Origin of the sequence: Flavobacterium denitrificans DSM 15936, assembly GCF_000425445.1 — a bacterium.
GTDB lineage: Bacteria > Bacteroidota > Bacteroidia > Flavobacteriales > Flavobacteriaceae > Flavobacterium > Flavobacterium denitrificans.
The window spans coordinates 115,344-230,686 of sequence record NZ_KE384379.1 but is presented as its reverse complement, the minus strand read 5'-3'; the positions used below and the strand labels follow the sequence as shown (position 1 = coordinate 230,686).

Sequence of the window (115,343 nt, the reverse complement as noted above, 5' to 3'; positions counted from 1 at the left end):
AAAGAAGAACAAACGACTTTTTCATTTGATTTGCCACTTTTTAGAAGTGAACCAGAAGTTAAAAAAGAGCCAGTTGCAGAACAAGAAACTAAAATTTTGTTTGAGTTAACAAATGAAACACGTAATATTAAAGTAAACGATCCAGTTTCATTTGTTCCAGTAACTGAACTTTCTGATAACGGAATCATCAAATATTCTCTAGAAGAATATATGGAAGTTGAAAACGAATTGACAGCTTCAAAACCAGTTGAAAAAGTGGTTGAAGATACAGTTCCAGAGGAATTGAACATCACTTTGAAACCTAGAGTTGATTTTGCAAGTCAGCCTGATTTTACAACAACGGCTGAAGTTTCTCCAATGGAATTGACAATTGAAGAAACATTGCGTTTGCGTGCTGAAGAAAGAAGAAAGAAACTAAAAGAATTTAATTATAAATTCCATAACAATGTTTCAAGAATTGACGAGTTGGAAAAAGAGCCAGCTTACAAAAGATTAGGAATTGATTTGTCAAATTCTCAATCTAACAACACCAATTCTAGAATTTCTGTTGGAACAGACAGCAACAACGATTTGCAATTGCGTTCAAACAATTCATTTTTGCACGACAACGTAGATTAGTTTTCAAAATCTTAATATAAGGATGACCCGAAAATTGGATTTAATTTTCGGGTTATTTTTTTTATCTTCGCACAGAATTTAGAAATTTGACTTTTTAAATAGTACTTTTAAAAAAAATGTCACCCTGAGCGTCCCGAAGTTTCGGGAGAAGGGCCAAATTAATCTATCAATTAATAGGCTTTGGCTTATTTTAAATAAAACAAAACATGAGTTTACAAACACAAATCATGGACGAGATCAAAACGGCCATGAAAGCTAAAGATACTGTGGCTTTAGAAGCTTTAAGAGCTGTTAAATCAGAATTGTTATTGGCTTCAACTGCTTCTGGATCTAAAGAAGATTTGTCAGAAGATGAAGAAATTAAATTACTTCAAAGATTGGTTAAAACGCGTAAAGAAAGCGCAAGAATTTTTACAGAGCAAAACCGTCCTGATTTAGCTGAACCAGAATTGGCTCAAGTAGCAGTAATCGAGAAGTTTTTACCAGCTCAATTAAGCGAAGAAGAAGTAGAGGTTGTAGTAGCAAAAATCATTGCTGAAACAGGCGCTTCTGGAATTGCTTCAATGGGAAAAGTTATGGGATTGGCATCTGCTCAATTAGGCGGAACTGCTGAAGGAAAAACCATTTCTACAATTGTAAAGAAATTACTTTCGTAAATAATTTTAGTCCCGAAGCTTCGGGATAAGACTGTAGATTTTAGATTGCCAATTGAAATCTAAAATCTGCATTCTGAAATCATCAATAAACTGACCTCGTAGTTCAACTGGATAGAATATCAGATTTCGGCTCTGAGGGTTGGGGGTTCGAACCCCTCCGGGGTCACTATAAAAATGAAAAGCCTGCAAAGTGTATATTTTGCAGGCTTTTTTGTGGTTCGAAAACCCTTAGAAATTTATTTTAATTGTACAAAGTTTCAATGTTTGCAAGCAATTTTGGTTCGAATCCCATCAAGGATTTTTTTATATCAATTTTGTAGTTAATATCATTTTTTAAAATCTTTTCTAGCGCTTATTTACAAATTTTAAAAAGGTGACTAACGGCCTAACTCGGAGACTTCAAATCGGTCATCAATATATTCAAATATTTTTTCTGAAACTAAATGATCACCTTCGACATTTATTTCAGCGACAGTTTCAATAATTTTTTTTAAATTTTCAATGTCATCACTGCCTGTTATTAACAGTAAATCTCTCGAGGGAATACCTATTATAATATTACCTATTACGTCGAAATTTTCTTCAGTCCAAATATCCAAAAGAATTAAACTTGATTCGTAATTTCCGCCAGCAGTTAGCATAAAGTAACCATTTTCACCATGTCTCTCAATTGTCAATATGCGCTTTAAATTTTCAATCGCTAATTCTTTCAATTTACCAAATTGAATTTCTAAATTATTAAAAGCTTCTTGAGTCAAATATTTTATGTTTAATTCGTTATCTTCTGCATAAAATATATATAGGTTTTCATTGTATTGTTCGAAAACATGTTTGCTTTTATAATCAGAATTTAAACGCTCAAGCTCTGCGATATATCTAATGTCTTTCACAATAGGAATTATGTTTTCCAATGTAATTGCTTTTTCCTCTTCATATAGACTTGCGGTGGCACTAACATATCTATTTAAAATATCTTTAAGTTCTTTTGGTTCACGCTGATATTCTGAATACGCGTTATTCATAAAATGAGTATGTTCTTTTTCCGCAAGCTTGGTTGTAATTTCCCAATCGTCAATTGTTACTATTACTAGGTCATCAACTTTTGATTTTAAAATTTTAACGAATTTTTTAGAAAATTCTTTAGGTGTGACTTTTTTCTTTTTGAAGAACATTATTTGATTTGGTTTTATGAAATTTTAACTAACATTCTGACGCAATTACTAGTTGTTTGAATTACGAAATTGTGTGTTTTCTGTTACCAGATGTTTTTTTATTCTATTATAGGGCAAACAATTTCATAAGGCTCCTTTGGGAAACCGTACAAAATCATCTTTTTCCTATCAACATATTTTATCGGAATCAGTTTGTTATGATAAATATCTGAGTAAAATGAAAGAAATAAAGTGTCATCTAGTTTTTCAAGTAAAATTCTACTTCCTTCTTTGTTTAAACGTTTGTTTATTTCTTGTATCACAGGCGAATCCAAATCTTCATTAAAACGTATATTCATTTTTTCACCATTCCAATTAAATTCAAATTTCAAATTCTGAATTTCATTTTCAGTTAGTTTGGTTTCAGTTGCATTTAGTTTTTCATAATCATTTTCGAATACGCAATCTTCTATTACAGATTCATTATCACTTAAAACTTTGTAAATTTTCCCATTGCGAAAAAATCGAATCCGATTCAGATTTACACGTTTAAGTTTTACTTTGCTTATTTGTTCATTTGTATTTTCTTCGGCAATTTTTACTAAAGATCTATCTCTACCTTTTTCAACCCAGAAATGTTTAATTTCATTTTGATCAAATTCTATTATTTCGGGTTTTCCATAGTGGTCAGGAGTTTTAATAAATAACCAATTTTCTTTCATATACAGATTTTCTAAAATAAATGGTAACTGATAAACTTCGTGGGTTTATTATCATCAAATATATAATAATAAGCATATAAATCATCAAAAAAGGCTTTTAGTTTATCGTATGCTTTTGTATGAATATAATTTTAAATTTCAGATAGATTTATAAATAGAAAAACAAGATCTAACACAAGTTAAAATGGTTATAGATTTTTTAAAATCTTTAAGTCTCTTAACAAAAGGTTCGAATTCTGCACCGCCAAGGTCACTATAAATTTTGAAAGCCTGAGAATCTAGATTCTCAGTTTTTTTTAAGACGATTTAGTTTTTAGATCTTTTTTCTGTTTTTAATGAGGATAAAAACAGAGAATATAAAAACAACAATATAAATAATGGCCAAAGCAGGCTTCTCAAATTTTAATGTTTCAAAGTCGAATTGCTTAAACAATACAACACCCAAAATGATTGCAATAATCGAAAAAGTAAATCGTAATGTGTTTTTATTTTCCATATTTTAAAGTTTGATTGGTTATAATGCTAATATAATGAAATAATTAATTCCGTTTTTATATTTTAGCAAAGCAGAGAACGATAAAGTTCCTATTCCCAAATCAAGTTTAAAATATGTTTGCTTTCTTTTTTATCGGAATCTTGATTGCTTTAGTATTAGCAGTAATTGTATTCAGAATTATTGAGCCTATTTATCTGTTAATGTTCAATAAGCCATTGTATTTGTTTTGGTATCCAATTTTACATCAAATTGATCCGAGAGACAAGACTGTTTTAGGACGTGAATTTCCGTATTATTTTAATTTGTCTGATAAAAAGAAAAGGTATTTTGAACACCGGGTAAAATGTTTTATCGATCATTATAATTTTGATGGAAAAGACATTGAAGTTACTCAGGATATGAAATTAATCATTGCTGGAACTTATGTAATGTTGACATTCGGAATGCGAAATTACTTGCTTGAATTGTTTGAAAATATTATCATTTATCCAACACCTTATTATTCGCGAATTAATGATGCTTATCATAAAGGAGAATATAATCCGAGGATGAAAACGGTGGTTTTTTCGTGGGAAGATTTCCTGAGTGGGCACCAGACAAAAGATAACATTAATTTGGGTTTACATGAATTTACTCATGTATTGCATTTTTATTCCCGAAAAAGTTCACAGCCTGGTGCTGCGATTTTTCATGATGAATTCACCGAAATCGAAAAGTATTTTGATGATGAATATTTAGCGAACAAGCTTAAGGAGAAAAATTATTTTAGAGATTATGCCTACACTAATAAATTTGAGTTTTTAGCAGTAATTTTAGAGCATTTTTTTGAAACTCCGGAAATCTTTAAAAAAGAATTTCCAGAGTTGTTTGAACGTGTCAAATTAATGATAAATTATAACGATCAGGTTTAAGTAAAATTACTTTGCATTCTCCAGAAAATTATTGATGTAATTCACGACCAAATGCACATGTTCGTGTTGTGGCGCATGTCCAGTTCGAGGCAAAACAATTAACTGCGATGTTGGGAGCTGTCTTGTAAGCGGATACCAATTTTCTACTGCAAAACTAGTGTCATGATCTCCAGAAATTATCAAAATTGGTGTTTTTGTTGTTTTGAGCTTATCTCTAAAATTGTCCTTGTCTTCCGATGCTGCTTCACCTCCTGCAAAATAGAGTTGAAAAACATCCATTGTTGATGGAATTTTGGAAACATCAATTCTTTGCGCAATTCGGTCATGAGAAGCTTTTGCCGCTTTTTTGCTTTCTTCAGATTCTGGTTCAAAGAAAAGAACAATTTCGTCATTAAGATCATTAATTGGCTTTAACGCATGATCGAGAAAAGATTGTTCAAGAGGGACGACTCTTTTTCCTATAGGGCCAGTTCCTAGCAATATGGTGTGCGTGGTTAGTTCAGGATATTCATGTGTTGCAGCCTGAGTTACTAATCCGCCGTAGGACCAGCCTATAAGAATGGCTTTTTCAATTTTTAGGTAATCAGCCAAATCTTTGATGTCTTTGGCAACTTCTTTTACATTGGTTGGCAAAGTTCCGGTGGAATAACCAATTCCCGAATAATCAAATGTAATGACTCTGTATTTCTCGGCAAGCAAATCTAAAAACAGCGGATCCCAAGTATCAATAGTTCCTCTGAACCGGTTTATCAAAATAATTGGCGTGCCATTTCCTATTGAACGATAAGCAATTTTTCTGCCCTTTAAATCAGCAAATTCTGTTTCCGAATTTGTTGCGTTTGTTTTGTGTGTACTCATGTGAATAATTTATTATAAACATCAAAAGAAATAAAGCAGATTTAAGATGGTTTATTTTTTGAGTTTGGGTTATAAATGAATAAATGAAAACAATTTTAATGCCTTTGAATAATTATTTTATAAATAGGCACTCACAAACAATTTGGGGATTCTTTTTTTATTTTATTTCGCTAAAAGAATATGATTTAGCGGTATTTAGAAAAATTTAAATGTCAATAGTGCTTCCTGTTTTTGGCAAAAATAGTTTCAAATCATCATTTGTAAATGCGTCTGTTGCCTTTTGATGATCCATGACAATAAAACCGAAAGTGTCATAATGTACACCTAAAATTTTATTGACTTCAACAAGTTTTGAAGCTTCAATTGCTTCTTCAACGCCCATTGTAAGGCCATCGCCAACTGGGAAAACAGCAAAATCTAATTTCGTGAATTTTGGAATAAGTTTCATGTCTAGCGTGAGCGCAGTGTCTCCACTGTAATAGAAATTTCCGTCAGAAGTGGTCAGCACAAAACCACAGGCAATTCCACCGTAACTGCCGTCCATGAAACTGCTCGGATGCTGTGCAATAACGCATTTTACTCTTCCAAAATCAAAATCGAATTTGCCACCAGGATTGATAGGATGCGCATTTTCGATTCCGTTTTTTAAGAGCCAGTTATAGATTTCAAAATTGCCTAAAACTTTAGCTCCAGTGTTTTTTGCAATTCGCTCAACGTCTAATATATGATCGTAATGAGCGTGTGAAATAAAGATATAATCAGCTTTTATTTCGTCGACATTAATATCTTTTGCTAATTCGTTTGGCGTAATAAAAGGATCAAAAAGAAGATGTTTTCCATTAGCATAAACTGAAAAACACGAATGACCGTAATAAGTTACTTTCATGAGATATGGTATTTAAATTAATAATAGTTTGTTTTTAAATCCAAAAAATATACCAACCAAATTAATTCATTAAATACCGTTTGCTGTTATCTCATAATATCTGTATCAATAGGAGTGTAGCCTAAATGTCGGCTGAGCGATAAAATTTGACCTTTGTGATGGTATTCGTGCGTGATAACGTGACTAAAAAGCTGAAACGGTTTTGTCGCATTCAAAGCGTTCGGATTTTCAAAAACCGTTTTTTCGAGCTGTTCTATTTTTGAAATAAATTCTGCCATAAAATCATCTACACTTTCAAAAAGGATTTTGACATCTTTTATGGTAGTGCAGGTTTCAAATTCTGTATAAATTTTGTTTTTCTGTAAGACATGATTAGCAATCCAATATTCATACGTATTTGCAATATGGACCAATAAATTTCGAATACTGCCACCACGTCCGAATGAAGTATTTTGATCAACAAAATCTTCGGACGAAATCGTTTCGCAATAATCGAACAAAACTTTTCTGGAACCTTTTACATATTGGTACTGTTCGTGAGTATAAAAAGTAAGTGATTCCATAAAATTTGCTTTTTATAGGAAATACAAAATATTATTTTTTCGAAAACAAATTCTCAACAACCCAAGCTGGACCTATCAATAAAAACTGAAGATCTTTTAAGAAAGAAGGTTTTTTGCCTTCAATATTGTGTCCGTAAAATTGTCCGATCCAAGCAATTACAAAAACGCCAATCGAGAACATCCACAACGGTACAAATTGACTGATGTAATAATTGGCAACTAAACAAATTGCAGAAAATATCGCAATTTTAACCGCCATAGCAATTGATAATCGGATATAAAAAACAAGAACAAAAAGCAAAACTACAAAAGCCCAGTTTTCGATAATAGGCATATTTAATTTTAAAGAATTAGAGATAATTCCACACGGGATGCTCATTAATAAACCAACAATAGAAAAATAAATCGCCGGAACGCAAATGTAATGTATCGCTTTGTTTTTTGGGTTTTGATGACTTACGGCATATTCAGCAAACCATTGGTCTAATGTTCTCATTTTTGTGGTTTTAGTAGTTAGGTTACTGTAAATCTAATGAAAAATCTTTTTGGTTATAACCGATAAAATTTACATTTTTTGAGTCACATTATACTCAAAAACATTATCCCACAATTCATCAATCGTAATAAGCGCTTCTTTAAGCGGAATGACTTTCCATTTTCCGTTGTTTTCAATGCCAAGACCAATGTTTTTTAGCTTTAATAAAGCATCATTAACATCAAAATCCAAATCGGTTTTTAGTTTGGTTTTAAACCAAGATTCGATTTGAGAATCAAGTTCGTCAGGAGTTAATGGATTTTCGCTTTTATGCAAAAATGAATATGCCAAAATAGTTTCTTTCAAAACTTCTTCTTCAGACGAATTCAAAAGTGAATAAAATGCACCGCTGTTATTTCCTAGATTCTTGAAATACAAACTGTCAGAAAGCATTTTAGAATAACGAATTTTTTTGTTTACGAAATTATTGTATTGGCGGAAACAATAAGCGGACAAAATCCCCAAAGCAATCAAACCTTGATTTAAGGATGTTTTGCTGTTCAGTAAATCGATAGTTTCGCCCGTTTGGTAAGCATCGTACATATTAATCAAAGCCGGAATTACTTTGGCGCTCAATAATGAAATTCCACCAAAAATTCCCGGAACCCAAAGCAACATTTTGTCCTTGACAGACATTCTCGGAATTGCATTTGGAAAAATCGTTTCAAGATCGTTTTTCGGAACACGCTTAAAGATTTTCAACGCGATAGAGCCCGGATCAATTGGCATTTTGCCTAATTTGACTTTCTTTTTGTGCAAATAATCAGCATCGCTATAGTTTAAGTAAACCAAAACACGATCGTAATATTCAATTTCGACTTCTTTTTTCCAGAAGAAATATTTTTTGACTTTTTCCTTTGCTTTGTGATGCCCACGTGCATAGAGTTCAAAATCTTTAAAAGCGTTGAAATCAATAGAGAGATTCAACCCAATCAAATCAGATTCCTTAATCGCCGATGCTAAAGTTTCATTGTCAATTCTGTAATAATTACCACGTTTTAAAACGGTTAGAAGTGTTTCCTTGAAAACAGGAAAATCACTTTTACCAATAAATCTTTTACGTTCTTTTTCACTCAAATCGGGATCGAAAAGAGCATAGTTTTGTTTTAAATTCCTATTCAGATTAAAAGACTCATAATGATAATAATGCTCAATAATATCAAACAATTTTTTAAAATCAGAGGCTTTTTCTTGGTCTTCAGCAAAAGCAGTAATTTGCTGTTCCAATAAAAATTCTTTGTTGAACGGAATATAATGTTCTAGAGTCATGTTGATTTCTGGGCTTTTATACGTGGCATTTGCAGAATGCAAAAATACTGCCTGAAATTCAATTTCGAAAAAGTTTTTTTTATGATGATATTTATTTTTTGAATTGCAAAGTTTATCTTTTTCCCTCAGCTTTCACAGCTTTAAAATTTTTATAAATCGAGCAAAATAATCTTCATTGCCGAATCTGCGAGAGACTATTTTACCGCAATTATACTTGAAAAGTGGCCAAATAAAAAAGTGAGATTTTAAACCGGTTCCAGCGATTTAAACTCCCACTTTAGTAATCCAAAAAAAAAGTGACAAAATTTACCCGGTTTCTTCTCAGAAACCCCTTTATTCTACAAGAATAAAATTATTATGCACAATGATAGTATTAAAAAAAATTGTGGCACTGCGTATTTATACCTGTTTTTGTGCATCAGTTCAAATTATTAGCAATTGAATTAAAAATAAATCCCAACAATAAACATGGTCAGGATTTAGATTTCAAATAAACACAGCAGTTAGTCTAATGTCTTTTTTATAAGATTAGAAACCATATCGCTATGCACTTTTTCCATAATTGAGTAATCTTTTTTAATTTTATCTGCTTTGATTCCTTGTACAGAACCTTTTACACATTGTCTGATGTAGTATTTCGAGACTCCATATTTTAAAAATAAAGCTTCTAGTATAGCAGAATTGTAGGAATTGTAGTTTTTTGTCTTACTTTTGTCCATTGTTTAGTTTGTTTTAAATAGCGAAACAAATATAGGTGATAATTTTCAACAAACACAAATTTTTCATAAAGTATTTCTTACAAATAATGGGTATAATTCTCGATAATATAAAATGTTTAGCTGATAACGAGGGAATTGGAATAACTAAGCTTGAAGAAAAAATTGGCGCAAGCAAAGGCGTTCTGTCTCGTGCTATTGCTAAAAATAGCGACATTCAGGCAAAATGGATTTCAAAGATTGTTGAAATATATCCACAATATAGTTGCGAGTGGTTGATAAGAAATGAAAGCCCAATGTTGCGTAGAACTGTCAGTTTGCGATCTCAAGTTTCAGATCAAGGTTATTCCTTACATTATAAAGACCTAGCTGACTCTCGAAAAGAAACAATAGAAAGTCTTAAAAAAGAAATCTTTTATTTAGAAGATAAAATCGAGGTTTACAAGAAAAGAGAAGAGTAGTGTCGCATCAATTTTTGGTCTTCTTTTTCATTAAATAGTAATACACATTTGAATCGTCTTGAGTCAAAATGTTTGCACTTACAAAATCATATCCATTTGCAGACATAAAATTCAAAGCATCAATTATCGAATTGAAAATTAAAACTTGTCCATTTTCATCCTTAATACGTGCAGTTTCATTATTGTTTGAAAAAAGTTTTGTTCGTTGTCCAATGTCGATTGAGATATTCAATTTTGAAGACATAAATCTGGAAGTTCCAATAATCTGTAAATAATCAGCGTTTAGTTCCTTTATTGGAATGCCATTTATAGTTTGTCCGAAACTTGCCAAACTGAATGATAAAGCGAAAAAAAGTAGTATTTTGTTCATTTTCTTAAAATATGGATTAGCACTTCATTAATCTCAAAAAAGATGCCGATTTGTAAAGTAAATCTGTAATTGTTACTGATTGTTGTTTTTGCAAAAAAAAGCCGTAAAATTTTAAGTTGTTTAGCTCAAGCTAATAGGAGTATTTTCTGCGTTTTATTTTTACGGAAAAACGCAAACTTATTGATTAACTGTTTTTTGTAGAGAAGAATTGATTTAGGATGAAAAGCCTGAGATTCATTTTAATTTATTCCGAAATATTAGCATTTCTCAAAAGCTAAAAATTCGAAAGAATTTACTTAGATAAAAATTTCAATTCTGAAAGTTTTTGCCTAACTTTAAATTACAATTCTAAATCATCCTTTTCAAAGAAAAAGAAGAATCAAAATTGGCCCCATGATAGTTGAAGTTTTCAAAACAAATGTGCAGAAAGAAGCCGACAAAAACTACGTTATTGCCGTGATACAATCTCAATTTCCAAATTATAAAATTAATTTCGATTTAGAAGACTGTGATAAAATATTACGAGTTGAAGGCATTGACCTCGAATGCGAAAATATTATCGATTATGTCAATTGTCTTGGTTATACTTGTGTGAGGTTAGAGTAACCCATTTACTAGCTGTTGTATGCCGTTTTTCTTTTGTCACTTTCTTTCTTCTCATTATCTTAATTAAAGCAAAAAATGCCCAATCTCAAAGATTGAGCATTGATTCTGGTTTTATTCGTTTATTGAAAAGTTAATGAAACAGTATGCACTGCCGAATTCTCATTATCAATACTTAAATCGCCACCAATGCCCCAAACCTCAAATTCAACACCACCTCCCGTTAGTTTTTTGACCATAAAAGAAACTTCAACATTAAATTTATCTTTTTCAAGTCCTATTATAGGACCTGTAGATTCTTTCCATTGTTTTGCTGCACTTATGATAGCGTCGGTTAATTTTTTTTCAAAACTAACTGGAATTTTTGATGCACTTTTTGGTATCGTATTTTCGGCTGTAGAATAGGAGAAAGTTAATGTAGTGGTTTTTTCTAATTCCCATTTTTTAGAAGCTTTGGCAATAAGTTTAAATTCACCTCCTCCAGACAAATCGTAGATTGTTTGAACCGTGATTTCAGCTTCCTTAATTTTAAGATTGGTTTGGTTATCTTTTAATTTTTTAGAAGCGTCTGTGATGCTTTTGTTTACGATCGTAATGATACTTTTAAGATCAAAAACTTCAGGTTTGATAAAATTGGACTCTTGCTGAGCAAATATTGAAAAAGAACTTAAAAGGAAGATGATAATTAAATACGTAGATTTTTTCATGATTTGTTTTGTAGGTTAATTAATAAATTGAGTTGCGATGTAATCAATTACAAGATTATCAATAATTTGAAAGATTTAAGTGCGTATTTCTACGGCTTTTTTAATTTGAAGAAAACAGATTAATTAAGTCTTTTAAGATTATCTAATTGCCACATTTTCTTAATTCACTCCTTTTGCAATTTCCAAATTTCCTAAATTTGTGCCCTATGAAAAAAGCATTCCAACTCTTCGATTTTACTCAAAAAGTCAATTATAAAAATGAAATATTAGCCGGTTTGACTGTCGCTATGACGATGATTCCAGAATCATTGTCGTTTGCTATTTTAGCTGGTTTTCCACCTTTGGTAGGTTTATATGCAGCATTTATTGCAGGATTGATAACGGCAATTTTTGGCGGAAGACCAGGTATGATTTCAGGCGGGGCAGGAGCAACTGTAATTGTTTTGATTGCTTTGATGAAATCTCACGGAATAGAATATGTTTTTGCTGCCGTTGCGCTTGGCGGTGTCGTTCAAATCTGCATCGGACTTTTTAAGCTCGGAAAATTTATTAGGTTGGTGCCTCAGCCCGTTATGTTTGGTTTTGTAAACGGTTTGGCAGTTGTGATTTTTATGTCGCAATTGGAACAATTTAAAACAATGGTAAACGGACAGGTTTCGTGGCTTCAAGGAACGCCTTTGTATATTATGCTGGGTTTGGTAGCTTTGACTATAGCAATTGTTTTGGTTTTTCCTAAAATCACAAAAACAGTTCCGGCTTCATTGGTGGCCATTATGGTAGTTTTTGTATTGGTAATTGTTTTTAATATTGAAACCAGAACAGTTGAAGATATCGCTTCAGTTCAAGGTGGATTTCCTCCATTTCATATTCCGAATATTCCGCTTTCTTTTGAAACTTTAAAAATCATTTTTCCATATTCTGTGATTGTCGCTGCAGTAGGTTTGACGGAAGGTTTGCTTACGCTGAATTTAGTAGATGAAATTACTGGAACTCGCGGTAACAGCAATCGTGAATGCATTGCGCAAGGAAGTTCAAACATTTTAAACGGTTTTTTCTACGGAATGGGAGGTTGCCCAATGATTGCTCAAACCTTGGTAAACTTGGGAGCGGGATCACGTGCGCGACTTTCAGGAATTATTGCCTCGCTGACCATTTTAATAATTATACTTTTTGGTGCTCCCGTAATTGGGAAATTGCCTATGGCGGCTTTGGTAGGAGTGATGATGATGGTTGCCATTACAACTTTTGAATGGGCAAGTTTCAGAATCATTAATAAAATGCCAAGACATGATATTTTCGTTGGAATTTTGGTGGCAGTAATTACAATTCTGCTTCACAATTTGGCTTTGGCGGTGTTGATTGGTGTAATAATTTCGGCTTTGGTTTTTGCTTGGGAAAGTGCCAAAAGAATCCGTGCAAGACATTATATTGACGAAAACGGAATAAAGCATTATGAAATTTATGGTCCTTTATTCTTCGGTTCAACCACTACTTTTTTAGAAAAATTCGATATTCAAAATGATCCAAATCACGTGATTATCGATTTTAAGGAAAGCCGAGTTTCTGATATGTCAGCAATTGAAGTTTTGAATAATCTGACTAAAAAATACAATCAAATAAATAAAATTGTCGAATTAAAACATTTAAGCGAAGACTGTCAACAATTGCTGAAAAATGCTGATGCCGTTATTAATGTTAATGTGATCGAAGACCCGACTTATAAAGTGGTTTCTTAATAATTAGGAAGTAGGTTATTTACTCCTTTGAGGAATGTTATTAAATAAAAAAATGACAAAATAACTTTTGAGTACGACATATAATAAACTGAAATAATGGATAAGATTATGGCAATTTAGATCAAATCAAAAAAAATGATGTTGCTATTCAATCAAAATTCTTAATTTAAGAAATTAACGTTTTAGGTTTTTTCTGAAGAGATTTGTAATGTTTGAAATAAAAAGTTTTCTCAAAAGAAAAAAGCTGCAAACAAAAATTTGCAGCTTTTTTAGCATATAATTAATTTTATAAGGTTTTATCTATTTAGATAAAATTTGCAGAATCTATTATTTTAAATAAGTAAATTTTATTAGGTCATTTGCCATTAATGTATATGAACCATTATTCGCAGGATTATATGTTACAATCTTGCCAGCTACAGAAAATGCATTTTTAGAGATAGCGACACCATTCACGTACATTTGTACTTTTAACCCTTGCGGTATTGCATTTAGTGTAAAAGAAGCATCTCCAGCTGATGTAGTAAATTCATCAATAGCTAGTTGCGTTGCAAAAGTTGCAGGATCTGTCCAAACAACATTACCAGCTGTATCTACTGATGTAGCTACATAACCAACTGCAGCACCTGTAGTAATTTGAGCTGTAGCTGTACTTGTTTTTCCTGTAGCAGTTATATTTGTAGCTCCATCAATATTTTTAGTATTCATATTCAAATCTTGTGTAGCAGTGTGATTACCAAGATTATCACCTTTAGTATTAATGGTTGTAGGATCTGTCCAAACAACATTACCAGTGGCATCTACTGATGTAGCTATGTAACCAATTGCGGCGCCAGAAGTAATTTGAGCTGTAGCTGTGCTTGTTTTTCCTGAAGCTGTAATATTTGCAGCACCATTAATATTTTTAGAACTCATTACTAAATCCTGAGTTGCAGTATGGTTTCCTAAGTTATCACCTTTAGTATTAATGGTTGCAGGATCTGTCCAAAGAACGTTACCATCGGCATCTACCGATGTAGCTATGTAACCAATTGCGGCGCCAGAAGTAATTTGAGCTGTAGCTGTGCTTGTTTTTCCTGAAGCTGTAATATTTGCAGCACCATTAATATTTTTAGAACTCATTACTAAATCCTGAGTTGCAGTATGGTTTCCTAAGTTATCACCTTTAGTATTAATGGTTGCAGGATCTGTCCAAACAACATTACCATCTGTATCTACTGATGTAGCTACATAACCAACTGCAGCACCTGTAGTAATTTGAGCTGTAGCTGTACTTGTTTTTCCTGTAGCAGTAATATTTGCAGCTCCAGCAATATTTTTATCGTTCATATTCAAATCTTGTGTGGCAGTGTGATTACCTAAGTTGTCACCAGCAAATTCTGATCTTGATACATAACGTATTATCCCGGCATTATCAATTACTAAAACAGCATCTGTGTTAGCTCCTGCCAAAAGTCCTTCTAAAGCCAGAGTATATGCTGACGTTGTTACTAATTTTGTAGCCTGTTTTAGATCTCCTCCTAATTGAATATAACCAGCGTTTGCTGTTATACCATTATTAGCATTAGGATGAATAGTAACTTTTTCCCCATTTTGGGTAACTACTGTTTTTGTTTGGGCCATCATAAACCCGCTCTGAATTAATAATAGAGCACAAATAATTTTCTTCAATTTTTTAATAGATTTGTTATTTTTCATGTCTTTAATATGCAATTTAAAATTTATGACAAAATTACTTGAGACTTGCACATCAGATTACCCCTAGATTTTTTTTTATTGTAGATTAGGGTTTTTTTTAACGAAAAAAAAGTATATTAAAAATGTGAAAATGGTAAGTATGAAGGTGTATTTTATATAATATTTAGCGTAGGTTGAGCAATGAATTTGAAGCAAATAAATTTTTGCCTCTACTTTTAAATTGTAAACTGTTAATGAATTGTGGATTTTTTTTTATAAAAGATATAGAAGTGGGGAGTCTTATAAGCGTTCCTTAAATTTTGGACTACAACTCAGGATGTTTTTCGGTGTGCCAATAATTGGGAAATTACGAATGATAGTATTAGGTGGCGGTGTGATGAAGGTTGATATTAAAAGTAAATATATTCGAAGCTCTTATAAAGTAGTGGCTTAATTATGTTTAATTGTGAGTTAAATTATGTACAAAGGTTATAGATGCAACAAACCCGACGAGTTTTTAAAACCTGTCGGGTTTATTTTTTAGAAGAAAACAGAGAATTATCGAATTGAAAAATTACCAAATTTTCTAATTAATTATTTACTCCAATAGGTACTTTTTTGACTTGAGATATTAAATATCCGTCGTCAGTAAAACCTTCTATTAAAACTTGTATTTCTTTTTGTTTATTCTTCGGAATTTTAATTTGAAAATCGGAACGATCGATTAGCTCGATGTTTGGCGACCAGTTTAGAGTACCGAAATAATTAAATTCGTCCTGATCTTCAATTGGCGTAGCTTTGTAACTAAAATTTTGTGCAAAACCCTTTGTTACAATTAATGAGGTATGTTTTACTTTGAAATATTCGTTTTTTTGTCCAGTTTTCATGAAAATTTTAATTGTACCATGACCTCTTAAGGCTGTAATATCAGAGCTTCCGGTTCTATCAATGTAGATTTCATCTATTTGATCTAACGTGAGATGGTAAAGCTCATTAAAGTCATAAAGTAAAAAATTGTCAATATATATATTTGGAGGAGTCGCTGTGAGATAAGAACCTGGTGCCCAACCCTTATAAGCATCTCTGCGGTCTGCGATATATACTGTGCCACTACTTGGATCAATACCTGTATTATAACCATTTGAAGATAGGAAACTTAGTAAAGTTTGATATGATTTTCCGTCAATTTTAAAGGCTTTGGCCATATGGCTTACTTCTGATTTGTGAATAAAAACTTCTTTTTTGGAAGTGTTTTTTACTTCAACTTCTTTTAATAAAGTAGTTTTGATTTTTGGCGGTAGGAAATTAAAAACATTCTCAGTAGATTTTTCTACTGAACAAAATGGTTTTTCAAATGATGGTCCCATAACAAATCGAGGTTCATTTCGAGCAATTCTAGCTTCTATTTTGGTAGTTAAGGTATTGTTTTTTTCATTGGTCATTTGTATAGCTAGAACAGTCGAATCTTGAACAAAAAAATGTTCAAATTTAAAATCATTATTCTGATCGATAGTGGTTTCGTCAAATAGATTTTTCTTTAATGCTAAAAGAGAAATTTTGTTTTTAGAATTCGGCTTTTGTTCTCGCTCGACTTTCCCATTTATAGTAATTCCTTTTTCAAATTCATAACTGATTTTTGGCGGACCTGCTTTGATATTTTCCCATAAGTATTTGCCTCTGCTTTGTGTAACCAATAAAAGTTCTATATCTTGTATTCTAGTTCTATTCTCAGGATTAAAATAAAAATAAGTATCGCTCACTGGTTTTTCTAAATAGGCATTTAAATAAAAAGTACCCAAAATTGATTTTTTCTGATTATTGCAAACGCTCTTTTCAGGTAGAACACTAATACTGAGATGTCCCTTGTCAGCTTCTACTTCCCCAGACAATATAATGCTGTCGTTAGCTGTTGTTTTAGTTTGAAGTGTTGTTATCGGATTTGCATCTTCTTCTATATAAGTTAATCTTTCTGTAATTTCATTCAAATCTTCATCTAATAATCTAACAGTATGAATACCGTTTGATAAAAACTTTTTATCAAAGAAAATAGGTTGTTGTGTTTTGTTGTTGTTGAAGGTGACCTCCTGTTGCATCAAACTGCCATTTTGCTGAATTATCACAATGAATTTTTTATTTTGATTGACTTGAAGCCCTTTCTCGTTAGTTTTAAGAATAATAAGTAAATTGTTTTTGGCGGGATAATTATGTTCTGTTAAGATTAAGCCAGTTTCTGAAATTTTGCCTAGAGGGCGTTCTATTTTTAATTTATCAGTATTTATTTTTAAAGTGTATTTTTCATTTATGTCGGGTCTTAAATAAATGACACCGTTCCCCATTTTATTGGTGTTGAAGTTTGTAATTTCATTTGATTTTGAGTCTAAAATAATGCCGTCTGCTATTTCAATACCTTTTTTATTACAATCTACAATCTTAACTCCTATTGTGTTAACGATATCATTTAGTATAATTCCTCCTTCAGGAAATAAACTTATTTCTGCTGTTTCCCAATTTGGTTCATTGGTTTCAAAAGTATAGGGTTTGTTTCGGTCAATAATTTCGATCGTTTGATAAAAGGAATCATCTTCTTTGAAATTATTCATCCAGTTCGTATAGAAGTGAAAATGGTACTTTCCGGGTATAAATTTTTCATTTAAATGAATGCCACCAGAAAAAATACCGTTTTGCGCATAAAGTAATTGTTTCTGAATTATTTGATTTTCATTGTTGTAAATAACTAATTGAACATTTGTGGTGTTGCTATTTGAGATATCTCTGTTTTTGCTAAGAATGTATCCTTTAAAGGCAATATCTTCGTTGTTTGTATAAAGGGTTTTATTGAATTGGACATGAATAATCTCTCGGTCTTCTAAAAAATAATCAGCAAGGTATTGGGTAATTTTGTCTTGATTGCTAATCGCCTGAGAGTAGGATTGTATACAGAAAAGAAAGCTAAAAAACCGGATGATTAATTTCATACAAAAAAGATTAGGAATAATTTTAATTTCGATAAGCTATAAATTAATTGTAATACTAATCTGTAATTCACAAAAACCATGCAAATTTTTGTGAGTGATAATTAGATAATTTACCAATTAGAAAATTCACTTTTCTTCTAAAAAAAATAAACCCGACAGTTTTTACCTGTCGGGTTTATTGTATAAAGTATTAAGTTTTTGTCAGGCTGAGCGAAGTCGAAGCCCGTATGCCAGTTAGAGCAACTTGCGTTTTAGCTCAAGGCGACAATTGTTTAATTATCTAATTGACAAATTTCTTAATTAGCAAGCATTGATTCTACATCGCTTAATTTTCCGTCGATTTCGCCAACTTGTAAATCTAGAATATTCGCAATTAAAGGATAAACCGAAACATTCTTAAATGTTTTTACCCTTTTGTTTATTTTAAAAGCTGGACCTTTTGCATAAAAAATAGCGTGCATATCTTTTTCATTGTTATCATAGCCATGTGTTCCGCCTTTTATGTTTTGGGATTTTTTAGTTACTAAACTCCAGCCTTTATTAGCTTCAATAACAAAATCGTGCACACGTGGATTTGTTCCATAATGAAGTCTTTCTGGGACTTCTGAAGCTTTCCAGAATTTTATGTGAGGCACTTTTTTCAAAGCATTTGCAATAGAATCCTGAAATCCTGCTTTTGCTTGCAAACTCATAATCGGGTTTATAACATCTTTATAACCTAGCCATTCTGGTTTTAAATAATCTAAAACCGCTACTTTTTTGTCATTGCTGATATTGGCCATTCCATGATCTGAAACAATGATTAAATTAATTTGTTTTCCAATTGGCAATTGGTCTAATCTTCTAGATAGTTCGCCCATAATAGAATCCATTTTAATCACCATTTTTTTGTTTTCCGGAGAAAGCGGACCAAAATTATGTCCGGTATGATCAGGTTCATCAAAATATAAAGTCACCAAATGCGGGCGCTGTTTTTCTGGAAGCTGCAACCATTTTAAAACAGTATCAATTCGAGCGCCGTACGGAATTTTATTATCGTATTTTTTGAAAATACTCGGATTTCGATTGTCAATATCGGAACCCGGCCAAAAGAACGAAGCGGTTTTTACACCTTGTTGTTCTGCCAAATTCCAAATCGGGTTTCCGCCGTAAAATCGAGAATCATTTTTTGCATTGCTTGACAATGAGAAAGATTCATTTAATTGGGCGTCGTAAAAAACATTATTTATAATTCCGTGATGGTCTGGATAAAGTCCGGTTACTATGGCATAATGATTTGGAAAAGTTTTACTTGGATAAGAAGGTTTCATTGATTTAGCGTGAACGCCTTTTTTCGAAATTTGTTTTAGGTTAGGAAGATTAAATTGCTTGCCATAATCCCAGCGAAACCCATCCATAGAAACTAAAACAACATAATTGTCTTTATTATTTTGGGCTTGTAAAACGAATGAAAAGATGAAGAAAAGTAAAGATAGGAGCGCGGTAAAATATTTTTTCATTATTGATGAATTATTGAACAACAAAGTTACCAATAACAACTTTTATCGGCAAAAACAGAATGTTAAACAATCATAAATAAAAAAAGGTTTGCCACTAATTACACAAATTTACACGAATTATTCTTTCTAGTCATTACGAATATTTTTGGCCACAGATTAGTGGATTAAAAAGATTATAAGCTGTGGAAATCTTTTAATCTGTGGCAAAGCATTTTTTTTACGCAAAACAATTCGTGGAAATTTGTGTAATTAGTGGCAAAAAAAAACGCCAGATATTAATCTGGCGTTTTAAAGTTTAAGAAGAGAACGATTACATCATTCCTGGCATTCCGCCTCCCATTGGCATTCCGCCACCAGCATTTTCTTCCTTAATATCAATTAATGCACATTCTGTAGTTAAGATCATTCCAGAAACAGATGCAGCGTTTTCAAGAGCTACACGAGTTACTTTTTTAGGATCGATAATTCCAGCAGTAAGCATGTCTACATATTCGTCAGTTTTTGCATTGTATCCGAAATCACCTTTTCCTTCAGAAACTTTAGCTACAACAACAGAACCTTCAAGACCAGCATTTTCAACGATAGTTCTTAATGGAGCTTCAACAGCACGAGAAACGATTTGGATTCCGGTTGCTTCGTCAGCGTTGTCTGCTTTTAAATCAGCTAAAGCAAGTTTGGCTCTCAATAAAGCAACACCACCACCAGCAACGATACCTTCTTCAACAGCGGCGCGCGTTGCGTGTAAAGCGTCATCAACTCTATCTTTTTTCTCTTTCATTTCAACTTCAGAAGCAGCACCAACGTAAAGAACTGCAACACCTCCAGCTAATTTAGCTAAACGCTCTTGCAATTTTTCTTTATCATAATCAGATGTAGTAGTTTCCATCTGACCTTTAATTTGGTTCACACGGTTTTTGATGATATCAGCTTCACCAGCACCACTTACGATAGTTGTATTGTCTTTATCGATAGAAACTCTTTTTGCGTTTCCTAACATTTCGATAGTTGTATTTTCTAAAGTATAACCTCTTTCTTCAGAAATTACAGTTCCGCCAGTTAAGATTGCGATATCTTCTAACATTGCTTTTCTTCTGTCTCCAAAACCTGGAGCTTTTACAGCAGCAATTTTAAGAGCACCTCTTAATTTATTTACTACCAATGTAGAAAGAGCTTCTCCGTCAACATCTTCAGCGATAATCAATAATGGTTTTCCTGATTGAGCAACTGGCTCTAAAACTGGAAGTAATTCTTTTAAAGAAGAAACTTTTTTGTCGTATAATAAAATGTATGGAGAGTCTAATTCAACTTCCATTTTCTCTGGATTTGTAACGAAGTATGGAGAAAGATATCCTCTGTCAAACTGCATTCCTTCAACAACGTCAACAAAAGTGTCAGTTCCTTTAGCTTCTTCAACAGTGATAACACCTTCTTTTCCAACTTTAGCGAAAGCTGTAGCGATTAATTCACCAATAACATCATCATTGTTTGCAGAGATAGAAGCAATTTGCTGGATTTTATCAGAATCGCTTCCAACAACTTTAGCTTGTTTTGCTAAGTCAGCCACGATCGTTTCAACAGCTTTGTCAATACCGCGTTTCAAGTCCATTGGATTTGCACCTGCAGCAACGTTTTTCAAACCTTCTTTTACGATAGCCTGAGCTAAAACTGTAGCAGTCGTAGTTCCGTCTCCTGCTAAATCATTGGTTTTAGAAGCAACTTCTTTAACCATTTGCGCACCCATATTTTCTAATGGGTCTTTTAATTCGATTTCTTTTGCAACAGAAACACCATCTTTAGTAACAGTTGGTCCACCAAATGATTTTCCGATGATTACGTTACGACCTTTTGGTCCCAAAGTTACTTTTACAGCATTTGCTAATGCATCAACACCACGTTTTAATCCGTCACGTGCTTCAATATCAAATTTTATATCTTTTGCCATTTTAATTTTTTGTTTAAAGTTTGATTTGTTTCAAGTTAATGAAGTTCTTAATTCTTAAATACTTCGTACTTAATACAATATTTTTTTAGATAATTGCAAGGATATCGTCCTCACGCATAATCAAATAATCAGTTCCTTCTAATTTTAATTCTGTTCCTGCATATTTTCCGTAAAGAACAGTATCTCCAACCTTTACAGTCATTGTGTGATCTTTAGTTCCGTTTCCAACTGCAACTACAGTTCCTTTTTGTGGTTTTTCTTTAGCAGTATCTGGAATAAAAATACCTGAGGCAGTTTTAGTTTCAGCTGCAACAGGCTCGATAAGTACGCGGTCTGAAAGCGGTTTAATGTTTAAAGCCATGATTTTATATTTTAATTAAGTTATACGTTTTTTAATGTTCAATAAACTTTCAGAAATTGTGCCATGCTCAATAAACTGACATTATTTCTTAAAAAAAATGCCAGCTTTGACAGGCTGGCATTTTAATTTATATCAAAATTATTATTTAGCTGGTGCTGCTGGTGCAGGAGTTTGCTGCGCAGGAGCTGCTGGCGTAGTTGCAGGAGCTTCTGTTTTTTCAATAATTTTAGATCCAGTATCGTTTAATGATCCAGTAAAGCTTAAGCTTGAAAGCAAAATTAAAACGATCAAAATAGTAGCTAATGTCCAAGTACTTTTATCTAAAAAGTCTGTTGTTTTTTGTACACCGCCTAACATTTGTGTTCCGCTGATTGTAGAAGATAATCCTCCTCCTTTAGGGTTCTGTACCATGATTACTACGATCAATAGAAAACAAACTATTGTGATTAAAACTAAAAAAATTGAAAATGTGCTCATTACTTAATTATTGTTATTGTTATTTTGTTGTAAAATCTTTATATCCGATATGCGGTCTGCAAAGAAAGTAATTTTTTCTGGATATTTCAAAATTAATATTTCATATGCTTGAATTGCTTTTGTATATTTTTTTTGTTCCAAATATACTCTGGCTAAAGTCTCTGTCATTAAATAAGAACTCTCGTCTTTGTTGATGTCAAGCTGTGCAGCAGCTGTTATGGCAGTTTGCTTGATTGGAGAGATTTTTGGGTTGGCTTCAATAAATCGGTCAATTATTTCAGCTTTTTTCTTTCTTTCTTCTTCCGCTTTTTCTTCTACTGAGAGCGTCCCTAATGTTTGTTCTGCTTTTTCAATAGCATTTTCTGTCAGATTTTCTTCCATGGGAGCTTCTTTAGTTCTGTCAATTGGTTCTGTTCTTGATAATTGCAACCATTCTTGGAAGGAATGTTTTTCATTGCCTGAAAAATCCAATGGTTTTCCAATTTCCAGATTCTCTTCTGCAATTTTCACTGCTTCAGGAATTTCGATTTTTATTGCTTCTGGATGATTTTCTGTCTGTTGGATTACTGTTGGTGTTTCCGAAATTTCAATTTCTTTCGGTTCCGCAATAATTATAGTTTCTTTAGCAACGATTGCGGTTTCAGGAATTTCAATTGTTTCAGATTTTTCACTAACCTCAATTTCCTCAATTACTGTTTCTTGAATTTCAATTGTTGTAGGTTTTTCAATACGTTTGGCTTCTTCAAAAACTACATTTTCTGCTTCTTTAATGGCATTGAATACCGATTTTTCAATAGGATCAATTCGGACATTCGGAATTTCATCATCTAATCTGTCTTCTAGAAAAGTTCTGCTCGGTTCCTTAATAATAGGAGTTTCTTCTTTAATAGAAAGTTCAGGCTCTTCTTCTAGTACAGAATTAATTGGTTTTTCTTCAAAAACTGGCTCAATCGGTTTTTCTTCAATTTTTGCTGGTTCTTCAAAAGTAACTGATGTAGCTTCTTTAATAGAATCTAAAATAGATTTTTCGATTGGATCAATTCGAACTTCGGCAAGTTTCTTTTTTTCTTCAGCCGAAATAATTTCGACATCAAAAACAGTAATATTCAAAAGATCTCTCAGTTTGCGTTCATAATACGCACCTTGAATAGGAGTGAATTCCTCCGAAGTAATAAAATCAAATAAAACCGAACGATCTGTTGTATGTGCTGCTGTAACTTTTAAGGCATAATTATACTTAAAGCTGTTTTGTTTGTAAAGACCTTTTAATCGCAATGCACGCGCACTTTGAAAATATGGGAATTCATTTAAAACACTTCCTAATGTTTCAGCCTGTTTTTCTGTTACAGTATCAGGTTTGTTTATTAGGTATGTATAATCGGTTACGTTCATTTTTACTATTTAATAATTTATTTGTTTAACTCTGTAATCGGAAATTTGTTTGATCGATTTAGCGACTAAACGGTTTGCCAATTAAACTAAAATTTACCATTTAGCCAATGATTCATTGAAGATGTCTTGAGTAATTCTTTCAAAAATAACTTGAATTGCCGAATTTAAAACAGCTCCAGTTGGAAGATCTGTTCCTGCAAAGTCATTATAAAATTCAAATGTTTTTTCAAAATCATCAGTTTCTTTTCTCTTATTTGTGAAACGAACATTTACACGAATGGTCAAACGGTTTTGTGCTGCTCCAACTTCTCCATTTGCCCCTACAGCAGTTGCGGTCATCGGGCTTATTCTGTAATCTATAATTTCTCCTTCGTAAACTAAATCACCGCTGTTGCTTACCAAATTCAGATTGGTTTGATTCATGATCAAATCTTGCAAAGCCAATGTGAATTGCCTGTCGATTCCAGGTTCGATCAAATCAGCATTGTTTTGGAAAAAGTTAACCTGAAACGTTTTGGCATCAATAGCTCCTGTTCCTGTAAAGTTGTAAACACTGCATCCGCTTAGCATGAACAGAATTAAAAGTGCCAATAAAGAATATATTTTTTTCATAATATTTAAGAGGAAATTCCAATCGTTTAAATTCCAAAACCCAATTGTGTTCAAATATAGGTAATTGGAATTTGGATTTTCTAAATTGTAATTTAATTATTTTATAAATCGAATTGCTTGATTTTGCGATATAAAGTTCTTTCAGAAATGCCTAATTCGTCTGCAGCGGCTTTACGCTTTCCTTTGTTTTTTTCTAATGATTTTTTGATCATTTCGATTTCTTTTTGTTCCAAACGTAAAATCTCTTCCTCTTCGATTGTTTCAGCAAATAGATAGTTGTCGTCTTGAATTTGATAGTTTTCTTCACGAACAGTCGGCGTAGTCATTACGGCTGTTCTTGGTTCTTCTTCAAAATCAATTTCGCTGTCGTTTTGCTGGTTTCCGTAAATTTTCTGAATTAGATTTGGATTGATATCTTGAACTTTTGATGAGCCATTTTTCATCAGTTCTAAAGTCAGTTTTTTCAAATCGTTCAAGTCGCTTCTCATATCAAAAAGCACCTTATATAAAATGTCTCTTTCGGTACTGAAATCACTTTCTTTTTTACTGTCACTGATGACAGAAGGCAAATTGCTTCCTTCAGCAGGTAAATACGATTGTAAAGTAGCAAGGTTGATGTCACGATTGGTTTCTAAAACAGAAATTTGTTCCGCTACATTTCGAAGCTGACGAATATTACCACTCCATCTGAATTTTTGTAAAAGCTGAACAGCATCGTCATCTAGTCTTAAAGGTGGCATTTTGTATTTATGAGCAAAATCGGCCACAAACTTTCTGAACAATAAATGTATATCATCGTTTCTTTCGCGTAAAGGCGGCAAAGTAATTTCGACTGTACTTAAACGATAGTATAAGTCTTCACGGAATTTACCTTTTTCGATTGCATTAAATAAATTCACATTGGTTGCCGCTACGATACGAACATTTGTTTTTTGAACCTGAGACGAACCTACTTTTATAAATTCACCATTTTCTAAAACACGTAATAATCTTACCTGGGTTGTTAAAGGTAATTCTCCCACTTCATCAAGAAAAATTGTTCCGCCATCGGCTACTTCGAAGTAACCTTCACGCGTGCTTGTTGCGCCTGTAAAAGCGCCTTTTTCGTGACCGAAAAGTTCACTATCAATTGTTCCTTCCGGAATCGCTCCGCAGTTTACGGCAATATATTTACCATGCTTTCTATGCGAAAGCGAATGTATAATTCTAGGAATATTTTCTTTACCAACACCACTTTCCCCAGTTACCATAACCGAAATATCAGTTGGAGCAACCTGAATGGCTTTTTCAATGGCACGATTTAATTTCGGATCATTACCAATTATCTCAAATCGCTGTTTTATTGCTTGAACTGTTTCCATTTGCTTTTTGTTTCAAGTTTTTTGTTTGTTTTAGGTTTCAAGTTTTATACTTTGACCTTTAACTTTTAAACTTTTGGCTTATAATTTTATCTTTTGCCACAGATTAATACGGATTAACTCTTATTTTTTTCAATCCGTTAGAGATGTTTATTATTAAATTAACCACAAATTACACAAATTACACAAATTAGCGCAAATTCAGTTTATGAATTTATCAATCTTTTGTGTACTAAGGATTTGTTTTGAAAGTTTGCAATTATTCCGACTGGAGTATCAGCAAGCTTCATGTAATTTAATGTTTGGGCAAGGTGATCATTGCTGATTTCTCTGACTGATTTTACTTCTAATATAATATCTTCATAAACTATAAAATCGGCATAAAATTTATGAGGTAAAATAACTCCTTTATATTCTATTGAAAATTCCTTTTCTCGATGATAAGGGATGTTATTATTCTTAAATTCAATTTCTAACGCATCTTTGTATACAATTTCAAGTAATCCAGGTCCCAATAATCTATGTACTTCCATACATATACCTACAATTTGATAATTTTGATCTTTCTTGTAGTAATATTCGTTTGTGTCAATCATGAATAATTAATTTGCGAAAATTTGTGAAATTTGCGGTTAAAAAATTAATTCATCTCAGAATATCCAACAGCTTCACCTTTTAAAGTTCCAGAGGTACAGCTTGTGATTTTTACGTTTACGAAATCTCCAATCTTGTAATTCTCTTTTGGGAAAACAACCGTAATACTTTGAGAATTTCTTCCAGAAAATTCTTCTTTTGATTTTTTAGAAACTTTTTCTACTAAAACTTCAACTGTTTTTCCAACAAATTCCTCACTTCTAAACCAAGCGTGTTTTTGCTGTAGATCGACAATTTCCTGTAATCTTCTGGCTTTGGTTTCTTCTTCGACATCATCTTTCATTTTTCTTCCTGCCAAAGTTCCAGGACGTTCAGAATACGAATACATGTAACCGAAATTATATTTTACGTATTCCATCAAACTCATTGTATCTTGGTGATCTTCTTCAGTTTCTGTTGGGAAACCGGCAATCATATCTTGCGAGATCGAAGCATCTGGAACAATAGCTCTGATTTTGTCAATCAAAGCCATATATTCTTCACGGGAATGCAAACGGTTCATTTCTTTTAAAATTCTGTTACTTCCAGACTGAACCGGTAAGTGAATATGTTTGCAGATATTTGGATATTTTGCAATAACATGCAAAATACTCTCGTGCATATCCTGCGGATTCGAAGTCGAAAAGCGAATACGCATTTTTGGAAAACCAACCGCAACCATTTCTAACAATTGGTCAAAATCAACTGCAGTAGCTTTTTGTATTTCAGAAGCGTTTACAAAATCTTTTTTCAATCCGCCTCCGTACCAAAGGTAACTGTCAACGTTTTGACCAAGAAGCGTAACTTCTTTATAGCCATTATTCCACAAGTCCTGAATTTCATTCATGATACTTTGCGGTTCACGGCTTCTTTCACGTCCGCGCGTAAAAGGTACAACGCAAAATGTACACATATTATCGCATCCACGAGTAATCGAAACCAAAGCCGTAATTCCATTGCTCATTAAACGAACAGGCGAAATATCTCCGTAAGTTTCTTCTTTTGATAAAATTACATTGATGGCGTCACGGCCTTCTTCAACTTCAGCCAATAAATTAGGAAGATCTTTATAGGCATCAGGACCAACAACAAGGTCAACTATCTTTTCTTCTTCAAGAAACTGACTTTTCAAACGTTCCGCCATACAGCCCAAAACGCCCACTTTCATTTTCGGATTGGTACGTTTTACAGCGTTGTATTTTTCCAGACGCTTACGAATCGTTTGTTCAGCCTTGTCACGGATTGAGCAAGTATTTACCAAAACCAAATCGGCTTCTTCTAAAACCGAAGTTGTGTTGTAACCGCCGTCAGATAAAATGGAAGCTACGACTTCACTGTCCGAAAAATTCATCGCACAGCCGTAACTTTCTATAAATAGTTTTTTAGTATTCTCAGGTTTATTTTCTAAAACAAGACTTTCGCCCTGTTTGCTTTCTTCAATAATCTTTTCCATTGTAAAATTTCAAAGTGCAAAGATAGGTTAATTGCGCTTAATATGACAAGATGGCAGGGAAAGAATTAACAAATTTAATTTTAGATTTTAGGGTTCAGGTTTGAAGTTTTAATTTCTTTTAGATGAAATTCTAAAATCAAAAATCCAAAATAAAAAAGCACATTTCTCGGTTAGAAATCATTAAAAGTTATACCTATATATATAATGAAGAATATTACAGATAAATCTGCAATTTTAAGTTTCATAATATCAAAATACTTCAAAAATGCATTCCAAAGGTTAATATTTAAAAAAAATAAATACTTTTGTTGCAGAAAATAAGAGCAATGGCAAAGAATTTAGTAATAGTGGAGTCACCTGCAAAGGCAAAAACGATCGAGAAATTTCTTGGGAGTGATTTTCAGGTGGAGTCAAGTTATGGTCACATAGCCGACTTACCATCAAAGGAAATAGGAGTAGATGTAGAAAATGGTTTTAAGCCAAAATATGAAGTTTCTCCGGATAAAAAAGCCTTGGTAAGCAAACTGAAGACACTATCTAAAAATGCCGAAACGGTTTGGTTAGCATCCGATGAGGACCGCGAGGGAGAGGCTATTTCATGGCACTTGGCGGAAGAATTAAAACTGGATACAAAAAAAACCAAAAGAATTGTTTTTCACGAGATTACAAAATCTGCGATTCTTAAAGCAATTGATAATCCAAGAGAAATTGATTATAATTTAGTAAATGCACAACAAGCACGTCGTGTTCTGGATCGTTTAGTAGGTTACGAATTATCTCCAGTTTTATGGAGAAAAATCAAAGGCGGACTTTCAGCAGGTCGTGTGCAGTCAGTTTCTGTACGTTTGATTGTGGAAAGAGAACGCGAAATTCAAAGTTTTAACGCAGTTGCAACGTATTCAATTGTTGCAGAATTTGTAAACGAAGCAGGAAAAGCTTTCAAAGCAAAATTGCCAAAAAACTTCAATACTAAAAAAGAAGCCGAAGATTTCTTAAATCAAAATATCGGTTCTAAATATAAGGTAGCTGATTTAGAAACTAAACCTACCAAAAAATCTCCTACAGCACCTTTTACAACTTCTACGCTTCAACAGGAAGCAGCGAGAAAATTGTATTTGCCCGTTGGAATTACGATGCAGTTAGCACAACGTTTGTACGAAGCCGGACTTATTACATATATGAGAACGGATTCGGTAAATCTTTCAAAAGAAGCGATGGATGCTGCTGAAGCTGAAATTATTAAATCATACGGAAAAGAATTCTCTAAACCGAGAATTTTCGCCAATAAAAATAAAGGAGCACAAGAAGCGCACGAAGCAATTCGTCCAACTGATATGTCTCGCCATTCCGTAAATATTGATCGTGACCAAGCGCGTTTGTACGATTTGATCTGGAAAAGAACATTGGCTTCGCAAATGAGCGACGCACAGCTTGAAAGAACAAACGTAAAAATCGAAGCCGATAATCACAGCGAAATTTTTACAGCTTCGGGAGAAGTATTGCTTTTTGAAGGTTTCTTAAAAGTCTATTTAGAAGGTCATGATGACGATGAAGAAGAGCAAGAAGGAATGCTTCCAGCTTTAAAAGTAAATGAAAAGTTAGCAAATAACTATATTACAGCCACAGAACGATATTCAAGACCGCCGGCACGTTATACTGAGGCGTCTTTGGTTAAAAAACTCGAAGAACTTGGGATTGGTCGTCCTTCTACTTACGCGCCAACAATTTCAACAATTATCAATAGAAATTATGTTGAAAAAGGAACGCTTGAAGGTCAAGAACGTAACTATACACAACTTACATTGCAAAATAGTAAAGTTGGAGAAAAAGTACTGAAAGAAAATACAGGTTCTGATAAAGGAAAATTAGTTCCTACAGATATTGGAACAATTGTTACGGATTTCTTGGTAAAGAATTTTGGAAACATTTTAGATTATAATTTCACTGCAAAAGTAGAGCAGGATTTTGATGAAATTGCCGAAGGAAATATCGATTGGGCAAAAATGATGCAGGATTTCTACAATCAATTTCACCCAAATGTAAAAGAAGTTGAAGCAAATGCTGAACGTGAAAGCGGTGAAAGAATTCTTGGTAAAGATGCAGACGGAAGACAAGTTTCTGTTCGTTTAGGAAAATTTGGACCAATGGCTCAAATTGGAGAAGCAGATGATGAAGATAAAAAGTTTGCCAGCTTGATGGCAGATCAAAATATTGGAAATATTACACTTGAAGAAGCTTTGAACTTGTTCTTGCTTCCAAAAAGTTTAGGAGAATATAAAGGAGAAGAAGTGGAGGTGAATAATGGTCGTTACGGCCCTTATGTGCGTCATGGAAGCGTTTTTATTTCATTGCCACGAGGAGAAGATCCTTTAGGTGTTTCTAAAGAAAGAGCTCAGGAATTAATTGACGAAAAAGCACTTGCTGATGCGCCAATTGCAGTTTATAAAGGAGAAGGTGTTCAAAAAGGAGTGGGGCGTTTTGGTCCATTCATTAAATGGAACGGTCTTTTTGTGAATGTGAGCAAAAAATACAATTTTGATAATTTATCTCAGGCTGATGTTGAAGAATTGATTGAAGATAAATTGCAGAAAAACATTGACAAAGTACTTCATAATTGGGAAGAAGAAGGAATTGTGGTGGAAAAAGCACGTTGGGGACGCTCTGTAATTCTGAAAGGAAAAATCAAAATTGAATTAAGTAAAGATGTCGATGCAACAAAATTGACATTGGCACAAGTTCAAGAAATGATTGCGGCAAAGACTCCGGCAAAAAAAGCTCCAGCGAAAAAGACAACAACAGCAAAAAAAGCTCCGGCTAAAAAAACGGTAGCAAAAAAGAAATAATTTAAGCAAAATAAATGGAATTTGATTTTCTAGAACCAGTTAACGAGGGAATTGTAAGTTTTATCAATTCGTTGTCTTCTCAAGAATTGGGCAGTAAAATAGTATTGCATACCCATGATCAATTTCCTGATATAAGCAAAATAAATATTGCCATTATTGGTGTTTTAGAAGATAGACGAAACATTAATATGGTGAATGAAGTCAATCTGACTGCAATTCGAAAGAAGCTTTATGCTATGTTTCCTGGAAATTGGGATGCATCTATTGCGGATCTTGGCGATATTTTAGCGGGTGACTCAGTAGATGATACTTATTTTGCGCTAAAAAAAGTTGTAGCTTCTTTAATTAAGAACAAAGTTATTCCTATAGTCCTAGGAGGTTCTCAAGATTTGACCTATGCATTGTATCGTGCTTATGACGATTTAGAACAAATGGTGAACTTGGTTTCAGTAGATAATAGATTTGATTTTGGAAAAGAAAATGAATCAGTTTCAGCTAATTCATATTTGACTAAAATTATCATTGATGAGCCAAATAACTTGTTCAACTATTGCAATATAGGATATCAAACGTATTATAATTCTCAAGAAGAAATCGATTTGATCGAAAAGTTGTTTTTTGATGCTTATCGATTAGGGGAAATTTCAACAAATATAGCATTGGCGGAGCCTGTTTTTAGAGATGCTGATTTGGTTAGTGTTGATTTGAATTCTGTAAAATCTTCAGAATCAGGAAATTTGATTTCTTTTGAGCCAAATGGTTTCAATGGAAAAGAAATTTGTTCGTTAGCGAGATATTCTGGAATCAGTGATAAAGTTTCGGCATTTGGGGTTTTTAATCATAATAGCACAGTGCATGAAGCAGTTCTAATTGCACAAATTGTATGGTATTTTATAGAAGGTTACCATTATCGTTCGAAAGAATATCCTTTTGGCAGCAGAACAAACTATTTAAAGTATATTGTTCCTTTGGAAGATGAGGAACTTATTTTTTATAAAAGTGACAAAACGGACCGTTGGTGGATCGAAATTCCGTTTGTTTCAAATGGGAGCAATAAATTGAAAAGAAATACGTTATTACCGTGTTCATACGACGAATATTTGTGTGCATGCAATCAAGAATTGCCAGAAAGATGGTGGAAAGCACAACGAAAAAATGCTTTGTAAAAGAAATTTTCAATTAAAATCTTAATTTTTTAGAATTCTAAAAAAATATTTAAGAAATATTAGTAAGAAATAGATTATATATTATAAAATTTGATGTTTTTGGTCGATTTTTTGCGTTAGTTTATCGATAAAATATTTTTTTTTTATTTTATTTAACATTATTTTTGAACGGTAAAATAAAATTCGCAAGTAGTATTGTTTTTTAGATAAATAATAAATACGTTTACGGACTTTTAATAATGAATAGATAATCCAAATTTATATGAAGAAGTTTATTGCATTTGCAGCAATGTTAACACTGGTAATTGGCTGTGGTAAGTCAGGTGACAAAGGTGAATTAGTTGGTGTTACAGGAGGGAAATGGCATCCTGAAAAACCTTATGGAATGACTTTGGTTCCAGGTGGATCTTTTATTATGGGTAAAGCTGATGCTGACTTAGCTAATGTGGAAGATGCTCCAACTAAAACAGTTACAGTTCGTTCATTCTATATGGATGAGACTGAGATTACAAATAGTGAGTATCGTCAGTTTGTGGAGTGGGTAAAAGACTCTACAATGAGAGTTCGTTTGGCAATCTTGGCTGATGAAACAGGTCAAAAAGCTACAGGCGACGGTAAAGGAAAAAAAGGCGGTAGTATAGCTGATTATGCATTTAATGATTCTGAGCCAGATAAAATGACGGCTTACGATAAATATATGTATGATAACTACTATAGCGTAGGAACAAAAGATGATCCTTATGCTGGTAGAAAACTAAACAAAAAAGTAAAATTAATTAAAGATACAAAAGCTTATCCAGATGAGTATTATGCTGAAGTAATGGACTCTATGTATTTGCCAATTGAAGAATCATACAATGGATTAAGAACAATTGATGTAAATAAATTAAAATTCCGTTATTCTTGGATGGATATTCAAGCTGCAGCAAAAGCTAAAGTTGGAAAAAGAAAAGACTTTGTTAAAACAGAGCAAGTAAGCGTTTATCCTGATACAACAGTTTGGATTAAAGATTTCGCTTATTCATATAATGAGCCAATGCACAATGATTATTTCTGGCACAAAGCTTATGGAGATTATCCAGTAGTTGGTGTTACTTGGAAACAAGCAAAAGCTTTCTGTGCTTGGAGAACGTTAAACAAAAACAGTTATATCAAATCTAAGAAAAAAGGACGTGACTTAGTAAACGCTTTCAGGTTGCCAACAGAGGCAGAGTGGGAGTATGCTGCAAGAGGAGGTCTGGAATCAGCAACTTACCCATGGGGAGGTCCTTATACTAAGAGCGACAGAGGATGCTTTATGGCAAACTTTAAACCAAGTAGAGGAGATTATGCTGCTGATGAAGCTTTATACACAGTTGAGGCTAAATCTTACGAAGTTAACGGTTACGGTTTATACAACATGGCAGGAAACGTTTCAGAGTGGACAGATTCAGCTTATAACCCTAATGCATACGAATATGTTTCTACAATGAACCCTAACGTAATTGATGGAAACAACCAAAGAAAAGTAGTTCGTGGAGGATCTTGGAAAGATGTTGCTTACTTCCTACAAGTAAGTACTCGTGATCACGAATATGCTGATTCAGCTAGAAGTTACATTGGTTTCAGAACGGTACAAGATTACATGGGAACTCAAGTAACTGGAAGCAAAAAGAAAAAGTAATTTATTATCTAAATTAAATACAACCAAATCGAGTCTATTAAAAATTAAAACCTAAAAAAAAGAAGTATTATGGCATTATTAAGTAAAAAAGCAATGAATTTCGCTTATGGTATGGGAGCGGCAGTAGTAATTATTGGAGCATTATTCAAAATTACTCACTTTGAAATTGGTCCATTAACAGGAACAGTTATGCTTTCTGTTGGATTGGTGACAGAAGCGTTAATTTTTGCACTTTCTGCTTTCGAACCAGTTGAGGATGAGTTGGATTGGACTCTTGTTTACCCAGAATTGGCAAACGGACAAGCTAGAAAAAAAGAAGCAAAAGTTGAAACTCCAACTGATGCTCAAGGATTATTGTCTCAAAAATTAGATGCCATGTTGAAAGAAGCTAAAGTTGACGGTGAGTTAATGGCAAGCTTAGGAAATTCAATCAAAAACTTCGAAGGAGCTGCAAAAGCAATTTCTCCAACAGTTGATTCTATTGCAGGACAAAAGAAATATGCTGAAGAAATGTCTATGGCAGCTGCACAAATGGAATCATTAAACAGTTTATATAAAGTTCAATTAGAAAGTGCTTCAAGAAATGCACAAGCTAACAGCGAAATTGCTGAAAATGCTGCTAAATTAAAAGAGCAAATGGCGTCTATGACAGCAAACATTGCTTCTTTAAACAGTGTTTACGGTGGTATGCTTTCTGCAATGAGTAACAAAGGATAATTAGTTTTTAACTATTATATTAAAATTATTAATAAGAACTAATTAGAAAAAAATGGCAGGAGGAAAATTAACCCCTAGACAGAAGATGATCAACCTGATGTATCTGGTTTTCATCGCAATGTTAGCAATGAATATGTCCAAAGAAGTTTTATCTGCTTTTGGATTAATGAATGAAAAATTTGAAAGTGCTAATACGTCTTCAGAACAAACAAATGCAAGTATGTTGATGTCGTTAGACCAAAAAGCAGCTGAAGCAAAAGGAGAATTTGCTACTGCAGCGGTTACGGCTCACAAAGTTGAAACAGCTTCAAAAGAATTTTATGCATATGTAGGCTCTTTAAAAGCGGATGTTTTAAAAGGTTTTGAAACTGATAAAGAAACTGGTAAATTGCCATACGAGTCAATGGACAAAGGTGACAATATCGACAACTGGTTTACTGGTGATGGATACACTAAAAAAGGAAATGATATCATCGCTCACATCGAAAAGTATAAGTCAGAGATGAAAGCTGCTTTGTCAGACAAAAAATACGCTGCAATCTTAGCTGAGGTTGAAAAGAAATTTGATCTTTCTGATGTTGCAAACAAAGAAGGTTTAAAAGATAAGTATTTAGCTTACCACTTTAAAGGTTTCCCTGCAGTTGCTTCATTAGCTAAACTTTCTGCTTGGCAAAATGATGTTCAAAAAGCTGAATCTGATGTTTATAGTGCTGCTTTAGGAAAAGCTGCGGTTGCTGCTGCATCTTATAGCAATTACCAAGCAATTGTAGTTTTAGATAAAAATGCTTATTTCCAAGGTGAGAAAGTTACTGGTAAAGTAGTTCTAGGTCGTTACGACGAAAACACAAAACCTACATCTTTCCAAGGTCCTGGACAAATCGTAAACGGACAAGCTGTTATCTCATTAACTGCTGGAGGTGTTGGAGAGCAAAACATTAACGGACAATTTACTTTCTTAGAAGATGGAAAAAACATTCCTCTTAAATTTGCTGGGAAGTATGTTGTAGTTCCAAGACCAAATTCTGCTACAATTTCTGCAGACAAAATGAACGTAGTGTATAGAGGTGTAGTTAACCCAATCTCTGTATCTTTTGCTGGTGTTGCTGATAACAAAGTTGTTGCTAGTGCTCCTGGATTAAGTTCTGCTGGTAAACCAGGTAAATATAACATGAGCCCAGGTTCTGGTAACGAAACTACAATTTCTGTAACAGGTACATTGCCAAACGGTGATAAAGTTTCAGATAAGAAAACATTCAGAATTAAAGGTATTCCTGGGCCAACAGGTACAATTAGAGGTGATATGGGTGTTGTTAAAGGGCCTAAATCTAACTTAGAAATTGCTACTATTGGTGCTAAATTAGTAGACTTTGATTTCGAAGTTGGTTTAGATGTTGTTGGATTTAATTTGAAAATTGCTGGACAACCTACAGTTGTAGTTACTGGTAATAAATTAAATGCACAATGTAAATCAGTTCTTGCTAGAGCAGGTAGAGGAGATCAAGTTACTATTTCTGAAATTAAAACTAAACTTGTTGGAGCTGGTAGTTATTTATTGCCAAGAACTGCTCCGGTAATTTACGAAATACAATAATAAAGTAGTTTATAACTACGTTCAATATCTTATAATGATACCACGATGAAAGTAAGAAATTTTTTAATAGCCATTGTTTCTATTGCTGGAGGTTTTGCTTCTAATGCGCAATCGAATTTGCTTAACGCGAAAACACCTGCTCAAATAGGACTTAAAACTCCTGCGCAACTTATCTCAGATAATGATAAGCCCTTAGCTTACGGTTATGTTGATGATAGAGATATTTTGATGGGAAAAACAACTTGGGAGATTATTGATTTGAATGAAAAAATCAATTTTCCTTTGTATTTTCCTGTAGATACAGCTAACATTGGTCCTGATAGACGTTCATTGTATGACGTTTTGACAAAAGCTATCAAAAAAGGTAAAATAACTGAAGTTTATACGGATAGTTATTTCAATACTAAAAAATCAATGAAAGACATCGAAGGATCATTATCTCGTATTGATACTACTGATGCAGGTAGAGAACTTATCAACCAATATCCAGACGACTATAAGACACGTGTTGTGAAGAAAAAAGTTGTTACTGGAACTGGGAAAAAGAAATCTGTTACTTATGTTGATGAAACTGTGCCGCCTTCAAGAACTGTTCCTGCTGAATATATCTTAAAACAAGATTTGACAGCTCAGGATGTTACACAATACAAAATCAAAGGATATTGGTATTTTGACAAACGTCAAAGCGAATTGAAATATCGTCTGCTAGGAATTTGTCCTGTAACTCCAGACGTTTATACAATGAACAGTGATGAAAAGGATTATATTGAGTTATTTTGGGTTTTCTTCCCAAATTCAAGAGAGGCTTTGCATGAGGCAAAAGCTTTCAATGATAATAACTCTGCATTGCCAATTTCATTCGACCAAATCTTAAACTCTAGACGTTTTAACGCGGTTGTTTACAAAGAGGAAAACCTTTACGGAGACAGAGCTATCAGCGATTATATGAAAGATAACGCTCAAAACCAGTTATTAGAATCTGAAAGAGTAAAAGAAAAGATTCGTAATTTCGAACAAGATATGTGGAACTACTAAGCAGAAGCATAACGATATAAGAAAAACTCTTACTACCTTTGTAGTAAGAGTTTTTTTTTGAGAAAACTTTTGGACGGTCAATTAAATCGGTACGATTTTAAATTTGTAAGAAAAAGTATAATATTTTTTAAAATGTTACGTTTGACTTCTTATACTATTAATTATGATGAAAGTGAGAAATTTTTTAATCGTTATGTTTTTTGTTGCTGGAAATTTTGTTTCTATTGCACAGTCTAATTTGCTTAATGCGAAAACGGTCTCCCAAATTGGAATTAAGACACCTGCGCAACTTATTGCAGATAATGATAAGCCTCTAGCTTATGGGTATGTTGAAGACAGGGATGTTCTGATGGGAAAAATGACTTGGGAAATTATTGATTTAAACGAAAAAATCAATTTCCCCTATTATTTTCCTGTTGATACTGCTAACATAGGTGCTGATAGGCGCTCTCTTTATGATGTTTTAACTAAAGCAATCAGGAATGGTAGAATAACTGAAGTGTATACAGATAGTTATTTTAATACCAAAAAAACCATGAAAGATATTGAAGGTTCATTATCTCGTGTTGATACCACTGATGCAGGAAGAGAGCTGATCAATCAATATCCAGATGATTACAAATCGCGAGTTGTAAAGAAAAAAGTTGTTACAGGTACTGGCAAGAAAAAAAGTGTTAGTTACAAAGAAGAAACAATTGGACCAACTAGAACAGTTCCTGCAGAGTATATTTTGAAGCAAGATTTAACCGCTCAAGACGTAACACAGTATAAAATCAAAGGGTATTGGTATTTTGACAAGCGTCAGGGGGAATTAAAATATCGCTTAATTGGCATTTGCCCCGTTACTCCAGATGTTTACACCATGAATAGTGATGAGAAAGATTATATTGAATTGTTTTGGGTATTCTTTCCAGATGCGCGTACCGTATTGCATGAGGCAAAAGCATTTAATGATGTAAATTCTGCAGCTTCTATTTCATTCGATCAAATTTTAAACTCGAGACGTTTTAACTCGATTATCTACAAGGAAGAAAATGTGTATGGCGATCGTGAAATAAAAGACTATATGAAAGATAATGCACAGAATCAATTGTTAGAATCTGAAAGAGTAAAAGAAAAGATTCGTAATTTCGAGGAGAATATGTGGAATTACTAAGCAACGGAACTAACTTATAAGACAAACTCTTATTATCTTTGTAGTAAGAGTTTTTTTATTATACCTATATACTGCACAATGCTTGATTATTTAATCATCGGATCTGGTTTGGCCGGAATTTCTTTCGCCGAAGTGGCTCTTAAGAACAATAAAACTATTTTGCTTCTTGATAACAAATCGCAACACTCATCAAGAGTGGCAGGTGGATTGTATAACCCTGTCATTTTGAAGCGTTTTAGTGAAGTTTGGAATGCAAAAGAGCAATTGGTTTTAATGAATGATTTTTATGATCGTGTTGAAGAAAAACTGCAAGAGAAGTTCAACTTTAAAATGCCAATTCTAAGAAAGTTTTTCTCCATTGAAGAACAAAACAATTGGTTTGCCGCTTCGGATAAAATCAATTTGGCGCCTTTCTTGTCTACAAAATTGATAACAGAGAAATATGTTGGAATTGATTCTCCGTATGATTATGGCGAGGTATTACATACTGGATATGTCAACACTGCTTTATTGTTGGATTGTTATCACAAATATTTGATAGAAAGTAATTTGTTGTTAGAAGAATCTTTTGATTGCAATGGCATTGAGTTTTTAGAATCAGGAATTCGGTATAAAAATATTCAGGCACGGCATATTGTTTTTGCAGAAGGTTTCGGAATGCATAAAAATCCGTTTTTTAATTATCTGCCATTAGACGGCACCAAAGGAGAATTGTTTATTATAAAAGCACCAGATCTAAATTTAGATTTGATTGTGAATACAAGCGTTTTTATATTGCCATTGGGAGATCAATTGTTTAAAGTTGGAGCAACCTATAATTGGAATGACAAAACAGATGCGCCTACTGAGGAAGGGAAAAAAGAACTTTTGGAGCGTATTAGAGAAATCATTACCTGCAATTTTGAAATTGTAAAACATTTCGGGGGCGTACGTCCGACTGTTGCAGACAGAAGGCCTTTGCTAGGAACCCACGAAGTCTACAAATCATTGCATATCCTTAACGGATTAGGCACTAGAGGTGTAATGCTTGGACCTGCAATGGCGCAAGCTTTATATGATCATATAGAAAATCAAATTCCACTAGATAAAGAAGCCGATATTAAGCGCTTCCATAAAAGATATCTAAAATCTCTTACTTCTGACCAGCCTTTGGATCGTATGAAATAAACATATTGATGTAAAGGTTTCTCGAAAGGCGCAAAACAAACGGAAATAACAAAATAAGCGTTATTATTATAGAAATAAATGACTGGCTGATGCTTGCTCCGAAAAACACAAAAGAAACAATAAAGGCAGCAATTCCAACAGCCACATTTAGACCGTAGCTTACATACATTGCACCATAAAAAAAGGAAGGTTCGATTTGGTATTTTAAACCACAATGACTGCAGTTTTCGTTCATTTTTAGAACTTTGGTCAAATGAAGCGGATTTTTATCTTCATACATGCTTTCGTTTTGACATCTTGGGCAGCTTCCGGTAAAAATGCTATTTAGTTTTGATCCTTTATTAAACATTGTTATTTGTGTTTTTGATTTCGAAATCAAAGATTGATTTTAAAGAAAATTATTAAACGTAATACTCTTACAAAGATACTATTTTATTTCTGTTGCGACTTCATTGGGAATCATTGGAACAGAAAGAAATTATTATTATATATTATTTTCGATCAGTTCTTTTTAATGGTGTCAATCAAATGAACTGAAATTCAGAAATATTGCGTAAGCTGTTGTTTCAGTCCCAAAACTTTCAATTAAAAGTTATACTTTTGCACTTTCAAAATTGTAAGCGACAAAAAGCTTATTTACAGTGATTTTAATTTCTAGATTTTCAGCAATACATTATGCTTAATATACACAATCTTTCAGTTTCTTTTGGTGGAACTTATTTATTCGAAGAAGTTACTTTTCGTTTAGGCGCCGGCGACCGCGTAGGTCTTGTGGGTAAAAACGGAGCAGGTAAATCGACAATGCTTAAAATGTTGGCAGGAGATTTTAAACCAGATTCAGGAGTTATTTCTCAGGAAAAAGATATCAAAATGGGTTTCTTGCGTCAGGATATTGATTTTGAGCAAGGAAGAACTGTATTAGAAGAAGCTTATGAGGCCTTTACAGAAATTAAAGTTGTAGAGAAAAAGCTAGAAGAAATCAATCATCAATTAGTGACCAGAACCGATTATGAAAGTGAGGAATATGGTCAGATTATCGAAGATTTATCTGACTATACGCATCGTTTTGATCTTCTTGGCGGTTATAATTATGTTGGAGATACTGAAAAAATTCTTTTAGGACTTGGTTTTAAAAGAGAAGTTTTCAATAATCAGACTGAAACATTTTCTGGTGGATGGAGAATGCGTATCGAACTTGCCAAGCTTTTGTTGCAGTCAAACGACGTTTTATTGCTGGATGAGCCTACCAACCACTTAGATATTGAAAGTATTATTTGGTTGGAAAATTTCCTTCGCAATTACCCTGGAGTTGTGGTGATCGTATCACACGATAAAATGTTCTTGGACAATGTAACCAATAGAACAATCGAAATTTCTTTAGGTAAAGCGTATGACTTTAATAAACCATATTCTCAATATTTAGAATTGCGTCATGAAATTCGTGAGAAGCAATTGGCTACTCAAAAGAATCAGCAGAAGAAAATTGAAGAGACAGAAAAATTAATAGAGAAATTCCGTGCAAAGGCTTCAAAAGCTTCAATGGCGCAATCGTTGATTAAAAAATTAGATAAAGTTGAAAGAATCGAAGTTGATGAAGATGATAATTCGGTAATGAATATCTCTTTCCCAGTTTCAAAAGAACCAGGGAAAGTGGTAATTGAAGCGGAGCATGTTACGAAAGCATACGGAGACAAAACGATTCTAAAAGATATCAGTTTATTAGTTGAACGCGGAAGTAAAATCGCTTTTGTTGGTCAAAATGGGCAAGGTAAATCGACTTTCATCAAAGCGCTTGTTAATGAGTTTGAATATCAAGGAAACATTAAATTAGGACATAACGTTCAATTAGGATATTTTGCCCAAAATCAAGCGGAATATTTAGATGGAGAAATCACTTTACTTCAAACAATGGAAGATGCTGCAACCGATACGAACCGAATGAAAGTTCGCGATATGTTAGGTTCTTTCCTTTTCCGTGGCGATGATGTGGAGAAAAAAGTAAAAGTACTTTCTGGGGGTGAACGTAATCGTTTGGCGCTTTGTAAATTGTTATTGCAGCCAATTAACGTGTTGCTGATGGATGAGCCAACGAATCACTTAGATATTAAATCTAAAAATGTTTTGAAAGCGGCGCTTCAAAAATTTGGAGGGACTTTATTGTTGGTTTCTCACGACAGGGATTTTCTTCAAGGAATGTCAAATATTGTTTATGAATTCAAAGATCAAAAAATCAAGGAATATTTAGGTGATATCAACTTTTTCTTGGAACAGCGCAATCTTGAAAATATGCGTGAAGTGGAGAAGAAAGATGTTGTAAAAACAGCTGCTCCAAAAGAGAAAGAAGTTGCTAAAGTTTCGTATGAAGATCAGAAAAAAACAAAAGCGCTTCAAAACAGATTAAGCAAAATCGAAAGTCAAATTCAGCAATTAGAAAAAGACATCCAACATGACGATAAAATGTTGGAAACTAATTATGACAAACATGTCGAGGACGCTTCTTTCTTTACGGCGTACAACAAAAAGAAAGCCGATTTAGATCAATTGTTAACCGATTGGGAAACCGTTCAAGAAGAGATTGATAATTTTAATGCTTAGTTTGCAGTCGCAGATTTCAGTCTCAGTTTTTAAAAGTAGGTAGGCCTTTGTCAAAGTTTCAAATTTTGGCAAAGGTTTTTTAGTTTAAAAAGCATTTATTATGTTTCAAGTTTTTCAGTTAACTGGAACTAAAAACTTAAAACAAACCTATTTAATAATTCCAATTGATCTTGAATGTTCTATGGCTTGACTGCTTTCTTTGAAGTAACAAACTGAGACATCAAGACTTTCTAGGTTTTTCATTATTTTCTGAACTTCTTTTTTCTTTGATCTTCCTGTTTGCCTGATGTAAACTGCAATTACCGTAACCGGAAAAATTTTGCAGATTCGTTCATATAAAACCGGATCGTGCTGTGAATCATCGCCCATTAAAACATATTTAAGCGTAGGATAGAATTCCACGACATGTTTTATTTTTTCAAATTTATGATCGTGGCTTCCTCTGCCACTCATGAAAAAATCAGTGATTCCTCTTTTGATATCTTTTAAAAGAAAAACTGCTTTTGGTAATTTGTTTATTCGGGTAAACTTTGAAATGAAGCCATATAAATTCCACTCGCTGCTTGAAACATAGAAAAAAGCATTTTCTTCCTCTGTATTATGCCGTCCTGCTAAACTTAAAGCTTGATAATGGGCTACAACATCTTTAAATACTTTTCGGTCATTTACATTTTTAAATAGCAAAATATAGATTTTTCGAAAGAAGTTGTTCGTGTGCGAAATCAAAAATGTATCATCAATATCAGAAATGATGCCAAGTTTTCCTTTATGAGGACGTATAAAACTGCCTTTGCAACTACTGGATGTGTTGTTGTATTTTAGACTTACTTCATATGGCATCCATCCAAAATGAGTTTCTTTTTCCAGTGGAATACAAAACTTGAAGTAACCGTCGTCTAGTGTTTTAGTATGAATGATTTGGTCGTTATAATGCAGATAAACATCAAAATTCGTGATCGTTTTTATTCGGAACAGTTTGAGGATAGAAGTCGCATTTTTAAGCTTCTTTTTTTCAAAATCATAATTATGTTCTTTTCTTAAAACGTGTCCCATCACAATTAATTCTTGCTCATTTGCATAACCTCGATATAATTGTAAAATTGGTTTCATTTATTGCGTATATTTATGTAACTGTAATTTACTTAATTTAATTGGTTTAAAATAAAATTTTGAAAAAGAATATACTATTCGTTGTAAATCCTATATCAGGTGATCGTGATAAAAGTGATTTGATTGAGGCGGTTGAGGAATTTGCGACTACTAATCATTTTGATTTGGAAGTTTATGAAACTACTGGAAAGAATGATTTAAAAGCGATACAAACATTATACAATCAATATACTCCTGACCGAATTATTGTGGCGGGCGGTGACGGAACAATCAAAATGGTTGCTGAAGCAATGGAAGAGCACGATGTCATCATCGGGATTTTACCAGCGGGTTCTGCAAACGGACTTTCAGTCGATTTGAATTTGCCAGCCGGAATCGAAGAGAATCTAAATATTGCCTTCCTGCATCATTACATTGAAATGGATATGATTTGCATCAACGGCAAAAAGAGCATTCATTTAAGCGATCTTGGATTGAATGCCAATTTGGTTAAAAACTATGAACAAAGTGATGTGCGTGGCTTTTGGGGCTATGCATTGCAAGCATTTACAACTTTAACCGAATCTGAAGAACCATTCGTAGCGACAATTTCGGCCAATAATAAAACAGTCGAACATACTGCAAGAATGATTGTTATTGCCAATTCACAGAAATACGGGACAGGCGTAATCATTAATCCAAATGGTGCAATGAACGATGGAAAGTTCGAGTTGGTTATTTTAAAAAACTTGGATTTATTATTGATTGGGAAAATTATAACCGGAAATATGCCAATTGACTCTGATGACGTTGTCATTATTTCGACGGATAAAGCCGCTATAAAAACAGATTATCCAGTGAATTTTCAAATAGACGGTGAATATTGCGGTGCGCAGACCGATTTAGATATTTATATTTTGCACAAGCAGATGAAAATTGCAGTGCCTTGATTTGGCTTTTTTATTTAAACGGATTACGTTCTTGCCATTCTGTTTTTGGCTCCAAATACTGAAATAATTTGGCAATATTATGATTGATCAAAGCGTTGCTGTGCGTGATCAAACCGTACATTTTTAAAGGTTTTGCACCTACTGAGCTTTTTATTTCAAGTGCTGTTCGCGCAAATACAATTGCTTTGAAACCTTGATTGATGGAATAGGCAATCATGTCATAAAGCATATTCAAATACAGCATTCTTTCGCGTTGTAAATTTTCATCATAGCCTAGGAAATAAGTATCCATTACATTTCCGTTCTTTATCAAAGTATTGAATCCGATTAGTTTTTCATCTAAAAAATAACCATAAAATAAAAAATTCTCTTTCATGATTTCTTTAAAAAAGCTAAAATGATTTCGAGCCAGAAAAAAGGTGTTGAAAGGCGCATTTTTCGCCACGTGAAAATACAAGTCATAAATAACATCTTCGTATTGCTTGATATCAGATAATGACATTTTTTGTTTTACAATACCTTCTGATTTCTTACGAGCGCGTTTGTATTGATCTCTGTATTTTTTTGACAAAGCATCAATGTAATTTTGTTCTGTTTTCCAATTTTCATTGATTTCGAAAATCATATTGGGCTGCGTGGAAAACGTATAATTGTTTTTGAATTCTGCTTGAAGAGGTTTTATCTCTTCCGAAGTGAAATCTTTTATGCTTGTAATGTGCACTTTTTTGCCCGAAGCTCTTAAATCTTTTTTGAGCTGATTAATGGCTTTGTGAAGTGTTTTTACAGCTTTTGAAATTTCAACGTTTTTAGAAAAAGCAAAAGCATTTTGTCCTGTAAGCATATTATTGCCGACAAATAATACATGTGAAGCAAAATTTTTGAAAGCAAAATTGCGCACAGATGTTTTCAAGCATTGATCGCGCTCGCCAAAAGATTCCAGTTTTTCAGCAAATAAAAACTGAGTAAGGGCAATTCCGGTTAGCTCTTCTTCTTCAAAAATTCCAATAAAATGGCAAATCATATTTACTGGACAAGAATTTTCCAGTACTTCGAGATATTCCCGTGTCAAAAAAATGTTTTCTGCGGCAAGCAAATTCCATTCAGAGGGGAGTAACGACGTGCGATTGTAGATTTGAAAAGAGTAAGTTGTATTCAAAAGTGTGCGCTAATTTCTTCAAAATTAGATATTATTTATAATAACTCGCATCCTTTAAGTTATTATTAAGAAAAACCCGTTTGAGTTTTGGTTTCAAACGGGTCTTGTATGATTTTAGTTATGCAAATGCGCAGATAATGCCGCCCATTAGCATAAGCGTAAGCATCCAGTAGCCAGCGTGAATAAAAATATATTTCCAAGATTTTCTTTCAAATAAACCATTGATTCCAACAATTGGTAATGCAAAAAATAATCCAGCCATGAAACCGTGAAGCGCTCCATGTTTAAATGTTCTGTAAGCTGTTCCGTAATCGGCCATAAATGCGGCAAAAGATGGTTTTGCGTTAGCTAACATTGGAGGTCCGCCCACCATTCCAACAGCTCCAGATTGATGAATGGTCAAAGCCATTAAGATCATTGTAATCATTAAGGAAAAAACATAAGTTAATCCGAAGATTTTAAGCATGTTTCCAGTTCTAAGCTGTTCTTGAGTAAAATTATTTTCTTTCATCCAGATGGTTCCAAAGACCTTTGGGTGATACCAGATAAATCCGGTGAATAATGTGACAACAGCAGCTAAAAATAGCGCAACGAAGTTAAATTCCATAATATGAGGTTTTTAGATTAGTTAGTCAAATTTAATCAAAAAATCGAGTAATGTAGCATTTTTATTTTAAGTAGTAAAATAGCTGTTAAATATTTACTTATTAACACTTTATCGACATTTGATGCATTATATCTATAGAATTATATAATTTTATGGTCCGTAACAACCCCCAAATCTGTTATGAAAAGCCTAATTACATTTTTTTTAATATTCGCTTTTTCGCTCAGTTCTTTTGCAGATACTGTGTCGGACAAAGAAAAAGAAGCTTTGATAAAATTATATCATGCTACCAATGGTTCGCAATGGAAAATAAAATGGGATTTATCCCTTTCTGTAGCGACATGGCATGGCGTTCGTGCTGAAAATGGTAAAGTTGTGGCGCTGGATTTATCCGACAACAATCTGCAAGGAGAATTGCCTGCAGCGTTTTTTGACTTGATAAATTTGGTTCAGGTGAATTTTCAGAAGAATAATTTGGAAGGAAACTTATCAAACAACATTCATAATCTAAAGGAACTTGAAGTTTTGAATGTTGCTGATAACAAATTTTCAGGTACAATTCCGACAGAAATCTGTGAATTGCAAAAACTGAAAAATCTTGAGCTTTTTAAAAATAAAATTTCTGGAGAATTGCCTGCTGATCTTGGAAGATTAAAACAATTAGAAGTTCTTGCTTTGTTTAATAATGAAATTCAAGGCGCACTGCCAAGTTCTATTTATAAGATTTCAACTTTGAAAATATTGCTTTTAAATGGCAATAAATTATCAGGAAATTTGAGTAAAGAAATTGTGAATTTTAGAGCTTTAGAAAACTTGAGCTTATTTGACAACAGTTTTGAGGGAGAAATTCCCGATGGCTTAGGAAAGTTGCAACATCTTTCTGAAATGAATCTTTCTTATAATAAATTTAGAGGGGGAGTTTCAAGAAAAATAGCGTTATTAGATGCTTTAAATATGACAATGTTTGATGAAAATGGAAATCCATTTTTATTGGAAATAAATGCTGAAAGGCAAAAAAATATTACCGAAAATTAATCGTGCTTATGGAATGAATTTTACTCTGAAAAAAGTTGATTAAATATATTTAGTTAATTGTTGAAACCGCAACTTGTTGCGGTTTTTTTATTTCTGTTTTTCGTGATTTAAGTTTTAACTTTGTAAAATATTTTTATAATCTTTTAGTTTTTTTCTTTAACTTTAAAATTAGATTCGGCCTTTGGGCTGAAGCCGGAAAGAGAAAAATAATTAACCTTTTAATGTTAAAATTATGACACTGCAATATCAAGGCGAAGAATACGGAAAAGCAACAACATTTACCTTAAGAATTATTGGGAATAACTTATCAAAAAGCAGTTCAAACTATCAAATTGATCTTTTAGTAGGAGATAAAAAACTGCCAACGTTTACAACTGAAATCCATCAAAGTCTTTCTAACTGCTTGAAAGAAATTTATTTGTTTAGAAAGCATCACGGAATCAAATTTGATGCATCTTCAGAAAAAATTGTTTCGCTTTATGTTCCTTATGACAGAGTTTTATTCAATTACAATAAATACGCTTTGTTTAGAGCTTAATTTTTTAGGAGTAGTAAAATATAAAGATCGTTCAACATGAACGGTCTTTTTTTTATTAATAAACTTACAATTTCATCAAGCAAAATAAAATGTTAGTTAAAAACTATGTTTATGGGGCTTCTAGATGATATTTTAATTGCTTTCAGCGATATTTTTATGTTTATTTGCTTTAACAAATGTTTAATGGTAATTTATGCTTGCAGAAATACAAAGTCTTCATGATGTTTGGCAAAACAATCGTACAGTCAAAAACACAAATAATTATCAAATTTCTTTTGATGACCTTACAAACTCAATTATTAGTACTGGGCCTTTTTCATTCTATATAATTGATTTTTTTGATATGTCGCTTTCACATATTAGTCCGTCCTTATTTGAAATGCATGACTTTGATCCTGATACTTTAAATTTTAATCAGATATTAGGCGCGATACATCCAGAAGACATTGATTTTGTAATTAAAGCTGAAGCATTTTTGACCAAATTCTTTTATGAAAATATTGGCCGTGAAAAACTTTTAAGTTATAAAATAAGTTATAGCCACAGATGCAGAATGAAAAACGGTGAATATGCTTTATTCAATCACCAAGCTTTAATGCTTACGATGGATGAGAATGGGGGATATGGCAAATCGTTAAACATACATACTCGCATTGATCATCTCAGTAATTTTAATACGTATAAAATTTCTTTAATTGGTTTAAATGGTGAACCTTCATTTATGAACTTAAGTCTGGATGAAAATATTAAGGAATTTAGTGAGTTTTCTAAAAGAGAAATTGATATCATCAAACTAATTGGGAACGGTTTAAATAATACTGAAATTGCTGAAAAACTATTCATTAGTCCTTTAACAGTGAAAAAGCATCGCAATAACATACTAACTAAATCCGAATCTAAGAATACTGCAGAACTTATAAAAAACTGCATTCTTCAAGGTATTATTTAAGTGAAAAAACTCCAAATAGGAGTTTTTTCGGATATTATTTTCATAAAATAGTGATGAAAAGTTACTTTGCCAAACAATAGAGGGAGGATGCTATTAATCTCTATTTCCCATTGCATAAGTAATTCCACCAAGCAAATGCTGTCTAAAAAGTGGATCGCTGTAACTCTCGGGACTATGACCTAACGCAGTGTAAAATGCTCTTCCGCCATCATAATCATGATACCATGCAAGAGGATGATTGTTGCCATGTTTGCCACCTTTATACGATGATTCGTCAATTTTTATGAGCACTTTTACAGAGGGATTTAAATATTTGAAATTATACCATTCGTCTTTTCTTTCCCAAATTTCAGGAAGATGTTTAGTTGATGGGTGTTTATGATCTACAACAATAAGTTTTGCATTTTGAGGCTCTGGATGACCTTCAAAAATACCGCCGATCATTTTGGTATACCAATCCCAATCGGGTTCACAATTTGTGGCAGAGTGAATACCAACAAAACCATTTCCTTTTTTTACAAATTGCTGCAAAGCCACTTTTTGTTCTTCACCTAAAACATTACCAGAAGCACTCAAAAATAGTATAACTTGATATTGTTTTAAGTTTTTCGAATTAATAGCAAGCGAATCTTCTGTTGCGTCTACCAGAAAGTGATTTTCCTGTCCCAGTTTTTTTATGGTGGCGATGCCTGTAGGAATACTTTCGTGCCTAAAACCATTTGTTTTAGAAAAGATTAAAACTTTTTTGATTTTTTTGAAAGTTACTTGTTCTGTGTTTTTTGGAAAAAAGGAGAATAAAAAATAACTTGTCAGCACAATTGAAGCACATAAAATTATTTTTTTTATTGAAGTTGAAATAGTCATCTTAATGGGTTTTGTTTTTGGGAAGATAGAAAAAATAATTTATTCAAAGAGGAAGTATTTTGTGTTGTACGTAACATCGAATCCAGTGTTTGCTAATAAATAAAGCTTCAGAGAAATCTGAAGCTTTATCACTAACTAACGAAAAAAAGAATTTTAAACTTTAAAAATTAATTTCTGTTTATAAAAAATCCATAATATAAGCGACCAGAAAAGGGCGTACAACAAAGCATAAGCCAAAGACGCATTCATCGGATTTTCAAAACAAGGAACAATTCCATGATTATAAATATAAGCTTGAAGGCCAATTTCTTCTCCAGCATTTTTTGGATCGGCAACTTTTATTGCACTCAAAGCTCTCGGAATTATTCCGGAAAAGAAAAATACAATCATTGGGTTTACACCCCAAATCAAGAATAATTTAGTCCATTTTTTATATCCTTGAATATCGATTATGTAGTACAAAAGTGTCAAGCATATTGTTGCAATTCCGGCGGTGTATAAAACGTAAGAACTTGTCCACAGCGATTTATTGATTGGGAAGAAAATATTCCAAAATAAACCTCCAATTAATAAAACTGTTCCGGCAATAGCGGTCTTTTTCACAATTTCGATTTTATCAATTGGCAAATTTAAAAACTGTCCAATGTACATTCCCAAAATTCCAGTTCCAATGGCTGGCAACGTGCTTAAAATTCCTTCTGGATCCCAAGTTTTAGACGATGCCCATAAATGGCCGTTTAAAAGTGTATCGTCTAACCAAGCTGCCAAATTGGTTCCTTTGTCGAAGTTGGCTGGCCCAAATCCGGGAACGGGAACAAAAGCCATCAAAATCCAATATCCAATTAAAAGCGTTGCTAAAACTAAAAGCTGTGTTTTTAAATTGGTCTTTAAGTACAAAATAGAAGTAAAGAAATACACAATGGCGATTCGCTGTAAAACACCCGGAATTCGAGTATCTTCAAAATGTTCCAATCCGCTAAAGGAAAGAGAAAGCAGTATGATAAAAATTCCGACTGCGAGAACGGTTTTTACTTTCATCGAAAAATTTCCTAAAAGCGCATAAGCAACGGCAAAAGCAATAATCAATCTCACACTTAATAACGGAATTCCTTCTAAACCAAATAAATGAATTCTGCTGAAAACACTCAAAAACAATCCCAAACAGAAAATTCGAAGCGAACGAACTACGATTTTATTAAAAACACTTCCATCAAAATGTTTTACAGGCATTGCAAACGGAATTGCAGTTCCCATTATAAAAACGAAAAACGGAAAAACTAAATCGGTAGGAGTACAGCCGTGCCATTCTGCGTGTTCTAAAGGTGCATAGATAGCATCCCAGCTTCCCGGATTATTTACAATTGTCATTAAAAAGATGGTAAATCCTCTAAAGACATCGAGTGAGGTTAAACGTTCTTTTGTCATTGGTTTTTATTTTTTGGTTGTTAGATTTTTTAAGAAGAAAGAAGCAAGAGGAAAGATTTTTATGCTTTCAGATTTTAGAATTTGGATTATTTAATGATAGCATCTTGAATTATCTGTTGGATTTCTTCTCTGATTTTTCCTTTTGCTAATTTATTTTCGTCGTTAACTACTTCTGGATATGTTCTGTTAGAGAGAAAAACATACACAATTTCGGTTTCTGGATCTGCCCAAGCCATGTTTCCTGTAAAACCGGTATGTCCAAAACTTGCCTCAGAAACACAATCGCATGTCGGTCCGCCTTTGTGCACTCTTTTGTCAAATCCCAAACCTCTCAAGACATCTTGATTTTTGTAATAACAAGTATTGAAAGCATCAAAAGTTTGAGGAGAAAAATATTGGATGCCGCCGTAATTTCCTTTTTGCAAAAACAGCTGCATCATTTTGGCAACATCCATACTGTTTGAGAAAATTCCAGCGTGACCAGCAACACCGCCTTCCATTGCAGCGGCCATGTCATGCACGTAACCTTGAATTACTTGATGTCTGAAATAAGTATCGATTTCAGTTGGCGCAATATTGCTTTTGTCGAATTTCTCTAGCGGATTGTAAAGCGTATTGGTCATACCTAATGTACTGTAGAAATTTTCTTTGCTCAAATCTTCCAATTTTTTATGCGTCTTTTTCTCCAAATATTCTTTTAGAATGATAAAAGTAAAATCGCTGTATTTGTATTCTTTTTTAGGAGAAACAGGGCTTTTTGCTATGATTTTCATAATCGTGTCATGATAATCATTTCGAATGTAAAGGTTCTCAGCCACTTTTGTTGTAAAATTAGGACTTGCTACTTTACTGTAATATTTTTCAGAAGGCTGATTGTTGCTGTCTAATGTTGCCTTGTAAAACGGAATCCAAGCTTGAAGTCCCGCGTAATGATTCAGCAGATCTTTGAAAGTGATATTTTCTTTGTTTGTTTTTGCAAAAAAAGGCAACATGTCTTTCAGTTTGCTGTCAAGCGTTACTTTGTTTTTATCGTACAATTGCATCACATTTGGCAGTGTCGAAATCATTTTTGAAATAGAAGCTACATCATACAAATCAGAATTCGTTACCTGTTTTCCGTTCTCGTAAGTTTGTGCTCCGTATGATTTCTGAAAAATCACATTTCCTTTTCTTGCTACCAAAACCTGCATTCCCGGCGCCATTTTGCCATCAATTGCTTTTTGTGCTACAGCATCGATTTTAGATAAAACGGCAGGATTCATATCTACATTTTCTGGAGCTGTAAAAGCTAAGCGATTCAGTTTTTCTGTAGTTAAACCGTCGTTTACATGAAAAGAATCATTAATAGAAACAGGCAATTTTCCCTTGGCATCGATAGCTCCAAAAAGCAATTCTGCCGAAACGACTTGGCTAATATCTGAGTTTTGATACGAAACGACCAATCCTTCAATATCATTAAAATCTGAAATGGATAATAATGAATATGGCTTTGCAAAAACATCTAAAATCACTTTGTTGTGTTTTGCAATTTCTTTTAGCCAAAGCATTTCTTGCAGTGAAAATTCTTGTTTTTCCCAAGCTTTATTTACTTTGTGAAAACTGATAATTACTTTGTCAAATTTTTTCAACTCTTTATTCAGGCTGTCAAGATTGGTGTCTTTAACTTCTGTAATATCAGTGTATTTTTTTAACGTTGAAACAAAAGTGCTATTAGTATCTTCACCCAATTTTACGTAAGCGATTTTTTCATTTAAATCTTTTATCGGAAGAATTTCTTTTTCGTTTTTTAAAACGGTAATTGCATTTTCATACAAAGTATACTGCAGCGCATCTTTATCTGGGCTGGTGAGATCTTTTTGTAAGTTCGTCAAATCAGCAGGTTTGTATTTATTTAAACCCGCTTTGAATTTGTAATGAAGAATTTTTTTAACTGAATGGGCTAAACGTTCTTCGGTAATTTCGCCATTAGCATAAAAAGTTTTTAATTTTTCTAAAGCTGCAGGGACATTGTCTGGACAAAGAAAAATGTCATTTCCAGCTTTTAAAACTGCTAATTCTAGATCGCCTACAGGTTTGAAATTACTAGCGCCTTTCATGCCCAAACCATCTGTAAAAATCAATCCTTCAAAACCTAATTGTTTTTGGAGTAATTCGGTAACCACATTGTAAGAGGCAGAAGAAGGAATATTTTCTCCAGATTCTAAACTCGGAATATTGAGGTGAGCAACCATTACAGAGGCTAAACCTTCATCAAAAAGTTGTTTGTATGGATATAATTCGACTTCATTTATTCGCTCTTTAGTCAAAGTAACTGTTGGAAGTGTTTTATGAGAATCAACCGCCGTGTCGCCATGACCTGGAAAATGTTTTCCTGTACATAAAACACCCTGACTTTGAATTCCTCTCATTAAGGCGGCTGCTTTATTGGCTACATTTGTTTTGCTTTCGCCAAAAGAACGATTTCCGATAATTGGATTAAGCGGATTTGTATTAATGTCTAATACAGGAGCGAAGTTAAAATGGATTCCCATTCTTCGGCATTCGCTTCCCATATTTCTTCCCACTTTTTCAATTAGTGCTAAATCCTGAATTGCGCCCAAAGTCATGTTCCAAGGATATGCGTAAGTCGAATCCAAACGCATACTCAAGCCCCATTCGGCGTCAAGGCCAATGAACAGTGGGACTTTGGCTTTTGCCTGATATTCATTAGTTAATCTAGCCTGACGAACTGGTCCGCCTTGAAAGAAAATAATACCTCCGACATTGTATTTTGAAACAAGTTCTTTTACTTTATTTACATGAACTGAATCTTTATTGGAATAAGCATTTACAAAGAATAATTGACCTAATTTTTCATCTAAAGTCATTTTGCTGTAAATACTGTCAGTCCATCGATTTTCAGCATTTGAATCTTCTAGAAATGGTTTTTTTTGTGCTTTAGTTTTTGGAATATAAACTTCTTTGTTTTCTGTTGAAATAGGCTTGTTTACTACAGTTGTTGTTTTACTTTTTTTAGAAACACCACAATTGATGATAAAAAAAAGCATAACTGCAAACAAACCTATTTTGATAACATAATTTTTCATGAAATGTTTTTTGGCAATTAAAATGAGATTCTTTCTGCTGAACGTGTACTGGTAATATAAATTCCGAAATAAGTAAGTAAACCGTTTAGTACGATTAATTCATTATCGAAGACGTATCCTCCAAATAATAGTTTCGAATTTTCATTAATTAAAAAGGTGAAGAAAGGCGATAATAAACAAATTAACGGAATCAATTTGTCGTTTACATTTCTTGTTTTTTGGAACAAGCCAAAAGCGTATAATCCTAATAAAGGACCATATGTATAAGAAGCAACTTTAAAGATCATTCCAACTACTGAACTGTCATTTATAGAGTTGAATATAAGAATGATGAAAAAGATTAAAACCGAAAAACTGATGTGTACCAAATGTCTAATTTTTACGGTGTTTTTCTTATGACTGTTTTCTTCTTTGTTCATTCCTAAAAAATCAACGCAGAAAGAAGTTGTCAATGCTGTTAAAGCCGAATCTGTCGTTGCAAAAGTTGCTGCAATAATTCCTAATAAGAATACAATTGCAGGAATTAGTGCCAAATGATTTAAAGCGATTTCAGGGAAAAGCAAATCGGTTCTTGGTTTTCCAGTCACTAAATCTGTAGGAATTGAAATGCCGTTTTTGTTGGCATAGATATATAAAAGCGCTCCAACACTCAAAAAGAAAATATTGATTACAACAAATATTCCTGTAAAAGTGAACATGTTTTTTTGTGCTTCGCCAATGTTTTTGCAGCTGAGGTTTTTTTGCATTAAATCCTGATCCAAACCTGTCATGGCAATAGTTACAAACATTCCGCCCAAAATTTGCTTTATGAAATGAAATTTGCTTCCCATAAAATCATCAAAGAAAAAGATCTTTGAATAATTACTGTTTTTTACTTCTTCAAAAGCGGAAATGGCACTTAAATCCATTCGGTCGCAAATGAAATAAATGGTCAAGAAAACAGAAGTAACTAAAAAGAAAGTCTGTAAAGTATCTGTAATGATAATCGTTTTTAAACCTCCTCTATAAGTGTAAGAAAATATAAGTAAGAGAGAAATCAAAACTGTAAAAGCAAACGGAACATGATAAAAATCAAAAACAAAACGTTGCAAAACAATTACCACCAAATAAAGTCTGAAAGCCGAGCTGATCGTTCTGCTAATCAAGAAAATAGAAGCGGCAGTTTTATAACTAAAAACGCCCATTCGATGCTCGATATAACTATAAATCGAAGTCAGATTCATTCGGTAATAAAGCGGCAACAATAGTTTTGTAATCACAATAAAACCAAGCGCATTTCCCAAAACAAACTGAAAGTATTTGAATTGCTCTCCAGTTGCAGCACCAACTTCTCCTGGAACCGATATGAATGTTACTCCAGAAAGTGCCGTTCCAATCATTCCGAAAGCTACTAAATACCATTTTGAATTTTTATTGGCGGTAAAAAAAGCTTCGTTTCCGCTGTCTTTCTTGCTTACTCGGTGTGAGATATAGAACAATGTTCCGAAATAAATGATAATTAAGAGAAGGATGGTGCTTGGTGTCATTTTGTTTTTTGGTGTTTGATTCTTTTATAAAACTATAAAAGATTTTAATCATTTTGGGTCTGCTGATTTTATTTTTGAGCCATTAAAACTGCTCTTACGCTTTTATGTGTCTGCAACAATTCTTCGGCTAAATCATATTCAATATCAAGTTCCTCCATGATCATTTTGATGCCTCGTTTTACTAATTTTTCGTTTGAAAGCTGCATGTCAACCATTTTATTGCCTTTCACTTTTCCTAACTTAATCATTACCGAAGTAGAGATCATATTTAGAGTCAGTTTTTGAGCCGTTCCCGATTTCATTCTAGTGCTTCCAGTTAAAAATTCTGGGCCCACAATTAATTCAATTGGGTAATCAGCTTCTTGAGCAATTAGTCCGTTGCTGATACAAGAAATACTTCCTGTTTTTACATTGTGTTCTTTTGCTTTTTTCAAAGCACCCAAAACGTATGGTGTATTTCCAGAAGCCGCAATTCCGATGATAAAGTCTAAACTTGAAATTTCAAATTTTTCTAAATCTTTCCATGCCTGTTCTGTATCATCTTCAGCATTTTCAACTGCTTTTCTAATAGCCGTATCGCCACCAGCAATGATTCCGATAATCATATCATGAGGCACTCCAAAAGTTGGTGGACATTCAGATGCATCTAAAATTCCTATTCTTCCTGAAGTTCCCGCTCCAATATAAAATAATCGGCCACCCAACTGCATTTTTTTGACGATTGCCTTAACTAATTTTTCGATTTTAGGGATTTGTTCTTCAATAATATTTGGTACTTTTTTGTCTTCTGTATTAATGTTTGTAAGAAGTTCTTTCACGCTCATTTGATCCAAATCTTTGTACAAAGATTCTTGTTCAGTTTCAGGATTTTTATTTTTCATTTTTCTTTTTTTTGATTGTTAAAACCAATATTCTCTCGAATAATTGATTTCGTTTTTTCGCATTAATAATCTCTATTTTATTGAAAAAATAGTGGAATTCGAGTAAATTATTGAAATAAAGGATTATTTATAGATCAGATATTTTGTTCTCATTTTTTTGAAAGCTTCTAAGTCTTTCTGCCAACTGCTCCTAATCTCAGATTCAGAAACGCCGCTTTCAATTTGCTGTTGCAGTTTTTTAGTTCCTGCTAATTTGGTGAAAAATCCATTAAAGAATTTTGTTTTGTCACTGGTGTCTTTATAGGCTTTAATCAGCCACTTTAATTCAAGTTGTTTTAGTTTTGGATATTTGGTTAAATCCTCACCAAAACATTCTTTTCCATTGTATAAAGGATCTTTTGCGCCAAAATTTGGCTTTGGTGTAAAACTGAAATTTGTTTTAGTTAAGTAAGGCGAGCCATAAATTTGAAATTGTGTTTCAGTACCGCGTCCCATGCTCACATTTGTTCCTTCAAAAAGGCATAAACTCGCATAAAGATTTATGGATTGGTCGTTAGGCAAATTTGGAGATGGTTTTACTAATAAACTATAAGGCATTGTTCGTTTATAATCCAAACATGGAATAACAGTTAATTTGCATTGCGCGCCATCTTTCAGCCATTTTTCTCCGTTCACCATTTGTGCATATTCGCCAATTGTCATTCCGTGTAACAATGGAATAGGGTGCATGCCCACAAAACTTGTAAATTCTTTTTCCAAAAGCGGACCGTCAACGATAGAGCCATTCGGGTTTGGTCTGTCAAAAACAATAAGCGGAATGTTGTTTTCTGCGCAAGCTTCCATCACATAATGAAGTGATGAAATATAAGTATAGAATCTCGCTCCAACATCTTGTAAATCGAAAATCATGACATCAATTCCTGCTAATTGCGCTGGTTTTGGTTTTTTGTTGTCGCCATAAAGCGAAATAATTGGCAGCCCGGTTTTTGGGTCTTTTCCGTCAACAACGTGTTCGCCGGCATCAGCAGTTCCTCTAAATCCATGTTCTGGAGCAAAAATAGTCTGAACGGCAATTTTTTTCTCTAAAAGAAAATCAACTACATGTGTTTTGTTAGATAAAATTCCAGTTTGATTCGTCACAATTCCGACTTTTTTATCTTTTAAAATCGGAAGATATTTTTCGTAATTATCTGCTCCAGTTTTAATCACAGAAGCATTGATTTCCATTGCATTTGTAGTTTCAACTGTTGAAGAATGAGACGGAATGCAGAATAGAAATGCCGTAACAAAAACGCTTTTTGCTATAAATTTTATCATTTTAAATACAGTTAATAGTTAAAGGCAAAAAAGGACTAAATAAAATTAAAATATTATTGGAATGTATGTGAATGTTTTAGGTAGATTTAGGGGAGATCTAAAAACTGAGATATTGTATGCCTGAATAATTCAGGTTTAAATTTTATTCGGTCTATTTGTCTGTCACGATGTGCTTAAAAAAGAATATTTTTAAAATACTGCCTCCAAAACATGTAATTTCGGAGACAGTATTGCTATTTATCTTTCAGAATATACTGAATTACCAGCCTGGGTTTTGGTTTAAGGTTACTCCCTCAGCCGCGTATAAATTGATATCATTTGTCGGAATTGCATTTAAGTAATTTTTTGGTGACACAAATAATCTTGTTACACCTGCCGCATAAGGAATTACGTATCCATCTGCATTTACTTTTGTTTTTGAGTTTGTTCCTATTAAGGCCATAATTCTAGCTCCTAAAGTAACATCTGGATTTGAATTAGTATCCAAATAATCTCCTTTTTTCCAACGCATAAGATCTTCTTTTCTCATAGTTGTCCAGCTCATGAATTCAATTCTGCGTTCACGACGAATCTCCCAAATAATTGGATTAACGATTCCTGTTTTTGCTTCTAATGCAGATGTTCTTTGTGGATCATTTATTTGTACGCCACCAGCGGTAGCATTTATACCATCTGTAGCCAAAACAGCGATTCCTGCACGTGTACGCACTTTATTGATTGATAAATTAAGATCGTTGGTAGTAACAGTACCTAATTCTGCACATGCTTCTGCATAATTTAAATAAACTTCGCTTAATGTAAAAACTGGAGCATCAATTTGATTTTGTCCAATTGTGGTAACCTCAGTGCCTGATGTAGCAGGATTGTTATATAATTGGAATACATATCCTGTGATAGAAGTTAAACCATTAAAAGGTTTGTCAGAATACGCATAATCAGCTGTACTGAAAGCTTTAGCAAATCTTGGGTCTCTATTGGCAAAAGTATTCGCAATAGTATTATCACCTAAATATTGAGCATTTCCAGCTTGTTTGATAGGCAAGCCATTAGTAGTTACATAGCTTTCTGCAGCAAATTTCGTCAATCCGTTTTGAACAGTTGAGGTGTTTGTGTAAGCTTGTACAGAATTTCCTAAAACACCTTTAATGTATCTTTTAGCCAAAATTACTTCCGTATTTCCTAATAATTCAACCGAATTGTAAAGTGCTTTCCAGTCAGCATTTAGTTTGTAAGCGTTATTATTCATTACCGCTAAAGAAGCATCTTTTGCTTTTTGAAGATAAGTGTTTCCATTTTGTCCAGCGTTGTATTTTCTGTAGGTACCTTCGCTTAAACATACACGACTTAATAAGGCATAAGCAGTATATTTATTAACCGTAATATTGCTATCATCAACGTTTAATAACATCGGAATTGCTTCTTCCAAATCTTTAATTACGTTGTCTATTACTTCAGCTCTTTTTAAAGCTGGTTTGTATACGTTAGGGTCGCTTTGTGCTAAATACATATCAGTATATGGTACATCGCCAAACTGCTGTGCTAAACGGAAATACGTATGCGCTCTAAAGAACTTTGCAACGCCGATATAATGATTTTTCTTTGTCTGATCCATAGGAACATTTGGTACTCTTTGCAACATAAGATTGCAGCGACGAATCAAAGTGTAATACTCATTCCAGTTAGCGCTGGTTGCATTAGCAGCTGTAGGGAAGTTAGTGAAAACGTTCATGGCCAAGTTGTCGTCGATTAGTGATGTACTGGTAGCATGAAAGTAAAAGTCGGCTGTTGTTCCGGCGTTATTTCCGTACCCATTAAAGGTATTGTAGTTTAGCCAAGAATATGTTTTTACGTTGTTTTCTGAAGTCCAAAAATTTTCATCTGTAAACACATCTTCAGGAGGTGTATCCAAAAAATCTGAGCAACTAACCGCTAGACTTGCAAAAGTAAGCAAGGCAACTGATAGCTTTATCCTAGAGTTTATTATTAATTTTCTCATTTTGATTATTTTTTAATTTTTAAATACCTTATTTAGAATGCAATTTGAATACCAAATGACCATGTTTTAGAGTACGGGAAAGTTCTTCCCCATGCTGCTTCAGTTTCATTGATTTCAGGATCTACTGGTAATTTGCTGCTCTTCCAAGTAACTAAGTTTAATGCTGAAATGTATGGTCTGATTTTATCAATCCCCGCTTTTTGAGTAATGCTTTTAGGAATAGTATAACCAAGGGTCACAGATTTCAAACGCAAATAAGACATGTCTAACAAATAACGTGACTGTGCCACAAAGTTATTAGATCCAGGGGCATAAGTTCCAAAAGCATTTCCAGCGTGTCCAGGGTATGGATTAGGGAAGTATGCATCTGTATTTTGTGGTGTCCAATAATCATTTTGGTTCGCGTACATCGCATCTGTTCTGTTATAGAAAGGCAAGACCAAATCAGAAGTTGCCCAATATTGACGTTTACCAACTCCTTGGAAGAAAGCATCAATGTCAAATCCGTATAAGGCACTTCCTAAACGAATTCCGTATTGGTAGCGTGGCGTTGTGTTACCAATAACTTTTAAATCTCCAGGCTTAAGAGCTGTTCCGTCTCCTCTTGAGATTACTCCGTCTCCGTCTAAGTCTTTGTACATTACATCTCCAGCACCAAATTTAAATGCCCCAGTTCTGATGTTTTTGTAATCTACACCATTTACAATTAATCCTGTTGCATCAATATTATCTGTAGTCTGAATTAATCGGTCAGTTTCCAATCCCCAGATTTCACCAATTTTTTGACCTGCATAAAAAGAAGAAGTACTTATTAATTTGGCCGAATTGTTCCATTCTGTTACCTCTGTAGTATTGTCAGAAAGAGTAAGATCTGCATAAACGCTAATATTTTGATTGATTGCTTTGTTAAAGTTAAGTGCTAATTCCCAACCTTTTGTTCTTAAATTTCCTGAGTTTGTATTGGCAGCAGCTTGACCAAATGAACCTGGAAGCGTTTTACCTGGGGCTAACATTCCTTTTGTATCACGTTGGTAATAATCAAAAGTCAAACCTAACATATTAAATAATCTGATATCAATACCAATATCTTGAGTAGTTACTTTTTCCCAAGTTAAACTCGGATCAACATTTGTTGGCTGATTGACAGTTGGAGGAATAGTTGAACCACTTCCTATCCAATAAGGGTTAGGGTTAGTAGTAACGTTAGTCATAACTGGTAAAAAGGCATTGTTAGCGATATTTTGATTTCCAATTGAACCTACAGATCCACGGATTTTCAAATCATTTAACCAGCTTCTAGTGCTTTCCATGAAAGCTTCTTCAGAAATTCTATATCCAACAGAAGCAGATGGGAAGAAACCCCATTGCTCATTAGCAGGGAATTTTGACGAACCATCGTAACGCCCGTTTATCTCCAATAAATATTTTCCTTTGTAATCATAATTCACACGAGCAAAGAATCCCGCAATTGCATATCTTGATAACCCTGGATTTAAAATGTCATTAGCACTAAGAGGAGCAGTAAATTGATCCCCAATAGCTAAATTAAATTCTGGTTTGTTTTTGTCTAAAAGTGTATTTCTACGAGCATACGTTCTTTCAAAATCATACCATTCGGTGTTCAAACCGCCTAATGCTTTAAAGTTGTGACTTTCTCCAAATGTTTTGCTGTAATTTGCAAAGATATTTGCAACATTTCTTGTATAAGATGATTTAGCTTGTGCAACAAAATCATTTGCACTTTCCATCATTGTAGGTTTTCCTGCGACTAAGTCGGCAGCACTTGTCCACCAGTCCCAAAGCGGTACTTGACCACCATTCATTTTTAGACTTGAGAAATTGTTGTTGATGCTATATTCTCCAACGATATTGAAGTCTTTTGTAATTTGAGCAGTAAGTCTTCCGCTGATCCTCATATCATTTGACTTGCTTTCGTTTTGACTTGCATTTTCCATATATCCAGGTGCATGTCTAAAATAAGTGCCATTATAAGTACCGTAAGGGAAATAAGAGCCCCAACGCATATAATATCCAAAATATCCATTACCAGTAGTATCAAGACCACTATTATAGTAGTTGAACGGAGAGTCATATTCTTGGAAAGTTCCTAATACTTTAAAATCTCCTGTCAGCCAGCTTGCCAATTGTGTTGTAAAACCAAGATTAAGATTGAATCTTTTGTTGGTTTCAGTATTGATTTTCATTACACCTTCTTGGTTAGCAAGTCCTAACGAAACAATGAATGAACTTTTATCTCCTAAAGAACCTTGAGCTGATAAGTTGTGAAGTGTTTGCAATGAATTCTTTTTCAACATTTCATCGTGTGGATTCCAAATTCTGTAGAAATATTCTTTTCCGCCAATCACGTCGAAATCTTCTCCTAAAATCATATTTTTGTTGTTAGGATCTCTTGTTGCTGCATACTTCTCCTTCCAGTTGATGATACCAGGCAATAATGTTTTGTAGTTCATACCAAAAGATTCTGGATTTGCATTTCCAGCTCTGGCTTGTGCCTCAATCATTGCAGGAAGCTCTAAAGTTGGGTCATTAAATTGCACCAAAGAAATTGGGTTGCTTACAGCTACGTTGTTACTGTAAGCGAATCGTACTTTTCCTTTAGCATTTTTACCACTTTTAGTAGTAATCAATATAACTCCAAATGCAGCACGTGCACCATAAATAGAAGCAGAAGCAGCATCTTTAAGTACTGACATTGATTCTACATCTTCTGCATTTAGCATTGATAAATCTCCAGGAACACCATCCACTAAAATAAGTGGCGATCCTGAAACTTCACCATTTACAATAGTTCCAGCTCCACGAATATTAACTTTTGATTGTTTGCTTATATTACCAGAATTAAAAGTAACATTAAGTCCAGGAGTTGTACCTTGTAAACCTTTTGTAATATCTGTAATAGGTATGCTTCCTAAAGCTTTTTTTACATCTACTTTAGCAACTGCACCTGTAAGGTTTGCTTTTTTCTGAGAAGAGAATCCCACGACAACTACTTCATCCAATTTTGCAGTAGCAGATGCAAGAGAAATGTTAAGCTTTTGTTGTCCTTCAATTTTCACTACTTGTGTTTCAGATCCCATGTAGCTGAAAACTAAGCTTCGGCCTGGCGCTACAGAAATGCTGAAATTTCCGTCAAAATCAGTAGTAGTTCCATTGGAAGTTCCTTCAATCAATACGCTGACTCCAGGTATGGGAAAACCGTCAGCTTTGTTTTTAACAGTTCCAGTAATTGTTTTTGTTTGTCCAAATGTCACTTGAATGAACAAAACCAACAATGAAATAAGGAATAATTTTTTCATAATAATCTGGTTTTTTTTATGGTTGTTGAGCAAATATATTTATTTATTGCATACAACTGCATTATTTTGTCTTTTTTTTTAAAAATTAACTTAAATAACGCAAAATAACGCATATTTTTATGTTTGATTTGGCTATGTTAATAAATTATAAACAAAAATTTGCGTACTGTTGCAGATTTGGGCGAGATTTCAGATATAATTTGAAATATTTGATATATTTGTCCTGAATTTTAACTTTTTCAAAAAAATGCTGAAAGCTGAGAGACAGAAATATATAATGACTAAGCTTATTGAAGACCAGAAAGTTGTTACAACAGATTTGGCTTTGGCTCTGGATTTATCCGAAGATACAATCCGCCGTGATTTAAATGAACTCGACAGTAAAAAGCTGTTAGAGAAAGTATATGGCGGGGCAGTTCAAGTTTCCAGAAAATCTACAGATGTATTTGATATTTATATTTCTGCAGAAGAAGAGAAAAAGCAAATTGTAACAAAAGCATTGTCTTTGCTTCGTGACGACCAAGTTATTATAATGAGTGGCGGAAGCACAAATTTGGTTTTTGCAAAGTTGATTCCTGCCAATTTAAAAGCTACGATTTACACCTATAGTCTTCCAATTGCTATGCAATTATCTCAGCATCCTAATATTGATTTGATTTTCATTGGTGGAAAAATGCAGAAAAACGCAATGGTAACTATTGGTATGGATGTAATTCAGGTTGTGTCTAAAATTAAGGCTGATATTTGTTTCATTGGGGCCAGCAGTATCAACGTGAAACAGGGTTTGACTGAAATTGGTTATGAAATTTCAATTGTTAAAAAAGCAATGATAGAAGCGTCTGACAAAGTGGTTTCGATGTTTTCTTCAGATAAATTAAATACAAAAATGCCACACAGCGTATGCGATCTTTCTCAATTGGATACGATTGTTACGAATTTAGATCCTCAAGATGCTAGATTGGAAGAATACAAGAAAGCAGGCGTGTTAGTGTTGTAGTATCTGTAGTCTAAAATAAAAATTGCGTGTTTTTGCGTTTTTTTAAAATTTATTTTGTTAAATAACGCAAAATAATGTAAAGTTTCTCTTTTTTGTGTATATATTTGTTAAAGCTAAACCTTTTGACCAATATATCTATGAAAACCATTTCTTCATCATTTTATGGTCTATTTGTTGGCAAAATATTGATTTTCAAAATGATTTGGAGCTGTTCGCAACAGTTTTTAAATTCTTAAAAACGGAAATTAATATTGCATTAAACAACCAAAAGCAATAGAAACCAGTAAAATGCCCAATTCTCAACAATTAAACGAACTGTCTGCTTCGCTAGAAGGAAATCTTTTTTATGATGAACTTCATAAAAAAATATATGCGACAGATGCTTCTGCTTACAGAATTACGCCAGTTGCGGTAGCAATTCCGAAAACAGAAGGCGATATCGTTAAGATTATTCATTTCGCTTCACAAAATAAAATTTCAATAACACCAAGAACAGCTGGAACTTCTTTAGCTGGACAAACAGTCGGTAACGGTATAATTGTCGATGTTTCAAAGCATTTTACCAAAATTGTTTCTTTTGATGCCAGCAAGAAAACAGTAACGGTTCAACCCGGAGTAATTCGCGATGAACTGAATTTATTTTTAAAACCACACGGATTATTTTTTTCACCAACGACATCAACTACCAATAGATGCATGATTGGTGGAATGGTTGGAAATAATTCGTCAGGAACAACCTCAATTCGCTACGGTGTCACCAGAGATAAAATTGTTGAAATAAAAGCCGTTTTAAGCGACGGAACTCTTGCCGTATTTAAAGATTTAACTTCGGAGGAATTTATTCAGAAAACAAAAGGAGATTCTTTAGAAAGTAAAATTTATAAAACGATTTACGAAGAACTTTCAGATAAAGAAAATCAAGAAGAGATTTTAAGGGAGTTTCCAAAACCAGAAATCCACCGAAGAAATACTGGTTACGCGATTGATGCTTTGCTGAAATCGGAGCTTTTTTCGGGAACAGAAAATACCATAAATTTAGGGAAATTGTTGTGTGGTAGTGAAGGAACTTTGGCATTCACAACACAAGTTACTTTAAAAGTTGACAATCTTCCTCCAACAAATACTATTATGGTCGTGGCGCATTTTCATACAATTCAAGAAAGCCTTGAAGCCGTTGTGGTTGCGATGAAACATCATTTGTACACTTGCGAAATGATGGATGACACGATTTTGGATTGCACTAAAACCAATAGAGAACAAGCCAAAAATAGATTCTTTATTGTGGGCGAACCAAAAGCCGTTATTATGCTTGAAGTGGGTTCGCACATTAGTATGGAAGATGCCGAATTGCAAGCTGATGCTTTGATTAAAGATCTTGAAGTTAATGGTTTTGGTTACGCACTTCCAAAAATTTATGGAGAAGATATTGAAAAAGTAAATGAAGTTCGAAAAGCAGGTCTCGGACTTTTAGGAAGTATTGTGGGAGACGACAAAGCGGCCGATTCGATTGAAGATACTGCAGTCGAATTAAGCGATTTGCCTAATTATATTGCCGATTTTGCCGCTATGATGGAAAGCCACGGACAAAGTGCGATTTATTATGCGCATGCTGGAGCAGGAGAGCTGCATTTGCGTCCAAAGATAAACTTAAAAACAAAAGAAGGTTTACATCAATTCAGAAATATATCTACCGAGGTAGCTCATTTGGTGAAAAAATATAGAGGTTCACTAAGCGGTGAACATGGTGACGGAATTTTACGTGGAGAGTTTCTGCCGTTTATGATCGGGGATAAAAACTACGAATTGCTGAAACGCATAAAAAAAGCGTTTGATCCTGACACGATTTTGAATGCTGGGAAAATCGTAAATGCATCTAAAATGGATGAAAACCTCCGTTTTGAAGCAGGAAGAGTGGAGCCAGATATTAAAACAATTCAGGATTTCTCAGACAGTTTAGGAATTTTGCGTGCAGCCGAAAAATGCAACGGATCTGGTGATTGTCGAAAATTGCCATCGGCAGGCGGTACTTTATGTCCGAGTTATCGTGCGACTAGAAATGAAAAAGATACCACTCGCGCGCGTGCCAATGCTTTACGAGAATACCTGACGCATTCTGAAAAAGAAAATAAATTCGATCACGAAGAATTATATAAAGTATTCGAATTGTGTGTGAGCTGTAAAGCCTGCGCAAGCGAATGTCCAAGTAATGTAGATGTAGCCACTTTAAAAGCCGAATTTTTATACCAATATCAAAAGGCAAACGGTTTTTCTTTCCGAAGTAAAATATTTGCTTTTAATTCGAAATTGAATGAATTAGGAAGTATTGCACCTTCTGTTACCAACTGGGCTTCGAATCTTTCATTCGTTAAAAAAAGAATGGGAATTGCATCTGAAAGACAAGTTCCATTATTGGCTCCAAAATCTTTTAAAAAATGGTATCATGCCAATAAAAAGCTTTATGAGGCAAACTCTTTTGAAAACGGAAGCGTTTATTTATTTTGTGATGAATTCACTAATTATTATGATGTTTCGGTAGGAATTGATGCTTTCGAATTATTGACGAAATTAGGTTATAATGTAATTGTAATCGATCACGAAGAAAGCGGAAGAGCTTTTATTTCCAAAGGCTTTCTAGAAGAAGCGCAGGAAATTGCAAATAAAAACATCACTATTTTTAAAAATATAATTTCTGAAAATACGCCTTTAATTGGTCTTGAACCTTCGGCGATTTTGACTTTTAGAGATGAATATCTTCGATTGGCGGGAGATAAGGAAAGTGCAGCAAAAGTTGCAAAAAACACTTTTACGGTTGAAGAGTTTTTCAAAAGAGAAATTTCAAACGGAAAAATTCACGCGGGACAATTTTCTGAAAAAGAAAAAAGCATAAAGATTCACGGACATTGCCACCAAAAATCATTGAGCAGCGTTGAAGCTTCTTTTGCAATGTTGAATCTTCCAAAAAATAATACGGTTACGATTTACAATTCAGGTTGTTGCGGTATGGCGGGCTCATTTGGTTATGAAAAAGAGCATTACGAAATCAGTATGCAAATGGGAGAAGATACTTTGTTTCCGAAAATCAGAGCAACCGAATCAACAACGGAAATCGCGGCTGCGGGAACAAGTTGCCGTCATCAAATTTTTGACGGAACCAACAGAAAAGCTTTGCATCCGGTAACCATTTTAAGAGATTGTTTGAAATAGTATTTAATGAACATCAGTTATGAAAAAATCAATTTACACCATCTTTTTGCTGTTTTTAGTCTTTACAGCGCAAGCATCAAAAGTTGATACCTTACAAGTTTTTAGCGCTTCGATGCAAAAGAATATAAAAACTTGTGTGGTTGTTCCGGACAATTATAAAAAGAGCAAAAAGACATTTCCGGTAGTTTATTTGCTTCACGGACACAGTGGCAATTACGCGTCATGGGTAAAAGGTTTTAAAGCACTTGGAAAACAAGTAGATCAATACGGTTTTATAGTAGTTTGTGCTGATGGAAATTATTCAAGCTGGTATTTTGACAGTCCAATTGATCCGAGTTTTAAATATGAAACGTATGTAGTAAAAGAGTTGGTTCCTTTTATTGATAAACAATATAAAACAATTGCCGATCGAACAGGAAGAGCCATTTCTGGTTTGAGTATGGGCGGACATGGTGCGTTGTATTTGTCATTTAAGCATCAAGATGTATTTGGCGCGGCGGGAAGTATGAGCGGAGGTGTTGATATTCGCCCGTTTCCTGATAATTGGGATATCAAAAAACGATTGGGGTCAATTACTGAATTTCCTGAAAATTGGAATCAAAATACAATTACCAATATGCTCGATTTGGTAAAAGACAACAAATTAAAACTGATTATTGATTGTGGCGTTGACGATTTTTTTATGACCGTAAACAGAGAGCTTCACGCAAAAATGCTGGCTCTAAAAATAAATCACGATTATATTGAGCGCCCAGGAGAACATAATCTTAAATACTGGGAGAATTCTTTACAATATCAACTTTTGTTTTTTCGCGATTTCTTTAATGAAAATGTAAAAGCAGAGTAATCATAAAGTGTATTTTGGTTCTCACACATGATTGAAATACACAAATTTTGGTTGGTTATCCTAACAGGTTTTTTAAGCCTGTTAGGTTTTTTTTGATCAATTCTGCCGAATTAATTTGATATAAACGCATCATATTCCGAGTAGGAATTTTTAAAATAAATTATTGCTAATAAAATAAAAAGAACCATGAAACATCTATTTTTCAGAATACTATTGCTTTTTGTAATAACATCCGGTTTTTCGCAGAATGCAGAGAAAAAGGTAATTATAAAATTTGTACAACTTACAGACTTGCATGTTTCTGTGGGAAATGACAATGATTTTTTATTGCAAAACATAGTAAAAGAAATCAACAATTCAGACAATGAATTTGTAGTTGTAACCGGAGATTTAACCAATCGCGGTGCTGATGACGAATTAAAACAGGTTCACTCTATTTTATCAAAATTAACAAAACCGTATTATGTTATTTCTGGTAATCACGAAACAAACTGGAGCGAAAGCGCGGGGCTTACTTATAAAAAGATATTTGGAGAAGATCGCTTTGTATTTTCAAAAGGAGATTACGTTTTTATTGGGTATCCATGCGGGCCATACATGAAAATGGGTGATGGTTTTGTAAAACATGAAGATGTATTATGGCTGGATAAAACGTTGAAAGATAGTCTTAAGGGAAACAATAAAAAAGTGCTCAACTTTGCTCATTATCCGCTGGATAATAGTGTGAGCAATTATAAAGAAGTGCTTTCTGTTTTGCAAAAACATCCCACTGTTGCCAGTTTTTGTGGCCACGGGCATACGCTAAGAAAATATGATTTTTCGGGTTTGAGTGGCTTAATGGGAACTTCTATTACATCTCTAGATGGCAAAACTCAGAGTTACAACGAATTAATTATCAGTAATGACAGCATCAGCATTTATCAGAAGGAACTAGATAAGCCCGGTGTTTATAAATTTTCTGTTCCGACAAAACCATCTAAAATTGAAATTCCAAAGGATGATTTTCCGACAGTTACTCCTTTTTTGAAAGATGATGCTTCGATTTACAGTCTTCCTTCATTTGATAAAAAGAATTTTTATTTTGCCAATTCGCTTGGTGAAATACAATCCGTAAATTTGAAAGACAAAAAAATAAATTGGAAAACAAAAACAGGAAATGCTATTTATTTTTCGCCGACAATTGTAAAAAATAATCTCGTTGTTGGAACGATCGAAGGAAAGCTTTTAGGATTTGATTCGCAATCAGGAAAACAAAAATGGGATGTTGCTATTGGTGGTGTTTTAGTAGGTTCTCCAATTGTTGAAAACAATAAAGTTTATACAGCAAGTTCGACTTCGTTTGTTTGTGTAGATGCTGTGAGCGGTAAGGTAATTTGGAAAAAAGAAATGCCACAATCGTATTCTCAAGGAACACCTTTGATTCAAGGAGATAAAATCATTTTTGGGGTTTGGGATACTTATGTTTATTGTTTAAATAAAAATACCGGAGAGTTAATCTGGAAGTGGAATAATGGCAATGACAAACAAATTTTATATTCGGCAGGAAATGTAAATATGGTTTCAACAAAAAGCCGACTTTATTTTGTTACGCCTCAACGTTTTTTAACCATTTTGGATATTGAAACAGGAAAAACGCTGTTAAGAACTTCGAAATGGAAAATTAGAGAATCGATGGGGAAAAGCCAAGACGGAAAATGGTTTTATGGCAAAACAATGGATGGATTGCTTTTAAGAGTACCACTTTTACATGATCTGGAATTGACAGAAGAAAATGTCGAAAAACAAAGCAAAGTTTTGGATTTGAAATTAGGATATGAACACAATCCAGCAGGAATTTTAGAAAAAGACAATAAGATTTACATAGGAAGCCGAAAAGGAGAAGTTATAATCGTTGATGCAGAAAAATTTGAAATCATAAAACAAATCACTTTAGGAAGTTCAAGTGTAAATGGTTTCACAATTGATGCCCAAGGTAGAGTTTGGACTTCTTTAATTGAAGGCGGAATTTATTTGCTTAAATAAAACGAAATTGCTCGCAAAGTCGCAAAGAATATTAAAAAGATTTAAGAAAAAACTTTGCGTCTCTGCGACTTTGCGAGATTAAAAAAAATAAAATTAGTAAAAAAACTTTGCGTAAATCCTTGCTCCCGATAGCTATTGGGATTGCGGTTGAATTTTAAAAAACTAACCCAAAATAAAAATTATGAAAAGCATAAAAATTATAATTCTAGTTTTGCTGATTCATACCAAAATTTTCAGTCAGCAATCTCCAAAAAGAGAAATGCGCGCCGCTTGGATTTCTACGGTAGAAAATATTGACTGGCCATCTAAACCAGGTTTGTCAGATAAAGAAATGAAAGCCGAAATGATTGCTATTTTGGATAACCTTCGTTCCTATAATCTGAACACTGTCATTTTTCAAATTCGCCCAACTGCCGATGCCTTTTACAAATCGACAAAAGAGCCAGCTTCGCATTGGATAACCGGAACTCAAGGCGTTGCGCCAGGTTTTGATCCTTTGCAAATGATGATTGATGAAGCAGGAAAACGCGGCATGAACGTGCATGTTTGGCTGAATCCGTATCGTGTTCAGAAAGATACCGTTAGAGATGTGCTTTCAAAAAATCATTTGTATTTTAAAAGACCAGACCTTTTCCTTACCTACGGAAAAACAAGATATTTTAATCCAGGTTTACAAGAAACCAGAGATTTTGTGGCTTCTGTAGTGGGAGAAATTGTTCGTAAATATGATATTCAGGCGGTTCATATGGACGATTATTTCTATCCATATAAAATTGCTGGACAAGAATTTCCAGATGAAAAAGCATTTGCTAAAGAACCACGCCAGTTTAAAGATAAAGATGATTGGCGAAGAGACAATGTTGACTTAATCATCAAGCAAATTAGAGATACGATTATTGCCAATAAACCTGAGGTTGAATTCGGAATTTCGCCTTTTGGTGTTTGGAGAAATATTGCCAAAGATTCTCAAGGTTCTAAAACGGTTGCTGGAGCCACAAATTATGATGATTTGTATGCCAATATTTTAAAATGGCAAAAAGAATACTGGATCGATTACGTTACGCCTCAAATATATTGGCACATTGGTTTTGATAAAGCAAATTTTGAAGTTTTAGCAAAATGGTGGGCAGAACATAAATACGGAACAAATGTTTACGTGGGTCATGGCGATTATAAAATTTCGACTTCGGCTAAAGAACCAGAATGGAGAAGTCCTGATCAAATCGTAAAACAGATTGAAATGATTCGTAAACTCCCTCAAATTGAAGGTTCGATGCATTTTACAGCTTCTAATTTTCTGAAAAAAGGAGATACGTTAAGAAAACCACTTCTTCAAAAAGAATACAAATATATTGCCTTGACTCCCGAAGCAAACAGAATAACAAGATTAAAACCCCAACCGCCAACAAATGCAACAATTGCTAAAAAAGGCAATAATGCAGTTTTGACTTGGAAAGCCGCATTTAACGACAAGAAATATGTGATTTACAGATTTCCAAAAGGAAAAATAACCGATTTCTCAAATCCTGAAAACATTTATTACGTGACAACAGCACTAAAATTAGAAGTTCCAAATGCTAATTTGGAAAACTACGTTTATGCACTCACCGCTCTAAGCCAAACTCAGACAGAAAGTACCGCGGTTGAGTTTGTAACCAAGTAAAGTAAGACAACATGATTTAAAAAATTAATCAGTAAAAAGATGAAAAAGATAATATTCAGCATTATCATTATTTCTTTTGTTTTTTTAGGAATGGGTTTTCATTCTCCTAAAAAAATAAATAAGGATTTTGGTCTCAAAGAAAATGAAGCTTATATTGATTCGATGATGAATAATGCGCTGGAAAAAGGCTTTTTTCCGGGTGCGCAAATAATCGTAGGGACAGGAGATTTTAATTTGATATCCAAAAATTATGGCTATCATGATTACACAAAAAAACAAAAGGTAAAAACAGAAGACGTTTTTGATTTGGCTTCGATGTCTAAAGTTTTGGGAGCAACATTAGTAACTATGCGTTTAGTGGGAGATGGCAAACTAAAACTTACAGATCGAGTTGGCGAAATTGTTCCGATGTATAAAAACACTGCTATTTCTGATTTAACTCTTTTTGAATTGCTGACGCATACTTCTGGATTGACACCAAGTATTACTTTTTATCAAGCATTGCTTTCTACGCCAGATAATTCGCCTTTGTTGAGCAATCAAAAATCAGAGCAATATCCTGCGCAATTTGATAATATGTTCGTCAACAAAAACATTGTTTACGATTCAAAATATCTTGTTTTTGAACCAAAAGAAAATTGGATTCAGGTTTATAAAAACATGTGGTTGAATCCAGCATTTTATCCATCGGTTTATGAAAGAATAGCGAAGGCAAATACAAATCCGAGAGGGAAATATTTGTACAGTGATTTAAATCTTTTATTGGTGAAACAAATCATTGAAACCAAAACAGGAAAGAAACTCGATCAGTTTACAAATGAAATTTATACCGCATTAGGTATTTCGAAAATTGGATATAATCCGCTAAAGTGGACTTCGATAGACAATGTAATGCCAACCGAAGTGGATAATTTTTTCAGAAAAGATACCATAAAAGGCTATGTACATGATGAAGCGGCGGCAATTCTTGGAGGTGTTTCTGGAAACGCTGGTTTGTTTGCCAACGCAGAATCGATTGCCGTAATCTGCAAAATGTTGATGAATAATGGAAATTATAAAGGGAAACAAATTCTAAAAGCCAAAGTCGTAAAAGAGTTTACAGAATCGCCACTTGCAAAAGAAGGCATTTATCGCGGTTTAGGTTTTGATAAAAGAAAACCAGACGAATTTTTTACAAAAGATGATTTTGGACATACAGGTTTTACGGGAACATTTTTCTTTATGAATAGAAACACCAACCGATTTTTAATTATTTTGACGAATCGCGTAAATCCAACGCGAACAAACAGATTAATGTACAAAGATGATTTTAGTACAAAAATTTGGAGACAAATTAATAAGTAGTATTTGTTGTTGCTCTGCTCAAATCAATTTAAATCTGCGTGGAAAATTAATAGCACTTTATAAATAAATTTAAGAAAATGAAACAAGCCATTATCAATGCAGTAGTTCACACTGGAGAAGAAGTAATCAATAATGGAGTTATTGTTGTTGAAAACGGAAAGATTCTTTCGGTTCAAAAAGAAATTCCAAATGCTATTGAAACAATCGATTTGGAAGGAAAACATATTGCGGCGGGATTTATCGATATTCAAATAAATGGAGGAGAAAGGCTTTATTTCAGTCAAACTCCTACCGAAGAAGCCATTCAGGATATTTATGAAACTAGTCGTAAATATGGAACAACGCAAGTTTTACCCTGTTTGATATCATCTTCAAACGAAACCATTTTGCAAGGAATTGAAGCCGTTCGCAATTATAGAGAAAAACACGATAATGGCGTAATCGGAATGCATTTAGAAGGACCATTTTTGAATCCGTTACGAAGAGGCGCACACAGCATCGATCAAGTTAGAAAGCCTACAAACAAAGAGCTTGAAGAAATTATTAAATACGGGAAGGGCGTTATAAAAGTTATCACTATTGCGCCTGAATGTTTTACGGAAGAACAGCTTGATATGTTGTTAGAAAGCGGTATCGTAATATCGATCGGACATTCTACTATTTCATATAAAGAAGCCCAGCCTTATTTTGCAAAAGGAATCAATCTAGTTACACATTTATTTAATGCAATGACGCAGTTTGGACATCGTGAACCAGGCTTGGTTGGAGCATCTTTCGAAAACGAAAACGTATTTACACCCGTTATTTTGGATGGTTCACATTGCGATTACGCAGCAGCGAGATTGGCCTACAAACTAAAGCAGGATAAATTCTTTTTGATTAGTGATGCTACATTTTTAGGGCGAAAAGTCACCAATTTTAATTGGGATAATTTTGATGCTCATCTCGAAAATGGTTTTTATAGAAATAAAGACGGCAATTTGGCCGGAGCATCCATTTCCATGTTAGAAGCGGTGCAAAATGCTTATAATCATTTGAATGTTTCTGCAGACGAAGCCCTGAAAATGGCATCTTCGCGCGTTGCAAATGCAATTGGTTTAGGAGATAAATTTGGGAAAATAAAAGCTGGATTTCCTGCAACTTTTGTCAAATTCAATGCTGATTTGACTGAAATTGAAACTTTTGATTTTTTTAAAAGTTAATCACGAAATAAAGAAAGCTTCAGAGAAATCTGAGGCTTTTATTTTTGATCAATAATTTCAAAATAAAGTTCAGGCAAAATTATTTTGATTTCCTCCAAAGCTCCTTCCTTGCGCCAATACAATATAAAATTCACAGATGCACTTTTTAGTTCATAGTGTTTTAGCTTCATTAGTTTGATTTTCTCAATGAATTTCTTTGAGAATTTTAACACAGATTGTCCGTTTGAATTTAAGCATTCGTTGCCCTCAATATGCAATTTTTCTCCACAAGTAAGTTGAGAAATTGAAATCTGCCTGTTAATAAAATAATCTAGCCAGACATCTTCGAAAGTGGCATGTCTTACAATTTTATCAGGTGTAGGATAAATTTCAAAATTGCTTATGTGTTCAAGATTTTCTGCGTTCAAGCTATTGAGGTAATCGTTATTTAGATGGATGTTTAGATTATGTTTAGCTCTGGTCATTGCTACATATAATTGGCGTTTAGCTGCATCTGTATCCAGATTAAACTTTTCAAGTAGAAGAAACACATTATCAAATTCTTTTCCTTTTGCTTTATGAATGGTAGATACAAAAATGGTTTCGCTATTTTCATTATAAAAATCCTCTAATTTAGATTCGCGAATTAAAACTTCTAAATCAGATTTGTACTTCCTATTTGGATTAGTGATTTCAAAATCTTTGATAATATTTAGACAGATTTCTAATTTAGTACTGTTATGGAAAGTATTAATCAGTTCTTTTTTAGCTTCATTCCAAATTTCGTCACTAATTGTGTAAATATCGGGACCGGAATCTACTTTATTTAATAAAAACCGAACCTCGACAAGGTTATATAAATTAAAACCATCATTAGATTGTATAAGTTTTGCTTTTATGCCATTCTTTAAAAGCAGTCCCGCAACTTTTACAGCTTCGTCGTTAGTTTTTGTGATTACACATGTAGTTCCTGAAAGACCTGTGTTAGTAATATCAGCTACAAGTGGAGTGATGAGATTGCAGCTCTGATAGCTGACAATTTTGATTTTTCCGTTATCGATTTGATTAGCAATAATCGGTGTTTCTTTTAATCGGTGTTGAATTTGTTTGACAAATTGATTCGAAAAAGAAACCAGATTACTTTTGCTGCGATAATTTTCGACTAATTCATGTTTTATTGCTTTGTTGTCATAAATGAATTGTTCAAGATATTTAGAGCTCGCGCCTCTAAACTCATAAATATTTTGGTCATCATCTCCGACAGCAATAATCCTCATTTCTTCATTCTGCTCCATGAGCGCATTTATAAGAGCAAACTCTTCTGCATTCATATCCTGTGCTTCGTCAATTACTAAAACAGTTTTGGTAATTTTATTAGCTTCAACATCACCGTTTTTAATTCTTTCAACAGTAATGTTTAAAATATCCGCTGATTTTTCTAAAGTACCTATCTTTCCCAAAAGATCAAAACAGTACGAATGAAATGTCTTAATTTCGATAAAGTTTGCTGCATTGCCAATCAGGTTTAATAGACGTTTTTTAAATTCAGTAGCGGCGGCTCTCGAAAATGTAAGCATTAATAACTGCTCGTGCTTCACATCTTCCATTAATAAGAGAGAAGCCAGTTTATGGACCAATACCTTTGTTTTGCCACTGCCTGGACCGGCGGCTACAACGATATGTTGTGTTTCATTGTCTTTTATGATTTTTAATTGTGTTGGCGAAAGCTCTCCAAATAATTGTTTGAATTTTGAAGGAGTGATATTCCTCCTAATCTCGTTTTGTCTGTCACTGCCTTTAAAATATTTGTTTAGAAAAGAGTTATAATTAAGCTGGAAATAATCTTCTACAAATTGAAGTGCATTCTTGTAGTCAGTAAGCATTCTTTGAGCGTATTCGCCTATGATATGGATTTGCTGGACTTTATTTTCGTAAAACTGATTGAGCTTTTGATAATCGTCTTTAGTATATCGTTTTTTATTGTCTTGTTCGATCCGCTCGATAGTTAAAGCGTTATAAACAACAAGAAAACCGCCTTCTATTTTTATTGCCTCAATCCGTGAAAGATAGAACAATGTATCTTCAATGTCATAAATGCTTATTTCTTTTTTGAAAAGGTCTGAGCTGTTTTCATAAGCATACTTTAGTTCATGTACAGAAAACTCAACTAAAATTTCATCTTTGTCTGTTTGGCCTTTTGCTTTTTCAGTGATCGTTTTTTCATAAAAGAATTCAACGATAAATGTTGCAAGCTCATGACGTATTTCAAGTTTATCTTTTAATTGTTTTTTACTTTGAAGGCAGAGTACAGCAATATGGTTCTTAAAATGGTCTAGATTTTTTCTTTTAATCCAGTTTTTAATAGACCAAAAGTTGATTATTGTTTTTATTTTATTAGTGGTTACGCCATCACAGCCATTTTTTTCAACTTCCTCATTTAATTCTTTCAAATGAAAAATACTTTCTTCTTCTTTAAAAACAGAAAGTAAGAAGTTTTCGATTTTGCTGTGTAGCTCTACGATAGCAAGAGAGCGGTTTTTATTTTCTGTACTCTTTATAAAAGCAGTCAAATCCTTGGCATCGGCCAGAATATTTTCTTCGCGCAATAAGTTTATCACGTTAATAACCTCTTCTTTTACGATGCCTAAATGATCACTAATATAGTCTATTCTAGATTCAGGAGTTTCGTTGGTGGTTTCTTTTCTGCTTTTACTTGAAAAGAGTTTCTTTATAATACGTACACCTTGTTCTTTTTGATTTTCTTCAAATTTTTTCGAAGCATTTATTATTTCAATAGCTTCCTGAGCATTTTCAGATAAAATGCTGTTAGCAAATACCCTTGGCATATTCTGCCCACGTTTTAAGTATCCTGCATCTTCTAAAGCTGCTATTGCCGTAGTTACGCGTGTTTCTATTTCTGCAACGCTATCGTCCCAGCCTGCTTTTCGGGCAATTTCCAACGCAGAATTAGATATTTTCGACCGGAATCTGGTAATATCCTTTATTGCTTTCCATACCTGCTGGATTTCTTTTATTGAAAGTTTGGTTTGGTTAAGCAAAATAAAATGTTTGCTGAGGTCTTCTTCGTTAAACAACACAAAACAATCAGCTAAAATGTTTTCATCTCTGCCTGCACGTCCAGCTTCCTGAACATAGTTTTCAAGTGAATCTGATATCTCATAATGAATCACCAAACCGACATCTTTCTTATCTACGCCCATACCAAATGCAGAAGTAGCTACCATAATTTGTGTGTCCCCATTTAAAAAGGCATTCTGATTCTCAGTCTTCTCCTTTTTATCCATTTTACCATGGTATGATTTTGCATTAAAACCATCTTTTGATAACTGATCGGCTAGTTTATAAGCTTTGAGTGTTCTGGAGACATAGATAATTGTTGGGCAGTTTTTCTCTTCAATTAAATCTCTAACAGTTAAATATTTTTCATCTTCATTTTGCTTTTCAAAAACCTTGTAATGAAGATTAGTTCTTGAGGCTTTTGAAGTGAATATTTGAAGATCTAGTGATAGCTTTTCGCGAAAATAATCCCGAATATCTTCAATGACTCTCTGTTTGGCCGTTGCAGTAAAGCAGGACACAGGGATACTGTTTTCGAGATTTTTCTTTTCCTGAATTAATTTTATAAAGTCACCGATGTATAGGTAATCGACTCTGAAATCTTGTCCCCATGACGAAAAACAGTGCGCTTCATCAATCACAAAACGCGCTGTTTTCCTGCCTAAAATTAGTTTTTCGATAGTTTTTGAGCGGAGAGATTCGGGCGAAATATACAGAATGGAAGCAGAACCGTCTTCAATCCTTTCAATTGATTTGGCTCTTTCGATTGGATCTAATAATCCGTTGATAGTTACAGCTTCGCTTATTCCGTTTTTTTCAAGGTTATCAACCTGATCTTTCATTAGTGACTGAAGAGGAGAAATTTTGATCGTTAATGCTTTAGAATTTTCAGCACTCATAAGCGCCGGAACCTGAAATGTAATTGATTTTCCACCGCCCGTTGGAAAAACAGCCAGTACCGATTTGTTGTTTACAGCGGCCTTAACAGCTCTTTCCTGAAGCGGTTCTCCGCCATAAGTTCGGTATGAATTAAAACCGAAGAACTTTTTTAAACCTTTGTAGATATCCAACGCATTTTCGCAGTAGGTACATCCGGTTAAACAGGGTTTGCTTCGTAATAACAGGATTACACGTTCCACTTCGGGATAGTTTTTAAGAACCCAGGGAGGTGTTATAGAGTGAACTTTTCTAAAAAGTATAAATGAATTAATTAGTGACAGGGAATAGGCTAACTCAATTGGGGTTTCGGATATTATTTTTGCCAAATCTGAATTTAGGCAAATTTCACTTTGGAATTTTAATCTAATCTGAGATTCTACATCAGACTTTGTGCTCTGATAATTTGTAAACCGAAAAAAAGCTCCAAATTCTTTTGTACGATTCAAAAGGAGATAAAAAATGTCTTTAAGTGTTGTATCAATCTGCAAAAAAGCGGCGACCTCACTGTTGAATAAATCTTGTGCCTTAATGGAATCGTTTAAAGGATTGTTTCTGTCTTCCGTTTGAAGTTTGTCGTCTTTTAATAACGAGTGGTAAGGTTTCGTTGGAAATAATAAAGGAGACAGGTACAAAGTATCAATGACATTCAAAGGATTAATACCAGCCTCAATAATTGCATGCCCTATATATTTAATATCGTGATTTAAAATGTTATGCCCGCACACATACTCGCTGCCTCTAAGGAATTGGGTAAATTCTCCTAAAGATGCATTATGAAAAGGATTGCCGTTTTCTTTAATTGCACCTATATCAAGGATTCTGCCTTTAACCGATTCCACCTCGGCATCTATAAATGTAATTAAACAGACATTTTTTTGTTCATCTTTCAACATTAAACTCAATAATATTACGGTTTGGTCTTTTAATAAGATTTAAATGTGTAAAAGTTTAAAGGCGAGTATGATATGTAGCTAATTTAATATTTAATTTTTAAAATTAAGTCACTTTTATTGAAATTGGACTTTTGTGTTAAATAAGGCATTTTGTGATACGAGTTTTGCAGTTGAAAGGGGATGCAAATAAGGAAGCTTCAGAGAAATCTGAGGCTTTTTGTTTAGTACCAAACAATTTATTCATGTCCTTTTTGCGGGATACAGCTTAAAAAGCAGCAGATTTGGGTTTTTTATAAGTGGTAATTCTGACAAAAACTTTAAAATTAAAAACCGAATTCGTATCTTGTTCTGCTAAAATTTGTTTTGCAAAGCAAATTTCTGCCTTCAAACGTTTTTCAATCATTTAATAGAAATAATCTAGATTATGAAAAATTCTTTAATGCTCTTCATTGCATTCTTAGCTTTTACAGCGTGCTCAAAACATCCAGCAAAAAAAGATGTTGCCATCACAGGAATAGATTCCACATTGCGACCAGGTAATGATTTCTTTAGATATGTAAATGGCAAATGGTACGATTCAGTATCAATACCTGCGTCTCAAGCAGGAGTTGGTGTTTATATGTTTATGAATTATCCCCAACGAATGCGTCTGCAAGGAATATTGGACAGTATTTCGAAAAGCACAAATCAAGCAGGAAGTATAGAACAAAAGGTAGGAGATTTTTATGCGTCAGGTATGGATACGATAACCATTGACAAACGCGGTTACGAACCTATCAAACCTCTACTAGCTAAAATCGAAGCCATTAGCGATTTATCATCTTTAATGAATTTTGTTGGTGATCAACTAAAAGTTGGCAATTCTTCAATTATAGGCTTTGGGGTGTCAACCGATGATAAAAACAGCAGTATGAATATTGCATTATTGTATCAAACAGGCCTAGGTTTGCCTGATAGAGACTATTATTTCAAATCAGATTCATCAACAGTTGCTATACAAGCGGCTTACAAAAAATACCTTGCTACATTGTTTCAACAAACAGGAAGCAATGCCCAAGAAGCAAAAAAGAATGCTGATTTGGTTTATGATATTGACAAACAACTAGCTATTTCGCATAAAACAAAAGTTCAACTTCGTGATGTACAAGCAAATTACAATAAAACCGCTGTGGCAGATCTTGTAAAAAAGCATCCTAACATAGACTGGACTACTTTTTTAAATACTATAGGCGCTAAAACCGATTTTATTAATGTTGGCCAACCTGCTTATTATGATGCCCTTAATAAGCTTTTAAAGACGATTCCCATTAGTAGTTGGAAAATTTATTTGAAAGCAAATTCTTTAGAAAGATATGCAGATGATTTAAGCAAGCCTTTTGTAGATGCCTCGTTTGAATATACTAAAGTACTTTCAGGTCAGGCTGTTCAAAAATCGCGTGGTGAAAAAATGGCTAATGTTATTGACAATTATTTAGGTGACGCGTTGGGTGAATTGTATGTAAAGAAATATTTTTCAGAAGATGCCAAAAAACGCATGTTGGTTCTCGTAAATAATTTGCAAAAAGCTTATGCCAAAAGAATTGATAAATTGGAATGGATGAGTCCTGTAACGAAACAAAAAGCGAAAGAAAAATTGTTTGCCATTACCAAGAAAATTGGATATCCTGATAAGTGGAGAGACTATAGCAATGTACAAGTAGCTAGAAACACATATTTTGAAAATATGGTTTCGGCCTCTACAGCGGCATATCAATTTCAATTGGCAAAATTGGGAAAACCAGTAGATAAATCAGAATGGTATACAACAACGCCAACAGTTACAGCATACAATAATCCAACTGCTAATGAAATTGTTTTTCCTGCAGGTATTTTGCAACCCCCATATTTTGATAATAATGCTGATGACGCACTTAACTACGGAGGTATTGGAATGGTTATAGGGCATGAAATAACACATACCTTTGATGATCAAGGTGCTCAATATGACAAGGACGGAAATTTAAAAAGCTGGTGGACAAAAGACGATTATGCGCAGTTTAAATCAAGAATACAACAGGTTATCAATTTGTATGGGACCTATACTGTTTTAGACAATTTGCACGTTAATGGCGCTATGACAGTTGGTGAAAATACAGCAGATATTGCTGGATTAGCAGTTGCTTATGACGCCTTTAAAATGACAGAACAAGGAAAAGGAAATACAAAAATTGACGGTTTTACTCCAGATCAACGCTTTTTTATCTCTTTAGCCAGAATATGGAGAGTGAAAATGAAAGACGAGTTCTTGCGTTTGTGGATTAACAATAACCCGCATTCTCCACCAAATTGGCGTGTTAATGGAACTCTAATGAATACTACTCCTTTTTACGAGGCGTTTAATGTACAGCCCGGAGATAAAATGTTTTTGCCTAAGAAAGACAGGATAACCATTTGGTAATGTTTATGTTTTTCAAAGGGTTTCGATCTTGAAAAGCAAAATTATCCGAACTAAAAATGATTTGAAAATGACAAATGTAAAAGAAGGCATAATATGGATAACTGGTGCTTCATCTGGCATTGGAAAATCGATGGCGCTTGAGTGGGCAAGGTTAGGGCATAAAGTAGTTCTTTCCTCAAGACGTAAAGAACTATTGGATAAAGTAGCTGACGAGATTAAACATTCAGGAGGAGAAGCATTGGTAATTCCGTGTGATATAATGGATGAAGCCTCAATTGAAAATGCAGTTCAACAAATTATTCAAAACTGGGGAGGTTTGGATGTGGTTGTCGCTAATGCCGGTTTTGGTGTTTTTGGAAGCATCGAAAAGCTTACAGCTAAGGATTGGGATCGGCAATTGCAGGGCAATGTTACAGGCTTAGCGCTAACAGTAAAATATGCATTGCCACATTTAAAGAAAAACAAGGGGCGAATAGGTTTAGTGGGAAGTGTAGGTGCATATCTTCCTAATCCAAATGTAGGGGCATATGGTGCTTCAAAAGCGGCTGTAAATTCTATTGGTCTGACTTTGCAGGTCGAATTAATGGGAACAGGCGTGAGTTGTACGACTTTGCATCCCGGATTTGTAGTTTCGGAAATTGCACGAATTGATAATGACGGAGTTTGGCATCCTGAGCAAGAAGATCCGCGACCGTCAAATTTAATGTGGCCAACTGATAAAGCAGCGAAAGTAATGATAAAGGCTATTTTAAAACGAAAGAGAAATTATGTCTTCACAGCTCACGGCAAACTGGCTGTAGGATTGCAAAGATGGTTTCCTGGATTGATGAGGTCTATTATTTCAAAAGGGCCAAAACCAGATTTATAAGATTGCGTTAAATTCAGTATGATGCGATAGAATATAAAACGTTTTGTATGAAAAAAATAATCCTGTTTTTATTTCTTTTAGGAGTGTTTAATGTTTATTCTCAAAAAGTATTTGACACGCATATTCATGGAGAAAAAGATCCTAGTGCTCAAATGCTGCAATTAGAGAATTCAGGCGTTTACAAAGCTGCAATCAGTACATCTTGGGATTTACAAAATACTTATCGAAAGAAAAATAGTATTGAATTGCTATACGGCCTAATGTTGCCATGCCCAAATGGAAAAGTTCCTTATGGGGATCGATTTTGTTTCTCAGATGGAAAAGAATGGCCAGATATAAAATGGGTAGAGGAGCAGATTAAAATTGGAAAAATTGATTTTATTGGGGAAATACTAAACCAATATTATGGAATTTCACCATCAGATAAATTATTATATCCGTATTATGAACTAGCGGAAAAATACAATCTTCCAGTTGGCATTCATTCTGGATTGGCAGGTCCAAATCATGGTTGTCCAAATTTCCGAGTAAGTATGGGAAGTCCAATTTTAATGGAAGATTTATTGCTAAAATTTCCAAAGTTAAAGGTTTGGATTATGCATGCAGGAAGTCCTTTTCTAGAAGATACAATAGGAATTATGAGTGTATATCAAAATGTATATACCGATATTTCTGTTATTTCAAATCCATATATTGTTTCTTATGATGATTTCCGCGCTACAATGAAAAGGTTAATAGATGCCGGATTAGAGAACAGATTAATGTTTGGTTCTGATAACGGTGACATTAAAAAAGCGATTGAATCTGTAGATAAGCTAGATTTTTTATCTTTAGAACAAAAGGAAAAGATATTGCATAAAAATGCAGAACATTTTTTTAAAAAATAAACTATTGTACGAACGTGACGCTCGCGTCAAAAGGTCAAATTACGTCTTCATAAACCACAGCAAACTAGCTATAGGAGTGCAAAGATGGTTGCCTGGATTGATCGAGGTCTATTATTTCAAAAGGCCCAACACCAGATTTATGACGAAGACGCTAGAATTAAATCTATGTTAAAGTAGCAGCTTAATATCAATATTAATTTGAAATTTGTGAAATGTCTAATTAACAATAAAATAAATATGGAAGGACAAATTATAGAATTGGAAAAAAAATACTGGCACGGAGTTGAAAATAATGACTATGAAACAGTAAGAAATCTGACAGTTTTTCCTTGTATAGTTGCTGGAAAAAACGGTATTCAGAGCATCAGCGAGACTGAGTTCAAAAATATGTTCGACTCTGGACAAACCAATAAAATAAAAGTGCTGAACATCTACGATGTAAAAGAAAAACTAATTGCCGAAAATACTGCCGTGATAGGATATGGTCTTGATTTTGAGATAGTAGATCAAAGCCAGCAGGCGCCTATAAAATGTGTTTGCACTTCTACTTGGATTAAAGAAAATAACAAGTGGGGGTGTGTGATGCATACTGAAACAGAATTGGAAAAAAAATAGTAATCTGAAACAACGTTCGTAAATATAGCGCACATCATAGTTTCGGCAAAAGCATAAAAAGACAAAAAGCTCCAGATTTCTCTGAAGCTTTTTTATTAGTAGCGGGAACAGGACTCGAACCTGTGACCTTCGGGTTATGAGCCCGACGAGCTGCCTACTGCTCTATCCCGCGATGTTTCGGGTGCAAAGATAAGCACTAAATACAGTTTTACAAAGAAATTGTTGAAAAAATTACTCAAAATTAAATTTAAGCTAATTATTTGTTAATCAGGTTTTTATATTTGTAAAAAGACAAAATCAGATTTTATAATTCAATAATTCTAAATATGGGTCGTTTTTTAATCCTAATAATTTGCCAAAAGCAGGCTCGGTTTTGTAGCCGTTTTGTTTGAGTTTGATGATTTCTTTCCTGAAATTTTCGTCTCTTGATTGCAGAATTTGATATTCTATAATCATGTGTCTGTATCCATTTTGATTTTGAGTCGGAATGTTTTGTCCGAAAATTTCAATTTCAAAATCTTTTAACATAAAACTCCCAATTACAGATTCTTGCTGATTTATAATTGTTTCAGTGATTTTGAAATGGGTTTTGTTTCTAAAAAGAGAAGTGATTTTTTCTATAAAATGATTTTTATTCTGCCAATAGCAAACAATATCTAAATCGCTGTTTTCAATGTCAATATTGATTGGAATCGTGCCAACTAAAATTGGATCAAATTCTGCCAAAGCTTCTAAAACCTTATTTTTAGTCAAGGTTTCAAAAGCTTCGATTTGTTTTTTATTTCCATATTTTAAATATTCAATGTTTTTGAAATCGATCATCTGTTTATTTGTCGTAATTTGTTTCTTCTTTAATTTCCTGCTCTAATCTTTTATTGATGTTGATTTTAGCTTTGGTAAAAACAAAAATTGTGGTTTTGTATTCGCGAGCATATTTATTGGTGATTTCGCCACCGATAGTCGCTTTTTGAAAAAACGGACTAGTTTCTGCGATTTCAGTGTTGTTTTCATCAAATTCTTTTACTCTGATGAGGTTGGTGTAATAGATGTCCAGATTAAACCAATTAATATAATCGGCATTAAACGAAACGGCTTTGATTCTATTATTGGTGTAATAATTAATTGCGCCGGCTTGGCCATAATTGTCGCAAAGAACTAAAGTGTTTTCAGATTTTGGAAACAAAGCGTAAACCGAATCTGTTTTGCGGGCAAGTTCTTTCCATCCCAGCATATCAGCAAAATCCTGAGGCAGTTCATGATCTTTTCCATCTTCCCAGCGCAACATTCCAAGTTTTTTATATTTTTCAGGTTTTGCAGTAATTTCCTGAGGACTTTTATTTGGAAATGCGACATTGTAAATCGGAATAAAAAGCAAAATCGGGATTAAAAGGAAAACAGGCTGTACAAAGCGTTTCCATCCATCTTTTGAAATTTCACCTAAAAATACGGCGCCAAATGCAATATAAATAGGATACAAGCCAATTGCGTAATACGCTTTTGCTTTGAAATAAATAAAAACCAAAAGCGTAAAAATTATCGAAGCAAAAAAGAATCTAAATTTTGCAAAAGGCTTATAAAAAAGCAAAGCGTAAAATGAAGAAATAAGAACTAAAATACCGCCAAGAAAAAACAATATTTGCTCTTTTAGAAATCCAATGCGGTCAACATTTACAAGTTGGGTTTCGGCCAATTCTTTCATATGATGCACAATCGGAAAATGATTATCGAATTGCCATAAAAGATTCGGTAAAATCAAAATTAACCCCAAAAGCATTGCAAAATAAAGGTTTTTGTCAGTAAATATTTTTCTTTGTTTTGAAAGTAGTAATGCAGGCAAAAGTCCGATTAAAAGAAATAGGATATTGTATTTGTTTAGAAAGCCAAAAGCAAAAACTACTGCGCCAGCATAAAACCATTTTGTTTTTTCGGTTATGAGATATTGAATAACGGTAAAGTAAAAAGCTGTCCAGCATAAAACATCTACTGAATTGGGCTGAAAAAGCATATTTAATCGTAAAAGCGAGGACAACAAAATGCAAGTTGCTCCTAAGATCAAAGCATATAAATTTCCTTTTAAAACTTCAATTGTTTTCCAGACAATCAAAAGTGTTAAAGCGCCAAAAAGGGCAGGGAAAAACTTTACCCAAAAAACCGAATTCCCAAGCAAAAATATGACATAGGAAAACCATGAAGTCACTGGCGGGACAGACAAATAACCCCAAGCCAAATGATGCGCCTGATCTAAATGCAGATATTCATCACGTTGCAAATCATATTCTGGGCTTAATAAAACATATTGCAAAACAAATTTTAAAATGATGAAGCCAATTAAAATAAGTGTTTTTTGGGTCATGTAGTTTTTGGTTTAAGTGTAAAGGTTTTTGTTTCAGCGATATAAAGTGTAACGAATATAGGATTTAATTTTGATTGGATAAAGCCAAGAAATGAGGCTTTGTGAAAATAAAAAAGCTTCAGATTTCTCTGAAGCTTTAATTGAATTTATTCCTCTATTGCGGTTTCAAATTCCATGTGGTCTATGATTTCTTCTGGTTTTGCAGGTTTTGAAGCTTTCAATGCGTTAAATCTTTCTAACATCGCTGTTTCTTCCTCTTCACCACTGAAATAAGGGAAAACATCCATAATTGGCGATTCAGAAATTGCTGGAATCGAATATTCTCCCATCGTATTTTTCATGACATGAATCGTGTTGTCAAATGCTTCTCTTACATCATTTGCCTGAACGAGCATATACATGTTCGATTTTCTTTCCTTGCCGCTTTCTTCATCGTAAGCGATCAAAGATACTTTTGATTTGAACCATCGATCCGCATTTTCAAATGGATGAATTTCGGCATAATTAGCCACTTTTATATTGGTGATTTTGAATTCTTCACTAATATACGCTGCCATTTCTTCATTAATTCTTTTCTCGGCTTCTGTATAGGATATTGCGTCCACCAAATAAGGTTCTGTTAAAACTTTCTGACCGCCTGTTTCGTCAGTTTTTCTATATTTTACTTTGCATTCGTACCAAATTGCGCTCATTTTCTTGTAATTTTTAAGGATGCCAAAGATAGATTTTACAGTCAAAATAGAAGCTAAATTCTGAAATAGATATTCACAATTTAAAATTAACCTTGATTTTGATATTTTTGTTTAACTTTTGATAAAATGGTTGTTTTGGTGTGAAATTTAATAACGACTTTTAAAATGTTGCATTTTGTCGTTTATTAATGAAGATGGTGTGTTTTATTTGTTAAAAATTATATTTTTTTATAAATTTAATAACATTTAAAGTATGTTTTTTTTCGGCTGTTTTAGTATTTTAGCTTAAACAAAACTTAATTGTTTGGCTCGACTAATCTTAAGAACAACTCAAGCGTATGAATAATATTCAAGATTTAAATATAAAAGAAGAAGTGTTGCCTATTTTTGATTATTCATTAAATAGCTTTGCTAAGAAAAAAATTCTTAATCTTTTAGAGACGCCTTTGGTTAGTGAAGCTAAAGTTCTTGAAAGGCAGGATATTTTAAAAGGATTTGCGCTAAATCATGAGGTTTTGAAAAAGTATTCCTATACTGTTTTGTATCTAAATGAAGTGCATTATTTTTTAAACAATTTTAAAGAAGAAGAGCTCAACTGGAAGCGTTTTTTATTCTTTGGTCCAACTGCAGATGAAATCCTGATACACAACAAAATGCATCAGTTAATATTGTTTTTTTATAGGTTAAAAACAGCATTTTCCAGGCTTGAACTGAGTCATTTTCCTAAATCCTACAGAAAAGATTTGAATCGAATATTGTCTTTTCTTTCCTTTTTTGAGTTGGAAAAACATGAATATATGATCAGGGAAAAACAACTTAAAAGCAAGCATGTCAAAAAAATTGGGGCTAAAATTTCAGTTTTGAAAGAAGAAGGAAGGATCGAATGTTTTTGGGAAGATTTGTTTTTGTTTGAGTCTTACTTGTCAATAAGCAAAGCGATTGTTGAACGTGAATTTGTATTTCCTGTTTTTAAAGAAAAGAGTTTTGTGATTAACGATTTTTATCACCCTTTGCTTGAAGATCCTATTAAGAACAGTTTTGTGGCATTTAATAATGTGATTGTTTTGAATGGTCCAAATATGTCTGGGAAATCTACTTTTCTTAAATCAGTGAGTTTGTGTGTTTATTTGGGGAATCTCGGTTTCGGAATTCCAGTTTCTTCGGCAGAAATTCCTTTTTTTACTGATTTTTCAGTCGGAATCAATAAGCGCGATGATATTTTGAATGGCTATAGCCATTTTATGACCGAGGTTATAAATGTAAAAGATGTGGTTTTGAAAGCGGCAGACGGAAAAAGATGTTTTGTTGTTTTTGATGAGCTTTTTAGTGGAACCAATGTTGAAGACGCGCTCGAAATTTGTACAAGAACCATAAATGGTGTCAGTATTTATTCAAATTCTTATTTTTTGATTTCCACCCATATTCAAGAATTAAAGGACGTGACGAGCGATGCTGTTTCGACTTACTATTTAGATTGCGAATTGATCGATAATATTCCGACGTTTACATATAAATTGAAAAAAGGGTGGTCGGATATTAAAGTAGGACGAATTTTGTTTGAAAAAGAAGGCCTGAATAAGCTTTTGCAGGTTGGTTGATCTTCAATTCATTCGATAGCTTTAATGCTAAATAAAAAAAAAGCTCCAGATTTCTCTGAAGCTTTGTGCTCGTTTTGAAATACCTTAAAAATTAGTATTCACTTTTTTAGAACGATCTGCAATATAGGAGATTAGCCAGATTACTTGTCCTTCTTTTACAAAAAGAACTTTCTTTGATTCCAAATTCGGAATACTTTCTAAGCAAGTCTGTAATATGTTATTTGCAGAAATAAGATATTGCTGGTCGTACGTGCTCAAAACTCTCGCAATTTCTTTGTTAGTTTTTGCAAGATTGGTGAACTTTACGAAATTGTTTTTCAGAATAGCGTCGTAATTAATAACATCTTCTAATGTTAAAGAAACATAATGCTCCTTTACGTCGTCGTTATAGTATAATGTTGCAAAAGCCCATACTGCACCACCAGACAAGTATATTTTATTTTTTTTAGCCAAAGGAGGATTTGCATCTAAAAGTGCTTTTACTTTTTTGCGAAGTACCGGGTTGAAATCAAATGATTTTTCTTGGTAAGTCGACATATCATTTGCTTGGTTTGGGTTTGCAACCGTCTTTTTTACAGCATCAGTAAGTGTCATTGTGCCAAAGTCAAGTTCTAAAGGAATAAACTCTAATTTGTCATCTTCAAGTTCGTCAATATAACCGCCTTTAGTAGTTTGAGCGCCAATGTCAAGCAGGAAAGCATTAGCAAAATCAACAGGAGGCATTGCGCCTTTTACCAGTGTTTTTGCTTCTTCGTTAACATTCAATACGTCAAGATTTTTGTTTGTCAGTGTGTTGATTTTGCTTCTCAAAACTTCAATGTTACGCGCTTGAGCAAAAACAGGAGCGGCAACAATAAATATGTTTTCTTCAAGAAGTTTGAATTCTGTTTTGATTTTTTTCAATTGATCGACAACTGTAACACTGATTTTGTTGATGTCTTCCTGTGGAAGTTCACCTTTTTCAGCAATGTGTTCGGCAAAATTTAGTCTATCAGTAGCAAAATAAAGAATTTTATAGTCGGCTTTTCTGATGTTGTTTACGTCGACAACAGAAACTTTTATTGCTCGTCGTCCGATTTCAATTCCGGCATAAACGCTTTTCTGAGAAAATGAAGTGATTGAAAAAAATAGAGTTAAAAGGGTGAAAATGAGAATTTGGGGTTTGTTTTTTGTAAGCATTGTGGATTTTAATTGTTGTTGTATTTAGTTTTGAATTAAGACTTTTTTTGGGATTATGTGAAAATCGTAATTTTAGATTGGAAATGGTAGGTTTTGATACGAGATTGCAAATTTATGAAAACATTTATTAAATATAAACTCAGTTGAGCAGAAAACGCATTATTAAATTATTAAGATGTTGTGTTGAGGTTGGGGGCATTTTTTTTATGCTATAAAACGTATCTAAAAAGCGTTTTAGTATAATGTGTAAACAAAAAAAAGCTTCAGATTTCTCTGAAGCTTTTTGTAGTCCGTGGGGGAATCGAACCCCCCTTACCAGGATGAAAACCTGGCGTCCTAACCGATAGACGAACGGACCTGTTTTGCTGTTGCGGGTGCAAAAGTGCAACTATTTTTGGAATACACAAAAGATTTTTGAAAAAACTTTTTGAGTTATTTTTTGAGAGAATCATTTTGTGTGATTGCTATTTATGAAAAATTTGAGTTAAAGAATTTATATTGCTTTGATTAGTAGTTTGTTGTTTTGGAAGAAGAAAATGAGCAAGGCAGTTTTTTCCTTGTTTTATTAAGATGAAAAAAAAACAGCAAAAATGAAGTTTATTTTGTTTTGAAAGAATAATCTTCACTTTTTTGCTTGTGGCGAAATAAAAAAAGCTCCAGATTTCTCTGAAGCTTAATTTTGATCCAACTTTATGTAAAATAATTTAGAACTAAATTTTCAAGCCGTTCAATAAATCAATAAGTTTTGGGTCAGATGGTTTTGGAGCCCGTGCAGTAACGATATTGCCATTAGGATCAAGAAGGATAAATGTTGGAATTCCTTCAACGCCATAATCTTTAATGAATTTTGATTCTCCGTGATTGTCAGCTAATAATTGAATACCGCCTAATTTCTTTTCTATGACAAAATTATTCCATTTCGGCTGATCCTTCAGATCGTCGATTGAAATGCTGACAAATTCAATGTTTTTTCCTTTATATTGTTCTTCAACTTTCTGAAGAAACGGAATTTCAGCACGACACGGGCCGCACCATGTTGCCCAAAGATCAATGTAAATATATTTTCCTTTTAAATCCTCTAAAGCGGTTTTTCCTCCTTTTTGATTTTCATAATTAAATGTCGGCGACGGATTTCCGGGTTGTAATGCATTTGTTGCTTTATAGTTGGTGGTTAGGGTTTGTTTTAGAATTGGATCGTTAGTAAGTGATAAAAATTCGTGATAGGTTTTTTCATAATACGAATTTTCCATGCTGATGTCGCTTATTGAGTTTTCTATTAATCGATTTTTTATGCTTTGACTTTTCAGTGCTTTGATTTTTGGAATTGCATTTTTAGCCGAAACCCAAAGCTGACCTTCATCTGCTTTGACATTTTCGTAGAATTTGAGTAGCACAAGTTCTTGATATTCATTTGAAAACAAAAAATCAGAATTATTGTCTAAGTCCATTGTTTCATCAAATTTTGGATAGGTTTCAGAAACTTTAAAACCATCTACTCTGCCATAGTAATTGTGGAATTTCGGATAAAAAGCTAAATGTTTTTGTTCTAAATATCGAATGCTTCTTGCTTCTTTTTCTTTGAAGCCAGAATCAGTAAATTTAGTTTTGAGGTACAAATTGTTAACGGAAGTTTTTATTTCCTGAAGCTTTTTCAGAAATTCATTTTCATCAACTTTATAAAGTTCTTCAATTGGAGTTGCAGAAGTTATTAGCTGTTTTTTTGCCAGATATTGATTTTCTACGCTTCCTTTTCCTGTAAATTTTAAAGTTGAAGCCAAGTTTGTGTCATCAGCATTTATTGTTAGTTTGGAATCTTTGGCTAAATATATTGGAATACTATTTTTAGAAGTTTCAATCTTGTAAATGGCGTCATATTCTAAAGACAGGTTTTCTGAAAAAGTGCCATCTGGTTTTAGCTTGATTTCCTTATCCAGTAATTCTCCTTTAATTCTGATTGTTCCATTTTCAGTATTTGTGATTTTGCCTGAAACAGTTGTTGTTTCATGTGGCGTAAAGGAATACAAAATGACTGTAAGTAATAAAAATAAGATTTTTTTCATTTTTGGTGGTTTGATAGTTAGTTTTTTGAAATCAGATACTGACTAAAATTAAGAATTATTTTTTATAAATGAATTTGTTGAACAAACGAAAGAAAAATTTAATGAAGATTTTTAATTGCCTTGGTTTTTGTATTGTATAATTTGGGAGAATAATAGTTTTTTTTATTGCAAAACAAAACCATTATAGGGGTGAAAAAAAAAGCGGATATGTTGTAATAATCATGTTGTCAGTGTTTTATGCTTAATGTGGTTTGTAAGTATTTAAAATTAAAATGCCATTAGATGGTGAAAAAAATAAAATTCAAACCACTCATTATCAGTTAATTATAGTTTTTTGATGAATAATTCAAGTTTCTTTAAAAATAACCACCTAATGGTTATGAAATAAAATAGCGCAAGTGCTTTATTTTCAATGCTTTTAAGGGAAAAAATCAAAAATGAAAACATCAGTTTTAAAAAATATGAAAAAAGTAAGAAATTATTTCCGATAGAAAATAATGCAAAACTGTTTTAGAAAATATATTTGCAATGTCGATACTGCAGTTGACAACAAAGACTTGTGAAAAAAAATAAAAAAAACAACAATTTAAAACTTAAAACTATGTCAGACTTTTTAAATCAATTCGGAGAGGATCTTGAAAAAAATATACCAGGTTTCATTGCAGTTTCAATTGCAGAAATCCAAACAGGAATGTCATACTTCTCGCTTTCAGTAGTTCCGGAATTTGATCCTGAATTAGCTTCTGCTTTCAATCTTGAAGTTGTTAAAGCAAAACTTAACGCAATTAGTGCCTTGGGCTTGAAAAACCAAGTTGTTTCTGATATCATGATTACTTTAACATCGCAAATTCATATTATTGATGTTTCTGAAAATAATATGTATATGATTTATCTGGCGGTTGATTCAACTAAAGCTAACCTGGGAATGACTAAAGCAATTCTTAACAAATACAAAAAAGAGATTGCGAGTAAATTATAATAAATTTTGAAATTGTAAAATGGCTGACTTTTTTAATGGTTGGCCTTTCTTTTAAATAATTTTAAAAAATGATGTTATGAAAAAGAATTTACTGTTACTTGTATTTTTTACTTTTACGATATTAATTAAAGCGCAGAATACGAAAGGTATCGTTGGCGATACTAATTGGTTGAACATGTGGACAAACTTTAGTCCCAAAACCACCAGTTATAATGATGCTTCTAGTATAGTAACCGGTGTAATTACTTCAAACACAACATTAAAAAAAGAAAATGTATATGTCTTGGTCGGTGCGGTATATGTCGCTCCAAATGTAACTTTGACAATTGAGCCAGGTACACTTATTAGGTGCGATACTGATAATTTGACTATGTTGGTAATTACAAAAGGAGCCAAAATAATTGCGGAAGGTACCGAAACTGATCCTATCGTTTTTACTTCCAACAAAAACTCAGGAGATCGGAATCCGGGTGATTGGGGAGGAATTGTAATTTTAGGAGATGCGCCAATAAACAAAACTGGAGGAATTGCCACTTTGGATTTTGAGCTTGATCCGCAAAAAGCGCTTTATGGCGGAGATAATAAAGATAGCGATTCTGGAATTTTTAAATACGTTCGAATTGAGTTTTCAGGAAAAAAAACATCTGCTAAAAAACCTGTAAACGGATTATCATTAGCTGGGGTTGGAAAAAAGACGAAAGTAGAATATGTACAAGTTACTTCGTCAGATGAAGATTCTTTTCAGTTCTATGGAGGCTATGTAGATACTAGTCATTTAATATCTTTACGATCTGCTGATGATGACTTTGATTTTACCCAAGGAGTTCAATGTAATATTTCTAATAGTATTGCTATCAGAAGTCCGTTTTTATCTGATAAATATGGCTCTCGTTGTTTCGAAATGGAAACAGTCGATACACGAAAAGGAGAAGTGTTAGACAGTAAAAAAGAAATGACTCGGGTAAATGCCACGAATATGACAATGATGCATACTGAAGATATTGCATCTGGAATTGAAGGGCTTAAATACGAAGCGATATTAATTCGTGAAAATACTTTTTTAACATTAACTAATTCAGTAGTATCAGGGTTTAGCCATCTTATTGTGTTTGCTGATGCAGTACCGATCACGAATGAATATTTAGGCGATATTGTTTTGAAAGATCTGCTTATTGATTATACTAAGGCTGTCGGAACGAGTGAGAATAAAGATTTTAATTTACTGATCAATAATTGGTATCAAGGAAAAAAATTTGGTTTAGAGTTTGTAAATCTTAAAAATGATGAACTTTTCATGAATGCATCCATGAAAAAGAAACCCGATTTTAGGATTAAAAACTAAATTATCATTTGTCGTTTATAAAGAAAAATATTTATTAGATAGGCTTTCTTTAAAAAAAAAGGAAGCGTTTAAAAAACAAAAAACCAGTAATCAATACCGATTACTGGTTTTTTGTTTGATTTAATTTGTTGTCTTTTTATATTTGAGAAACACTTATTTCCTTTGCAATACACTCTAAATTGTTTGGCTTGAAACTTTTAAAATGCTGTTCAGTAAAAGTGTTTCTTAATGAATATCTTTTGCTCTTTTTGCAGAATCAGCAATATAAGAAAGCAACCAGGCCATTTGCCCTTGTTTTGTAAAATAGATTTTTTTAGATTTAATGTCGGGCATTTTCTCTAATAAAGTCAGCAAGAGTGAATTTGCAGCAATTAAATATTTTTGAGAATACGTTTTCAATACTTTCTCAACATCCTTGTTTTGCAATGCTAATGCTTCAAATTTTGCATAATCGGTTTTTATCATTGTATTGTAAGCTTCAACGTCTTTGATTTCAAATGGGCTAAAATTTAAGGCGTCTTTTCCTTTGTACAATGTATAAAATGCCCACACTGCGCCTCCTGACATGTAAACATTGTCTTTGTTGAAAATCTTCGGACTTTGCTGATATAAACGATCTGTTTGTTCTTTTAATTCGGGTAATGCTGCTGTTAATAATTCATTGAATTCGGTAACTGAATCGGTTTTTGCTTTTTTGTTTATTTTCTCTGTAAAAGTGACCGTTCCTAAGTCTAATGTTACAGGATAAAACATCAAAATATCATCGTCGTTGAATTCCTCTACATAACCGCCTTTAGTATTTCCTCCACCGATATCAAGAATCAGGGAATCAGAATATTCTTTTGGTGGAATACATCCTTTTAATAATAATTTTGCTTCAGTATCAGAAGAAATTATGGCTACATTAATATTAGTGAATACATACAATCGATGAAGTAAAATGTCTACGTTTTTAGCCATTCCAACTCCTGAGGAAACTACTATAAAGATGTTTTTTTCTTTGATTTTGTTTTCCTTAAGCATTTTAGTGTAATTTTTCACTACTACATTAAAAGCGGTTTCAATATCATTTTCGGCTAATTTTCCATCTATAGAGATGCCTTTCGCAATAGCGACATTTTCTGTCCAAAAATCAACTACTTCATATTTTCCTTTTTTAATGTTTTGGACATTTATTATCGACATTTTTACGCCCTTGCTTCCTATTTCAATTCCAGCATAAAGTTCTTGTGCAATTATACTCGAAGGGATGCAAAAAATAAAAATAATTATGGCCTTTAGTACAATATGTTTTTTCATATTCAATGGTATTTGTTAATACTAGGAGTAGCTCATTTATTCAACATTGAAAAGGAATTAATGATTCGTTTTCATGTTCAAACAGATTAGCTTTTCTTGTTCTTATCAACAAAAATGGATTGTACTATTTTTATTTTAGTTTCTATTGTTTCTTTTTCAACCATTCTTACCAGCCAGTAGCAAAGTGTAATGGCAAATAATCCTATCAAACTCATGAAAATAAAATCGGCTCTGTAACTGGCGTAGGCGACAATTTCCATTCCTGTTTTTGCGCTTAGTATATGAGCAAGACTAAAACTCATTGTAAAAACAGACATGTATTTGCCTTCCTGGTTATTGTGCGATCTGGTCATGGCAAATGAGTTTGAAAAAGGAAATGTCAGCATTACCCCAAGAGTCATGAAAAACATCATCAAGTATAATATTCCGTACCAATTATCATTTAATAACAAAAGGACATAACTAAGTACCATAAAAGATAAGCCAACCATTATCACATTCAGTTTGTTCATTTTGTTTTTTTCGACATAATTGACAATCGGCAACTCAAACAGCAAAGTTAAAATTCCGCTAAAACTTAAAAGCAAGCCGCTATTTACTTCTGATAAATTAAATTGTTCTTTATGGTAAAGGGTCAACGTCGTAAATACTTGAAAATACATAATTCCTGTTATCAAGGAGATGAACATATGAGTTAAAAAAGTTCGGTCTTTTAGTATTGCATATTTGTCTACTCCAATATTGTGCGTTTTAAGTTTAAAAGGTAGTTTTCTTTCTTTAACTAACAGAACAAAAACCAAAACGGCAAGAATACATGTAGCTGAATCTACATAAAAAAGATATTTGTAACCCACTAATATGATTATAAGCCCGCCCAATGGAGGGCCGAATAAAAATCCTAAACTTGTTGCTGATCTAACCAAAGCCAGCGCTCTAGTTTTGTTTTCTTTTCGAGTATATGTATTTAACGATACTAGCATTGCCGGCCTGAACATATCTGCAACAGTTGTCAAAAACAAAATTGAGATACAAAAACCTTCAAATGATGTTATATATTGTAGCATAAAAAAGATGAGTCCGCTTCCAAAAAGAGAACCGATCATTACTTTATAAAATCCGATTTTATCAGATAACACGCCGCTTAGCCAAGTGCCAATGAAAGAGCCTACACCAAAGCAAACCATAACCCAGCCAATCTGATTGTATTCAAAATTCAGGTTCTCTCTCATGTATTTTGAGAGAAATGGAATTACCATTGTCCCTGTTCTGTTGATGAAGGTTATTAATGTCAAAATCCAAATTTCTTTTGGAAAACCACTATAATTCTCGATATATTTTTTTCTTAAGTCGCTAATCATTTCGTTGTATTTTAATAGGTTTCTTTTTTTTTTTTTTTTTTTTTTTGAGGGGGGAGGTGGATGTGATTTTTATAACATTAAGCAGAGGAGTCTTTGTTGAAAATAATAGTGTTTACAACGACCTCTTTCATCCATTTAATAGTTTCGATTACACCTGTTTCTTTACAAATCATATTGCAATTTTGATGTCCCCACGCCAGATTGTATGGAGCGTGATTAAATTCTCCAATTTTCAGCTGATTAATATGAAAAAGGTTGATAGGACTAATATCCTTATTAATATCTGACCTCTCAGAAGATTCGAAGAAGTTAAGCAGAAATGCCTCAGCGCTTAATTTTTTTAAACAAAGAGGGCAAATCGTGTTTTTGGCGTTATCAATAATTCGAGTTTTGTAAAGGCGGTCAGTATCAGATAACTTTTGATTGTTGCAAGCTGTACTTATCGCATCAATTCGATTTTCGATCTCGCTTTCTGTCATTCCGGCGTCAAGAGCTACTTCCTTCGAATTGTAACAGAGCCAGAATAAATATTCTAATTGCAAGTGAGAGGCCTTTATAGTCAAAAGAGAAGCATATTCTGCTACTCTGATTCCTGCGCCTTTGCAATTACTGGTATTGAAGCCAAGAATGATTTTTTCTTCGTCTTTTGAATTCGAGGATAGTATCCTAGCGACAAAATGGCCGTCTATAGGAGATGTTCTTTTTTCGGCTATAGTAAGCTTGTTTTTGTAGGGATTAAACTCATTCCATTGTGCTCTTGTCTCGTAAAACAAGATGGTGTTGACACCCAGTTTTAATTTTCGAGCTTTCATTAAAGCCAAGGCATCGGGATTTGTGTAATACGCTTCGGGACTTATTAAAACAATAAAACCACTTTCAAATCTATTTGAAGTGAAAACGGAAATATCGAATAAATGAATCGATTCAAAAGGTATCAAAACGGTGCCGTTTCTATTGGCTCTGTTTTGAAAAACCACGTCATCATTCGCGCTTCTTGTTTGTCCTGTTTTGTAAATTTTACTTTGTAGTAAAGTAGGTAGTTTGGGTAATCGTTTGGGCATAGGCTTGTGTAGGTTTAGTTGGTTGCATGTTAGTTAAGTATAGATAGACAGATTGGGATAAATCTTGATAAGTAGTATTGAAAAGAATAAATCCATGATCTGAAGATTTTATGTTTTTTGTTTAAGCTTAAGTGACAATATTAGCTAATATTATCAAATTTGTGGAACTTTTTTTAGTTAAATTTTGATGTCTTTTTCTTATATTTATTTATAATTTTTAAAAATAAATAATTAGTAAAAATATGTAAATAGCTGTTAAGTTGATTGTTGTGTGTTTTTTCTGGGGGTTTTATGTATAATTAACTATTTGAAAAGCCACTTTATTTTTAAGTTTTAATATCTTCAACGTTTGTTAAAGAAAATAGTGTGTTTTATTCATATTAATCTTCTTTTTTTAATAATTTTTTAAATATCTCTTATTTCTTAGAAGCAATTTTAAGCATCTTTTAAACTAGGATTCTTTTGTAAGTTAATTTAGAAACTAATTTATTTAAGAATGATGCTTCAATTATTTTATTTCAACAAGATGTTGATCTCCAAATGTAAATTTTTATAAAGCTAAATAACTTTCTTAAATTAAAAACCAGTATAAATACCTATTGTGCATATCAATATAAAAATCAATTCTTTGTTGCATTTTTTGTAATCATTTCGCGGGTTGATTACTAATCATTTGTATGCATTTGCAGACATGCAAGCGCAAAACATCAACTGGGAATTCTGTAACATCTACTTGAAATTAAATACTTTACGCTAAAATCTCGTTTGTACCTTTAATATGAAGTTTAATATTTATATAAAATTAAGGTTATGGCAGAAATTAAAATTGAAAAGAAAAAGCCAATTTGGCCATGGGTTATTGCATTGCTTTTAATCGGTGCTGTGGTTTATTACATTTTTTTGAGAGACGATCAAGCGCAGAGTGAAAGTGCTGTCGAAATTGAAAATACTTCAGGTACTGGCAGTACAGCCCAGTAAATGATAGTAAGAAAACATATAATTTATAAAAATTGAAAAAGAACATGGAAAATAAGCATAGAAATTTATACAGATTAGACGAACTTCCAGATTATAAAGTAGCTTCGAATTATTCTGATGTTACAGGATGGAAAATAGTAGATGCAGATAATCGAACCGTAGGTACAGTTGATAATCTGTGGGTGAATAAGGATATGAACCGTGTGGTTTATCTAGATGTTAAAGTAGATAAAGCATTGATTGATGATAATCGCAATGAAGTTCATGATACCATAGCGTATGACAATGGGAGAGAATTTATGTATAAGGAAGGAGATAGTCATTTGATTATACCGATTGGCTCTGTCAACATCAATAAGGATACGAAAATTGTGATGGCTAACAGTATAGGATATGATACTTTTAGAAAAACAGGAAGATATAATACACAGCATAATTTTGACAGAAATTATGAAAGAAGTGTATTAAGATCTTACTATGCTGATGAAGAGGCTAGATCTGGATCTGAAAGTGATGATGATGCTTTTTACAATCGTAGGGAATTTGACGGGCATTAAATGCATATAGAAGAAAATTTACATCTTTTAAAACGAAAGCTTCAGAGCATATCTGGAGCTTTTTGTTTTAGTAGAGAAGCTTCCGCACTTCTTAAATCCTCTTTTTTTTGTTCCTGATTTTTTTTGAAGTTACAGGCTTTATGGTGTTTATGTTTTTTAGATATATTTGTTTATAGTCGCGAAAAGTTAAAATTGTATGCGTCGAAGGAAAACGGCCAAACTAAAAATATAATATCAGAAATTATGAAAATCGTTGATAATGAACAAATTTGGAAAGGTTCTTTTTCATACTTAGAAGGTTACGATGCTATTGATAGTTATATACAGGTCTCATTCAAAATGAACTTGACTTTTGAAGGTGATTCGTTTATGGGTACAACAATCGATTCAGAATCTGAAAATATCATTACAGAGCCCATTTTAGTAAAAGGATTTATTGATAATGATAAAATCAGTTTCGTTGTAAACTATCCGTATTATTATTATAAAGATGAAAGCGATAAAATTTTAGTAGATAAAACAATGGATCATCCTGACATTGAGTATCTTGGATTTTACGATCAAATCGAAAAAAAATTTTCAGGAACTTGGGAAATGATTATTAATGTGGAAAAAGTAACAGAAGATGAATATATAGAAGAAGTGGCAAGTGGCGGATTTGAAATTTATAGAGAAAAATAATTTGGCTTTAACTCTTGAAAATGCATAAGCGCCACATGAATTCCATAAAGTTTGATTTTGTAGAAAAAAGGACCTGTAATTTCTTAAGTTTATATTTGTTAAAAAATAAAGAAGAAACAGGTAGCGTCTGTATAAAAATATTATTTTAGTCAGATAAAACATTTACCCAAAACGTGTCACTGAGAAAAATTAAAGCAAATGATAACAAAATTACTTAGGTTAGTATCTAACAAAAGAATTACATCTTATGTGGTTTGCCTAAATATTGAAAGGTATTGCGGAAAAATAAAAAATAATGAGGTGACTTATAAAATTCCTGCAGTTAAATTAGAAAACGGTAAGAACGATGAACTAATAAATGCCTATATCGGAAAGAACAATATAAGCAATGGCGAAATTTTGCTCAGTGCCTCTAATTTAATATATATGCCGAAATTAAATACGGCTGGAATAGGCCTTTACATTGAAGATAAGGTGCTTTTAAACATCGCTTTTAACTTAAGCGATCAGTTGCATGTTTATTACCTTGCAGGTTTGTTGCTTTCGAAATCCTTGCTAGTTGTGAATAATAAAAATTTGGAGTCAACAATGAATATAAATTTCAAAGATGACAATAATGAATTTACAAATAAGGCAAACGAATTGCTGTCATTAATAATAGAAAAAATGGGAATTAAATACTTAAAAGAAGACTCAAGATTTAAAGATTTTAATAAAAATCAAATTGACCAGTTTTTCAAAGAAAATCCAAATTATTTAGCAGCGATTTTTAATGAAACAAGAAATAATTGGATTTATACTGAAAAGTAGATTAGGTTGGTTTTGAAAAATCTAAGTCCAAATAAAAAAAAATAATAAATCAAGTAATTTTTATTTATGAAATCAAAAATTCTAAAAGTATTCTTCGTGCTCTTGGTTTTCACTACATTTTCCTGTAATAAAGATGATGGCGATGCGCCTCTAAATTGTAAGCCAACTAATATATCAATGGTGGTGAACGGCAAACCTCAAACTTTCCAAGCAATCGGTTATGGAATAGATCTTTGGCCACAAGGATATGTATTGCATTTAAATGCCGACAGAAGAAGTAATGATCCTCTTAGAGAACAGGGAATTGCTATTGTTTTGCCATATAAAAAAACGGGTAAAAATGTAATCGATAAATTTCTTTACCATCAATACATCGACAACGTGTCATTTTATGGAGATTTTACTGATGGCGTATTTCAATGTGATGTCAAAATAAATAGAAACTCCTGTTTTTATGCCACATTCTGAGGAAAACTAAGTGATGGCAATCAAGAAATAACTATAACAGACGGAATCATTAGTTACCAATACGAAGATCCTTTTGATAATTAAAAGCAATAAATCAGTATCCCTGCTCTGCGAAGAGTTCTAAACTTGGATTAAAAACTCGCTCTCCGAAGCGTTCTTATGAAACGCTGTGCTAATGTGTCTGACTTTGTACCCACAATCTAAATCAAACATTTTTTTTGAAAATCTTATATAAACAAAAAAAAGCTCCAGATTTCTCTGAAGCTTTATACTTGTAGCGGGAACAGGACTCGAACCTGTGACCTTCGGGTTATGAGCCCGACGAGCTGCCTACTGCTCTATCCCGCGATGTTCGAGTGCAAAGATACGCCGATTTTTGAGAATTCCAACGAAAATTTAAAAAAATCTTTTATTTTCCGTATTCAGTTGATATGACTACCTTTGCAAATTAAATATTATGCAAATGTCACATAAAGCAGGTTTTGTAAACATCATCGGGAATCCAAATGTTGGAAAATCAACATTGATGAACGCTTTCGTTGGAGAACGATTGTCAATCATTACATCAAAAGCACAAACTACACGTCATAGAATTTTAGGAATCGTAAACGGAGAAGACTTTCAATTGGTTTTGTCTGACACTCCAGGAATCATTAAGCCCGCGTACGAAATGCAGGAATCGATGATGAACTTTGTAAAATCGGCTTTTGAGGATGCTGACATTTTAATCTACATGGTCGAAATAGGTGAGCAGGATCTTAAAGACGAAGATTTCTTTAAGAAAATCATTCACGCTAAGATTCCGGTTTTATTACTTTTGAATAAAATCGACAATTCAAATCAAGAACAATTAGAACAGCAAGTTTCTTTCTGGAAAGAAAAAGTGCCAAATGCAGAAATTTTCCCAATTTCGGCTTTGCAGAATTTCAACGTTCCAGAAGTTTTTGGAAGAATTATCGAATTATTGCCAGAATCACCAGCTTATTATCCGAAAGACCAATTAACAGACAAGCCGGAGCGTTTCTTTGTAAATGAAACCATTCGTGAGAAAATCTTATTGAATTACGCTAAAGAAATTCCATACGCAGTTGAAATCGTGACAGAAGAATTTCATGAAGATGAAAAAATTATCCGAATCCGTTCAGTAATTATGGTGGAGCGTGATACGCAAAAAGGAATCATTATCGGACATAAAGGCGCTGCTTTGAAAAAAGTAGGAACCGATGCCAGAGCCGATTTGGAGAAATTCTTCGGAAAACAAATTCACATTGAACTTTACGTAAAAGTGAACAAAAACTGGAGAAGCAATGCTAATATGCTAAAGCGTTTCGGGTATAATCAGTAGTTTTTTTGTTTAATCGGTTAATCGTTGATTTGTTTAATCGTTAAACGAAAGGTCCATTTGAAAATGATTGCCCTAGCCCAGATGGGAACGGCATCCTTTTGTGGTCTCGTTTTTTTCTAAAGAGACCACAAAAGATATAGTGGACAGCTGGATTAAGCTCCTGAAAACTATACAAAATAACATAAAAACTTAGGTACTTAGAAACTTAGTAGCTCAGCAACTTTTTTTAACTACCTTTGCAAAAAATTTAAATAAGGCATTTTGGATTACAAGTGATTAGGTTTTTGGGAAGCTAAGAATCTGAAATCTAAAATCTAATCCCGAAGCCTCGGGACTAAAATTCAATAAAATGAGTAATAACATTGTTGCGATAGTAGGAAGACCTAATGTGGGGAAATCGACCCTTTTTAATAGGCTGATACAAAGAAGAGAAGCTATTGTAGATTCAGTATCTGGGGTTACCCGTGATAGAAACTATGGTAAAAGCGAGTGGAACGGAAAAGAGTTTTCTGTCATTGATACAGGTGGATATGTTCGAGGGTCTGATGACGTTTTCGAAGGTGAAATCCGTAAACAAGTAGAACTTGCTATCGACGAAGCCGATGTTATTATTTTTGTGGTTGATGTTGAAGAAGGAATTACGCCAATGGATGAAACTGTTGCAAAATTGCTTCGCAAAGTAACAAAACCAGTTTTATTGGCAGTAAATAAGGTTGATAACGCAATGCGTGAGAAAGATGCAGTGGAGTTTTACAATCTTGGTTTAGGAGATTATTACACTTTCGCGAGTATTTCTGGAAGTGGTACAGGTGATTTATTGGATGCTTTGATTGAAGCTTTCCCAGAAAAACCTGAGCCAGTTACGCCAGAAGTTGAATTGCCTCGTTTTGCAGTTGTAGGACGACCAAATGCAGGAAAATCAAGTTTTATCAATGCCTTGATTGGTAAAGATCGTTATATTGTTACTGATATCGCTGGAACAACTCGTGATGCTATTGATACAAAGTTTGACCGTTTTGGTTTTGAATTCAACTTGGTTGATACCGCTGGAATCCGTCGTAAAGCTAAAGTTAAGGAAGATTTAGAATTTTATTCTGTAATGCGTTCTGTACGTGCTATCGAACATGCAGATATTTGTATCTTAGTTATTGATGCAACTCGTGGATTTGAAGGTCAGGATCAAAGTATTTTCTGGTTGGCTGAGAAAAATCGTAAAGGTGTTGTGATCTTGGTAAACAAATGGGATTTGGTTGAAAAAGATACCATGTCAACTCGTGATTACGAAGAGAAAATCAAAAAAGAATTAATGCCATTTACAGATGTGCCAATTCTTTTCGTTTCGGCATTGACAAAACAACGTTTGTTGAAAGCATTAGAGGCTACAGTTCAGGTTTTTGAAAACAGAAAACAAAGAATTGCGACTTCAAAGTTCAACGAATATATGTTGAAGGTTATCGAGGCTTATCCGCCACCAGCAACAAAAGGTAAATATGTGAAAATTAAATATTGTATGCAGTTGCCAACTCAAACGCCTCAGTTTGTGTTTTTTGCCAATATGCCACAATATGTTAAAGAACCATATAAAAGATATCTTGAAAATAAAATTAGAGAAAATTGGGACTTTTCAGGAGTTCCGATTGATATTTATATCAGAGAAAAATAAACAGAAATCCCCAGTAAAATGGGGATTTTTTTTGCTCATTTCACAAAACAAAGCTTAATTGTTAAATATAAAATTAAACCTTTAAGAAACGTTGTGGTCTAAATAGTTCTAACTAACCATTTATGACCAAATATTTTTCATATCTACTCTTTTTTCTTTTTTGTTGTGTAGCCAATGCACAAAGTGATATTATACTCAAAGGAACTGTCGTTGATCTCAACACTCAGATGCCACTTGAAATGGCGACTGTTTATTTTACAACTGTAAAAGATTCTGCCGTAATTGAATATGCTACTACAGATAAAAACGGGGTTTTTAGAATAAATACAAAAAAAATCAATAAGCCTGTTTATTTGAAAGTCAATTATATGGGGTATCAAACTTTTGTTGAAGAACAGAAGGAACTTGTTGAAAGCAAGGATTTTGGGAAATTGTATTTGGCAGAAAACATAAATGCGCTGGAGAACGTTGTCATTAAAACCGAAGCTCCGCCAGTTGCCGTTAAAAAAGATACATTGGAATTTAACGCATCAGCTTTTAAAGTGAGGCCTGATGCTAATGTAGAAAATCTCCTAAAACAATTGCCCGGCGTTGATGTTGATAATGACGGAAAAGTCACGGTAAATGGGCGAGAAGTCACGCAGTTTTTAGTTAACGGAAAAGCTTTTTTTGATAAAGATGGACAAATGTTATTGAAAAACATGCCTGCTGAAATCATTAAAAAAGTTCAGGTTTCGGATTTTAAAACGAAGAAAGAAGAGCTGGCAAAACAAGAATCAAGCTCTGATAATTCATCAATTAACTTCACAATTGATGAGAAGAAAAATAAAGGTTTCTTCGGAAAAGTACTTGGTGGTTACGGTTCTGATGATCGTTATGAAGGCAGTTTGATTATGAATTTCTTTAATAATAATCAGAAAATTAGCATTTTAGCTTCTTCTAATAATATCAATTCGACGGGTTTTTCTATGGATGATGTTTTTGATAATATGGGAGGTGGGCGAAATAATAATGCCAATCAAGGAAGTACTACAAGTGGAAAAGGGATTATTCAGTCAAATCTGGCTGGAATTAATTATTCTGATGAATGGTTTAAGGATTTCTCAGCTTCCGGGAGTTATAATTTTTCAAATAATATAACGAACAATGACAGCAAAGCGAATCAATTGAGCTTTTTGCCTACCGGGAATATCATCACGGTTTCAGATTCTAAAACAAGAAATGAAAATACAGGAAATAAAGCCAATTTTGAGTTCGAATACAAACTTGATCCGAGCACTCGAATTGTTTTTACACCAAAATTCAATCAAACTAGAGTAGACAGCGATTCAGCTTCTTCAAGCTCTTCTGAAAATGAAAGCGGTCAGGCTTTAAATGAAAGTACAGCGGTTTCGCATCGAGAAAATACAACCACTAATTTTGCTAATACACTTAATTTCAATAAAGTTTTTGAAAAAAAGAATCGCAATTTGAGTTTTGTTTTCGATAATAATAATACAGACGCGATTACTGATGGTGTGAATGTTTCGGAAACTATTTTTTATCAAGACAACAAGCCAAATGACGAACGAAACCAAACGACAAGAAATGATAATGTCAATGACGCGTATTCGTTAGATATTGAATATACGGAACCTATTACAGATTCTTTGCGAATCAGATTTGGTTCTGATTTTGATTGGAAAAACGAAATTAAAGACCAAAAAACATTTGATTTTGATGCTGATACACAATCCTATTCTCAAATAAATCAGTCATTAACGACCTATACAACATCGAAGCAAAACTCGGTTAGCCCAAAAGTTGGAATTACGCTTCAAAAGAATAAATACACCATAAATTTAGATACCAAAACATCAATTATTGATTATGACAATCATGCTTTTTATTTAGGAAAAGCAACCGATTTGAATCAGAAATATGCGTTGCCTTATGCAACAGCCCAATTTCGATATAAATTCAGCCGTTCAAAAAATATGACTTTTAAATATGATTATTCGAACGCTCTTCCGGCATCGAGTTTTTTATTGCCTGTTGCCAATTTGAGTAATCCATTAAATACAATTATTGGAAATCCAAATCTGACGCCAATAGAAAAAAATAGCGCAAATTTTAGTTTCAGAAATTTTGATTTCCGTACCCGTTCAGGTTACAGTGTGTACGCAAGAGGAGATTATTATACTAGCGATATTTCCTCGACTTCATTTTATGACGACAGCGGAAAACGAACAACAACATATGTAAATATATCTGATACATATACTTTTACAATTGGAGGAAACTGGAATCAATCGATCAAAAAAGACGCAAATACTTTTAGATATGGTTTACAGTTGAACGGAACTTACAGTTTTGATAAAGGTTTCACAAATGCCATTTTGTATAATGCAAAAGGTACTGCAGTAACACCAAAAGTATATTTGTCATATGAATATGGAGAATTGCTTCTTATTGCGCCATCGTATAGTTTATCATACAATGAAACAAAATATGAAAACTACACGCGTGACGCGACTTCAAATGTAGTACACCGAATCAATTTGCAGACAACAAGTTATTGGCCAGACAAATTGATTTTTGGTAATGATTTTGGATACACGTACAATTCTAATATTTCGGGTGATTTCAAAAAGGATTTTTATTTGTGGAATACAAGTTTGTCATACGGTTTTTTAGACAAAAAACTTTATGCAAAAGTAAAAGTATATGATGTTTTGAATCAAAATCAAAGTGCAACAAGAACAATATCAGCGACATCAATCCGAGATGAAGAAAATACCGTTTTAAAACGTTATGTTATGTTTTCATTGGCTTACAAAATTGGAAATTTTGCAGGAAATGAAAAAGGCAAGAGACGAGGCCGAGAAAGAGAGGAGTAGGTTTTTTCTTTCTGGAGAGACGTGCTTTTTGTGCGTCTCTTTAAGGCTTTTTTTTTAAAGTTGCTAAGGTTCTAAGAGACTAAGATTCTAAGTTTTGAAACAAGCGCAGAAATCAAAATAAAATTTGATTTGTGCGCTTGTTCTCTATAGTTAAAATGTGGAAATCTTAGAAGCTTAGTATCTTGGTGTCTTAGTATCTTAGAAGCTTAGTAACTTAGTAACTTAGAATCTTAGCATCTTAGAACTTTCTGTTTATTCGATGATAAATTGTGAAACGAATAATATCTCGGTCATAAAAGTCTACACCGCTGGCGCGTCTTTGAAAGTTTTTGATGTAACCTAATTCTAATCCGATGTTGGGATTGAAATGATAGCGAAGTGCAACGTAAAACCTATTTTGATCAAAAGTATTCAATTTGTTGTCTTTTCCGAAATTGAACATTACTTCGTCTGAAATTGTTCCCTTTAAGCTTCTATTATCTTTTTTCCAAAGATCAAAAGTCGACTGTAATCGATATCTAAATCGCAAGGCAAATGAAAATTCATCTAGCAATTCAGTTCTTGTCGCCTTTTCTATAAAACGTTCTTCAAGCTGAAAACGATTATGAAAAGTGATTTTTGCAATATCATTAATCAAAGTAATGTCTTGTTGTATTCGATATTCGGGAACTGAAAAATTTGGATCAATGTCTGGATTTTGGGTATTTACGCTAAAAAAAGCAAATCCGCCTCCTAATTCGGCAAGTTTGCTCGCGCGATAACGACCTTGAACTCTAATGACAAAAAGATTTTCATGAACAGGATTTAAAAAGGCTCTATTGTCAAATTCAGAATGAAGCGCCCATTTTTCGCTCAAGGGCAAAATATTGTAATAACGAATCCAAGCCAAAGTTTGCTGGTCGATTTTCCTTTCATTTTGCGCCGATAAATTTGTGCTAATTAAGCCAAGTAAAAGCAGTAATTTGAGAAACTTCATCTAATTTCCATAAATTCAGGCTGCGAATATATAGAAATCAGAATTGATTTTAAGCAGATTAAAATTTGGTTTGAATATTATTTTGTGATTTCAGGATATAAAAAAAACGAGACAGGTTTGAAAACTTGCCTCGTTTTAATAATTTAAACTAACTAACTTAACCGCTTACAGAGAATACTTTAATGTAACTCCATAAGTTCTTTGATCACCAATAACTCCTGCGTATTGTCCTGCGTTACCGCCTGCAGGCAATAATTGCTCGTAATAATCTTTATTCAACAAGTTGCGTCCCCAGAAGTGAACAGAAAGTCCTTGCGAAGCACGGAAACCTAAACGTGCATTAAAAATCGCGTAGCCTTGCACTACTAAATATTTTGAAGCCGACGGGCTTGATGAGAATTCAGAACGTGCGTAAGAATCAATAGCAACAAAAACTTTTCCTTTATTTCCGAAGAATGTAGCGCTATCAGAAAGTTCTCCGCCTAAAGATCCTGCCCATCTCGAAGCGCCAGGCAAATCAGTTCCAGAAACATCTTTGAAAGCTACTGGCGCGCCAGTTTCTTCTAATGGAAGTGGTGCATTTGTAAATTTCACATATTTCCCATCTGTATAAGTCGCCGCTGCATTTACTGTCAAGTGCGAGCTGAATACAAAACTTGCATCTAATTCAGCACCTCTTACTCTTACTTTATCAGCATTAGCTAAATAGCCGCGGTTTACGCCTAACTCCGCTGCTTGAACGTTTGTTTGAAAATCTTTAATGTCTGTATTAAAGAATGTTAAGTTCAAAATTGAATTTTTGAATGGAGAAGTTTTTACTCCAAATTCATAATGATAAACTTTTTCAGGTTTAATAACCGCAAGATCAAGTAACGGATTTCCTTTTGCATCTGACGGAAGCCCCGCAACGTTTACGCCCACTGGCTTGTAGCTTTTTGCAAAAGTAGCGTAAGCATTGATTTTATCTGAAGCTTTGTAAGTCAATGTCAAGTTTCCTGAAAAATCGGTATTATCTGTGCTTGAATCAAATGCTTGGTCAGAGTAAACTGATTTTTTCAAAGCAAGCAATGCTGGATCTGTAGTTTGAAGACCTCCGTAAGTTGTACGAGCATAATGTGCATCTTTTTTGTCAAAGTTATATCTCAAACCTGGCAATACGTGAAAACGTTCTGTAATTGCCCAGTCGATTTGTCCAAAAACGGCTGCGCTTGATGCTCTGATATTTGCATCAGTTTTGATTCCGTATCCTTCAAAAAGACCTGGAGTTTTCCATAAAGGGCTTGTAGTGCTTTGAGAGAATCTCCATTGTGCATTTCCAGATTCCTCTGTACCGTCTGTTTGAGAAGTTTGATCAATAAAGAACACGCCCACAACACCACTTACTTTATTTGAAAGCTGACCTGCGTAACGCACCTCTTGAGTAACTTGAGTTTGTCTCGTTGGGTTCTGTGATTTTGCCAGTACTTGAAGTCCTGTAAAATCTCTGTCATTTGATGGATCCCAATTCCAGAATCTCCAAGCTGTTGTCGATGTCAATGTTCCAGGGCCAATTTTTGTGTCAATGTTAAGTGAAATACCTCCCATGTCTTGACCTGAACGCCATGGCGTGTCATGATCTATTTTACGATCAAAAGCATTTAAGCTTGGCAATTGATAATTTAAATCTTTAATTATGGCATCAAATTGGCGATAAGCAGCTCTTTGAGTTGGAGCAACACCAGCAACAACTTGAGCGTATCCGTCAGGACGCTGTGTTGTAATATCTGCGGCCAAAATAATATTTGTATTTACAGATGGTGTCCAAAGCAACTGCCCTCTAATTCCTTGGTTGTTCAGAGTATTTGTCGGTTTTCCAGTTGCCACGTTGTCAATTAACCCATCTCTTTGTGTTCCTGAGAAAGAGATTCTCCCGGCAACTTTTTTGCCTAGAGCTCCAGTAACCGATGCTTTGGCTTGTAAAAAGTTATAATTTCCGTAGCTAACTTCAAAATCTGCTCCAGTAGAAAAACTTGGTTTTCTAGTCGTAATATTAAAAGCACCAGAAGTAGTGTTTTTTCCAAATAACGAACCTTGTGGTCCACGCAAAACCTCGATTTGTTCTACATCAATAAAGTCTAAAGTTGTTGCAGCTGGACGAGCGTAATAAACTCCGTCAACGTAAAAACCAACTCCAGGATCGATTCCGTCATTTGTTAATCCGAATGGAGAACCTAAACTACGTATGTTGATTCCTGTATTTCTTGGATTTGAAGAGTAAAGCTGTACTGATGGAACCAATTCTTTGATGCGGTTAACATTGAAAGCTCCTGTTTGCTCAGCTTGTTTTCCTGTAATTACAGAAATCGCAATTGGCACATCTTGAACTTTCTCGATTCTGCGTCGTGAAGAAACTACAACTTCAACAAGAGCGTTTTCTTCATTTAAAACAATTTGCAATGGTGTTGCTGGCAAATCGTCGACTTCAATTTCTGTTGTTTTGTAGCCAACATATTGAATTAAAAGGGTAACAGGAAGTTTGCCTTTCGTATCGATTACGAATTTCCCTGTTGCATCTGTAATTGTATTTGATGTTGTTCCTTTGATAACAACATTTGCTGCTTCTAATGGAGTATTCTCAGTGGTTTTAACTACACCTTCTAAGTTTTGTGCGAATGAGATTGAAAAAGTTAAAACTGCAAGTATTGTAAATATATTTTGTATAGAATTTTTCATTTTTATATTAAGTATATATGATTAGTAGAGTTTAAAAATAAATTTTTTTACCAACACATACACATCATACAAGAACTGTTTTTTACAGTTTTGAACTGAATATCATAATTTGCCTGAGATAGATTTTCTACATCTAATAATCCGAAATGTACTTTCATGAGTTAAAAATTTGTAAATGGTTTGTTAATTATTTTTGGCAAATATATATAATTAATTCTATCGATTTACTAGACTTTAGAAAATATTTTTTTATTTTTTTACGAGTGAGGCGATTGTGATGCCTTCCATTGCCTTCAAAGTTTTGTCTCTGATAAGCATCAAACCGTGACGTAGACTGCATTCAGACTCGGTTTTGCAATCAGAACAAGGCTCGTAAAAATTTAGAGAAGCGCATGGCAAAAGTGCAATTGCACCGTCAAATAATCGGTGAATTTCTGCCAAAGTGATGTCGTTTTTTGATTTTATCAGATAATATCCGCCAAATTTTCCTTGCTTACTGCTCACAAAACGGCCTCGTTTTAGATCTAAAAGAATTTGTTCTAAAAACTTTTTAGGAATATTAGCACCATCAGCAATTTCTATAGTTCTAGAAATGTGATTTTCATCTTGTTCTGCTAAATAAAGTAAGGCCTTAAGGGCGTATTTTGCTTTATGTGATAACATCTATTAATAAATTGTAAAATGTAAATGTATGATTTTTTAATATTGAAACCTAACCATGAAACTTGAAACAAATAAAACTTGAAACAAATAATGTTTACCAGCCACCGCTAGAACCTCCTCCAGAGAATCCGCCACCGCCGAAACCTCCTCCGAAGCCTCCGCCACCTCCGAAGCCTCCGCCAGATGATCCTCCTCCGAAGCCACCAAAACCGCCTCCTCCGCTTCTGCCAAGATTACTCAAAATAATAACATCAAGCAGGCTAGGGCCACCACCGCTGTTGCCTGAATTTCCTCCGCCACCTCGTTTATTGCGAGACATTAAAATCAACACAATAACAACAATGACAATAAAAGGCAATATCGGAAAGTTTTTTCCTTTGCTTTGTTTGCGTTCGCCTTTGTATTTTCCTTTAAAAACGTCAATTATAGCATCTGTTCCCTTATCAAGACCGTTATAGAAACTCCCAGCTTTAAATTCGGGAACAATAACATTTCTGATTATAGTACCACCAATTCCTGCTGTCAAACGATCTTCTAGTCCATATCCCGGATTAATAGCGATTTTCTTTTCGGCTTTAGCCAATAAAATAATTACGCCATTGTCATCTTTTTCAGTTCCTCCGATACCCCAGGTTTGCCCCCATTTAGTTGCTAACTGACTAACATCTTCACCTTTTAGGCTTTCAATAGTGATGACAACAATTTGAGTGGTAGTAGAATCAGAATAACGGATAAGTTTTTCTTCTAATTGTGACTTTTCGGAAGCACTTAAGAGATTTGCGTAATCGTAAACAGATGTCTGCAAACTAGGTTTTTCTGGAATAGTAAATTGAGCAAATATCGTATTGCTGATAAAAAATGCGATAAACAAAAGAGTAATCTGAAAAATTCTATTGGAATTTGGGATTTTATTTATGGAATTTTTCATTATTTATCCTTTTGAAATTTCGTTAGATAATTCGTTTGTATCGTCTTCCAGAGATGGAAAATATTTTTTGAGTTGTTCGCCGGCATTTAAAATGCCATCAACAATTCCTTGTTTGAAGTTCCCGGCTTTAAAGTGATTAACCATGATGTCTTTGGTACAATCCCAAAAATCATCGGCAACCAAATCGTTAATTCCTTTGTCTCCACAAATCACAAAGTTTTTATCTTCAACGGCAAAATAAAGCAAAACGCCATTCTGCAATTGAGTTTCATCCATTCGTAATTCATGAAAAACTTCTAAAGCTCGATCAAAATGAGCTTTAGAAGTTGTTTTTTCTATATGTACTCTAATTTCGCCAGAAGTATTATTTTCAGCCATACGAATAGCTTCAACAATTTCTTGCTCTTCTTCTTTGGTTAAAAAATCTTCTACTTTTGACATTTGGGTAATTTTAGAGTTAAGATTGTAGATTTTAGATTGAAATAAATTCTTTTAGAATTTTACTTCAACTGGTTTGTCGGCACCTTCAACAGCATTGAAATATGCTTTTTCTTTGAAACCAAACATGCCAGCAAACAAACTATTAGGGAATGTTTTGATATGGTTGTTGTAAGGCGCTACAGCTTCATTGAAACGAGTTCTTGCTGTTAAAATTTGGTTTTCAGTACTAGCCAATTCATCTTGTAATTTCAAGAAATTCTCATTTGCTTTTAAAGTTGGATACTGCTCAACAGAAACCAATAATCTTGATAAAGATGAAGATACACCGCTTTGCGCTTTGTTGAATTCAGCAAGTTGTTCAGGTGTTATGTTAGACGGATCAACAGTTACGCTTGTTGCTTTTGCACGAGCTTCGATAACCGCAGTTAAAGTTGATTTTTCAAAATCAGCCGCACCTTTTACTGTGTTTACTAAATTTCCAATAAGGTCATTACGTCTTTGGTAGGCTGTTTGAACATTTCCCCAAGATTGTTCTACAGTTTGATTTAATGTTACCGCAGTATTGTTAATTCCTTTAACCCAGCTGTAAATTCCAATTATAACAACTGCTGCAATAATCCAAGGCAAAAATCTTTTCATGAGTGTTTAATTTAAGTTTGTTTCTATTTTTATTTAATTACAATTCGTTTTTGATGTCGTTTAATTGTGTTTTTATGGACTCTAATTTACGTATTATTTCGAATTTATCTAACGTTTTCTTTTGGCCCTCTTTTAAATGTATTTTAGCGCCTTCAAGTGTAAAACCTCTTTCTTTGACTAAATGATAAATCAATTGCAAGTTGGTTACATCTTCTGGCGTAAACATTCGGTTGCCTTTGGCGTTCTTTTTTGGTTTCAGAATATCAAATTCACTGTCCCAAAATCGTATCAAGGATGCATTGACATTAAAAGCTTTGGCAACTTCGCCAATGCTGTAATATCTTTTATCTTTTGAAAGTTCGATATGCATGTTTTTTTATTTCTAATTTATTTCAAAAATAACACTTTTTATAGTAGTTACGCTAAAGTCGAAAGTCAAAAGTCATAAAGTTTTTAAAGTCCTGTATTTGTTTATTTTTATTTTCACCTTGTGCATAAAATAAAAAAAGAAGGACAAAGTCAACATCTGCAATAACTTTACGACTTTATGACTTTACAACTTTTGACTACTGTTTGTTAATCTAATGATTGATTTTCTTGGTTGGCCATTTGCGAAATCGCGACATATTCTACAGCCGAAATATTTCCGTAATAAAAATTAAGCGGATTTACGACTTTTCCGTCCTTATGCACTTCATAATGGCAATGCGGTCCTTCTGATCTTCCCGTACTTCCCACATAACCAATTACGTCGCCTCTTTTAACTTTTTGTCCGGGCCTGCAATTGTATTTGCTTAAATGGGCGTATAAACTTTCATAGCCAAATCCGTGCCTGATCACTACATGATTTCCGTAACCAGATGCGTTATTGTCAGCTCTCGCCACAATGCCATCGCCTGTAGCATAAACAGGAGCACCTGTGTTTGCGGTGAAATCCATTCCGTTGTGCATTTTTCTCACTTTCGTGAAAGGATCAATTCTGTATCCAAATCCCGAAGCTACTCGTTTCAAATTTTCATTTTGAACAGGTTGAATTGCCGGAATTGCTAGTAAAAGATTTCCTTTTGCACTCGCTAATTTCAATATTTCATCTAGTGATTTGGATTGAATTGCCAATTCTTTTGAAAGTTTATCCATTCGTTTTGTCGTATTCATAACCAATTGCGAATTGTTATAGCCTTCTAATTTTTTATATCGTTTTGGATCTCTGAAACCTGCTTTTCGAATCGAATCCGGGATTTCGGTTTTGTTAAAATATATACGGTAAATATTATTGTCTCTTTCTTCTAATGCATCAGCAACATCGTCAATTTCGTCCATTTTTTTGTTTAAAATAGCATATTGCAGTTTTAAATTCTCAATTTCACGCGCTTGCAAACGATCTTTTGGAGTTTCAAAATAAGGAGTGTTGATTAGAAGAACAAAAATTAAAAAACCAAACAACGCTGAAGCCAGCAAAAACAGCAATGCGTAACCGATTTTGATTCTTTTTCTGGTTTTTATTTTTGTATAAGCCAGATTTTCTGAGTCGTAATAATATTTTACTTTCGCCATATTTTAAAATACCCTATTTTTGCAGCTTGTAAAATAAGTTAGTCGAACAAAATTAGTAAATGTTTCAGTTGTCCGAAGCTTTTTTACAAGAATTAAATAATTAGATAATTGAGTCAATTTGATAATTAGATAATGTATTAAAAACGAAATTTATTGTTATGAATTTTAAGTTTTTTAATTAAAAAATCTAAACATCAGATTTTCAGATTAATGAATTATCTAATTGACACATTATCACATTATCTCATTATAAAACATGAAATCACAAGACGTACGTAAACAATTTTTAGATTTTTTTGAGAGTAAAGGGCATACTATTGTTCCTTCAGCTCCTATTGTGCTTAAAGACGATCCAACCTTAATGTTCAATAACTCGGGAATGGCCCAGTTTAAAGAATTTTTCTTAGGGAACGGAACTCCAAAAAGTCCAAGAATAGCCGATACGCAAAAATGTCTTCGTGTTTCAGGAAAACATAATGATCTTGAGGAGGTTGGTATTGATACGTACCACCACACTATGTTTGAAATGTTAGGTAACTGGTCTTTTGGTGATTATTTCAAAAAAGAAGCCATCAACTGGGCTTGGGAATTATTGACAGAGGTTTATAAAATACCAAAAGAAAACCTTTACGTTTCTGTTTTTGAAGGAAGCAAAGAAGATAATGTTCCTTTTGACCAAGAAGCTTGGGATATCTGGAAAACTCTAATCGCTGAAGACCGAATTATTCTTGGAAATAAAAAAGATAATTTCTGGGAAATGGGAGATCAAGGACCATGCGGACCTTGTTCTGAAATTCACGTTGATTTACGTTCTGAAGAAGAAAAAGCATTAGTGTCTGGGAAGAGC

Annotated in this window: 93 protein-coding genes and 4 tRNA genes (2 of these 97 cut by a window edge); 43 read left to right on the top strand and 54 right to left on the bottom strand. The window is 33.5% G+C overall.

Features of this window, described 5'->3' with window-relative positions:
* The 3 genes from ftsZ to H600_RS0120630 form a co-directional block, all read left to right on the top strand.
* Positions 1-618: the final stretch of a cell division protein FtsZ gene (gene ftsZ, locus H600_RS0120640; protein WP_026730566.1), read on the top strand. It extends 1,365 nt beyond the left edge of the window; the window shows 618 of its 1,983 coding nt (coding positions 1,366-1,983); its start codon lies beyond the left edge, outside the window; it ends in the stop codon at positions 616-618.
* A gap of 206 nt (positions 619-824) precedes the next feature.
* Complete coding sequence (locus tag H600_RS0120635; protein ID WP_026730565.1) at positions 825-1,274, top strand: GatB/YqeY domain-containing protein; 450 nt, start codon at positions 825-827, stop codon at positions 1,272-1,274.
* 92 nt (positions 1,275-1,366) lie between these two features.
* Positions 1,367-1,440 (top strand) — tRNA-Arg (locus tag H600_RS0120630).
* A 211-nt stretch (positions 1,441-1,651) separates the two neighbouring features.
* Here the strand turns inward: H600_RS0120630 and H600_RS0120625 are convergent.
* The 3 genes from H600_RS0120625 to H600_RS0120615 form a co-directional block, all read right to left on the bottom strand.
* The gene (locus H600_RS0120625; protein ID WP_026730564.1) at positions 1,652-2,446 is read right to left on the bottom strand and encodes a DUF1444 family protein; all 795 of its coding nucleotides are present in this window, start codon (positions 2,444-2,446) and stop codon (positions 1,652-1,654) included.
* A 98-nt stretch (positions 2,447-2,544) separates the two neighbouring features.
* A complete protein-coding gene (locus tag H600_RS0120620; RefSeq protein WP_026730563.1) occupies positions 2,545-3,147 on the bottom strand; it encodes a hypothetical protein in 603 nt (200 codons plus the stop codon).
* Between the two features lie 313 nt (positions 3,148-3,460).
* Positions 3,461-3,643, bottom strand: a complete 183-nt coding sequence (locus H600_RS0120615; protein WP_026730562.1) for a hypothetical protein — start codon at positions 3,641-3,643, stop codon at positions 3,461-3,463.
* Positions 3,644-3,756: 113 nt separating this feature from the next.
* On the opposite strand from H600_RS0120615, the gene H600_RS0120610 reads away from it, so the two are divergent.
* The gene (locus H600_RS0120610; RefSeq protein WP_026730561.1) at positions 3,757-4,554 is read left to right on the top strand and encodes a zinc-dependent peptidase; all 798 of its coding nucleotides are present in this window, start codon (positions 3,757-3,759) and stop codon (positions 4,552-4,554) included.
* Between the two features lie 6 nt (positions 4,555-4,560).
* Here the strand turns inward: H600_RS0120610 and H600_RS0120605 are convergent, their stop codons facing one another.
* The 6 genes from H600_RS0120605 to H600_RS22375 all read right to left on the bottom strand — a co-directional run bounded on the left by H600_RS0120605 (position 4,561) and on the right by H600_RS22375 (position 9,384).
* A complete protein-coding gene (locus tag H600_RS0120605; RefSeq protein ID WP_026730560.1) occupies positions 4,561-5,412 on the bottom strand; it encodes an alpha/beta fold hydrolase in 852 nt (283 codons plus the stop codon).
* A 205-nt stretch (positions 5,413-5,617) separates the two neighbouring features.
* On the bottom strand, positions 5,618-6,298 hold the full coding sequence (locus H600_RS0120595) for a metal-dependent hydrolase (protein WP_026730559.1): 681 nt from the start codon (positions 6,296-6,298) through the stop codon (positions 5,618-5,620).
* Between the two features lie 86 nt (positions 6,299-6,384).
* Positions 6,385-6,861 (bottom strand): DinB family protein, encoded by a 477-nt coding sequence (locus H600_RS0120590; RefSeq protein WP_026730558.1) that lies wholly within the window; start codon positions 6,859-6,861, stop codon positions 6,385-6,387.
* Between the two features lie 31 nt (positions 6,862-6,892).
* Positions 6,893-7,357, bottom strand: coding sequence for an Mpo1 family 2-hydroxy fatty acid dioxygenase (locus tag H600_RS0120585; protein WP_026730557.1), 465 nt, complete (start codon positions 7,355-7,357; stop codon positions 6,893-6,895).
* A gap of 69 nt (positions 7,358-7,426) precedes the next feature.
* Positions 7,427-8,665 (bottom strand): TMEM143 family protein, encoded by a 1,239-nt coding sequence (locus H600_RS0120580; RefSeq protein WP_026730556.1) that lies wholly within the window; start codon positions 8,663-8,665, stop codon positions 7,427-7,429.
* Between the two features lie 503 nt (positions 8,666-9,168).
* Positions 9,169-9,384 (bottom strand): hypothetical protein, encoded by a 216-nt coding sequence (locus H600_RS22375; RefSeq protein ID WP_035108795.1) that lies wholly within the window; start codon positions 9,382-9,384, stop codon positions 9,169-9,171.
* Between the two features lie 86 nt (positions 9,385-9,470).
* On the opposite strand from H600_RS22375, the gene H600_RS22370 reads away from it, so the two are divergent.
* Complete coding sequence (locus H600_RS22370; RefSeq protein ID WP_026730555.1) at positions 9,471-9,842, top strand: hypothetical protein; 372 nt, start codon at positions 9,471-9,473, stop codon at positions 9,840-9,842.
* Positions 9,843-9,849: 7 nt separating this feature from the next.
* On the opposite strand, the gene H600_RS0120565 is transcribed toward H600_RS22370, so the two are convergent.
* Positions 9,850-10,212, bottom strand: coding sequence for a hypothetical protein (locus H600_RS0120565; protein WP_026730554.1), 363 nt, complete (start codon positions 10,210-10,212; stop codon positions 9,850-9,852).
* Between the two features lie 393 nt (positions 10,213-10,605).
* Between H600_RS0120565 and H600_RS0120560 the strand changes: the two genes are divergently transcribed.
* Positions 10,606-10,818, top strand: coding sequence for a hypothetical protein (locus H600_RS0120560; RefSeq protein ID WP_026730553.1), 213 nt, complete (start codon positions 10,606-10,608; stop codon positions 10,816-10,818).
* A 119-nt stretch (positions 10,819-10,937) separates the two neighbouring features.
* Here the strand turns inward: H600_RS0120560 and H600_RS0120555 are convergent, their stop codons facing one another.
* Positions 10,938-11,522: a hypothetical protein gene (locus H600_RS0120555; RefSeq protein WP_026730552.1), complete on the bottom strand. Its 585-nt coding sequence runs from the start codon at positions 11,520-11,522 to the stop codon at positions 10,938-10,940.
* A gap of 206 nt (positions 11,523-11,728) precedes the next feature.
* Here H600_RS0120555 and H600_RS0120550 point away from each other — a divergent pair, with 206 nt between their 5' ends.
* Positions 11,729-13,258, top strand: coding sequence for a SulP family inorganic anion transporter (locus H600_RS0120550; RefSeq protein WP_026730551.1), 1,530 nt, complete (start codon positions 11,729-11,731; stop codon positions 13,256-13,258).
* 327 nt (positions 13,259-13,585) lie between these two features.
* On the opposite strand, the gene H600_RS0120545 is transcribed toward H600_RS0120550, so the two are convergent.
* From H600_RS0120545 to miaB, 11 genes are all read right to left on the bottom strand, one after another.
* On the bottom strand, positions 13,586-14,956 hold the full coding sequence (locus tag H600_RS0120545; protein WP_026730550.1) for a hypothetical protein: 1,371 nt from the start codon (positions 14,954-14,956) through the stop codon (positions 13,586-13,588).
* A gap of 569 nt (positions 14,957-15,525) precedes the next feature.
* Entirely contained in the window at positions 15,526-17,910 is a 2,385-nt protein-coding gene (locus H600_RS0120535) for a hypothetical protein (RefSeq protein WP_026730548.1), read from the bottom strand.
* Positions 17,911-18,206: 296 nt separating this feature from the next.
* Positions 18,207-19,409 carry an alkaline phosphatase family protein gene (locus H600_RS0120530; protein WP_026730547.1) on the bottom strand — a complete coding sequence of 401 codons (1,203 nt, stop codon included), beginning with the start codon at positions 19,407-19,409 and terminating at the stop codon, positions 18,207-18,209.
* A gap of 310 nt (positions 19,410-19,719) precedes the next feature.
* Complete coding sequence (gene groL / locus H600_RS0120525) at positions 19,720-21,351, bottom strand: chaperonin GroEL (protein WP_026730546.1); 1,632 nt, start codon at positions 21,349-21,351, stop codon at positions 19,720-19,722.
* 85 nt (positions 21,352-21,436) lie between these two features.
* Positions 21,437-21,712, bottom strand: coding sequence for a co-chaperone GroES (locus H600_RS0120520; RefSeq protein WP_008467105.1), 276 nt, complete (start codon positions 21,710-21,712; stop codon positions 21,437-21,439).
* Between the two features lie 141 nt (positions 21,713-21,853).
* Positions 21,854-22,189, bottom strand: a complete 336-nt coding sequence (secG, locus tag H600_RS0120515) for a preprotein translocase subunit SecG (RefSeq protein ID WP_026730545.1) — start codon at positions 22,187-22,189, stop codon at positions 21,854-21,856.
* 3 nt (positions 22,190-22,192) lie between these two features.
* Positions 22,193-23,581, bottom strand: coding sequence for a tetratricopeptide repeat protein (locus tag H600_RS0120510; RefSeq protein WP_026730544.1), 1,389 nt, complete (start codon positions 23,579-23,581; stop codon positions 22,193-22,195).
* 93 nt (positions 23,582-23,674) lie between these two features.
* The gene (locus tag H600_RS0120505) at positions 23,675-24,193 is read right to left on the bottom strand and encodes an LptE family protein (RefSeq protein ID WP_026730543.1); all 519 of its coding nucleotides are present in this window, start codon (positions 24,191-24,193) and stop codon (positions 23,675-23,677) included.
* Between the two features lie 101 nt (positions 24,194-24,294).
* Entirely contained in the window at positions 24,295-25,554 is a 1,260-nt protein-coding gene (locus tag H600_RS0120500) for a sigma-54 interaction domain-containing protein (protein WP_026730542.1), read from the bottom strand.
* 203 nt (positions 25,555-25,757) lie between these two features.
* Positions 25,758-26,147, bottom strand: a complete 390-nt coding sequence (locus H600_RS0120495; RefSeq protein WP_026730541.1) for a GxxExxY protein — start codon at positions 26,145-26,147, stop codon at positions 25,758-25,760.
* Positions 26,148-26,191: 44 nt separating this feature from the next.
* Positions 26,192-27,637 (bottom strand): tRNA (N6-isopentenyl adenosine(37)-C2)-methylthiotransferase MiaB, encoded by a 1,446-nt coding sequence (gene miaB, locus H600_RS0120490; RefSeq protein ID WP_026730540.1) that lies wholly within the window; start codon positions 27,635-27,637, stop codon positions 26,192-26,194.
* Positions 27,638-27,963: 326 nt separating this feature from the next.
* On the opposite strand from miaB, the gene topA reads away from it, so the two are divergent.
* The 8 genes from topA (at position 27,964) to H600_RS0120450 (ending at position 38,975) form a co-directional block, all read left to right on the top strand.
* Positions 27,964-30,480 carry a type I DNA topoisomerase gene (gene topA / locus H600_RS0120485; protein ID WP_026730539.1) on the top strand — a complete coding sequence of 839 codons (2,517 nt, stop codon included), beginning with the start codon at positions 27,964-27,966 and terminating at the stop codon, positions 30,478-30,480.
* Between the two features lie 14 nt (positions 30,481-30,494).
* Positions 30,495-31,646, top strand: a complete 1,152-nt coding sequence (locus H600_RS0120480) for a formimidoylglutamase (RefSeq protein ID WP_026730538.1) — start codon at positions 30,495-30,497, stop codon at positions 31,644-31,646.
* Positions 31,647-31,908: 262 nt separating this feature from the next.
* Positions 31,909-33,309, top strand: a complete 1,401-nt coding sequence (porK, locus tag H600_RS0120475; protein WP_026730537.1) for a T9SS ring complex lipoprotein PorK/GldK — start codon at positions 31,909-31,911, stop codon at positions 33,307-33,309.
* Between the two features lie 69 nt (positions 33,310-33,378).
* Complete coding sequence (gene porL / locus H600_RS0120470) at positions 33,379-34,026, top strand: type IX secretion system motor protein PorL/GldL (RefSeq protein WP_026730536.1); 648 nt, start codon at positions 33,379-33,381, stop codon at positions 34,024-34,026.
* A 52-nt stretch (positions 34,027-34,078) separates the two neighbouring features.
* Positions 34,079-35,617, top strand: a complete 1,539-nt coding sequence (porM, locus tag H600_RS0120465; RefSeq protein ID WP_026730535.1) for a type IX secretion system motor protein PorM/GldM — start codon at positions 34,079-34,081, stop codon at positions 35,615-35,617.
* A gap of 45 nt (positions 35,618-35,662) precedes the next feature.
* Positions 35,663-36,652, top strand: a complete 990-nt coding sequence (gene porN / locus H600_RS0120460) for a type IX secretion system ring subunit PorN/GldN (protein ID WP_026730534.1) — start codon at positions 35,663-35,665, stop codon at positions 36,650-36,652.
* Between the two features lie 166 nt (positions 36,653-36,818).
* Positions 36,819-37,808 carry a type IX secretion system ring subunit PorN/GldN gene (porN, locus tag H600_RS0120455; RefSeq protein ID WP_026730533.1) on the top strand — a complete coding sequence of 330 codons (990 nt, stop codon included), beginning with the start codon at positions 36,819-36,821 and terminating at the stop codon, positions 37,806-37,808.
* 78 nt (positions 37,809-37,886) lie between these two features.
* Entirely contained in the window at positions 37,887-38,975 is a 1,089-nt protein-coding gene (locus H600_RS0120450) for an NAD(P)/FAD-dependent oxidoreductase (protein WP_026730532.1), read from the top strand.
* Here H600_RS0120450 and H600_RS0120445 read toward each other — a convergent pair.
* Positions 38,941-39,324 (bottom strand): DUF983 domain-containing protein, encoded by a 384-nt coding sequence (locus tag H600_RS0120445; protein WP_026730531.1) that lies wholly within the window; start codon positions 39,322-39,324, stop codon positions 38,941-38,943. The genes H600_RS0120450 and H600_RS0120445 overlap by 35 nt on opposite strands.
* Before the next feature lie 326 nt (positions 39,325-39,650).
* Between H600_RS0120445 and H600_RS0120440 the strand changes: the two genes are divergently transcribed.
* Positions 39,651-41,570, top strand: coding sequence for an ABC-F family ATP-binding cassette domain-containing protein (locus H600_RS0120440; RefSeq protein WP_026730530.1), 1,920 nt, complete (start codon positions 39,651-39,653; stop codon positions 41,568-41,570).
* A 147-nt stretch (positions 41,571-41,717) separates the two neighbouring features.
* Here H600_RS0120440 and H600_RS0120435 read toward each other — a convergent pair whose 3' ends face one another.
* Positions 41,718-42,680: an App1 family protein phosphatidate phosphatase gene (locus H600_RS0120435; protein WP_026730529.1), complete on the bottom strand. Its 963-nt coding sequence runs from the start codon at positions 42,678-42,680 to the stop codon at positions 41,718-41,720.
* Positions 42,681-42,739: 59 nt separating this feature from the next.
* Between H600_RS0120435 and H600_RS0120430 the strand changes: the two genes are divergently transcribed.
* Positions 42,740-43,609, top strand: coding sequence for a diacylglycerol/lipid kinase family protein (locus H600_RS0120430; RefSeq protein ID WP_026730528.1), 870 nt, complete (start codon positions 42,740-42,742; stop codon positions 43,607-43,609).
* A 10-nt stretch (positions 43,610-43,619) separates the two neighbouring features.
* Here the strand turns inward: H600_RS0120430 and H600_RS0120425 are convergent, their stop codons facing one another.
* Both H600_RS0120425 and H600_RS0120420 read right to left on the bottom strand, forming a co-directional pair.
* Positions 43,620-44,765: a GNAT family protein gene (locus H600_RS0120425; RefSeq protein ID WP_026730527.1), complete on the bottom strand. Its 1,146-nt coding sequence runs from the start codon at positions 44,763-44,765 to the stop codon at positions 43,620-43,622.
* A gap of 118 nt (positions 44,766-44,883) precedes the next feature.
* Positions 44,884-45,372 (bottom strand): DUF1761 domain-containing protein, encoded by a 489-nt coding sequence (locus tag H600_RS0120420; protein WP_026730526.1) that lies wholly within the window; start codon positions 45,370-45,372, stop codon positions 44,884-44,886.
* Positions 45,373-45,552: 180 nt separating this feature from the next.
* On the opposite strand from H600_RS0120420, the gene H600_RS0120415 reads away from it, so the two are divergent.
* The 3 genes from H600_RS0120415 (at position 45,553) to H600_RS0120405 (ending at position 47,894) form a co-directional block, all read left to right on the top strand.
* Positions 45,553-46,407: a leucine-rich repeat domain-containing protein gene (locus tag H600_RS0120415; RefSeq protein ID WP_026730525.1), complete on the top strand. Its 855-nt coding sequence runs from the start codon at positions 45,553-45,555 to the stop codon at positions 46,405-46,407.
* A gap of 232 nt (positions 46,408-46,639) precedes the next feature.
* A complete protein-coding gene (locus H600_RS0120410; protein WP_026730524.1) occupies positions 46,640-46,945 on the top strand; it encodes a hypothetical protein in 306 nt (101 codons plus the stop codon).
* A 193-nt stretch (positions 46,946-47,138) separates the two neighbouring features.
* Complete coding sequence (locus H600_RS0120405) at positions 47,139-47,894, top strand: LuxR C-terminal-related transcriptional regulator (RefSeq protein ID WP_051234483.1); 756 nt, start codon at positions 47,139-47,141, stop codon at positions 47,892-47,894.
* Positions 47,895-47,987: 93 nt separating this feature from the next.
* Here H600_RS0120405 and H600_RS0120395 read toward each other — a convergent pair whose 3' ends face one another.
* The 8 genes from H600_RS0120395 to H600_RS0120360 all read right to left on the bottom strand — a co-directional run bounded on the left by H600_RS0120395 (position 47,988) and on the right by H600_RS0120360 (position 62,306).
* Complete coding sequence (locus tag H600_RS0120395) at positions 47,988-48,758, bottom strand: ThuA domain-containing protein (protein ID WP_026730522.1); 771 nt, start codon at positions 48,756-48,758, stop codon at positions 47,988-47,990.
* A gap of 153 nt (positions 48,759-48,911) precedes the next feature.
* A complete protein-coding gene (locus tag H600_RS0120390) occupies positions 48,912-50,183 on the bottom strand; it encodes an acyltransferase family protein (RefSeq protein WP_026730521.1) in 1,272 nt (423 codons plus the stop codon).
* A gap of 86 nt (positions 50,184-50,269) precedes the next feature.
* Positions 50,270-53,269, bottom strand: a complete 3,000-nt coding sequence (locus H600_RS0120385) for a serine hydrolase domain-containing protein (RefSeq protein WP_026730520.1) — start codon at positions 53,267-53,269, stop codon at positions 50,270-50,272.
* Between the two features lie 17 nt (positions 53,270-53,286).
* The gene (locus H600_RS0120380; RefSeq protein WP_026730519.1) at positions 53,287-54,795 is read right to left on the bottom strand and encodes a sodium:solute symporter; all 1,509 of its coding nucleotides are present in this window, start codon (positions 54,793-54,795) and stop codon (positions 53,287-53,289) included.
* Between the two features lie 68 nt (positions 54,796-54,863).
* Complete coding sequence (murQ, locus tag H600_RS0120375; RefSeq protein ID WP_026730518.1) at positions 54,864-55,676, bottom strand: N-acetylmuramic acid 6-phosphate etherase; 813 nt, start codon at positions 55,674-55,676, stop codon at positions 54,864-54,866.
* Positions 55,677-55,799: 123 nt separating this feature from the next.
* The gene (locus H600_RS0120370; RefSeq protein WP_026730517.1) at positions 55,800-56,993 is read right to left on the bottom strand and encodes an exo-beta-N-acetylmuramidase NamZ family protein; all 1,194 of its coding nucleotides are present in this window, start codon (positions 56,991-56,993) and stop codon (positions 55,800-55,802) included.
* Positions 56,994-57,252: 259 nt separating this feature from the next.
* On the bottom strand, positions 57,253-58,989 hold the full coding sequence (locus H600_RS0120365; RefSeq protein ID WP_026730516.1) for a RagB/SusD family nutrient uptake outer membrane protein: 1,737 nt from the start codon (positions 58,987-58,989) through the stop codon (positions 57,253-57,255).
* A gap of 32 nt (positions 58,990-59,021) precedes the next feature.
* Positions 59,022-62,306, bottom strand: a complete 3,285-nt coding sequence (locus H600_RS0120360) for a SusC/RagA family TonB-linked outer membrane protein (RefSeq protein ID WP_026730515.1) — start codon at positions 62,304-62,306, stop codon at positions 59,022-59,024.
* A 247-nt stretch (positions 62,307-62,553) separates the two neighbouring features.
* Here H600_RS0120360 and H600_RS0120355 point away from each other — a divergent pair, with 247 nt between their 5' ends.
* The 7 genes from H600_RS0120355 (at position 62,554) to nagA (ending at position 73,585) form a co-directional block, all read left to right on the top strand.
* Positions 62,554-63,303, top strand: coding sequence for a DeoR/GlpR family DNA-binding transcription regulator (locus H600_RS0120355; RefSeq protein ID WP_026730514.1), 750 nt, complete (start codon positions 62,554-62,556; stop codon positions 63,301-63,303).
* 288 nt (positions 63,304-63,591) lie between these two features.
* The gene (locus H600_RS0120350) at positions 63,592-66,507 is read left to right on the top strand and encodes an FAD-binding and (Fe-S)-binding domain-containing protein (RefSeq protein WP_026730513.1); all 2,916 of its coding nucleotides are present in this window, start codon (positions 63,592-63,594) and stop codon (positions 66,505-66,507) included.
* A 19-nt stretch (positions 66,508-66,526) separates the two neighbouring features.
* Positions 66,527-67,354 carry an alpha/beta hydrolase gene (locus H600_RS0120345; protein WP_026730512.1) on the top strand — a complete coding sequence of 276 codons (828 nt, stop codon included), beginning with the start codon at positions 66,527-66,529 and terminating at the stop codon, positions 67,352-67,354.
* 186 nt (positions 67,355-67,540) lie between these two features.
* Entirely contained in the window at positions 67,541-69,376 is a 1,836-nt protein-coding gene (locus H600_RS0120340) for an outer membrane protein assembly factor BamB family protein (RefSeq protein WP_026730511.1), read from the top strand.
* A gap of 181 nt (positions 69,377-69,557) precedes the next feature.
* The gene (locus H600_RS0120335) at positions 69,558-71,039 is read left to right on the top strand and encodes a glycoside hydrolase family 10-like protein (RefSeq protein ID WP_026730510.1); all 1,482 of its coding nucleotides are present in this window, start codon (positions 69,558-69,560) and stop codon (positions 71,037-71,039) included.
* A 39-nt stretch (positions 71,040-71,078) separates the two neighbouring features.
* The gene (locus H600_RS0120330) at positions 71,079-72,383 is read left to right on the top strand and encodes a serine hydrolase domain-containing protein (RefSeq protein ID WP_026730509.1); all 1,305 of its coding nucleotides are present in this window, start codon (positions 71,079-71,081) and stop codon (positions 72,381-72,383) included.
* Between the two features lie 77 nt (positions 72,384-72,460).
* A complete protein-coding gene (gene nagA / locus H600_RS0120325) occupies positions 72,461-73,585 on the top strand; it encodes an N-acetylglucosamine-6-phosphate deacetylase (protein ID WP_026730508.1) in 1,125 nt (374 codons plus the stop codon).
* Between the two features lie 38 nt (positions 73,586-73,623).
* Here nagA and H600_RS0120315 read toward each other — a convergent pair whose 3' ends face one another.
* On the bottom strand, positions 73,624-78,474 hold the full coding sequence (locus H600_RS0120315; RefSeq protein ID WP_026730507.1) for a RecQ family ATP-dependent DNA helicase: 4,851 nt from the start codon (positions 78,472-78,474) through the stop codon (positions 73,624-73,626).
* A 424-nt stretch (positions 78,475-78,898) separates the two neighbouring features.
* Between H600_RS0120315 and H600_RS0120305 the strand changes: the two genes are divergently transcribed.
* From H600_RS0120305 to H600_RS0120290, 4 genes are all read left to right on the top strand, one after another.
* Positions 78,899-80,911: a M13 family metallopeptidase gene (locus H600_RS0120305; RefSeq protein WP_026730506.1), complete on the top strand. Its 2,013-nt coding sequence runs from the start codon at positions 78,899-78,901 to the stop codon at positions 80,909-80,911.
* Between the two features lie 28 nt (positions 80,912-80,939).
* The gene (locus H600_RS0120300) at positions 80,940-81,779 is read left to right on the top strand and encodes an SDR family NAD(P)-dependent oxidoreductase (RefSeq protein ID WP_245176609.1); all 840 of its coding nucleotides are present in this window, start codon (positions 80,940-80,942) and stop codon (positions 81,777-81,779) included.
* A gap of 47 nt (positions 81,780-81,826) precedes the next feature.
* On the top strand, positions 81,827-82,666 hold the full coding sequence (locus H600_RS0120295) for an amidohydrolase family protein (protein ID WP_026730504.1): 840 nt from the start codon (positions 81,827-81,829) through the stop codon (positions 82,664-82,666).
* A 237-nt stretch (positions 82,667-82,903) separates the two neighbouring features.
* Positions 82,904-83,281: a nuclear transport factor 2 family protein gene (locus tag H600_RS0120290; RefSeq protein WP_026730503.1), complete on the top strand. Its 378-nt coding sequence runs from the start codon at positions 82,904-82,906 to the stop codon at positions 83,279-83,281.
* A 99-nt stretch (positions 83,282-83,380) separates the two neighbouring features.
* On the opposite strand, the gene H600_RS0120285 is transcribed toward H600_RS0120290, so the two are convergent.
* From H600_RS0120285 to H600_RS0120270, 4 genes are all read right to left on the bottom strand, one after another.
* Positions 83,381-83,453 (bottom strand) — tRNA-Met (locus tag H600_RS0120285).
* Between the two features lie 125 nt (positions 83,454-83,578).
* Positions 83,579-84,103: a DUF4269 domain-containing protein gene (locus tag H600_RS0120280; protein ID WP_026730502.1), complete on the bottom strand. Its 525-nt coding sequence runs from the start codon at positions 84,101-84,103 to the stop codon at positions 83,579-83,581.
* A gap of 4 nt (positions 84,104-84,107) precedes the next feature.
* Entirely contained in the window at positions 84,108-85,634 is a 1,527-nt protein-coding gene (locus tag H600_RS0120275) for a glycosyltransferase family 39 protein (protein ID WP_026730501.1), read from the bottom strand.
* A gap of 146 nt (positions 85,635-85,780) precedes the next feature.
* Positions 85,781-86,326, bottom strand: a complete 546-nt coding sequence (locus H600_RS0120270; protein ID WP_026730500.1) for a DUF4494 domain-containing protein — start codon at positions 86,324-86,326, stop codon at positions 85,781-85,783.
* A 338-nt stretch (positions 86,327-86,664) separates the two neighbouring features.
* Here H600_RS0120270 and H600_RS0120265 point away from each other — a divergent pair, with 338 nt between their 5' ends.
* Positions 86,665-87,924: a MutS-related protein gene (locus H600_RS0120265; RefSeq protein ID WP_026730499.1), complete on the top strand. Its 1,260-nt coding sequence runs from the start codon at positions 86,665-86,667 to the stop codon at positions 87,922-87,924.
* An 84-nt stretch (positions 87,925-88,008) separates the two neighbouring features.
* Here the strand turns inward: H600_RS0120265 and H600_RS0120260 are convergent, their stop codons facing one another.
* The 3 genes from H600_RS0120260 to H600_RS23210 form a co-directional block, all read right to left on the bottom strand.
* Positions 88,009-89,103 (bottom strand): Ppx/GppA phosphatase family protein, encoded by a 1,095-nt coding sequence (locus H600_RS0120260; protein WP_026730498.1) that lies wholly within the window; start codon positions 89,101-89,103, stop codon positions 88,009-88,011.
* A 286-nt stretch (positions 89,104-89,389) separates the two neighbouring features.
* Positions 89,390-89,461, bottom strand: a tRNA-Glu gene (locus H600_RS0120250).
* Between the two features lie 352 nt (positions 89,462-89,813).
* Positions 89,814-91,163: a TlpA family protein disulfide reductase gene (locus H600_RS23210; protein ID WP_026730497.1), complete on the bottom strand. Its 1,350-nt coding sequence runs from the start codon at positions 91,161-91,163 to the stop codon at positions 89,814-89,816.
* A gap of 601 nt (positions 91,164-91,764) precedes the next feature.
* Between H600_RS23210 and H600_RS0120235 the strand changes: the two genes are divergently transcribed.
* Both H600_RS0120235 and H600_RS0120230 read left to right on the top strand, forming a co-directional pair.
* The gene (locus tag H600_RS0120235; protein WP_026730496.1) at positions 91,765-92,142 is read left to right on the top strand and encodes a hypothetical protein; all 378 of its coding nucleotides are present in this window, start codon (positions 91,765-91,767) and stop codon (positions 92,140-92,142) included.
* A gap of 76 nt (positions 92,143-92,218) precedes the next feature.
* Positions 92,219-93,484, top strand: a complete 1,266-nt coding sequence (locus H600_RS0120230) for a hypothetical protein (protein WP_026730495.1) — start codon at positions 92,219-92,221, stop codon at positions 93,482-93,484.
* A 225-nt stretch (positions 93,485-93,709) separates the two neighbouring features.
* Here the strand turns inward: H600_RS0120230 and H600_RS0120225 are convergent, their stop codons facing one another.
* The 3 genes from H600_RS0120225 to H600_RS0120210 all read right to left on the bottom strand — a co-directional run bounded on the left by H600_RS0120225 (position 93,710) and on the right by H600_RS0120210 (position 97,202).
* Entirely contained in the window at positions 93,710-94,783 is a 1,074-nt protein-coding gene (locus H600_RS0120225) for a Ppx/GppA phosphatase family protein (RefSeq protein WP_026730494.1), read from the bottom strand.
* An 86-nt stretch (positions 94,784-94,869) separates the two neighbouring features.
* A complete protein-coding gene (locus H600_RS22365; protein WP_035108793.1) occupies positions 94,870-96,141 on the bottom strand; it encodes an MFS transporter in 1,272 nt (423 codons plus the stop codon).
* Between the two features lie 77 nt (positions 96,142-96,218).
* Positions 96,219-97,202 (bottom strand): BstXI family restriction endonuclease, encoded by a 984-nt coding sequence (locus H600_RS0120210; RefSeq protein ID WP_026730493.1) that lies wholly within the window; start codon positions 97,200-97,202, stop codon positions 96,219-96,221.
* Positions 97,203-98,012: 810 nt separating this feature from the next.
* Here H600_RS0120210 and H600_RS23075 point away from each other — a divergent pair.
* The 5 genes from H600_RS23075 to H600_RS0120185 all read left to right on the top strand — a co-directional run bounded on the left by H600_RS23075 (position 98,013) and on the right by H600_RS0120185 (position 100,696).
* Positions 98,013-98,180 carry a hypothetical protein gene (locus H600_RS23075; RefSeq protein ID WP_167330316.1) on the top strand — a complete coding sequence of 56 codons (168 nt, stop codon included), beginning with the start codon at positions 98,013-98,015 and terminating at the stop codon, positions 98,178-98,180.
* A gap of 44 nt (positions 98,181-98,224) precedes the next feature.
* Positions 98,225-98,737, top strand: a complete 513-nt coding sequence (locus H600_RS0120200) for a PRC-barrel domain-containing protein (RefSeq protein ID WP_026730492.1) — start codon at positions 98,225-98,227, stop codon at positions 98,735-98,737.
* A gap of 243 nt (positions 98,738-98,980) precedes the next feature.
* On the top strand, positions 98,981-99,418 hold the full coding sequence (locus H600_RS0120195) for a hypothetical protein (protein ID WP_157509957.1): 438 nt from the start codon (positions 98,981-98,983) through the stop codon (positions 99,416-99,418).
* A gap of 198 nt (positions 99,419-99,616) precedes the next feature.
* A complete protein-coding gene (locus tag H600_RS0120190) occupies positions 99,617-100,228 on the top strand; it encodes a hypothetical protein (protein ID WP_026730490.1) in 612 nt (203 codons plus the stop codon).
* A gap of 66 nt (positions 100,229-100,294) precedes the next feature.
* Positions 100,295-100,696, top strand: a complete 402-nt coding sequence (locus H600_RS0120185; RefSeq protein WP_026730489.1) for a hypothetical protein — start codon at positions 100,295-100,297, stop codon at positions 100,694-100,696.
* A gap of 275 nt (positions 100,697-100,971) precedes the next feature.
* On the opposite strand, the gene H600_RS0120180 is transcribed toward H600_RS0120185, so the two are convergent.
* Positions 100,972-101,044 (bottom strand) — tRNA-Met (locus H600_RS0120180).
* 115 nt (positions 101,045-101,159) lie between these two features.
* Between H600_RS0120180 and era the strand changes: the two genes are divergently transcribed.
* From era to H600_RS0120165, 3 genes are all read left to right on the top strand, one after another.
* Positions 101,160-102,041, top strand: coding sequence for a GTPase Era (era, locus tag H600_RS0120175; protein WP_026730488.1), 882 nt, complete (start codon positions 101,160-101,162; stop codon positions 102,039-102,041).
* 349 nt (positions 102,042-102,390) lie between these two features.
* The gene (der, locus tag H600_RS0120170; protein ID WP_026730487.1) at positions 102,391-103,704 is read left to right on the top strand and encodes a ribosome biogenesis GTPase Der; all 1,314 of its coding nucleotides are present in this window, start codon (positions 102,391-102,393) and stop codon (positions 103,702-103,704) included.
* 122 nt (positions 103,705-103,826) lie between these two features.
* Entirely contained in the window at positions 103,827-106,583 is a 2,757-nt protein-coding gene (locus H600_RS0120165) for an outer membrane beta-barrel protein (RefSeq protein ID WP_026730486.1), read from the top strand.
* A gap of 238 nt (positions 106,584-106,821) precedes the next feature.
* Here H600_RS0120165 and H600_RS0120160 read toward each other — a convergent pair whose 3' ends face one another.
* The 8 genes from H600_RS0120160 to H600_RS0120125 all read right to left on the bottom strand — a co-directional run bounded on the left by H600_RS0120160 (position 106,822) and on the right by H600_RS0120125 (position 114,496).
* Positions 106,822-107,559: a DUF2490 domain-containing protein gene (locus H600_RS0120160; RefSeq protein ID WP_026730485.1), complete on the bottom strand. Its 738-nt coding sequence runs from the start codon at positions 107,557-107,559 to the stop codon at positions 106,822-106,824.
* A 165-nt stretch (positions 107,560-107,724) separates the two neighbouring features.
* Positions 107,725-110,271 carry a TonB-dependent receptor gene (locus tag H600_RS0120155; protein ID WP_026730484.1) on the bottom strand — a complete coding sequence of 849 codons (2,547 nt, stop codon included), beginning with the start codon at positions 110,269-110,271 and terminating at the stop codon, positions 107,725-107,727.
* Between the two features lie 249 nt (positions 110,272-110,520).
* Entirely contained in the window at positions 110,521-110,934 is a 414-nt protein-coding gene (locus H600_RS0120150; protein ID WP_026730483.1) for an RrF2 family transcriptional regulator, read from the bottom strand.
* A 94-nt stretch (positions 110,935-111,028) separates the two neighbouring features.
* Positions 111,029-111,862, bottom strand: a complete 834-nt coding sequence (locus H600_RS0120145) for a TPM domain-containing protein (protein WP_026730482.1) — start codon at positions 111,860-111,862, stop codon at positions 111,029-111,031.
* Between the two features lie 3 nt (positions 111,863-111,865).
* Complete coding sequence (locus tag H600_RS0120140) at positions 111,866-112,303, bottom strand: TPM domain-containing protein (RefSeq protein WP_026730481.1); 438 nt, start codon at positions 112,301-112,303, stop codon at positions 111,866-111,868.
* A gap of 51 nt (positions 112,304-112,354) precedes the next feature.
* Positions 112,355-112,942, bottom strand: coding sequence for a LemA family protein (locus tag H600_RS0120135; RefSeq protein WP_026730480.1), 588 nt, complete (start codon positions 112,940-112,942; stop codon positions 112,355-112,357).
* Between the two features lie 37 nt (positions 112,943-112,979).
* Entirely contained in the window at positions 112,980-113,312 is a 333-nt protein-coding gene (locus H600_RS0120130; protein ID WP_026730479.1) for a MerR family transcriptional regulator, read from the bottom strand.
* A 206-nt stretch (positions 113,313-113,518) separates the two neighbouring features.
* On the bottom strand, positions 113,519-114,496 hold the full coding sequence (locus H600_RS0120125) for a peptidoglycan DD-metalloendopeptidase family protein (RefSeq protein WP_026730478.1): 978 nt from the start codon (positions 114,494-114,496) through the stop codon (positions 113,519-113,521).
* Positions 114,497-114,752: 256 nt separating this feature from the next.
* On the opposite strand from H600_RS0120125, the gene alaS reads away from it, so the two are divergent.
* Positions 114,753-115,343 carry the 5' portion of an alanine--tRNA ligase gene (gene alaS, locus H600_RS0120120; protein WP_026730477.1) on the top strand. The gene runs 2,049 nt beyond the window's last position, so the window shows 591 of its 2,640 coding nt (coding positions 1-591); the start codon lies at positions 114,753-114,755; the stop codon falls past the right edge of the window.

Coding starts and splice junctions, on each gene's coding strand:
- H600_RS0120620 (WP_026730563.1), bottom strand. CDS start 3,147: ATGAAAGAAAATTGGTTATTTATTAAAACTCCTGACCACTATGGAAAA.
- H600_RS0120165 (WP_026730486.1), top strand. CDS start 103,827: ATGACCAAATATTTTTCATATCTACTCTTTTTTCTTTTTTGTTGTGTA.
- nagA (WP_026730508.1), top strand. CDS start 72,461: ATGAAACAAGCCATTATCAATGCAGTAGTTCACACTGGAGAAGAAGTA.
- H600_RS0120510 (WP_026730544.1), bottom strand. CDS start 23,581: ATGAACGTAACCGATTATACATACCTAATAAACAAACCTGATACTGTA.
- porN (WP_026730534.1), top strand. CDS start 35,663: ATGAAAGTAAGAAATTTTTTAATAGCCATTGTTTCTATTGCTGGAGGT.
- H600_RS22365 (WP_035108793.1), bottom strand. CDS start 96,141: ATGATTAGCGACTTAAGAAAAAAATATATCGAGAATTATAGTGGTTTT.
- H600_RS0120495 (WP_026730541.1), bottom strand. CDS start 26,147: ATGATTGACACAAACGAATATTACTACAAGAAAGATCAAAATTATCAA.
- H600_RS0120290 (WP_026730503.1), top strand. CDS start 82,904: ATGGAAGGACAAATTATAGAATTGGAAAAAAAATACTGGCACGGAGTT.
- H600_RS0120410 (WP_026730524.1), top strand. CDS start 46,640: ATGACACTGCAATATCAAGGCGAAGAATACGGAAAAGCAACAACATTT.
- H600_RS0120565 (WP_026730554.1), bottom strand. CDS start 10,212: ATGAACAAAATACTACTTTTTTTCGCTTTATCATTCAGTTTGGCAAGT.
- H600_RS0120450 (WP_026730532.1), top strand. CDS start 37,887: ATGCTTGATTATTTAATCATCGGATCTGGTTTGGCCGGAATTTCTTTC.
- H600_RS0120335 (WP_026730510.1), top strand. CDS start 69,558: ATGAAAAGCATAAAAATTATAATTCTAGTTTTGCTGATTCATACCAAA.
- H600_RS0120235 (WP_026730496.1), top strand. CDS start 91,765: ATGTCAGACTTTTTAAATCAATTCGGAGAGGATCTTGAAAAAAATATA.
- H600_RS0120365 (WP_026730516.1), bottom strand. CDS start 58,989: ATGAGAAAATTAATAATAAACTCTAGGATAAAGCTATCAGTTGCCTTG.
- H600_RS0120530 (WP_026730547.1), bottom strand. CDS start 19,409: ATGAAAAAATATTTTACCGCGCTCCTATCTTTACTTTTCTTCATCTTT.
- H600_RS0120385 (WP_026730520.1), bottom strand. CDS start 53,269: ATGAAAAATTATGTTATCAAAATAGGTTTGTTTGCAGTTATGCTTTTT.
- H600_RS0120200 (WP_026730492.1), top strand. CDS start 98,225: ATGGAAAATAAGCATAGAAATTTATACAGATTAGACGAACTTCCAGAT.
- H600_RS0120440 (WP_026730530.1), top strand. CDS start 39,651: ATGCTTAATATACACAATCTTTCAGTTTCTTTTGGTGGAACTTATTTA.
- H600_RS0120545 (WP_026730550.1), bottom strand. CDS start 14,956: ATGAAAAATAACAAATCTATTAAAAAATTGAAGAAAATTATTTGTGCT.
- topA (WP_026730539.1), top strand. CDS start 27,964: ATGGCAAAGAATTTAGTAATAGTGGAGTCACCTGCAAAGGCAAAAACG.
- H600_RS0120190 (WP_026730490.1), top strand. CDS start 99,617: ATGATAACAAAATTACTTAGGTTAGTATCTAACAAAAGAATTACATCT.
- H600_RS0120625 (WP_026730564.1), bottom strand. CDS start 2,446: ATGTTCTTCAAAAAGAAAAAAGTCACACCTAAAGAATTTTCTAAAAAA.
- H600_RS0120560 (WP_026730553.1), top strand. CDS start 10,606: ATGATAGTTGAAGTTTTCAAAACAAATGTGCAGAAAGAAGCCGACAAA.
- H600_RS0120520 (WP_008467105.1), bottom strand. CDS start 21,712: ATGGCTTTAAACATTAAACCGCTTTCAGACCGCGTACTTATCGAGCCT.
- H600_RS0120585 (WP_026730557.1), bottom strand. CDS start 7,357: ATGAGAACATTAGACCAATGGTTTGCTGAATATGCCGTAAGTCATCAA.
- H600_RS23210 (WP_026730497.1), bottom strand. CDS start 91,163: ATGAAAAAAATCTTATTTTTATTACTTACAGTCATTTTGTATTCCTTT.
- H600_RS0120350 (WP_026730513.1), top strand. CDS start 63,592: ATGCCCAATTCTCAACAATTAAACGAACTGTCTGCTTCGCTAGAAGGA.
- H600_RS0120185 (WP_026730489.1), top strand. CDS start 100,295: ATGAAATCAAAAATTCTAAAAGTATTCTTCGTGCTCTTGGTTTTCACT.
- H600_RS0120405 (WP_051234483.1), top strand. CDS start 47,139: ATGCTTGCAGAAATACAAAGTCTTCATGATGTTTGGCAAAACAATCGT.
- H600_RS0120305 (WP_026730506.1), top strand. CDS start 78,899: ATGAAAAATTCTTTAATGCTCTTCATTGCATTCTTAGCTTTTACAGCG.
- H600_RS0120230 (WP_026730495.1), top strand. CDS start 92,219: ATGAAAAAGAATTTACTGTTACTTGTATTTTTTACTTTTACGATATTA.
- H600_RS0120140 (WP_026730481.1), bottom strand. CDS start 112,303: ATGTCAAAAGTAGAAGATTTTTTAACCAAAGAAGAAGAGCAAGAAATT.
- H600_RS0120595 (WP_026730559.1), bottom strand. CDS start 6,298: ATGAAAGTAACTTATTACGGTCATTCGTGTTTTTCAGTTTATGCTAAT.
- H600_RS0120380 (WP_026730519.1), bottom strand. CDS start 54,795: ATGACACCAAGCACCATCCTTCTCTTAATTATCATTTATTTCGGAACA.
- miaB (WP_026730540.1), bottom strand. CDS start 27,637: ATGGAAAAGATTATTGAAGAAAGCAAACAGGGCGAAAGTCTTGTTTTA.
- H600_RS0120635 (WP_026730565.1), top strand. CDS start 825: ATGAGTTTACAAACACAAATCATGGACGAGATCAAAACGGCCATGAAA.
- groL (WP_026730546.1), bottom strand. CDS start 21,351: ATGGCAAAAGATATAAAATTTGATATTGAAGCACGTGACGGATTAAAA.
- H600_RS23075 (WP_167330316.1), top strand. CDS start 98,013: ATGGCAGAAATTAAAATTGAAAAGAAAAAGCCAATTTGGCCATGGGTT.
- H600_RS0120605 (WP_026730560.1), bottom strand. CDS start 5,412: ATGAGTACACACAAAACAAACGCAACAAATTCGGAAACAGAATTTGCT.
- H600_RS0120550 (WP_026730551.1), top strand. CDS start 11,729: ATGAAAAAAGCATTCCAACTCTTCGATTTTACTCAAAAAGTCAATTAT.
- H600_RS0120150 (WP_026730483.1), bottom strand. CDS start 110,934: ATGTTATCACATAAAGCAAAATACGCCCTTAAGGCCTTACTTTATTTA.
- H600_RS0120355 (WP_026730514.1), top strand. CDS start 62,554: ATGCTGAAAGCTGAGAGACAGAAATATATAATGACTAAGCTTATTGAA.
- H600_RS0120260 (WP_026730498.1), bottom strand. CDS start 89,103: ATGCTTACAAAAAACAAACCCCAAATTCTCATTTTCACCCTTTTAACT.
- H600_RS0120160 (WP_026730485.1), bottom strand. CDS start 107,559: ATGAAGTTTCTCAAATTACTGCTTTTACTTGGCTTAATTAGCACAAAT.
- H600_RS0120330 (WP_026730509.1), top strand. CDS start 71,079: ATGAAAAAGATAATATTCAGCATTATCATTATTTCTTTTGTTTTTTTA.
- H600_RS0120315 (WP_026730507.1), bottom strand. CDS start 78,474: ATGTTGAAAGATGAACAAAAAAATGTCTGTTTAATTACATTTATAGAT.
- H600_RS0120420 (WP_026730526.1), bottom strand. CDS start 45,372: ATGGAATTTAACTTCGTTGCGCTATTTTTAGCTGCTGTTGTCACATTA.
- H600_RS0120390 (WP_026730521.1), bottom strand. CDS start 50,183: ATGACAAAAGAACGTTTAACCTCACTCGATGTCTTTAGAGGATTTACC.
- H600_RS0120535 (WP_026730548.1), bottom strand. CDS start 17,910: ATGAAATTAATCATCCGGTTTTTTAGCTTTCTTTTCTGTATACAATCC.
- H600_RS0120395 (WP_026730522.1), bottom strand. CDS start 48,758: ATGACTATTTCAACTTCAATAAAAAAAATAATTTTATGTGCTTCAATT.
- H600_RS0120580 (WP_026730556.1), bottom strand. CDS start 8,665: ATGACTCTAGAACATTATATTCCGTTCAACAAAGAATTTTTATTGGAA.
- H600_RS22370 (WP_026730555.1), top strand. CDS start 9,471: ATGGGTATAATTCTCGATAATATAAAATGTTTAGCTGATAACGAGGGA.
- der (WP_026730487.1), top strand. CDS start 102,391: ATGAGTAATAACATTGTTGCGATAGTAGGAAGACCTAATGTGGGGAAA.
- H600_RS0120125 (WP_026730478.1), bottom strand. CDS start 114,496: ATGGCGAAAGTAAAATATTATTACGACTCAGAAAATCTGGCTTATACA.
- H600_RS0120135 (WP_026730480.1), bottom strand. CDS start 112,942: ATGAAAAGATTTTTGCCTTGGATTATTGCAGCAGTTGTTATAATTGGA.
- porL (WP_026730536.1), top strand. CDS start 33,379: ATGGCATTATTAAGTAAAAAAGCAATGAATTTCGCTTATGGTATGGGA.
- H600_RS0120480 (WP_026730538.1), top strand. CDS start 30,495: ATGGAATTTGATTTTCTAGAACCAGTTAACGAGGGAATTGTAAGTTTT.
- H600_RS0120370 (WP_026730517.1), bottom strand. CDS start 56,993: ATGATAAAATTTATAGCAAAAAGCGTTTTTGTTACGGCATTTCTATTC.
- H600_RS0120340 (WP_026730511.1), top strand. CDS start 67,541: ATGAAACATCTATTTTTCAGAATACTATTGCTTTTTGTAATAACATCC.
- H600_RS0120295 (WP_026730504.1), top strand. CDS start 81,827: ATGAAAAAAATAATCCTGTTTTTATTTCTTTTAGGAGTGTTTAATGTT.
- H600_RS0120360 (WP_026730515.1), bottom strand. CDS start 62,306: ATGAAAAAATTATTCCTTATTTCATTGTTGGTTTTGTTCATTCAAGTG.
- H600_RS22375 (WP_035108795.1), bottom strand. CDS start 9,384: ATGGACAAAAGTAAGACAAAAAACTACAATTCCTACAATTCTGCTATA.
- murQ (WP_026730518.1), bottom strand. CDS start 55,676: ATGAAAAATAAAAATCCTGAAACTGAACAAGAATCTTTGTACAAAGAT.
- H600_RS0120270 (WP_026730500.1), bottom strand. CDS start 86,326: ATGAGCGCAATTTGGTACGAATGCAAAGTAAAATATAGAAAAACTGAC.
- H600_RS0120265 (WP_026730499.1), top strand. CDS start 86,665: ATGAATAATATTCAAGATTTAAATATAAAAGAAGAAGTGTTGCCTATT.
- H600_RS0120155 (WP_026730484.1), bottom strand. CDS start 110,271: ATGAAAAATTCTATACAAAATATATTTACAATACTTGCAGTTTTAACT.
- H600_RS0120505 (WP_026730543.1), bottom strand. CDS start 24,193: ATGAAAAAAATATATTCTTTATTGGCACTTTTAATTCTGTTCATGCTA.
- H600_RS0120225 (WP_026730494.1), bottom strand. CDS start 94,783: ATGAAAAAACATATTGTACTAAAGGCCATAATTATTTTTATTTTTTGC.
- H600_RS0120590 (WP_026730558.1), bottom strand. CDS start 6,861: ATGGAATCACTTACTTTTTATACTCACGAACAGTACCAATATGTAAAA.
- H600_RS0120555 (WP_026730552.1), bottom strand. CDS start 11,522: ATGAAAAAATCTACGTATTTAATTATCATCTTCCTTTTAAGTTCTTTT.
- H600_RS0120500 (WP_026730542.1), bottom strand. CDS start 25,554: ATGGAAACAGTTCAAGCAATAAAACAGCGATTTGAGATAATTGGTAAT.
- H600_RS0120435 (WP_026730529.1), bottom strand. CDS start 42,680: ATGAAACCAATTTTACAATTATATCGAGGTTATGCAAATGAGCAAGAA.
- H600_RS0120445 (WP_026730531.1), bottom strand. CDS start 39,324: ATGTTTAATAAAGGATCAAAACTAAATAGCATTTTTACCGGAAGCTGC.
- porN (WP_026730533.1), top strand. CDS start 36,819: ATGAAAGTGAGAAATTTTTTAATCGTTATGTTTTTTGTTGCTGGAAAT.
- H600_RS0120275 (WP_026730501.1), bottom strand. CDS start 85,634: ATGACCCAAAAAACACTTATTTTAATTGGCTTCATCATTTTAAAATTT.
- H600_RS0120615 (WP_026730562.1), bottom strand. CDS start 3,643: ATGGAAAATAAAAACACATTACGATTTACTTTTTCGATTATTGCAATC.
- H600_RS0120280 (WP_026730502.1), bottom strand. CDS start 84,103: ATGATCGATTTCAAAAACATTGAATATTTAAAATATGGAAATAAAAAA.
- H600_RS0120210 (WP_026730493.1), bottom strand. CDS start 97,202: ATGCCCAAACGATTACCCAAACTACCTACTTTACTACAAAGTAAAATT.
- H600_RS0120130 (WP_026730479.1), bottom strand. CDS start 113,312: ATGCATATCGAACTTTCAAAAGATAAAAGATATTACAGCATTGGCGAA.
- H600_RS0120415 (WP_026730525.1), top strand. CDS start 45,553: ATGAAAAGCCTAATTACATTTTTTTTAATATTCGCTTTTTCGCTCAGT.
- era (WP_026730488.1), top strand. CDS start 101,160: ATGTCACATAAAGCAGGTTTTGTAAACATCATCGGGAATCCAAATGTT.
- H600_RS0120195 (WP_157509957.1), top strand. CDS start 98,981: ATGAAAATCGTTGATAATGAACAAATTTGGAAAGGTTCTTTTTCATAC.
- H600_RS0120610 (WP_026730561.1), top strand. CDS start 3,757: ATGTTTGCTTTCTTTTTTATCGGAATCTTGATTGCTTTAGTATTAGCA.
- secG (WP_026730545.1), bottom strand. CDS start 22,189: ATGAGCACATTTTCAATTTTTTTAGTTTTAATCACAATAGTTTGTTTT.
- porK (WP_026730537.1), top strand. CDS start 31,909: ATGAAGAAGTTTATTGCATTTGCAGCAATGTTAACACTGGTAATTGGC.
- H600_RS0120345 (WP_026730512.1), top strand. CDS start 66,527: ATGAAAAAATCAATTTACACCATCTTTTTGCTGTTTTTAGTCTTTACA.
- H600_RS0120145 (WP_026730482.1), bottom strand. CDS start 111,862: ATGAAAAATTCCATAAATAAAATCCCAAATTCCAATAGAATTTTTCAG.
- porM (WP_026730535.1), top strand. CDS start 34,079: ATGGCAGGAGGAAAATTAACCCCTAGACAGAAGATGATCAACCTGATG.